Annotated in this window: 99 protein-coding genes, 3 tRNA genes and 1 riboswitch (1 of these 103 cut by a window edge); of the genes, 51 read left to right on the top strand and 51 right to left on the bottom strand. The window is 70.6% G+C overall.

The window, feature by feature from the left end:
• On the bottom strand, positions 1-1219 hold the 5' portion of the coding sequence (locus ACLVWQ_RS24585; protein ID WP_414111324.1) for a nicotinate phosphoribosyltransferase. Its footprint begins 110 nt before the window's first position; only the first 1219 of its 1329 coding nucleotides appear in the window; the start codon lies at positions 1217-1219; its stop codon lies beyond the left edge, outside the window.
• Positions 1220-1387: 168 nt separating this feature from the next.
• Here ACLVWQ_RS24585 and clpS point away from each other — a divergent pair, with 168 nt between their 5' ends.
• The 7 genes from clpS (at position 1388) to ACLVWQ_RS24550 (ending at position 6489) form a co-directional block, all read left to right on the top strand.
• Positions 1388-1705 carry an ATP-dependent Clp protease adapter ClpS gene (gene clpS, locus ACLVWQ_RS24580; RefSeq protein WP_055507800.1) on the top strand — a complete coding sequence of 106 codons (318 nt, stop codon included), beginning with the start codon at positions 1388-1390 and terminating at the stop codon, positions 1703-1705.
• 85 nt (positions 1706-1790) lie between these two features.
• Positions 1791-2396, top strand: a complete 606-nt coding sequence (locus ACLVWQ_RS24575) for a DUF2017 domain-containing protein (protein WP_414111323.1) — start codon at positions 1791-1793, stop codon at positions 2394-2396.
• 400 nt (positions 2397-2796) lie between these two features.
• Positions 2797-4350 carry an amino acid permease gene (locus tag ACLVWQ_RS24570; protein WP_414111322.1) on the top strand — a complete coding sequence of 518 codons (1554 nt, stop codon included), beginning with the start codon at positions 2797-2799 and terminating at the stop codon, positions 4348-4350.
• Between the two features lie 151 nt (positions 4351-4501).
• Positions 4502-4924 (top strand): Mov34/MPN/PAD-1 family protein, encoded by a 423-nt coding sequence (locus tag ACLVWQ_RS24565; protein WP_414111321.1) that lies wholly within the window; start codon positions 4502-4504, stop codon positions 4922-4924.
• Between the two features lie 79 nt (positions 4925-5003).
• Positions 5004-5108 carry a putative leader peptide gene (locus tag ACLVWQ_RS24560; RefSeq protein ID WP_414111320.1) on the top strand — a complete coding sequence of 35 codons (105 nt, stop codon included), beginning with the start codon at positions 5004-5006 and terminating at the stop codon, positions 5106-5108.
• A gap of 130 nt (positions 5109-5238) precedes the next feature.
• Complete coding sequence (locus ACLVWQ_RS24555) at positions 5239-5517, top strand: MoaD/ThiS family protein (RefSeq protein WP_414111319.1); 279 nt, start codon at positions 5239-5241, stop codon at positions 5515-5517.
• A 21-nt stretch (positions 5518-5538) separates the two neighbouring features.
• Entirely contained in the window at positions 5539-6489 is a 951-nt protein-coding gene (locus ACLVWQ_RS24550; RefSeq protein ID WP_414111318.1) for a PLP-dependent cysteine synthase family protein, read from the top strand.
• An 84-nt stretch (positions 6490-6573) separates the two neighbouring features.
• On the opposite strand, the gene ACLVWQ_RS24545 is transcribed toward ACLVWQ_RS24550, so the two are convergent.
• The gene (locus ACLVWQ_RS24545) at positions 6574-7047 is read right to left on the bottom strand and encodes a type II toxin-antitoxin system PemK/MazF family toxin (RefSeq protein ID WP_414111317.1); all 474 of its coding nucleotides are present in this window, start codon (positions 7045-7047) and stop codon (positions 6574-6576) included.
• Between the two features lie 208 nt (positions 7048-7255).
• Here ACLVWQ_RS24545 and ACLVWQ_RS24540 point away from each other — a divergent pair, with 208 nt between their 5' ends.
• On the top strand, positions 7256-8008 hold the full coding sequence (locus ACLVWQ_RS24540) for an MBL fold metallo-hydrolase (RefSeq protein WP_414111316.1): 753 nt from the start codon (positions 7256-7258) through the stop codon (positions 8006-8008).
• Positions 8009-8210: 202 nt separating this feature from the next.
• Here the strand turns inward: ACLVWQ_RS24540 and ACLVWQ_RS24535 are convergent, their stop codons facing one another.
• Complete coding sequence (locus ACLVWQ_RS24535) at positions 8211-9422, bottom strand: PTS transporter subunit EIIC (protein ID WP_414111340.1); 1212 nt, start codon at positions 9420-9422, stop codon at positions 8211-8213.
• Positions 9423-9876: 454 nt separating this feature from the next.
• Between ACLVWQ_RS24535 and ACLVWQ_RS24530 the strand changes: the two genes are divergently transcribed.
• The 4 genes from ACLVWQ_RS24530 (at position 9877) to rdgB (ending at position 12291) form a co-directional block, all read left to right on the top strand.
• Positions 9877-10110, top strand: a complete 234-nt coding sequence (locus tag ACLVWQ_RS24530) for a glucose PTS transporter subunit EIIB (protein WP_414111315.1) — start codon at positions 9877-9879, stop codon at positions 10108-10110.
• A 166-nt stretch (positions 10111-10276) separates the two neighbouring features.
• Positions 10277-11014 (top strand): ribonuclease PH, encoded by a 738-nt coding sequence (gene rph, locus ACLVWQ_RS24525; RefSeq protein ID WP_414111314.1) that lies wholly within the window; start codon positions 10277-10279, stop codon positions 11012-11014.
• Positions 11015-11182: 168 nt separating this feature from the next.
• On the top strand, positions 11183-11587 hold the full coding sequence (locus ACLVWQ_RS24520; protein WP_414111313.1) for a hypothetical protein: 405 nt from the start codon (positions 11183-11185) through the stop codon (positions 11585-11587).
• A gap of 101 nt (positions 11588-11688) precedes the next feature.
• Complete coding sequence (rdgB, locus tag ACLVWQ_RS24515) at positions 11689-12291, top strand: RdgB/HAM1 family non-canonical purine NTP pyrophosphatase (protein ID WP_414111312.1); 603 nt, start codon at positions 11689-11691, stop codon at positions 12289-12291.
• A gap of 79 nt (positions 12292-12370) precedes the next feature.
• Here the strand turns inward: rdgB and ACLVWQ_RS24510 are convergent, their stop codons facing one another.
• On the bottom strand, positions 12371-13156 hold the full coding sequence (locus ACLVWQ_RS24510; RefSeq protein WP_414111311.1) for a hypothetical protein: 786 nt from the start codon (positions 13154-13156) through the stop codon (positions 12371-12373).
• 167 nt (positions 13157-13323) lie between these two features.
• On the opposite strand from ACLVWQ_RS24510, the gene ACLVWQ_RS24505 reads away from it, so the two are divergent.
• A complete protein-coding gene (locus tag ACLVWQ_RS24505) occupies positions 13324-13935 on the top strand; it encodes an ArsR/SmtB family transcription factor (RefSeq protein WP_414111310.1) in 612 nt (203 codons plus the stop codon).
• Between the two features lie 61 nt (positions 13936-13996).
• Here the strand turns inward: ACLVWQ_RS24505 and ACLVWQ_RS24500 are convergent.
• From ACLVWQ_RS24500 to bcp, 4 genes are all read right to left on the bottom strand, one after another.
• Positions 13997-14079 (bottom strand) — tRNA-Leu (locus ACLVWQ_RS24500).
• 10 nt (positions 14080-14089) lie between these two features.
• On the bottom strand, positions 14090-14794 hold the full coding sequence (locus tag ACLVWQ_RS24495; protein ID WP_414111309.1) for an HNH endonuclease: 705 nt from the start codon (positions 14792-14794) through the stop codon (positions 14090-14092).
• Positions 14791-15444 (bottom strand): HNH endonuclease signature motif containing protein, encoded by a 654-nt coding sequence (locus tag ACLVWQ_RS24490; RefSeq protein WP_414111308.1) that lies wholly within the window; start codon positions 15442-15444, stop codon positions 14791-14793. The genes ACLVWQ_RS24495 and ACLVWQ_RS24490 overlap by 4 nt, the downstream gene beginning before the upstream one ends.
• Positions 15445-15640: 196 nt before the next feature.
• Entirely contained in the window at positions 15641-16108 is a 468-nt protein-coding gene (bcp, locus tag ACLVWQ_RS24485) for a thioredoxin-dependent thiol peroxidase (RefSeq protein WP_414111307.1), read from the bottom strand.
• A 161-nt stretch (positions 16109-16269) separates the two neighbouring features.
• On the opposite strand from bcp, the gene ACLVWQ_RS24480 reads away from it, so the two are divergent.
• The 3 genes from ACLVWQ_RS24480 (at position 16270) to ACLVWQ_RS24470 (ending at position 17590) form a co-directional block, all read left to right on the top strand.
• Positions 16270-16617 (top strand): DUF3618 domain-containing protein, encoded by a 348-nt coding sequence (locus ACLVWQ_RS24480; protein ID WP_414111339.1) that lies wholly within the window; start codon positions 16270-16272, stop codon positions 16615-16617.
• 89 nt (positions 16618-16706) lie between these two features.
• On the top strand, positions 16707-17063 hold the full coding sequence (locus ACLVWQ_RS24475) for a GroES family chaperonin (RefSeq protein ID WP_414111306.1): 357 nt from the start codon (positions 16707-16709) through the stop codon (positions 17061-17063).
• Positions 17064-17167: 104 nt separating this feature from the next.
• A riboswitch (guanidine-III (ykkC-III) riboswitch) is annotated at positions 17168-17241 on the top strand.
• A 28-nt stretch (positions 17242-17269) separates the two neighbouring features.
• The gene (locus ACLVWQ_RS24470; RefSeq protein ID WP_414111304.1) at positions 17270-17590 is read left to right on the top strand and encodes a DMT family transporter; all 321 of its coding nucleotides are present in this window, start codon (positions 17270-17272) and stop codon (positions 17588-17590) included.
• Positions 17591-17621: 31 nt separating this feature from the next.
• Here ACLVWQ_RS24470 and ACLVWQ_RS24465 read toward each other — a convergent pair whose 3' ends face one another.
• Positions 17622-20111, bottom strand: coding sequence for a transglycosylase domain-containing protein (locus ACLVWQ_RS24465; protein WP_414111303.1), 2490 nt, complete (start codon positions 20109-20111; stop codon positions 17622-17624).
• A gap of 250 nt (positions 20112-20361) precedes the next feature.
• On the opposite strand from ACLVWQ_RS24465, the gene ACLVWQ_RS24460 reads away from it, so the two are divergent.
• The 4 genes from ACLVWQ_RS24460 (at position 20362) to ACLVWQ_RS24445 (ending at position 23858) form a co-directional block, all read left to right on the top strand.
• Entirely contained in the window at positions 20362-21171 is an 810-nt protein-coding gene (locus ACLVWQ_RS24460; protein WP_414111302.1) for an ABC transporter permease, read from the top strand.
• A 64-nt stretch (positions 21172-21235) separates the two neighbouring features.
• The gene (locus ACLVWQ_RS24455; protein WP_414111338.1) at positions 21236-22102 is read left to right on the top strand and encodes an ABC transporter permease; all 867 of its coding nucleotides are present in this window, start codon (positions 21236-21238) and stop codon (positions 22100-22102) included.
• Between the two features lie 6 nt (positions 22103-22108).
• Positions 22109-23098 (top strand): ABC transporter ATP-binding protein, encoded by a 990-nt coding sequence (locus ACLVWQ_RS24450; protein ID WP_414111301.1) that lies wholly within the window; start codon positions 22109-22111, stop codon positions 23096-23098.
• Positions 23099-23108: 10 nt separating this feature from the next.
• Positions 23109-23858 carry a DUF1707 SHOCT-like domain-containing protein gene (locus ACLVWQ_RS24445; RefSeq protein ID WP_414111300.1) on the top strand — a complete coding sequence of 250 codons (750 nt, stop codon included), beginning with the start codon at positions 23109-23111 and terminating at the stop codon, positions 23856-23858.
• Between the two features lie 17 nt (positions 23859-23875).
• Here ACLVWQ_RS24445 and ACLVWQ_RS24440 read toward each other — a convergent pair whose 3' ends face one another.
• Positions 23876-25201 (bottom strand): SGNH/GDSL hydrolase family protein, encoded by a 1326-nt coding sequence (locus ACLVWQ_RS24440; protein WP_414111299.1) that lies wholly within the window; start codon positions 25199-25201, stop codon positions 23876-23878.
• A 208-nt stretch (positions 25202-25409) separates the two neighbouring features.
• Between ACLVWQ_RS24440 and ACLVWQ_RS24435 the strand changes: the two genes are divergently transcribed.
• The gene (locus tag ACLVWQ_RS24435; protein ID WP_414111298.1) at positions 25410-26813 is read left to right on the top strand and encodes a DUF445 domain-containing protein; all 1404 of its coding nucleotides are present in this window, start codon (positions 25410-25412) and stop codon (positions 26811-26813) included.
• Positions 26814-26957: 144 nt separating this feature from the next.
• Entirely contained in the window at positions 26958-28436 is a 1479-nt protein-coding gene (locus ACLVWQ_RS24430; protein ID WP_414111297.1) for an MFS transporter, read from the top strand.
• An 80-nt stretch (positions 28437-28516) separates the two neighbouring features.
• On the opposite strand, the gene ACLVWQ_RS24425 is transcribed toward ACLVWQ_RS24430, so the two are convergent.
• Positions 28517-28837, bottom strand: coding sequence for a hypothetical protein (locus ACLVWQ_RS24425; protein WP_414111296.1), 321 nt, complete (start codon positions 28835-28837; stop codon positions 28517-28519).
• 217 nt (positions 28838-29054) lie between these two features.
• On the opposite strand from ACLVWQ_RS24425, the gene ACLVWQ_RS24420 reads away from it, so the two are divergent.
• Complete coding sequence (locus ACLVWQ_RS24420) at positions 29055-29531, top strand: hypothetical protein (RefSeq protein WP_414111295.1); 477 nt, start codon at positions 29055-29057, stop codon at positions 29529-29531.
• 3 nt (positions 29532-29534) lie between these two features.
• Here ACLVWQ_RS24420 and ACLVWQ_RS24415 read toward each other — a convergent pair whose 3' ends face one another.
• Positions 29535-30068: a protease gene (locus ACLVWQ_RS24415; RefSeq protein WP_414111294.1), complete on the bottom strand. Its 534-nt coding sequence runs from the start codon at positions 30066-30068 to the stop codon at positions 29535-29537.
• A 185-nt stretch (positions 30069-30253) separates the two neighbouring features.
• On the opposite strand from ACLVWQ_RS24415, the gene ACLVWQ_RS24410 reads away from it, so the two are divergent.
• Together ACLVWQ_RS24410 and ACLVWQ_RS24405 are read left to right on the top strand one after the other, a co-directional pair.
• On the top strand, positions 30254-31231 hold the full coding sequence (locus tag ACLVWQ_RS24410) for a GlxA family transcriptional regulator (protein ID WP_414111293.1): 978 nt from the start codon (positions 30254-30256) through the stop codon (positions 31229-31231).
• Positions 31232-31419: 188 nt separating this feature from the next.
• Positions 31420-33021, top strand: a complete 1602-nt coding sequence (locus ACLVWQ_RS24405; RefSeq protein ID WP_414111292.1) for an FG-GAP repeat protein — start codon at positions 31420-31422, stop codon at positions 33019-33021.
• A gap of 121 nt (positions 33022-33142) precedes the next feature.
• Here ACLVWQ_RS24405 and ACLVWQ_RS24400 read toward each other — a convergent pair whose 3' ends face one another.
• The 3 genes from ACLVWQ_RS24400 to ACLVWQ_RS24390 all read right to left on the bottom strand — a co-directional run bounded on the left by ACLVWQ_RS24400 (position 33143) and on the right by ACLVWQ_RS24390 (position 35526).
• On the bottom strand, positions 33143-33445 hold the full coding sequence (locus ACLVWQ_RS24400) for a hypothetical protein (RefSeq protein ID WP_414111291.1): 303 nt from the start codon (positions 33443-33445) through the stop codon (positions 33143-33145).
• A 125-nt stretch (positions 33446-33570) separates the two neighbouring features.
• Entirely contained in the window at positions 33571-34446 is an 876-nt protein-coding gene (locus tag ACLVWQ_RS24395) for a rhamnogalacturonan acetylesterase (protein ID WP_414111290.1), read from the bottom strand.
• 402 nt (positions 34447-34848) lie between these two features.
• Positions 34849-35526: a nitroreductase gene (locus ACLVWQ_RS24390; RefSeq protein WP_414111337.1), complete on the bottom strand. Its 678-nt coding sequence runs from the start codon at positions 35524-35526 to the stop codon at positions 34849-34851.
• Between the two features lie 97 nt (positions 35527-35623).
• On the opposite strand from ACLVWQ_RS24390, the gene ACLVWQ_RS24385 reads away from it, so the two are divergent.
• Entirely contained in the window at positions 35624-36214 is a 591-nt protein-coding gene (locus tag ACLVWQ_RS24385; protein ID WP_414111289.1) for a TetR/AcrR family transcriptional regulator, read from the top strand.
• Positions 36215-36253: 39 nt separating this feature from the next.
• Here the strand turns inward: ACLVWQ_RS24385 and ACLVWQ_RS24380 are convergent, their stop codons facing one another.
• The 4 genes from ACLVWQ_RS24380 to ACLVWQ_RS24365 all read right to left on the bottom strand — a co-directional run bounded on the left by ACLVWQ_RS24380 (position 36254) and on the right by ACLVWQ_RS24365 (position 39653).
• The gene (locus tag ACLVWQ_RS24380) at positions 36254-37612 is read right to left on the bottom strand and encodes a DUF222 domain-containing protein (RefSeq protein ID WP_414111288.1); all 1359 of its coding nucleotides are present in this window, start codon (positions 37610-37612) and stop codon (positions 36254-36256) included.
• A 565-nt stretch (positions 37613-38177) separates the two neighbouring features.
• Positions 38178-38375: a hypothetical protein gene (locus ACLVWQ_RS24375; protein WP_414111287.1), complete on the bottom strand. Its 198-nt coding sequence runs from the start codon at positions 38373-38375 to the stop codon at positions 38178-38180.
• Positions 38376-38592: 217 nt separating this feature from the next.
• Positions 38593-38808: a DUF397 domain-containing protein gene (locus tag ACLVWQ_RS24370; protein ID WP_414111286.1), complete on the bottom strand. Its 216-nt coding sequence runs from the start codon at positions 38806-38808 to the stop codon at positions 38593-38595.
• Positions 38805-39653: a helix-turn-helix domain-containing protein gene (locus ACLVWQ_RS24365; protein WP_414111285.1), complete on the bottom strand. Its 849-nt coding sequence runs from the start codon at positions 39651-39653 to the stop codon at positions 38805-38807. Before ACLVWQ_RS24365 ends, ACLVWQ_RS24370 begins: the two co-directional genes overlap by 4 nt.
• A 253-nt stretch (positions 39654-39906) precedes the next feature.
• Between ACLVWQ_RS24365 and ACLVWQ_RS24360 the strand changes: the two genes are divergently transcribed.
• On the top strand, positions 39907-40518 hold the full coding sequence (locus ACLVWQ_RS24360) for an ATP-binding protein (RefSeq protein ID WP_414111284.1): 612 nt from the start codon (positions 39907-39909) through the stop codon (positions 40516-40518).
• A gap of 93 nt (positions 40519-40611) precedes the next feature.
• On the opposite strand, the gene drmB is transcribed toward ACLVWQ_RS24360, so the two are convergent.
• The 5 genes from drmB to ACLVWQ_RS24335 form a co-directional block, all read right to left on the bottom strand.
• Entirely contained in the window at positions 40612-42480 is a 1869-nt protein-coding gene (drmB, locus tag ACLVWQ_RS24355) for a DrmB family protein (protein WP_414111283.1), read from the bottom strand.
• Positions 42477-45731, bottom strand: a complete 3255-nt coding sequence (locus tag ACLVWQ_RS24350) for a helicase-related protein (protein ID WP_414111282.1) — start codon at positions 45729-45731, stop codon at positions 42477-42479. Before ACLVWQ_RS24350 ends, drmB begins: the two co-directional genes overlap by 4 nt.
• Positions 45728-47632, bottom strand: coding sequence for a UvrD-helicase domain-containing protein (locus ACLVWQ_RS24345; protein WP_414111281.1), 1905 nt, complete (start codon positions 47630-47632; stop codon positions 45728-45730). Before ACLVWQ_RS24345 ends, ACLVWQ_RS24350 begins: the two co-directional genes overlap by 4 nt.
• Positions 47629-52380: a DEAD/DEAH box helicase gene (locus tag ACLVWQ_RS24340; protein WP_414111280.1), complete on the bottom strand. Its 4752-nt coding sequence runs from the start codon at positions 52378-52380 to the stop codon at positions 47629-47631. The genes ACLVWQ_RS24345 and ACLVWQ_RS24340 overlap by 4 nt, the downstream gene beginning before the upstream one ends.
• A 110-nt stretch (positions 52381-52490) precedes the next feature.
• Positions 52491-52625, bottom strand: a complete 135-nt coding sequence (locus ACLVWQ_RS24335; protein WP_414111279.1) for a hypothetical protein — start codon at positions 52623-52625, stop codon at positions 52491-52493.
• Between the two features lie 514 nt (positions 52626-53139).
• On the opposite strand from ACLVWQ_RS24335, the gene ACLVWQ_RS24330 reads away from it, so the two are divergent.
• Genes ACLVWQ_RS24330 through ACLVWQ_RS24320 form a run of 3 tightly spaced genes read left to right on the top strand, consistent with a single transcriptional unit; the run spans position 53140 to position 57161 of the window.
• Complete coding sequence (locus ACLVWQ_RS24330; protein WP_414111278.1) at positions 53140-55287, top strand: helix-turn-helix transcriptional regulator; 2148 nt, start codon at positions 53140-53142, stop codon at positions 55285-55287.
• Between the two features lie 3 nt (positions 55288-55290).
• Positions 55291-56286 (top strand): hypothetical protein, encoded by a 996-nt coding sequence (locus tag ACLVWQ_RS24325; RefSeq protein WP_414111277.1) that lies wholly within the window; start codon positions 55291-55293, stop codon positions 56284-56286.
• Positions 56283-57161, top strand: coding sequence for a DUF6339 family protein (locus ACLVWQ_RS24320; protein ID WP_414111276.1), 879 nt, complete (start codon positions 56283-56285; stop codon positions 57159-57161). The genes ACLVWQ_RS24325 and ACLVWQ_RS24320 overlap by 4 nt, the downstream gene beginning before the upstream one ends.
• Positions 57162-57171: 10 nt before the next feature.
• On the opposite strand, the gene ACLVWQ_RS24315 is transcribed toward ACLVWQ_RS24320, so the two are convergent.
• The 4 genes from ACLVWQ_RS24315 to ACLVWQ_RS24300 all read right to left on the bottom strand — a co-directional run bounded on the left by ACLVWQ_RS24315 (position 57172) and on the right by ACLVWQ_RS24300 (position 61340).
• Positions 57172-58686, bottom strand: coding sequence for a DNA cytosine methyltransferase (locus ACLVWQ_RS24315; protein WP_414111275.1), 1515 nt, complete (start codon positions 58684-58686; stop codon positions 57172-57174).
• Positions 58687-58795: 109 nt separating this feature from the next.
• Positions 58796-59767, bottom strand: a complete 972-nt coding sequence (locus ACLVWQ_RS24310; RefSeq protein WP_414111274.1) for a DNA cytosine methyltransferase — start codon at positions 59765-59767, stop codon at positions 58796-58798.
• A 2-nt stretch (positions 59768-59769) separates the two neighbouring features.
• Positions 59770-60165, bottom strand: coding sequence for a very short patch repair endonuclease (locus ACLVWQ_RS24305; protein ID WP_414111273.1), 396 nt, complete (start codon positions 60163-60165; stop codon positions 59770-59772).
• A 155-nt stretch (positions 60166-60320) separates the two neighbouring features.
• A complete protein-coding gene (locus ACLVWQ_RS24300) occupies positions 60321-61340 on the bottom strand; it encodes an SEC-C domain-containing protein (RefSeq protein WP_414111272.1) in 1020 nt (339 codons plus the stop codon).
• Between the two features lie 277 nt (positions 61341-61617).
• Here ACLVWQ_RS24300 and ACLVWQ_RS24295 point away from each other — a divergent pair, with 277 nt between their 5' ends.
• The gene (locus tag ACLVWQ_RS24295) at positions 61618-62403 is read left to right on the top strand and encodes a class E sortase (protein WP_414111271.1); all 786 of its coding nucleotides are present in this window, start codon (positions 61618-61620) and stop codon (positions 62401-62403) included.
• A 35-nt stretch (positions 62404-62438) separates the two neighbouring features.
• On the opposite strand, the gene ACLVWQ_RS24290 is transcribed toward ACLVWQ_RS24295, so the two are convergent.
• Genes ACLVWQ_RS24290 through ACLVWQ_RS24280 form a run of 3 tightly spaced genes read right to left on the bottom strand, consistent with a single transcriptional unit; the run spans position 62439 to position 68040 of the window.
• The gene (locus tag ACLVWQ_RS24290; RefSeq protein ID WP_414111336.1) at positions 62439-64718 is read right to left on the bottom strand and encodes a bifunctional serine/threonine-protein kinase/ABC transporter substrate-binding protein; all 2280 of its coding nucleotides are present in this window, start codon (positions 64716-64718) and stop codon (positions 62439-62441) included.
• 53 nt (positions 64719-64771) lie between these two features.
• Positions 64772-67198, bottom strand: a complete 2427-nt coding sequence (locus tag ACLVWQ_RS24285; protein ID WP_414111270.1) for a bifunctional serine/threonine-protein kinase/ABC transporter substrate-binding protein — start codon at positions 67196-67198, stop codon at positions 64772-64774.
• Entirely contained in the window at positions 67195-68040 is an 846-nt protein-coding gene (locus ACLVWQ_RS24280; protein WP_414111269.1) for a hypothetical protein, read from the bottom strand. Before ACLVWQ_RS24280 ends, ACLVWQ_RS24285 begins: the two co-directional genes overlap by 4 nt.
• Positions 68041-68239: 199 nt before the next feature.
• Here ACLVWQ_RS24280 and ACLVWQ_RS24275 point away from each other — a divergent pair, with 199 nt between their 5' ends.
• The 3 genes from ACLVWQ_RS24275 (at position 68240) to ACLVWQ_RS24265 (ending at position 70594) form a co-directional block, all read left to right on the top strand.
• A complete protein-coding gene (locus ACLVWQ_RS24275; RefSeq protein WP_414111268.1) occupies positions 68240-68554 on the top strand; it encodes a DUF6412 domain-containing protein in 315 nt (104 codons plus the stop codon).
• Between the two features lie 224 nt (positions 68555-68778).
• The gene (locus tag ACLVWQ_RS24270; RefSeq protein ID WP_414111267.1) at positions 68779-69570 is read left to right on the top strand and encodes a YidC/Oxa1 family membrane protein insertase; all 792 of its coding nucleotides are present in this window, start codon (positions 68779-68781) and stop codon (positions 69568-69570) included.
• A 166-nt stretch (positions 69571-69736) separates the two neighbouring features.
• Positions 69737-70594, top strand: coding sequence for a fumarylacetoacetate hydrolase family protein (locus ACLVWQ_RS24265; RefSeq protein WP_414111266.1), 858 nt, complete (start codon positions 69737-69739; stop codon positions 70592-70594).
• Positions 70595-70847: 253 nt separating this feature from the next.
• Here the strand turns inward: ACLVWQ_RS24265 and ACLVWQ_RS24260 are convergent, their stop codons facing one another.
• Together ACLVWQ_RS24260 and ACLVWQ_RS24255 are read right to left on the bottom strand one after the other, a co-directional pair.
• Positions 70848-71321 (bottom strand): heme-degrading domain-containing protein, encoded by a 474-nt coding sequence (locus ACLVWQ_RS24260; protein WP_414111265.1) that lies wholly within the window; start codon positions 71319-71321, stop codon positions 70848-70850.
• A complete protein-coding gene (locus tag ACLVWQ_RS24255; RefSeq protein WP_414111263.1) occupies positions 71318-72439 on the bottom strand; it encodes a Gfo/Idh/MocA family oxidoreductase in 1122 nt (373 codons plus the stop codon). Before ACLVWQ_RS24255 ends, ACLVWQ_RS24260 begins: the two co-directional genes overlap by 4 nt.
• A 149-nt stretch (positions 72440-72588) precedes the next feature.
• Here ACLVWQ_RS24255 and ACLVWQ_RS24250 point away from each other — a divergent pair, with 149 nt between their 5' ends.
• The 6 genes from ACLVWQ_RS24250 to ACLVWQ_RS24225 all read left to right on the top strand — a co-directional run bounded on the left by ACLVWQ_RS24250 (position 72589) and on the right by ACLVWQ_RS24225 (position 78986).
• Positions 72589-73656, top strand: a complete 1068-nt coding sequence (locus ACLVWQ_RS24250) for an ROK family transcriptional regulator (protein ID WP_414111262.1) — start codon at positions 72589-72591, stop codon at positions 73654-73656.
• A 282-nt stretch (positions 73657-73938) separates the two neighbouring features.
• Positions 73939-74910, top strand: a complete 972-nt coding sequence (locus tag ACLVWQ_RS24245) for a hypothetical protein (RefSeq protein ID WP_414111261.1) — start codon at positions 73939-73941, stop codon at positions 74908-74910.
• A gap of 212 nt (positions 74911-75122) precedes the next feature.
• Positions 75123-75902 (top strand): HAD-IIA family hydrolase, encoded by a 780-nt coding sequence (locus ACLVWQ_RS24240; protein WP_414111260.1) that lies wholly within the window; start codon positions 75123-75125, stop codon positions 75900-75902.
• 84 nt (positions 75903-75986) lie between these two features.
• Positions 75987-76685, top strand: a complete 699-nt coding sequence (locus ACLVWQ_RS24235; protein ID WP_414111259.1) for a hypothetical protein — start codon at positions 75987-75989, stop codon at positions 76683-76685.
• A gap of 6 nt (positions 76686-76691) precedes the next feature.
• A complete protein-coding gene (locus tag ACLVWQ_RS24230; RefSeq protein ID WP_414111258.1) occupies positions 76692-77405 on the top strand; it encodes a class F sortase in 714 nt (237 codons plus the stop codon).
• Positions 77406-77963: 558 nt separating this feature from the next.
• Entirely contained in the window at positions 77964-78986 is a 1023-nt protein-coding gene (locus ACLVWQ_RS24225) for a glycoside hydrolase family 6 protein (protein WP_414111257.1), read from the top strand.
• 24 nt (positions 78987-79010) lie between these two features.
• Here the strand turns inward: ACLVWQ_RS24225 and ACLVWQ_RS24220 are convergent, their stop codons facing one another.
• From ACLVWQ_RS24220 to ACLVWQ_RS24205, 4 genes are all read right to left on the bottom strand, one after another.
• Positions 79011-80948 (bottom strand): galactose oxidase-like domain-containing protein, encoded by a 1938-nt coding sequence (locus ACLVWQ_RS24220; RefSeq protein WP_414111256.1) that lies wholly within the window; start codon positions 80946-80948, stop codon positions 79011-79013.
• 142 nt (positions 80949-81090) lie between these two features.
• The gene (locus tag ACLVWQ_RS24215) at positions 81091-83187 is read right to left on the bottom strand and encodes a glycosyltransferase family 2 protein (RefSeq protein WP_414111255.1); all 2097 of its coding nucleotides are present in this window, start codon (positions 83185-83187) and stop codon (positions 81091-81093) included.
• A gap of 320 nt (positions 83188-83507) precedes the next feature.
• The gene (locus ACLVWQ_RS24210) at positions 83508-84224 is read right to left on the bottom strand and encodes a FadR/GntR family transcriptional regulator (RefSeq protein ID WP_414111254.1); all 717 of its coding nucleotides are present in this window, start codon (positions 84222-84224) and stop codon (positions 83508-83510) included.
• A gap of 37 nt (positions 84225-84261) precedes the next feature.
• Entirely contained in the window at positions 84262-86376 is a 2115-nt protein-coding gene (locus ACLVWQ_RS24205; RefSeq protein WP_414111253.1) for an acyltransferase family protein, read from the bottom strand.
• 293 nt (positions 86377-86669) lie between these two features.
• Here ACLVWQ_RS24205 and ACLVWQ_RS24200 point away from each other — a divergent pair, with 293 nt between their 5' ends.
• The 6 genes from ACLVWQ_RS24200 (at position 86670) to ACLVWQ_RS24175 (ending at position 93107) form a co-directional block, all read left to right on the top strand.
• Positions 86670-88067 carry a peptidoglycan-binding protein gene (locus tag ACLVWQ_RS24200; RefSeq protein ID WP_414111252.1) on the top strand — a complete coding sequence of 466 codons (1398 nt, stop codon included), beginning with the start codon at positions 86670-86672 and terminating at the stop codon, positions 88065-88067.
• Positions 88068-88183: 116 nt separating this feature from the next.
• Positions 88184-89527, top strand: a complete 1344-nt coding sequence (locus tag ACLVWQ_RS24195) for an SPFH domain-containing protein (RefSeq protein ID WP_414111251.1) — start codon at positions 88184-88186, stop codon at positions 89525-89527.
• Positions 89514-90212, top strand: a complete 699-nt coding sequence (locus ACLVWQ_RS24190) for a nucleoside/nucleotide kinase family protein (RefSeq protein WP_414111250.1) — start codon at positions 89514-89516, stop codon at positions 90210-90212. Before ACLVWQ_RS24195 ends, ACLVWQ_RS24190 begins: the two co-directional genes overlap by 14 nt.
• Positions 90213-90324: 112 nt before the next feature.
• Entirely contained in the window at positions 90325-90957 is a 633-nt protein-coding gene (locus ACLVWQ_RS24185; protein ID WP_414111249.1) for a lytic polysaccharide monooxygenase, read from the top strand.
• A 43-nt stretch (positions 90958-91000) separates the two neighbouring features.
• Positions 91001-91243 carry a hypothetical protein gene (locus ACLVWQ_RS24180; protein WP_414111248.1) on the top strand — a complete coding sequence of 81 codons (243 nt, stop codon included), beginning with the start codon at positions 91001-91003 and terminating at the stop codon, positions 91241-91243.
• A gap of 70 nt (positions 91244-91313) precedes the next feature.
• On the top strand, positions 91314-93107 hold the full coding sequence (locus ACLVWQ_RS24175) for an AMP-binding protein (RefSeq protein ID WP_414111247.1): 1794 nt from the start codon (positions 91314-91316) through the stop codon (positions 93105-93107).
• 74 nt (positions 93108-93181) lie between these two features.
• Here the strand turns inward: ACLVWQ_RS24175 and ACLVWQ_RS24170 are convergent.
• The 6 genes from ACLVWQ_RS24170 to ehuB form a co-directional block, all read right to left on the bottom strand.
• Positions 93182-93255 (bottom strand) — tRNA-Lys (locus ACLVWQ_RS24170).
• A gap of 132 nt (positions 93256-93387) precedes the next feature.
• Complete coding sequence (locus tag ACLVWQ_RS24165) at positions 93388-94146, bottom strand: IclR family transcriptional regulator C-terminal domain-containing protein (RefSeq protein WP_414111246.1); 759 nt, start codon at positions 94144-94146, stop codon at positions 93388-93390.
• Positions 94147-94334: 188 nt separating this feature from the next.
• Complete coding sequence (ehuA, locus tag ACLVWQ_RS24160) at positions 94335-95105, bottom strand: ectoine/hydroxyectoine ABC transporter ATP-binding protein EhuA (protein ID WP_414111335.1); 771 nt, start codon at positions 95103-95105, stop codon at positions 94335-94337.
• Positions 95106-95178: 73 nt separating this feature from the next.
• Positions 95179-95829, bottom strand: a complete 651-nt coding sequence (gene ehuD, locus ACLVWQ_RS24155; protein ID WP_414111245.1) for an ectoine/hydroxyectoine ABC transporter permease subunit EhuD — start codon at positions 95827-95829, stop codon at positions 95179-95181.
• Complete coding sequence (gene ehuC / locus ACLVWQ_RS24150) at positions 95826-96545, bottom strand: ectoine/hydroxyectoine ABC transporter permease subunit EhuC (RefSeq protein WP_414111244.1); 720 nt, start codon at positions 96543-96545, stop codon at positions 95826-95828. Before ehuC ends, ehuD begins: the two co-directional genes overlap by 4 nt.
• Positions 96542-97489, bottom strand: coding sequence for an ectoine/hydroxyectoine ABC transporter substrate-binding protein EhuB (gene ehuB / locus ACLVWQ_RS24145; RefSeq protein WP_414111243.1), 948 nt, complete (start codon positions 97487-97489; stop codon positions 96542-96544). The genes ehuC and ehuB overlap by 4 nt, the downstream gene beginning before the upstream one ends.
• Positions 97490-97587: 98 nt before the next feature.
• Between ehuB and ACLVWQ_RS24140 the strand changes: the two genes are divergently transcribed.
• Entirely contained in the window at positions 97588-98091 is a 504-nt protein-coding gene (locus ACLVWQ_RS24140) for a DUF3830 family protein (protein WP_414111242.1), read from the top strand.
• A gap of 351 nt (positions 98092-98442) precedes the next feature.
• Here ACLVWQ_RS24140 and ACLVWQ_RS24135 read toward each other — a convergent pair whose 3' ends face one another.
• Both ACLVWQ_RS24135 and ACLVWQ_RS24130 read right to left on the bottom strand, forming a co-directional pair.
• A complete protein-coding gene (locus tag ACLVWQ_RS24135; protein WP_414111241.1) occupies positions 98443-99861 on the bottom strand; it encodes an amidase in 1419 nt (472 codons plus the stop codon).
• A 53-nt stretch (positions 99862-99914) separates the two neighbouring features.
• The gene (locus ACLVWQ_RS24130) at positions 99915-100901 is read right to left on the bottom strand and encodes a D-2-hydroxyacid dehydrogenase (RefSeq protein WP_414111240.1); all 987 of its coding nucleotides are present in this window, start codon (positions 100899-100901) and stop codon (positions 99915-99917) included.
• Positions 100902-101173: 272 nt separating this feature from the next.
• Between ACLVWQ_RS24130 and ACLVWQ_RS24125 the strand changes: the two genes are divergently transcribed.
• The 3 genes from ACLVWQ_RS24125 (at position 101174) to ACLVWQ_RS24115 (ending at position 104276) form a co-directional block, all read left to right on the top strand.
• A complete protein-coding gene (locus ACLVWQ_RS24125; RefSeq protein ID WP_414111239.1) occupies positions 101174-101998 on the top strand; it encodes a decarboxylase in 825 nt (274 codons plus the stop codon).
• Complete coding sequence (locus ACLVWQ_RS24120) at positions 101995-102726, top strand: decarboxylase (RefSeq protein ID WP_414111238.1); 732 nt, start codon at positions 101995-101997, stop codon at positions 102724-102726. The genes ACLVWQ_RS24125 and ACLVWQ_RS24120 overlap by 4 nt, the downstream gene beginning before the upstream one ends.
• Before the next feature lie 437 nt (positions 102727-103163).
• Positions 103164-104276 (top strand): LLM class flavin-dependent oxidoreductase, encoded by a 1113-nt coding sequence (locus tag ACLVWQ_RS24115; RefSeq protein WP_414111237.1) that lies wholly within the window; start codon positions 103164-103166, stop codon positions 104274-104276.
• 30 nt (positions 104277-104306) lie between these two features.
• Here the strand turns inward: ACLVWQ_RS24115 and ACLVWQ_RS24110 are convergent, their stop codons facing one another.
• Positions 104307-106391: a putative bifunctional diguanylate cyclase/phosphodiesterase gene (locus ACLVWQ_RS24110; protein ID WP_414111236.1), complete on the bottom strand. Its 2085-nt coding sequence runs from the start codon at positions 106389-106391 to the stop codon at positions 104307-104309.
• Between the two features lie 653 nt (positions 106392-107044).
• On the opposite strand from ACLVWQ_RS24110, the gene ACLVWQ_RS24105 reads away from it, so the two are divergent.
• Positions 107045-108289: a M6 family metalloprotease domain-containing protein gene (locus ACLVWQ_RS24105; protein WP_414111234.1), complete on the top strand. Its 1245-nt coding sequence runs from the start codon at positions 107045-107047 to the stop codon at positions 108287-108289.
• A gap of 123 nt (positions 108290-108412) precedes the next feature.
• Here ACLVWQ_RS24105 and ACLVWQ_RS24100 read toward each other — a convergent pair.
• From ACLVWQ_RS24100 to ACLVWQ_RS24080, 5 genes are all read right to left on the bottom strand, one after another.
• A tRNA-Lys gene (locus ACLVWQ_RS24100) sits at positions 108413-108486 on the bottom strand.
• Positions 108477-109235: a bifunctional DNA primase/polymerase gene (locus ACLVWQ_RS24095; RefSeq protein WP_414111334.1), complete on the bottom strand. Its 759-nt coding sequence runs from the start codon at positions 109233-109235 to the stop codon at positions 108477-108479. The genes ACLVWQ_RS24100 and ACLVWQ_RS24095 overlap by 10 nt, the downstream gene beginning before the upstream one ends.
• Before the next feature lie 251 nt (positions 109236-109486).
• Positions 109487-109852 carry a hypothetical protein gene (locus tag ACLVWQ_RS24090; protein WP_414111233.1) on the bottom strand — a complete coding sequence of 122 codons (366 nt, stop codon included), beginning with the start codon at positions 109850-109852 and terminating at the stop codon, positions 109487-109489.
• An 83-nt stretch (positions 109853-109935) separates the two neighbouring features.
• A complete protein-coding gene (locus ACLVWQ_RS24085; RefSeq protein ID WP_414111232.1) occupies positions 109936-111294 on the bottom strand; it encodes an AAA domain-containing protein in 1359 nt (452 codons plus the stop codon).
• Positions 111291-112940, bottom strand: a complete 1650-nt coding sequence (locus ACLVWQ_RS24080; protein WP_414111231.1) for a hypothetical protein — start codon at positions 112938-112940, stop codon at positions 111291-111293. Before ACLVWQ_RS24080 ends, ACLVWQ_RS24085 begins: the two co-directional genes overlap by 4 nt.
• Between the last annotated feature and the right edge of the window lie 143 nt (positions 112941-113083).

The following is a 113083-nucleotide window of genomic DNA, read 5'->3' as shown; positions in this document are numbered from 1 at the left end:
CGCGGGCGACGACCTGGCCGCCCTTGACGAGCTGCACCAGGAGCCGGCTGTCGTCCAGCTCGGGCGGGACCGCCCCCGTGCCGATCACCTCGGCCTCGGCGACCCCGTGCTCGTCGAGCCGCCGCGCGGCCCACTTGCGGCCGCCGATGGACGTCTTCCCGCCCGAGGACTTCTTGGCCACCGGCACGAGTGGAGCCTTCGGGTCCGCCGACTCGGCGCGTGCGACGAGCTTGTAGACCATCGAACACGTCGGATGGCCGGAACCCGTCACCAGCTGGGTGCCCACGCCGTACGCGTCCACGGGCGCCGCGGCCAGCGAGGCGATCGCGTACTCGTCCAGGTCCGACGTCACGATGATCCGGGCCTTCGTGGCGCCCAGCTCGTCCAGCTGCTGCCGCACCCGGTGCGCCACGAGCAGCAGGTCACCGGAGTCGATCCGGACGGCCCCGAGCTCGGGCCCGGCCACCTCGACGGCGAGGCGCACGGCCTCCGCGACGTCGTACGTGTCCACGAGCAGCGTGGTGCCCCGGCCCAGCGAGTCCACCTGGGCGCGGAAGGCGTCCCGCTCGGTGTCGTGCACGAGGGTGAAGGCGTGGGCGGACGTGCCGACCGTCGGGATGCCGTAACGGAAGCCCGCGGCCAGGTCGGAGGTGGTCGTGAAGCCGCCCACGTACGCGGCGCGGGACGCCGCCACCGCGGCCAGCTCGTGGGTGCGCCGGGCGCCCATCTCGATCAGCGGGCGCTCCCCGGCGGCCGAGGCCATCCGGGAGGCGGCGGCCGCGATGGCCGAGTCGTGGTTGAGGATGGAGAGGATCACGGTCTCCAGGAGCACGCACTCCGCGAAGGAGCCCTCGACCCGTAGGACGGGCGACCCGGCGAAGTACACCTCGCCCTCGGGGTAACCCCAGACGTCACCGCTGAAGCGGTACGCGGCCAGCCACTCCAGGGTCGGCTCGTCCACCACGCGGCGCTCGCGCAGGAAGTTGATGACGTCCGCGTCGAAGCGGAAGTTCTCGACGGCGTCCAGGACCCGCCCGGTGCCCGCGACGACTCCGTAGCGGCGGCCCTCGGGCAGCCGGCGGGTGAAGGCCTCGAAGACCGAACGCCGGTCGGCGGTACCGCCCTTGAGGGCGGCCTGCAGCATGGTCAGCTCGTAGTGGTCCGTGAAGAGCGCTGTCGACGGGACGTCCACCGGCAGCCCTAGGTCCGCTGCGTTCACTCGGGGTCTCCTCGGGATGACACAGGTGTCCCCCGGACGGCCGAGGCCGGCCAGGGGTCCGGGCGCCGAACCCCGGGATGAGCGGCATGAAAACGATGCTACCCCCTATCTCGTCACTCTGACGATTTGTAGGGCTCGTTTGGCCCGGCACCCACCTGTGGTGGCAGCATGGGCCGTGTGACGGCTCCCGCACCCCTAGAGACCGAAAAGACAGAGTCGGCGGAGGAGGTCTTCGCCGTACCCGAGCCCGACGTCCCCTGGGTGACCATCGTCCACAACGACCCGGTCAACCTGATGAGCTACGTGACCTACGTCTTCCAGTCGTACTTCGGGTACTCGAAGGACAAGGCCACCAAGCTGATGATGGACGTCCACCACAAGGGCCGGGCCGTTGTCTCCAGCGGCACCCGTGAGGAGATGGAGCGCGATGTGCAGGCCATGCACGGCTACGGTCTGTGGGCCACCCTCCAGCACGACCGGAACTGACCCCGGAACCGACCCGGGTGCCGGCCTCCGTGGGACCGGCACCTGCCCGACGCCCGCGCAGTACTGGAAGTAGCGACGCAATCTGATGCCAGGACACTTCGAACCGCTCCCCGGCGGCGGCGCGGCCGTCGCGCTCGACGAGGTCGAGATCTCCATCATCCGCTCCCTCGCCGTGCAGCTCCTGGAGCTCATCGGGCCGGGCCCCGGAGGGGACGTCTCCGACGATCCGCTCGCCGAGCTCTTCGCGCAGGGGCCGAGCGAGCCGCCCTCCGACCCCGTGCTGAAACGCCTCTTCCCGGACGCGTACAGCGGCCCCGACGTCGAGGCGACCTCTCCCGAGCAGGCCGAGGAGCAGCGCGCGTACTCCTCGGAGTTCCGCCGCTTCACCGAGAACGACCTGCGGGCCGGCAAGCGGGAGAACGCCCTCGCGGTGATCCACTCGCTGGACACCCTCGCGGCCGTGGGGAAGGGGGGAGCCGTGCTGAAGCTGACCCCCGGGGAGTCGAAGCAGTGGCTCACCTCCCTCAACGACCTGCGCCTGGCGATCGGCTCCCGGCTGGACGTCGTCGACGAGGAGGACACGGACCTCCTCTACCGGCTGCCGGACGAGGATCCGCGCAAGCCGATGGTGATGGCGTATCTGTGGCTCGGCGGCCTCCAGGAGACGCTGGTCGAGACACTGATGAGCTGACCGTGTGTCGATGCCGAAACGTCGATGCCGAAACGTCGATGACGCGACATGAAATGTTCGCTCAGCGGACGCTCAAATCCGCATAACGATCACATCACCACCCGGGCCTGCTATGTGGGCCCGGGTGTTCTATGTCCGCTTCTGCCTGTGGCATGCGCTACAACCGGCACCGGTGTCGGGCGTCGCGGCCGTGATAGATCTGCACGACCGCCCGGCGGGACACCACCCAGGTCCCGCCAGGTGCGCCACCGAGCCGGCGACCGCCGGCCAGGCACGAGTGGTCTCGGGGAGACCGCTCAGCGGGCTCGGGGAGCCTGCTCCGCTCCATCAATCCGGGGGGATCGGAACCGGTCCGCAGCCGACGACGGCTCGGATCGGTATGGAGAAAGGCGCACGAGACATGACCTCGGTGCAGGTCGGCAAACACGACGACGAGCGCGGCGGGAACGGCGACGGGAACGGGAAGGGCAAGGGTCCCGCGGCCGGCACGGCTGGTACGGCCGGCGACACCTCCGCCGCGGAGGGCTCCACGGACGCCTCCGCGGAAGGCGCCGGAGAAGGCGCGGGAGAGGGCTACGAGCGCGGGCTCGGCAGCCGCCAGGTGCAGATGATCGCCATCGGCGGCGCCATCGGCGTCGGCCTCTTCCTGGGAGCCGGGGCGAACATCGCCAAGGCGGGCCCCAGCCTCATCCTCATGTACGCCCTCGCGGGCGTCATCATCTTCTTCATCATGCGGGCCCTCGGTGAGCTGCTGCTCTACCGCCCGGTCTCGGGCTCCTTCGCGGAGTACTCCCGTGAGTTCCTCGGCCCGTTCTTCGGCTACTTCACCGGCTGGACGTACTGGCTGATGTGGGTGGTCACCGGCATGGCGGAACTCACCGCCGCCGCGATCTACGTCAACTACTGGTTCCCGCAGATCCCGCAGTGGGTCACGGCCCTGGTCTTCCTGGTCGTGCTCTTCGTGGCGAACCTGATCTCCGTCAAGCTCTTCGGCGAGATCGAGTTCTGGTTCTCGATGGTCAAGGTCACCGCCCTCATCGGCATGATCGTGATCGGCCTCGGAGTCCTCACCTTCGGCTTCAGCTCCGCGGGCGACACCGCCGCCGTGTCCAACCTCTGGGCCTTCGACGGCTTCTTCCCCAAGGGCATCGGCTCGTCCCTGATGACCCTGCAGGGCGTCATGTTCGCCTACCTGGCCGTCGAACTCGTCGGCGTCACCGCGGGCGAGTCCGAGAACCCGGAGAAGACCCTCCCCAAGGCCATCAACACGCTGCCCTGGCGGATCGCCCTCTTCTACGTCGGCGCGCTCACCGTCATCCTCTGCGTCGTGAAGTGGACGGAGTTCGCACCAGGGGTCAGCCCCTTCGTCGCGGCCTTCGCGAAGATCGGCATCCCGGCCGGCGCCGGCATCGTCAACTTCGTCGTCCTGACGGCGGCCCTGTCCTCCTGCAACTCCGGCATGTACTCCACGGGCCGCATGCTGCGCACCCTGGCGGACAACGGCGAGGCCCCGAAGATCTTCAACAAGCTGTCCTCCACCAAGACGCCCGCGTTCGGCATCACCGTCTCCATGCTCTTCATGGGCATCGGCGTGATCCTGAACTACATCGTCCCGGAGAAGGCCTTCGGCTACGTCGTCTCGGTCTCCACGGCAGCCGGCATCTGGACCTGGCTCATGATCCTGATCAGCCACATCCTGTACCGGCGCGGTGTCGACGCGGGCAGGCTGCCCACGTCGCCCTTCCCGGCCCCGGGCGGCGCGAAGCTCAGCTGGGTCGCCGTCGTGTTCCTGCTGTTCGTGGTCTGCCTCATCGCCTCCGACGCCGACTCCCGCATCTGTCTTTACGTGATGGCGGGCTGGGCGGCCGCGCTGGGCATCGGCTGGGCGGTGCTGAAGGCCCGTAACCCGGAGGTCACCGAGCGCCGGGACCCGCAGTTCGAGAACGCCGGATGACGGTTGTCGGCTGACGGCTGAGCCGTTGAAAGACTGCGCAGTTCCCCGCGCCCCCGGACACCCGGGGGCGCGGGGAACTGCGCAACGGGGGTCCTACGCCGGCGGCCCCTCGGCCGACCCCTCATCTCGGCTCCTGCTTATCCTGGCCAGCATGCTGACCATCACCCAGACCCTCGTCGACCAGATCGTCGCGCACGCGCGCCGGGACCACCCCGACGAGGCGTGCGGCGTGATCGCGGGCCCGGCGGGCACCGGCCGCCCCGAGCGCTTCATCCCCATGCTGAACGCGGCCATGTCACCCACGTTCTACGAGTTCGACTCGGGCGACCTGCTCAAGCTGTACCGCGAGATGGACGACCGCGACGAGGAACCGGCGGTCGTCTACCACTCCCACACGTCGACCGAGGCCCACCCCTCCCGTACGGACATCGCCCTCGCGAGCGAGCCGAACGCCCACTACGTGCTGGTCTCGACCGCGGACACCGACGGGCTCGGCGACTTCCAGTTCCGCTCCTTCCGGATCGTCGACGGCGTCGTCACGGAGGAGGAGGTCACGGTGGTGGAAGCATACTGATCCCGTATTTCGGGCAGAATTCATCCACTATCTGAGATCACATTCCGGGACCCGAACCAGGAATCGATACGATGAGCCCATGGTTTCCCACGACGTGAGCGACAAGACGCCGGGCATGCTGCTCGTGGCGCGGCTGCACGTCGACCTGTGCCGGCTGCAGAGCGCCATCTGTACAGGCCGCTGAACCCTGCCGCCGTACGGGCCGTGAGCCACGGCTCCGCGGGGCCGCGACCGGCGTGCCCCTGCTCTCTCGCGTCTCCCCGCGCCACCGCGCGCACTCAGCCAGACCCACCTTCCGACAGGAGCCCGCAACCATGGCCATCGAGGTCCGCATCCCCACCATCCTCCGCACCTACACCGACGGCCAGAAGGCCGTCGAGGGCGGCGGGGGAACCCTCGCCGAGCTCCTCACCGACCTCGAGAGCCGCCACAAGGGCATCCAGGCCCGCATCGTGGACGGCGGCGAACTGCGCCGCTTCGTGAACGTGTACCTGAACGACGAGGACGTCCGCTTCCTCGACGGCATCAACACCAAGCTCACCGACGGCGACAGCGTCACCATCCTGCCGGCCGTCGCCGGCGGGGCGGTCTGACCTGCCGGGCTCTGATCACTGATGCGCTACGACTCCCCGCTGGCCGCGGTGGGCAACACCCCTCTGGTGCGCCTGCCGCGGCTCTCGCCGGCCGCCGACGTCCGTATCTGGGCGAAGCTGGAGGACCGCAACCCGACCGGCTCGGTCAAGGACCGCCCCGCCCTCCACATGGTCGAACAGGCCGAGAAGGACGGCCGGTTGACCCCCGGCTGCACGATCCTCGAACCGACCTCCGGCAACACCGGCATCTCGCTCGCCATGGCCGCGAGGCTCAAGGGCTACCGCATGGTCTGCGTCATGCCCGAGAACACCTCGCAGGAACGGCGTGAGCTGCTCGCCATGTGGGGCGCCGAGATCATCCCCTCGCCGGCGGCCGGCGGTTCCAACACGGCGGTACGCGTCGCCAAGGAACTCGCCGCCGAGCACCCCGACTGGGTGATGCTCTACCAGTACGGGAACCCCGACAACGCGGGCGCCCACTACGCGACCACGGGTCCGGAGATCCTGGCCGACCTGCCCTCGGTCACGCACTTCGTCGCCGGGCTCGGCACCACGGGGACGCTGATGGGCGTCGGCCGGTACCTGCGCGAGCACAAGCCGGACGTCAAGATCGTCGCGGCCGAGCCGCGCTACGACGACCTCGTCTACGGCCTGCGCAACCTCGACGAGGGCTTCGTCCCCGAGCTGTACGACGCGTCCGTGCTGACCACGCGCTTCTCGGTCGGCTCGGCCGACGCGGTGACCCGTACCCGCGAGCTGCTCCAGCAGGAGGGGATCTTCGCCGGGGTCTCCACCGGGGCGGCGCTGCACGCCGCGATCGGGGTCGGCCGCAAGGCCGTGCAGGCGGGCGAGCCCGCCGACATCGTGTTCGTCGTGGCCGACGGTGGCTGGAAATACCTGTCGACGGGGGTCTACACCGCGGCGACGACGGAAGAGGCCATCGAGACGTTGCAGGGCCAGCTCTGGGCGTAGACCGCGCACGCGGTTCCCCGCCTCGCGCCGTCCGGGCGCGCGGGGAACCGCGCGCTCTTTTTTGTCCGCACGGGTGCGGAGCCCTCAGCGCGCCAGGTGGCGCACCTGAGCCCAGACCTGCGGATCCACCACACCCACCCGCCGCCGGAACTCCCGTACCGGCAGCCCCCGCAACTCACCGGTCTCCAGGAAGCTCGCCCGCCCCCGCGCGTCCCCCACCGACCCCGCGGGCAGCGGAATGACCCCGTCCCGCTCGTCGTGGCGCTTCGTGGTGATCTTGGCGACGAGGGCCCTGCGCCCCCGCACGGACAGCACCAGGCAGGGGCGGTCCTTCGCGCCGGGCCCGTCCTCGAAGGGCACGTTCGCCCACCAGATCTCCGCCGGCCGGGGCCGCTGCGAGCGGCGTACACCGTCGGAGCGCCCGGACGGACCGGAGGAGCCGGCAGGGCCGCGCGGCCCGCGCGGCGGCCGACGCCCGCGCCCCCATCCGTCCACGAGCGTCGCGACACCCGCGAGCAGCACCACCGCCACCAACGCGAGCCACCACGACGTGTTCATGCCTACGACCGTACCCGGCACGCCACAGGCCACGCCTGCTCCTTCAAGCCCCCCGAACCGGTGACACCGCAGGTGAGTTCCCCCACAACGGCACTCGACGGAGGAGCGACCGGCCCTTTTGCGCCTTACGCTCGACGAACCGCACAACCCCCCTCATGACCTTGTCACGACCCCCGTCTCACTCCCCGCCAGCGGAGGTTTCTGCTCTATGAAGCTCACCGTCGTCGGCTGCTCGGGGTCGTTCCCGTCCGCGGAATCGGCCTGTTCGAGCTACCTCGTCGAGGCCGACGGCTTCCGGCTGCTTCTCGACATGGGCAACGGTGCCCTGGGCGAGCTGCAGCGCCACTGCGGTCTCTACGACCTCGATGCGATCTTCCTCAGCCATCTGCACGCCGACCACTGCATCGACATGTGCGCGTACTTCGTCGCGCGCTACTACCGCCATGACGGCGGCCGCTGCGACCCGATCCCCGTCTACGGACCCGAGGGCACGGAGCAGCGCCTGACCACCGCGTACGCGGACACCCCCTCCGCCTCCTCGATGAGCGAGGTCTTCGACTTCCACACGGTCAAGCCGGCCTCCTTCGAGATCGGCCCGTTCTCGGTGCACACCGAGAAGGTCAGGCATCCCGTGGAGGCGTACGCCATCCGCGTGGAGCACGGCGGGCGGTCGCTGACGTACTCCGGGGACACGGGAGTGAGCGACACGCTCGACGAACTGGCCCGGGACACGGACCTGTTCCTCTGCGAGGCCGCGTTCACGCACGGCAAGGAGGACATCCCGGACCTCCACCTCAACGGCCGTGAGGCCGGCCAGTCCGCGGCCCGTGCCGGTGCCCGGCGCCTCGTCCTCACCCACATCCCGCCGTGGACGGACCCGCGGGCCAACCTGGAGCACGCCCGCGAGGTGTTCGACGGTCCGGTGGAACTGGCGACGCCGCGAGCGACGTACGAGATCTGACGAGCTCCTGCGCGTACGTGCGTGTGCGTACGTGGCATGTGTGCGCGAGTACGGGTGCACGGGCGTACGGGTGTACGTACGCGAAATTCCCCGGTCCGCCTGGTGGCGGAGCCGGGGAATTCCGAAGGGTCTGTCCGACGGGCCGACCCTTCGACAGGCGGGCCCGGGGAGCCGGGGAGGAGTCGGGGGAGCGGCCGTGGGGCTACTTGGCCTCCGCCTTCTGCAGCTCGGCGAGTTCCTCGTCCGACTCACGGCCCGGGGTCGGGAGGTTGAACTTGATGATCGCGAAGCGGAAGACCACGTAGTAGACCGCCGCGAAGCACAGACCCACCAGGACGAGGCCCCACGGGTTGGTCGCGATGCCCAGGTTCAGGCCGAAGTCGACCGCGCCTGCCGAGAAGCCGAAGCCGTCCTTCATGCCGAGCGCCCAGGTCAGCGCCATGGAGACACCGGTGAGCACCGCGTGGATCCCGTACAGGACCGGCGCGATGAACATGAAGGTGAACTCGATGGGCTCGGTCACACCCGTGACGAACGAGGTCAGCGCCAGGGAGAACATCATGCCGCCGACGACCTTGCGGCGCTCGGGGCGCGCGCAGTGGACGATGGCGAGGCAGGCCGCGGGCAGCGCGAACATCATGATCGGGAAGAAGCCGGTCATGAACTGTCCGGCCGTCGGGTCACCGGCCAGGAAGCGGGAGATGTCACCGCTCTTGCCCTCGTAGTCACCGGCCTGGAACCAGGGGAAGGAGTTCAGCAGGTGGTGCATGCCGATGGGGATCAGCGCGCGGTTGGCGACACCGAAGATGCCGGCGCCGACGGCACCCGAACCGACCAGCCACTCACCGAAGTTGTGCAGACCCGTGCCGAGGACCGGCCAGATGTAGCCGAAGACGACACCGATCAGCAGGCCCGCGAAGGCGGAGAGGATCGGGACCAGCCGGCGGCCGCTGAAGAAGCCCGCCCAGTCGGGCAGCTTGGTGCGGTGGAAGCGCTGGTAGAGCAGGGCCACCACGATGCCCATGACCACACCGCCGAGGACCTTGGCGTCCACGGGCGCGTCGACCATGACGACCTTGCCGTCGACGGCCGTCGCTACCTGCGGCAGGTTCTTGTCGGTGAACGTGGCCAGTACGTTCTTGAAGACCAGGTAGCCCACGACGGCCGCGAGAGCCGTGGAGCCGTCCGACTTCTTCGCGAAGCCGATCGCGATGCCCACGGCGAACAGCAGCGCCATGTTGTCGAGGATCGCGTTGCCGCCCGCCGCCATGAAACCGGCGATCTTGGTGATGAACGCCGGGAACGAGTCGCGGCCGAGCATGTCGGTGTTGCCGAGGCGCACCAGGAGCGCGGCCGCGGGCAGGACCGCGACAGGGAGCATGAGGCTGCGGCCGATGCGCTGCAAGACAGCCATCGCGCCGGAGCCCTTCTTCTTCGCAGCCGCGGGAGCGGCGCTGTCCGTGGACACAACTTCCTCCTGGATGTCCCCCCGGCCCGTGGCGGCCGGGGGAGGGCAGAGCGCCGCCCGGGGACAGGCAAGGAAAGGGGGACGGCAGCGTCTTCGGGGCAACGCGGTCAGCGACCACGTGGTCTACACCACTGAGTGGTGTAGACCTTTTGTAGCACGGTGAAGGTGAGATAAGGAACCCGCGGAATTGTGGCCTGGGCCATAAGGGAAGAAGACCCGGGACCCCCGCGCTGCCGGGAACCGGGCGGGTTTGGCGGCCGTTGGAAACTGGTGTAGACCAGTCGGCGAACGGTTCGTGCCGGCGTGATCGCCATCATTCGGCAGGGGTGACGGGACCGCTCGCGAAGATGGGCCAACTGTGGGTTACTGCGACAAAGCGGTTCGGATCAGGGAGTAGGACATGGCCAGCAAGGCTGAGAAGATCGTCGCCGGGCTCGGTGGCATCGACAACATCGAAGAGGTCGAGGGCTGCATCACCCGGCTGCGTACCGAGGTCGTCGACCCGAGCAAGGTCGACGAGGTCGCCCTGAAGGCCGCGGGCGCCCACGGCGTCGTCAAGATGGGCACCGCCATCCAGGTCGTCATCGGCACCGACGCGGACCCGATCGCCGCGGACATCGAAGACATGATGTAGGCCCCTCACGCGCGTCCCCGTGCGGGGACGCGCGGGGGATATGTACAGGGGCACGCGCGAAGGCGCACGCGAGGGTGCACGCAAGGGTGCCGAAGTCCCACCCTTCGAGGGGCCGCTTCCGAAACCGGGGGCGGCCCCTCACCCGTGAACCACTAGGCTCGACGCCATGTCTCGCATCGACGGCCGCACGCCCGAACAGCTCCGCCCGATCACCATCGAACGTGGCTGGAGCAAGCACGCCGAGGGCTCCGTCCTCGTCTCCTTCGGTGACACGAAGGTCTTCTGCACCGCCTCCGTCACCGAAGGCGTCCCGCGCTGGCGCAAGGGCAGCGGCGAAGGCTGGGTGACCGCCGAGTACTCCATGCTTCCCCGCGCCACGAACACCCGCGGCGACCGCGAGTCCGTCCGCGGCAAGATCGGCGGGCGCACCCACGAGATCAGCCGGCTCATCGGCCGCTCGCTGCGCGCGGTCATCGACTACAAGGCGCTCGGCGAGAACACCATCGTCCTGGACTGCGACGTCCTCCAGGCCGACGGAGGCACCCGCACCGCCGCCATCACCGGCGCGTACGTCGCCCTTGCGGACGCCGTCTCCTGGGCGCAGGGCAAGAAGATCATCAAGGCCGCCCGGCAGCCCCTCACCGGGACGGTCAGCGCCGTCTCCGTCGGCATCGTCGGCGGCGTGCCCCTCCTCGACCTCTGCTACGAGGAGGACGTCCGCGCCGACACCGACATGAACGTCGTCTGCACCGGCGACGGCCGCTTCGTCGAGGTCCAGGGCACCGCCGAGGCCGAGCCGTTCGACCGCGACGAGCTCAACTCCCTTCTCGATCTGGCGGTTCTGGGCTGCACGGAACTCGCTGTCGCGCAGCGCACGGCACTTGATACGGTCCTCGGAAGGTAAAAGGCACACCAAGGCGGCCGGTCGGTGCGGGCAACCACGGCCTCGGCTGTCGCGTCCCTACAGGTGCGGGCGTACGGAACAGCACGTGCCGTCGCCCGGCCAGTACCGATCGGGGCCATGAGGCCTACGAACCGGGCCCTCGGGGCCCGACCACGGGAGGACCGTTCCATGGCCGCGAGCCGCCGCCGACCCCGCCGTATCACCGCCGTCGCCGCGGCCGTGGCAGCCGTCGCGCTGACAGTCGGGCTGACCACCGGCTGCGACGCCGTCGACAAGGCGCTGGACTGCGTCCAGACCGCCGACACGATCGCCGACAGCGTCACCGACCTCCAGCAGGCCGTGGAGAACGCGGCCGACGACCCGACGAAGGCGGACGACGCACTCGACTCGATCGACAAGAACCTCGACACCATCGGTGACAAGACCGACGACACCGACATCAACGAGGCCGTGGACAACCTCCAGAAGGCCGTCGGCAACGTCCGCGACTCCATCAACGACGGCGACGCGACCCCTGACATCAGCCCCGTCACGGACGCCGCGGGCGAACTCACCAAGGTCTGCACCCCGTGACCGCGTGACCTTGTGACCGCGTGACCTCTTGGCCGGCGCGGGCGGCGAGCGATCACGGGCGGCCCGCAGCCGGCGCCGCCCGCCTGGCTAGGGTGAGCACCATGACCCGCCTGATCCTCGCCACCCGCAACGCCGGAAAGATCACCGAGCTGAGGGCGATCCTCGCCGCCGCAGACCTGCGACACGATCTCGTCGGCGCGGACGCCTACCCGGACATCCCCGACGTCAAGGAAACCGGCGTCACCTTCGCCGAGAACGCCCTGCTCAAGGCACACGCCCTCGCCCGAGCCACCGGCCTGCCCGCCGTGGCCGACGACTCCGGCCTGTGCGTCGACGTACTCGGCGGCGCCCCCGGCATCTTCTCCGCCCGCTGGTCCGGCACCCACGGCGACGACCGGGCCAACCTCAGGCTCCTCCTCGACCAGCTCGGCGACATCGCCGACGAACACCGGGCCGCCCACTTCGCCTGCGCCGCCGCCCTCGCCCTGCCCGACGGCACCGAACGAGTCGTCGAAGGCCGCCTGCGAGGCACCCTGCGCCACGAGCCCACCGGCACCCACGGCTTCGGCTACGACCCGATCCTCCAGCCCGACGGCGACACCCGCACCTGCGCGGAACTGACCCCCGACGAGAAGAACGCGATCAGCCACCGCGGCAAGGCGTTCCGCGGCCTGATCCCGATCGTGAAGGAACTGCTGGGCTGAGGAGCCCGGGAGGGAAGGCGGAGGGAGGGGCGAGGAGGGGCGCGCTCTCCCGCTCTGCTTCCGCCGCAATTTCCAGTCCTCAACCGTTCGTCTCCGTCTCCGTCTCCGTCTCCGTCCTCGTCCCCGACCGTGTACCCGTCCCCTCACCGTACGAGCGCATCGCCACCCGGGCGTCCAAGCTGATGCTGTTCACGCCCGCCGGTGACGGAAGCCGCAGCATCTCGTGGAGCGTGAGACCCAGCCGACCGCAGCCCGAAGTCTTCGGGACCTCGAAGCGGTTGTCCTCGACCCCGAAGGCGACGACCAGCGGATCCGACGTCACGACCCTCGGCGGATCCGTCTCCTTGAGCACCAGGTGGACCGGGTCCGCCATGCTGCCCATCGAACAACCGGGCGGGACCCCGGCGCCGGATATCCCGAACGTCAGATCGAGCTCGCCGCGCCGCTCGTCGTTGGACTGGAAGTCGGAGTACCCGCCGTACCTCGGCGTGATCGACAGCGGCGTTCCCCGAACTCGTAGGGGAGTGGCCGTCATCGCGCCGAACACCTGATGGAACTCGCCGTCGACCCTGCCCTCCGCGAAGGTGATGGCCAACGGCCGCTCGATCGGTACATCGGCCCGGCCGAGCCGGAGGTGCCCGACGGCAGTCATCGCCTCGCAGCGCCACTCCGCCGGATCCACGCCCTGGGGCAACTCGGAGAGTGCGGGGCAATCCTGGAAGCCGCGATCTCGCGTGCCGGTGTCGACTCCGGCGCTGGCGCCGGATGTGGCTCCCGCGTGGGCAGGCACCGCCGCTGCAGCGCCCAGGGTCGCGGTGAGAGCCGCGGCGCACAGTGTCATGGCGATGCGTCGGGCACGAAACATGAAGGGCCTCCAGGTGGAGTGGGCGGAGCCGGCCGGAGCGGTCGGTGAGCGTGAAGGTCGGCCCCTCAAAGATTGCAGATGTTTCTCTGCAATGGAAGCTCTGCAGAGGAAATTCTGCAGAATTACCTCTGCAGAGATAGGGCTGTGCTGGACGGTAGGGTGCCTTCATGAGCGATGAAGACGAGCCCCGGTCCACGTCGGTACCGGTGCCCGTGCCCGCTCCTGGATCGGGCGGCGCACGGCGCACGGTCAGTGACCCGGCGGCTCTCAAAGCCCTCGCCCACCCGCTGCGGCTGCGGATCCTCCGCCACCTTGCCGTCTCCGGCCCGGCGACCTCCACGACCCTCGGCGCAGCGCTCGGGGAGAACACCGGCACCCTCAGCTACCACCTTCGTCGCCTGGAGAGCGGCGGCTTCATCGAGGACGTACCGGAACGGCCCAACAGTCGCGAGCGCTGGTGGCGAGCGGTAGGGGGACTCGACGTACGTCGGCCGGCGCAGGACGAGATGACCGACGGCGAGCGGGCGGTCGCGGGAGCCCTCGACCGGATGCGGCTCGACGAGGACATCGAGCTGGCCCGGCGGTTCACGGAGGAACAGGCGGGCGCGGAGGGCTGGATGCGAGGCTCCCGTAGCCTCAGTCACCTCACCAAGGACGAGGTGACCGCCTTCCATGACGCCTACCTGGACCTCCTGGCCCGCTACGCCCGAGGCCCGGAGGGCGCCCCGCCGGATGCGAAGCCGGTACTGCTGAGGTGGTTCGCGCTGCCGGCCGAGTGAGGGGGCGACGTGACGAAGGCCCGGCTCGTGGGGCGCGTGAGCCGGGCCTTCGACTGAGGTGTGCGGCCGGTGGGACTCGAACCCACATGGGATTTCTCCCAAGGGCACCTAAAACCCTCGCTTATACCATTCAGCAACGGCCGCCAGTCGCCAGCTATCGTAGCGGGCCGACGCCGGTGGTGCCGCGGTGGCTTGAGTTCGCGCGCGGACGTCGTCCCCCTCGGCACCAGGTGTCGGTGGTCGCATGGCAGTTGGGGCACAACAAACGGAGATTCTCCGGACGGTCGTCGCTCCGATCGCCGCTGATGTGATCGACCTCCAACGTCATCGGATCGCCGAGCCACTCCGGGCCGGTTCCGCACTCGGCGCATTCTTCCGGTACGCCGATTTCTCGTAGTGCGCGGCGGAGCAGTGACGTTCTCGTGCGGCGCTCGCGGTTGTGCTTGACGAGCACGTCCTCCGGTCTCCTCAAGGGCGTCGGCCCTGGCTTACCCCGCTGGTGCGCCTGCCCGAGGAAGTGTGAGGTGTCGATGCCATATGCGTCGGTCATCCGGGGAAGCAGCGCGCGCAGCCGTGAGTTGCCAGGGCGTTGGAGTCGACGGAGGACTTCGGCAACGGATATGGACTGTGCTACCGCCTTTCGCAACTCACTCTCGCTCGGCACGTCGCGGGACCTGTTTCTGCCCTTGAGGGGAAAGTGCGAGACGTCGATCCCGAAGTGCTCGAAGCGTTTGTAGAGATGTACGCGGAGCTTGCCGTACGGCCGGGTGCCGAAGAAGACGATGACCTCGTCGATGTCGGAGCACTGCTCGGCCGCTTGGATCAACCGCTCGTGGGTGTACCGCACGCGACGGCTCATGATGCGCTGCTTTTTGCGCGTCCCTTGGCGCGCCCGCGGTAGCTGTCCGTTGTCGAGTGGCAGTTGGGACAGAGGAACCGGAGATTCTCGATGCGGTTGTCGCGCCAGTCACCGTTGATGTGATCGACCTCCAGGGTGAGCGGGAGCCCTCGCCAGACGGGAGCCGTGCCGCAGCGCGCACAACGTTCCGGCACTCCCAGGGCTGTCATCGCCCCTCTGAGGCGGTTGCTCGGGACGCGTCGGGTATGCGTGCCCGTCTGCTCGACGAGCAAGGCTTCCGGTGTCCGGGGGCGCCCGCGCTCTCCGGGCCGGGGCGGCGCTCGGAAGTGTGAGGTGTCGACGCCGTAGGCCTTGATGCGGCGGCTGATGTGCGTGTGATGTCCGCCGACGACCTCAAGACCGAGTCGGCGCAGCACCTCGCACATGTTCGTTGATGCCGAAACGGCTGCCTCAAGGATTCCTCTCGTCCACCGCGCTCCTTCGCGTTCGAAGTGTGAGGTGTCCACTCCCAGCCTCTTCATCCGCTCGTGCACGTACCGCCGCGACGAACTCTTCGGGTCCACCCCCAACCTCTCCAGTGCCTCCGACAGCGTCCGTGACGAACCGGCCGCCTCCTGCAGTCGCTCCCTGGTGTACGGGCTGACCGGCACGATTGCCCTCCGCTCTGGTCCGGCCGCGTGTTCGCGGTCTCGTACGGAGTAACGAACCGCTCATCGCTCGGTCACGTCCGGAATGCGGAACGGCCCGCGCCGCTTTCGCGGGGCGAGCCGTTCGGAAGGCAGGGGGAGTGCGGTGGCCGGAGCCGGAAGCCGCGTCCGAAGACCCGGAAGCAGCAGCCCTCGAAGCTCAGATCGCCAGGTCCTTGATGATCTTGGCGACGTGGCCCGTGGCCTTCACGTTGTACAGGGCCCGTTCTACCTTGCCCTCCTCGTCCACGACGATCGTGGAGCGGATGACTCCGACGACCGTCTTGCCGTACAGCTTCTTCTCGCCGAAGGCGCCGTACTCCTCCAGGACCTTCTTGTCCGGGTCGCCGACCAGTGTGACCTTCAGGTTCTCCTTCTCCCGGAACTTGGCGAGCTTCTCCGGCCTGTCGGGGGAGACGCCGATGACGTCGTAGCCCGCGTCCGCCAGCAGGTCCAGGTTGTCGGTGAAGTCGCAGGCCTGCTTGGTGCAGCCGGGGGTGAGGGCGGCCGGGTAGAAATAGACGATGACCTTGCGGCCCTTGTGGCCGGCCAGGGACACCTCGTTGCCGTCGGCGTCGGGCAGGGTGAAGGCTGGGGCGGTGTCGCCGGGCTGAAGTCGCTCGTTCATCTCGGTTCGGTCTCCTTGCGAGGTGGTGGATACGGAACCGAGCGTAATGGGGGTGCCGAGGGGTGCGCGGCGGGCGAAGCTGACAGACTGTCGACCTAAGACAAGGCCGACGGGAACAGGCCACGAAACGACCACGACCACGGAGGCAGCGCGTGTCCCACATGTCGAGCACGCCGGACACCACCAGGACTCCGGCGCAGATCGAGGCGGACATCAAGCGCCGTCGCGAAACTCTCGCCGAGACGCTCGACGAGATCGGTGTGCGGGTGCACCCGAAGACCATCGTCGGGGACGCCAAGGCCAAGGTGGCGTCCAGCGTCGACCAGACCCTCGGACGCGCCTACGTCGGCGTCAACCGCGCCGTCGGCGAGGTGAAGGGCCAGTTCGTCACGGAGGACGGGGCGCCGCGGCTCGACCGCATCGTGCCCGTGGCCCTCGTGGTGGTCGGCGTCGTCGGACTGCTCACCCTGGGCGGCGGGCGCCGCCGACGTGGGCGCCGCAGTCGCTGAGGCCCCACCCGCGTCCCACCTGTGCCCCACCCGTACCTCACCCTCACCCACCTACGTACGAGTGGCGCGAAGGCAGGTAGGTTCGGACTGTGAGCGCCAAGAAGACTGAGCACAGCAGCCATCAAGACAAGCTGCCCATCCGGATGCTGCACGACCGAGTGCTCGTGCGGCAGGACGCCGCCGAGGGCGAGCGTCGGTCCGGAGGCGGCATCCTGATCCCCGCGACCGCTGCGGTGGGCCGGCGGCTCGCCTGGGCCGAGATCGTGGCGGTCGGGCAGAACGTCCGGACGGTGGAGCCGGGCGACCGGGTGCTGTACGACCCCGAGGACCGGGCCGAGGTGGAGGTGCGCGGTACCGCGTACGTGCTGATGCGCGAGCGGGACCTGCACGCCGTGGCCGCGGACCGGTTCGAGGGGTCCGAGGACTCCACGGGGCTGTACCTCTGAACCCCTGACCTCTGCCCCCTGACCTCTGCCCTCTGCTTTCTGCGTCTGCCGAAAGGGGCTGGTGACCACCGTCACCAGCCCCTTCGTGCTGCCTCCCGCCCCCTGGCGCCCGCCGCTTGCTACCGTGGAGGGACCCCGACGAGACGCGCCGTACCGGGACAGGCAAAGACGACGCACCCCTGTTGATTCCCGCACGGAGGTGCCTCATGGCCTGGGTCCTGCTCGTCGTCGCCGGTCTGCTGGAGGTCGGCTGGTCGGTCGGTATGAAGTACACCGAGGGCTTCACCCGGCTCGTGCCCAGCGTGCTCACCGGCGCCGGCATCGTCACCAGCATGTTTCTGCTGTCGTACGCGGCGAAGACGCTGCCCATCGGTACCGCGTACGGAGTATGGGTGGGCATCGGCGCGGCCGGGGCGGCGGTGTACGGCATGGCGGTGCTCGGTGAACCGACGACCGCCGCCCGGATCTTCTTCGTCTGTCTGCTGCTGGTGGCCGTGGTCGGGCTGAAGGCGACCTCCGGCCACTAGCAGCACCCCAGGCACACGGGCCCGCCCGCGACTACGGGAGCACTCCGAACGTCGTTCCCGTGCTCCCGTCCGCGCCGCCGTCCCCCGTGCCGCCGCCCGTGCCCCCGTCGGTCGTCGTCCCGCCGTCGCCGGTGGTGCCGCCCGTGCCGCCGTCCGTGGTGGTGCCGCCGTCGGTCGTCGTCCCGCCGTTCCCGGTGGTGCCGCCCGTGCCGCCGTCCGTGGTGGTGCCCCCGTCGGTCGTCGTCCCGCCGTCCCCGGTGCTGCCCCCGTCGGTGGTGGTGCCGCCGTTGTCCTGGCCCTGGGTGCCCGGGGTCTCCTCGCCGCCGGTGGTCGTCCCGCCGTTGTCCTGGTCACCCGTGCCGGTCCCGCCCTCGCCCGGGTCGGCCGACGGCAGTTCCTGCTGTTCGGCGCCCGGCTGGAGGTTCAGGTCGAAGTCCTGGACCTCGGCGTTCTTCAGCGCGGCCTTCGTGTACTGGGCCCAGATCTGCGCGGGGTAGCCACCGCCGTTGATACGGGCCTGGCCCAGTGCCCCGTACAGCGACTTGTGCTTGCCCGTGTCGGGGTCCTGGCCCATGACGGAGACGACCGTGGCGAGGTTCGGGGTGTAGCCCGCGAACCAGGCCGCCGTGTCCTCCTCCGCGGTGCCGGTCTTGCCCGCCACGGGCCGCCCGGCGGCCTGGGCGGCGGTGCCGGTGCCGCCCTCGACGACGCTCTTCAGTATCGACGTCGTGGTGTCGGCGGCCTCCCGGCTCACCGCCTGCTTGGTCTGCTTGCCGGGCAGCCGCACGTCCTGCGAGCCGTCCTTGGTGATCTTCTCGACCATCGTGTACGTGCCGTGCTTGCCGTGGTTGGCGAGTGTCGCGTACGCCTCCGCCATGTCGAGGACACTGGCGGTGGCCGTGCCGAGCGCGATCGACGGGGACGGGCTCAGGTCGGGGGTGTCGGCCGGGATGCCGAGGTCCACGGCGGTCCGCTCGACCTTCGCGGAGCCGACGTCCACGGCCATCTGCGCGTACACGGCGTTGACGGACTTGTCGGTGGCGGTGCGGACCGGGATCCGGCCGTACGAGACCTGGTCCTCGTTCTCCGGGGCGTATCTGCCGCCGCTCCAGCCCTGCACGGGGCGCTCGTTGGTGCCGTCGTACGTGGTGTTCGGGGTGATGGCGCGGCCGTCCTGGGTGACCGAGTCGTTCTGCACGGCCGAGGTGAACACGAACGGCTTGAAGATGGAGCCGACCTGGTAGTCCCGGCGCGTGGCGTTGTTGTAGTACTGCTTCGTGTAGTCGACGCCGCCGTACATCGCGAGGACCTTGCCGGACTTCGGGTCGATGGAGGCGCCGCCCGCGCGGACGTAGTTGTCGACCTTGCGGTTCTTCTTGTCGAGCTCGTCCATCACCTGGTCGTCGACGGCCTTCACGAAGGCGTCCTGCTTGGGTTTCTGCAGGGTGGTCGTGATGCGGTAGCCGCCGGCGTTCAGCGCGTTCTCGTCGAGGATCTTGTGGTCGGCGAGGTAGTCGTTGACGGCGTTGACGATGTAGCCGCGCTGGCCGGACATCCCGGCCGCGATCACCGTCTCCTTGGGCGCGGGGAACTCGACGCCGGCCCGCTCCGAGGCGGTGATCCACCTCTTCTTGACCATGCCGTCGAGCACGTAGTTCCAGCGGGCCAGCGCCGCCGGCTTGTTCTCGGGGTGCGCGACGACGTCGTACTCGCTCGGCGCGTTGAGGAGGGAGGCCAGGTAGGCGCCCTGGCCGGGCGTCAGGCCCTTGGCGTCGACGCCGTAGTAGGCCTGGGCGGCGGCCTGGATGCCGTAGGCGTTGCGGCCGAAGTAGCTGGTGTTGAGGTAGCCCTCCAGGATGTCGTCCTTGCTCTTCTCCCGGTCCAGCTTGATCGAGATGAAGAACTCCTTCACCTTCCGCGTGACCGTCTGCTCCTGGGCGAGGTAGTAGTTCTTCACGTACTGCTGGGTGATCGTCGAGCCGGACTGCCTGCCCTTGCCGGTGGCGGTGTTCCAGCCGGCGCGGAGCATCGCCTTGGGGTCGACCGCGGACTCGGTGTAGAAGTCGCGGTCCTCGGCGGCCAGTACCGCGTGCTGGGCGTTCTTGGAGATCAGCGCCAGGGACACGTTCTCCCGGTTCACCTCGCCGTCGCGGGCGAGCTGGCTGCCGTCCGCGTACAGGTAGACGTTGCTCTGTTTGATGGCCGTCGCGTTCGCCGAGGGGATCTTCACCAGGTAGTAGCCGAGCGCGAACAGGCCGACGAGCAGCAGGATCCCGACGACGAACGTGCCGACCACCGTTCGCCAGGTCGGGATCAGCCGCTTCCAGCCGGTGCGTCTGGGCCGCTCGGGTTTCTTGGACTTCTTGCCGGACGCCTCCGGTGCCGCCCCGGCCAAGGCACCGGAGGAAGTGCCGGAGGAAGTGCCGGCGGCGGTGTCGGCAGCGGTACCGGAGGCAGCCTCGTCGGGGTCCCTCGGTGCCCGGCCCTCGCTGGGCTGCTGCGGCTGCGGCTGGTCGTTCATGGTGTGCCGTACTCCCGTTTCACGTCGTACGTCGCATTCATCTCATGCATCTCGTACGCACTCATGTGCCCTCGTGTGCCCTCATACGCGTGCTGCGCCCCTCCTTTGAAGACTGTCGCATCCGGTGATTCGTTCCCACCGCGTGGCACGCGTCGCGGTCGAAAATGCGTGGCATGTGGCGTGGTCGCACGGCTAGGCTCCTGCGCTTTGGCTCAGAACGATTGATCAGAACGGCGGAAGGGAGCCCCTGGTGGGGGCAGGGAGGTTGTACACGGCTGTCGCGACGAGTGGCTTCCGGCGGCACGCGACCTACCGGGTGGCCACGGCCGCGGGCGTGTTCACCAACACCGTCTTCGGGCTGATCCTGGCGTACACGTACATCGCGCTGTGGGACGAACGGCCGGGGCTCGGCGGGTACGACCAGGCCCAGGCGGTGACGTACGTATGGGTCGGACAAGGGCTGCTCGCTGTGGTCGCGTTGATGGGCGGGGGCTTCGAGGACGAACTGATCGAGAGAATCCGTACGGGTGACATCGCGATCGATCTCTACCGGCCCGTGGACCTGCAGATGTGGTGGCTGGCGGCCGACGCGGGGCGGGCCGCGTTCCAGCTGGTGGGGCGTGGTGTGCTCCCGATGGCGTTCGGGGCGCTCGTCTTCCGGCTCGCGCTGCCGGCCGACGTCGGGACCTGGCTGGCGTTCCTCGTGGCGGTGCTGCTGGGGGTCCTGGTGAGTTTCGCGCTCCGCTATCTCGTGGCGCTGTCGGCGTTCTGGTTCATGGACGGGGCGGGGGTGCAGCAGCTGGCCGTCCTGGCGGGGATGTTCTTCTCCGGACTGACCCTGCCGCTGAACGTCTTCCCGGGCGCTCTGGGTGAACTGGCCCGCGTGCTGCCCTGGTCGGCGCTGCTGCAGGCTCCGGCGGACGTACTGCTCGGTGAGCGTACGGGGTTCGCGCTGCTGCGTACGTACGCCGTCCAGGCGGCCTGGGCCCTCGCGCTGCTCGCGGTGGGCCGGCTCGTCCAGTCGGCGGCCACCCGCCGGGTGGTGGTCCAGGGTGGCTGACCTCGGAGGACGAAGTGAGGCGCGTGACGGGGAGCGCGGTGAGGCCCGGGACACGAGGCACGAGGTGAAGGCGGGCGGGGCGCACGATGCGCGGACCGGGCGGGCGCCGGTGGCGGGCGGCTCGCGGCTGGTGGACGGGCTGCGCGCCTACCGGCTGATCGTCGGGATGTGGATCCGCTCCACGATGGCGTACCGGGCGTCCTTCGCGATGACGCTCTTCGGCAACTTCGCGGCGACCGCCCTCGACTTCGTCACCATCCTGCTGATGTTCTCCCGCGTCGACCAGCTGGGCGGGTACTCGCTCGGCGAGGTGGCCTTCCTGTACGGGCTCTCCAGTGCCGCGTTCGGCCTCACCGACCTGGTGATCGGCTCGGTGGACCGGCTCGGGCAGCGGGTGCGGGACGGCACGCTGGACACGCTGCTCGTACGGCCCGCGCCGGTGCTCGCGCAGGTCGCCGCGGACCGGTTCGCGCTGCGCAGGCTCGGCCGGATCACCCAGGGGCTGCTGGTCCTCGGGTACGCGCTCTCCGTGGTCGACATCTCCTGGACCCCGGTGAAGGTGCTGCTGATGCCGGTGATGGTGGTGAGCGGGGCGGCGATCTTCGCGGCGGTGTTCGTGGCGGGCGCCGCCTTCCAGTTCGTCGCGCAGGACGCCTCCCAGGTGCAGAACTCGTTCACGTACGGCGGCACCACCCTGCTGCAGTATCCGCCGACCGTCTTCGCGAAGGACCTGGTGCGCGGGGTGACCTTCGTGCTGCCGCTGGCCTTCGTCAACTGGCTGCCGGCGCTGTATGTGCTGGACCTGCCGTATCCGCTCGACCTGCCGCAGTGGGTCGCGTTCCTGCCGCCGCTCGTGGCCACCGGGTGCTGCGCGCTCGCGGGGCTCGCGTGGCGGGCGGGCCTTCGTTCGTACCGGAGCACGGGGAGCTGACCGCGCATGGCCTCGAATCACATGGACTTCCACCAGACGGACCTCATTCGGCTGGACGGCGTGGAGAAGGTCTTCGACGTACGCAAGAAGACCGGCTTCCTGCGCAGTGAGCGGCGGCAGGTGCGGGCGGTCGACTCGATCTCCTTCACCGTGTCGCGCGGCGAGATGGTCGGCTACATCGGCCCGAACGGCGCCGGGAAGTCCACCACCATCAAGATGCTCACCGGCATCCTCACCCCGAGCGCGGGGCGCCTGCGGGTCGCGGGCATCGACCCGTCCCGCGACCGCACCCGGCTCGCCCAGCGCATCGGGGTGGTGTTCGGGCAGCGGACCACCCTGTGGTGGGACCTGCCGCTGATCGACTCGTACCGGCTGATGCACCGCATGTACCGGATCCCGGACGCGCGGTACGCCGAGAATCTCGACCGGTGCGTCGAACTCCTCGAACTGGGCGCGCTGTTGGACGTACCCGTGCGGCAGCTCTCGCTCGGGCAGCGGATGCGCGGGGACATCGCGGCGGCGCTGCTGCACGATCCCGAGGTGCTGTACCTGGACGAGCCGACGATCGGGCTCGACGTGGTGAGCAAGGTGCGGGTGCGGGAGTTCCTGCGGGACCTCAACGCGGAGCGCGGTACGACCGTGCTCCTGACGACCCACGACCTCTCCGACATCGAGCAGCTGTGCCGCCGGGTGATGGTCATCGACCACGGCCGCCTGATGTACGACGGGCCGCTCACCGGGCTGCACGAGATCGGGGAGAGCGAGCGGACGCTGGTGGTCGACCTGGAGCGGGAACTGCCGCCCATCGAGGTGGACTTGGCGCGGGTGGTGAAGGTCGAGGGGCCCCGGCAGTGGCTGGCCTTCCCGGCGGCGCAGTCGGCGGCGCCGTTGGTCGCGCGGATCGCGGCCGAGTATCCGCTGGTCGACCTGTCGGTGCGGGAACCCGACATCGAGGCGGTCATCAGCCGCATGTACGCGGGGAAGGCAACCTCGTAGGCTTCAGCCCATGACGGACGAACCCTCCGGCGGACTGCCCGACCGGCTTCCCGAACTGCGTGCCTCCGACGCCGACCGTGAGCAGGTCGCCGAGGTGTTGCGGGACGCCCTCGCCGAGGGGCGCCTGGACATGGCGGAGTTCGAGGAGCGGCTGGAGACGACGTACAAGGCGCGTACGTACAAGGACCTGGAGCCCGTCACCCGGGACCTGCCCGCGCCGGGTGTCTCGGCGCCCGCGCCGCCTTCCGCCGTGTCGATGGTCAAGCGGCCCGCGGGTTCCGTGGACCACGGGGACTGGGCGGGCCGGATCGTCGGCGGCGAGGGCTCGTCCCGCTGGGGTGTCGCGATCATGTCGGGGTTCGAGCGCCGGGGGCACTGGACCGCGCCGCGGCGGTTCAACTCGTTCGCGTTCTGGGGCGGCGGGGTCATCGACCTGCGCGAGGCGAACTTCGCGGACGGCGAGATCGTCCTCAACTGCGTCGCGATCATGGGCGGGACGAGTGTGATCGTGCCGCCCGGTGTCGAGGTGCTGGTGCGTGGCATCGGCATCATGGGTGGCTTCGACCACGGTCAGGAAGGCGTGCCGGGGGATCCCGGTGCCCCGCGGGTCGTGGTGCGGGGGTTCGCGTTCTGGGGCGGCGTCGGCGTCGAACGCAAGGTCAGCAAGACGGAGCGGCTCCGCCAGAAGGAGGAGCGCCGCCGCCAGAAACTGGACCGCAAGGCGGACCGCCGGGGGGAGCTGGAGCCGGGGCGGGACTGAGGGGTGTGCGCGGTTCCCTACAGCTGGGCCGGGGCTGCGCCCTTCAAGGTGTCGAGGTCGAAGACCTCCGCCATGCGCGCGTAACCCCTGTCACTCGGGTGGAGATGGTCACCCGAGTCGTAGTCGGAGCGCAGCCCGCGCGGGTTGTACGGATCGCGGAGCGCCTCGTCGAAGTCGGCGTAGTCGTCGAACACCTTCCCGGAGCGGATCTGGGCGTTGACGGCCTGCCGGGTGTTCTCCAGATCGCGCTGGTAACCGCGGTGCCCGTGGAAGGGCATCAGGGTGGCCCCCACGACCCGCAGCCCACGCGCGTGAGCCAGCCGCTTCAGCTCGCGCAGCCCCGCGACGATCCGGTCCGCGTCGGTCTGGTGCGGCGTACGCAGGATGTCGTTGACGCCGAGGACCACCACGACCGCCTTGACGTTCGTACGGCCGAGCACGTCGCGCTCGAAGCGGACCAGCCCGCTCGGGTTCTCGGCGGGCCGGCCCAGGCCGCTGCTCAGGACGCGGTTGCCGCTGATGCCCTCGTTGACCACGCTGTAGCGGGGCCCGTCCGGAGCGCCGCGCAGCCGCTCGCCGAGGACGTCCGTCCAGCGCCGGTTCTCCCCGACGGTGGAGCTCACGCCGTCGGTGATCGAGTCGCCGAGGACGACGACCGTGCCGTCCGACTCGTTGCTCAGCACGTCCAGCGCCGTCACATAGCGCCAGAAGGGCGTCTGCCCGGTGTACGCGACACCGCTGACGTCCTCCGTGCGGTCGCCCTCCGCGGTGTACGAGATCTGCCGTGCGTGCGGGTGGTAAGTGACGGGCCCCGACGGGGTCGGCGTGTACGTCGTCACCAGCACGTCCGTGTCGTGCGGGATCAGCACCTGCACGGGATCGCTGACCACCTGCTGCCCCGGCGGCACCACCACCGAGGGCCGGCCGCCGAAGCTGAGGCGGCGCATGGTGCCGACGGCGGCGGCCGCGCTGTCCGCGTCGTCCGCCGTGTCCGCGACGGCGACCGAGGCGTGCGTGATGCTGAGCGGCTGCTGCCCGTACAGATTGGACAGGGTGATCCGGGCCGCGGTGCCGCCGACTCCCACGTGCACCACGTTGCGTACCGAACGGCCCGCCATGCCGTTGATCTCCGTGCCCGGCTCCGGTCCGGCCGGGGACGTCGACCAGGCGCCCACCCAGGTGCCGACGGACGCGGGGGCCGCCGAGTTGTGCGGGGCGCGGCCGTCGGCCACGGTGGTCGGCGCGCCGTCGTCGGCGGCGACCCCGACGTATATGGCGGCTGAGATGGCGACGATCACGGCGACGATCGCGGCCAGCAAGGCATAACCGTGACGCTTGGTCATGCGGTGCGTGTCTCCTCGGAAAAATGGGAGCGCGGCGGCTCCGGTGTGATCACCCCATGATGAGGCATGGCGCGGGAGGAACCCGACAGGACCCCAGCACCTTCGGTGGAACTCCCCCGCCCGGACAGACGCCGGGAACTCCTGTTCCGTTCCAGGAGTCGGTGAGGTTGGGACAATGGGTTCGGGGGACCGGGAACGGATGGAGTGGATGGAACGCACGGAAGAGGACGAAAGAGGAGAAACGGTTCCGGAAGGGCGGCCTTCCCGACCCGACGATGTGGCGAACCCCACCACGGAAAAACCCGCGACGGCCGACCGCACCGGTCCGAACCGTGCGCCGGACCGCGCGATGAACACGTTCAGCCCCGCCGACGAGGAGAAGCTCCAGGGCGTCCGCCGGATGAAACTCACGGCGACCGGCCTGCTGCTCCTGGTCGCCGTGGTCTACGTACTCGCCAAGTGGGCGGGGAACTCCGGAGCGGGCGCCTGGACGGGGTACGTGGCCGCCGCCGCCGAGGCCGGCATGGTGGGCGCGCTCGCCGACTGGTTCGCCGTCACCGCGCTGTTCCGCCGGCCCATGGGCCTGCCCATCCCGCACACCGCGATCATCCCGACCAAGAAGGACCAGCTCGGCGTCTCCCTGGGCGAGTTCGTCGGGGAGAACTTCCTCTCCCAGGACGTCGTACGGCAGCGGCTGCGGGCCGTCGGCATCGGCAGCCGTCTCGGCACCTGGCTGGCCGACCCCGAGCACGCCGACCGGGTCACCGCGGAACTGGCCACCGCGCTGAGGGGCGCCCTCGCCGTGCTCCGCGACTCCGACGTGCAGGCCGTCGTCGGCGAGGCCATCAACCGGCGGGCCGACGCCCAGGAGATCGCCCCCGGCATCGGGAAGACCCTGGAGAAGGTCGTCGCGGACGGCGGCCACCGGCGGGTCGTCGACCTGATCTGCGTACGCGCCCACGACTGGCTCGTCCGCCACGACGAGCAGGTGATGGACGCCGTACAGGGCGGTGCCCCCGGCTGGACCCCGCGGTTCGTCGACAAGCGGGTCGGCGAGCGCGTCTACAAGGAGCTGCTGCGCTTCGTCACCGAGATGCGCGACATGCCCGCGCATCCGGCCCGCGGCGCCCTCGACCGGTTCCTCACCGACTTCGCCTCGGACCTCCAGTCCGACACCGACACCCGCGCGCGCGTGGAGCACCTCAAGCGCGAGGTGCTCGGCCGTGGCGAGGTCCAGGACCTGATCGCGTCGGCCTGGTCCTCCGTACGGCTGATGATCGTGTCCGCCGCCGAGGACGAGCGCAGTGAGCTGCGGCTGCGGGTGCGGGCCTCGCTGCTGTCCCTGGGCGCGCGGACGGCCACCGACGCGAAGCTCCAGGCGAAGGTCGACGGCTGGGTCGAGGGGGCGGCGGTGTACGTCGTGACGACGTACCGCGACGAGATCACCTCCCTCATCACCGACACCGTGGCGGGCTGGGACGCCGAGCACACCTCCCGGAAGATCGAGGCGCACATCGGCCGTGACCTGCAGTTCATCCGGATCAACGGCACGGTGGTCGGCTCGCTGGCGGGCCTTCTCATCTATGCGGTTTCCAAGGCCTTGGGGGCTTGAGCCGCGGCTTCCGCGGGTGGGGTGTACGGCTGCGGGCGCGACCGACCCCCGCCGGCCCGCAGCCGAAGCGCGTGAGAGTGGCAGGTGAGAGCGCGGCGGATCGGGGAACTCGGGGAAATGTTCCCGAGCCGCAGGAGGGGTGCCATGGCCGTCACCGACGCCGGATCCGCGGACACCGGAGCCGTCACCACCGCCGTGCCCGCCCGCCTCGACCGGCTGCCCTGGTCGCGCTGGCACTGGACCATCGTCATCGGGCTCGGCACCGTCTGGATCCTGGACGGCCTGGAAGTCACCGTCGTCGGCAACATCGCGGGGCGGCTCTCCGAGTCCGGCAGCGGACTGCCCATCTCGGCCGCGCAGGTCACCGGCATCGCGGCCGCGCTGTACGTGGCCGGAGCCTGCTCGGGCGCCCTGGTCTTCGGACGGCTCACGGACATCTTCGGCCGCCGCAAGCTGTTCATGGTCACCCTGGCCGTCTACCTCGTGGCCACCGCCATGACGGCGCTCTCCTTCTCCACCTGGTGGTTCCTCCTCTTCCGCTTCCTCACCGGCTTCGGAATCGGCGGCGAGTACGCGGCCATCAACTCGGCGATCGACGAGCTGATCCCGTCGAAGTTCCGCGGCCGGGTCGACCTGATCATCAACGGCAGCTTCTGGCTCGGCGCGATCGCCGGCTCGCTCCTGTCGATCGTCGCGCTGAACACCAGCCTGTTCGCGATGAACATCGGCTGGCGGCTCACCTTCGCCCTCGGCGTCGTCCTCGGCCTGGTGATCCTGCTCGTACGCCGCAACGTCCCCGAGAGCCCGCGGTGGCTGTTCATTCACGGCAAGGGGGAGGAGGCGGAACGCCTGGTCTCCTCGGCCGAGCGGCAGATCGAGGAGCAGACCGGACGCGAACTCCCGCCGCCCCAGGGTGAGATCACCATCCACCAGCGCAAGAGCATCGGGTTCGGCATGATCGCCCGCACGGTCTTCACGACGTACCGCAAACGCGCCGTCCTCGGCCTGTCCCTCTTCATCGGGCAGGCGTTCCTCTACAACGCGATCACCTTCGGCTTCGGCGCGATCCTCACCAAGTTCTTCGACGTGTCGACCTCGAAGACCGGCTACTACTTCGCCGTCATCGCGGTCGGCAACTTCCTCGGCCCGCTGCTCCTCGGCAAGTTCTTCGACACCGTGGGCCGCCGGATCATGATCTCGTCCACGTATCTGCTCTCCGGCGTCCTGCTCTTCGGCACGGCCTGGCTCTTCGACCGGGGTTCGCTGAGCGCGACCACGCTGACCGCGTGCTGGTGCGTGGTCCTGTTCTTCGCGTCGGCGGGCGCGAGCAGCGCGTATCTGACGGTCTCCGAGATCTTCCCGATGGAGACCCGGGCGATGGCCATCGCCTTCTTCTACGCCATCGGCACCGCGGCCGGCGGCATCAGCGGCCCGCTGATCTTCTCGGAGCTGACCAGCACGGGCGTCGTCGGCGACACGGTCCTCGCCTTCCAGATCGGCGCCGGCCTGATGTGCGCGGCGGGCCTGGTCGCGGCGGCCCTCGCGGTACGGGCGGAGGGGCGCTCCCTGGAGGACATCGCGAGCCCCCTGTCGACGGCGGAGTCGCCGGGCGCCAAGGCGTAGGGGCATGGGGGGGGTGAGGGGCGGCCCGGGTGGGCGTGGAGAGGGGTGCGTCCCGCGCGCCCTGGGCCGTGCGGCTCGCGCTACATGCCGCTGAGCGCCACGATCAGCGCCCCGACGGACAACAGCGTGCCGACGACATAACTGACGGCGCCGGCCACCGCCGCCTGCGCCCCCGTCAGCTTCCGGCGCGCCACCAGATAGACCACGACCCCGACCGCGAAGCCGAGCAGTGCGTGAAAGAGCACCAGCAGCCAGCCGACGCCCACGGCCACGGCGGTGACTCCGGAGGCCAGGAGCGCGCCGGCCGGGCCGAGGTCGAGCCGGACGAGGGGGTACGTCAACGCACCGACGACTGTTGCGATGCTCGCGGTGACAGTGGCGACAACGAATACATCACTCACGTCGGACCTCCCGAAAGCCCAATTCGCCGACGACGCCGCCGAGTGGCGACGCGCATGAGTAGCGACGCCTGTGAGCGGTGTTCCGTTCCCTTCGGTCGTACGGCTCAGCGGAACGGGCGGGGAACAGGCGGGAACGGACGGGAACGGACGGGAACGGACGGGAACTGAGTACGCGTACTCTGTCGGCCCTGTGTACGACAGGGGAACTCTGGTTCCCATGACCGAGAAGCTGCTGGGCCCGCTGTCGAAGCGCCCCTGGACGGAACGCTGGCTGACCCGCCTGCTGGGTGCCGCCCTGGCCTCGGCGGCGTACCTCCTCTGTCTTCCCTGGAACCTGCGCAACCGCCCCGGGTCGCCCGGCTCCATCACCGAGACGACCTCGGCGACCGTCCCCGGAATCGTCGTCCTGAGCGTGTCGCTCCTGCTCCTGGCCGCGTACTTCGGCCGCCGTGACGCCCTCGCCTGGCCCCTGCTGCTGGTGGCGGCGCCCCCGGCCACGCTCATGTACGTCTCGTTCCACACGCACCGCGAGCCGCCCGACGCGGCGGTGTGGCCCCTGACGTGGGCGTTCTGCACACTCGTCATCGCGGCGGGCGTGCTCGTCGCCACCTCCGTGGCACGGCGGTTCAGGGAGGACGCGGAGGAGTCGCTGGACGGGCTGGTGTTCGCCTGTCGGCACCACACCCAGGTGTGAGCGTCAGGCGCCCGTCGTGGAGCCCGGCCGCACGATCATGAGGATCGTGACGGTGGCCCAGAGCAGGTTGAAGACGCCGGTGAACATGGCGAGTTGCACGGTCACGGAGGCCGACGTGACGGCGACCCCGGTTCCTGTGCCGGTTCCGGTTCCGGTTTCTGTTCCAGTTCCGGTTCCCGGCTCGGCGCTCGCTCCCGCCTCCACCGCTTCGAGGATCTCCTCCTGGCGCGGCAGCACCAACGCCAGGAGGACGGCCGCGGCGATCCCGGTCAGGGCCATCGACGCGACCAGCCAGGCGTCGTTGAGTACACCCATGCTCAGCGCCGTGGCGAAGCCGAGCACGGGAACCGCGATGCCGATGGCCGCGTACACCCGGCAGATCCGGTGCAGCAGACGCACGGTCTCCGCCGCCCGTGGATCGAGCGGGTCGGCGAGGGCCCGCCGCGCGCTGGGCGGGAACATGCTGGCCGCGACAGTGACGGGCCCGATGGCGACGATCGCGACGAGGACGTGGAGGACGAGGAGGAACTTGGTCACGAGAGGACGGTAGGCGGCGTACCGGATCTTGCGGAAGTGGCGGTATCGCCAGCCTTCAACGGATTCTCGCCAGGCGCATGATGGGCAGGCTTTGTCGGGAGATGTACGTCGACGAGGTCCCCGAGACTCCCCGATGGCGCAGGTGGCTCCTTGGCCGGAACCCGTGGTTCACCTACGCTCTTGCCATGCACACCGTGGCCGTACTGGCGCTGGACCAGGTCATTCCGTTCGATCTCTCCGCTCCGATCGACACCTTCAACTGGGCCCGGCTGCCCGACGGCCGCGCGCCCTACCGGATCAAGGTCTGCTCGCTGACCGAGGAGGTGGGGGTGAGCGGGGGCGCGTTCACCGTGCGGGCGCCCCACGGGCTGGAGGCGCTGGCCGACGCGGACACGATCATCGTGCCCGGCACCGCCGACCCGACGGGCCCGCTGCCGGCCGGGGTGACCGAAGCCCTGCGCGCGGCGGCCGCGAACGGCACGCGCATCGCCTCGATCTGCGTCGGCGCGTTCATCTTCGCCGCCACCGGACTGCTGGACGGGCAGCGGGCGACGACCCACTGGATCGCGGCGGCGGACCTGGCCGCCCTGCACCCGGCGGTGACGGTCGACCCCAACGTCCTGTACGTCGACAACGGCCAGTTCCTCACCTCGGCGGGGGCCGCCGCCGCGCTGGACATGTGCCTGCACATGATCCGCAAGGACTACGGCTCGGCCGTCGCCGCCCACGCCGCCCGGATGTCCGTCATGCCGCTCGAACGGGAGGGCGGCCAGGCCCAGTTCATTGTCCACGCCCAGCCCCCGGCCCCGGCCGGCACGACGATGGAGCCGCTGCTGAACTGGCTGGAGGAGAACGCCGACCGCGAGTTGACCCTGGAGGACATCGCCGCCCACGCGGGTACCAGCGCCCGGACGCTCAACCGCCGTTTCCGCGAACAGACCGGCACGACGCCGCTGCAGTGGCTGCACCGGGCGCGGGTGCGCAGGGCCCAGCACCTGCTGGAGAGCACGTCCCACTCGGTCGAACGGATCGCGGTCCAGGCGGGGTTCGGATCACCGACGGCATTCCGGGACCGGTTCAAGCGGGTGGTGGGGACGAGCCCGCAGGCCTACCGGAGGGCGTTCAGGGGAGCGCCGGACGCGGACCTGCTTCGGCGGCCGTGAGGTCCGCGTACCGCAACAGACGTAACCGCTGCGTCACGGCCCCCTCGGGCGCCACAACTCTCCCGGCACGTCTCGTGTCGAAGTGGGCGTGTGTGAAAGCAACTTGGCTTTACAGGTGAATTCACGCACGTGCCATGTTTTCGATGGCTTCGATGTCGCATGACACTTCATCAACGGGGGAACAGATCATGACCAGCAAGCAGCCACAGCAGCCCACCACCGCCAGCGCTACTCCCGCCGCCACTGCCACTGCCACTGCCACCGGCGCCGTCGTCGCGAGACGCGCCCGCCGCCGCACCGCCTCGGCCGCCCTGTCCGCGGCCTCCTTCCTGCTGCTGGCCGGCCTCGGTATCGCCGCGGCGCCCGCCTCCTTCGCGGGCACTCCCGGAGGGACCTCCGCGAACGACCGCAACTCCGACTTCGACGGCGACGGTTACGACGACGTCCTGATCGGAGCGCCGAGCGGCACCGTCTCCGGCAAGCAGGGCGCCGGATTCGTCACCGTCCAGTACGGCGCGGCCAACGGCATCGGCAAGAACGACAGCGTCCCCGGAGCCCGTACCGCGGTCTTCAGCCAGTCCACCGCCGGGGTCCCGGGCACCTCGCAGACGTACGACTCCTTCGGTGCGGCCGTCGCCACGGGTGACGTCGACGCCGACGGCTACGACGACGCGGTGATCGGGGCGCCCGGCGAGGAGGTCGGTTCGCTGGAGGACGCCGGACGGGTGACCGTCCTGTACGGCTCCAGGACGGGACTCGGCACCGCCCGCAGCGTCACCGTCGCGTCCGCGGACCCGGCCGCCGGGGCGCGTTTCGGCTCCGTCGCCACCGCGGCACGGCTGACGGGGGAGACACCGGGCGACGTCGTCGCCGTGGCCGACCGGCGGGGCGTGGAACTGTTCACGTACAGCGCGGGGGCCCTGCGGCACACGGACTCGCTCGACACGACCGCGCACCCCGCCGGACGCGCCGTCGTCCCGGCCTACCTGACCACCGGGAACTACGACTCGGACGGCTACGCCGACCTGGTGATCTCGGGTTACGGCCCCGACGACGACTACGCCCAGGGCTGGTCGTCGGTCTACGCGGGCGGCGAGAGCGGCGTGACCCACCGGCGTGACCTGCGCGGCGGTGTCTCCAGCGCGTCGGGCGACATCGACCAGGACGGCTACGACGACCTCGTCACCGGCCAGAACAGCAGCCCCGACCACGAGGCGGAAGGCATGACGGGAGGTCTGATCGGCGTCTACTACGGAAGTGACGACGGCCTCGACGCGTACGAGGAGCAGGAAGGGCCGGGCGGCTCGATCCAGCTGTGGACGCAGAACTCCCCGGGTGTGCCCGGTGCCGGCGAGCCCGGTGACGCCTGGGGCACCGAGCTCTCCGTCGCCGACGTCGACGGGGACGGCTACGCGGACGTCGCCGTGGGCGCTCCCGGCGAGGACATCGGTACGGTCGCGGACGCCGGCGCGGTGTGGCTGCTGCGCGGCTCGGCCGAGGGCCTGACGGCCACGGGTGCCCAGTCCTTCGACCAGAACAGCACCGACATCCCCGGCACGGCGGAGGCCGGCGACCTGTGGGGCGCCCAGCTGCGGCTCGCCGACACGGACCACGACGGCCGCTCCGAACTGCTGGCCGCCGCGCCGGACGAGGACCATCACGACGGGGTGGTCTGGCACCTGTCCGCCGGTACGAAGGGCCTGTCCGCGGTCGGCTCGTGGCTCTACGGCGCGCAGTCGCTCGGCGCGCCGGGCACCGGCGCGGCCTTCGGCACGGCCGTCGACGAGTGACCGTTCGGCGGTGGCGAGCCGGTACGGCCGTCCTTCCTGGTGACGACCTACTGGCGATGACCGCCGGCGAAGGTCTGCCCGTGACGACCCGCTGACCCGCGCCGACCGGCGGGGCTGTGTCTCAGCCCCGCCGGTCGGCCACGGCCCACGACACCAGGGCCATGGCCCCGGCCGTCCCGAACACCGCGGGCCACGCCCCGACCTTCTTGGCGAGCGGATGCGATCCGGCGAAGGCTCCGACGTACGCGGCGGTCAGTGCCCCCGCCGCCCTGCCGCCCGCCTGCTGCCGCCACTGCTGGGCGGCACTCGCCCCGGCGACGGCGAGTACGACCCCGCCGAGCTGTCGCTTCCTGGTCCAGCGAGCGACCCCGTACCCACCGATGAGTCCACTCGCGGCCACCACCGCGGCCGGTACCTTCGCCATCACTGCCTCCTTGGTGCTGCGCGCTGGTTCAACGCCCTCGTACGGTGCCCCGACGGGTCTGTGCGCCGACGGTTCCGTGTCCCGACGGTCCCGTGTGCCGACGGTGAGCCGAGACTAACCCGCCCCTACCGGACGCCCGGCACCACCTCACCCGAGAGCGGCAGCCCCAGCCCCGCCACGGCCCGGGAGACCAGGCGGGCCATCTCGACGGCGCCGCGCTCCTGGAAGTGGGTGTTGTCCTGGACCCCGTTGGGGAAGTTCGGGTACTGCCCCGCGTTCAGCCACAGGAAGATCCCCTTGGACGCCTCGACGCCGATGCCGTCGAGGTAGGCGCGGCTGGCCGCCGAGAGGTCGACGAGCGGGGCACCCTCCTCCTGCGCGACCGCCTTCGCGGCGTTCACGTACTCGGGGAAGGAGACGTTGAACTTCCCGGTGGACGCGTTGTAGGAGCGCCGCGAGACGGGTGTCACGACGACCGGGGTCGCGCCGAGCGCCCGGGTCGCCCGGATGTAGTCGTTGCGGAGGTACTCCTTGTAGTCGGCGGGCGATGTGTACCGCTCCGCGTTGCCCACGGTGGCGTCGTTGTGCCCGAACTGCACGAACAGGTAGTCGCCCGCCCTGATCACCTGATGGATCGCGGCCAGCCGCCCCTGCTCGATGAAGGAACGCGAACTGCGCCCGCCGATCGCGCGGTTGGCCACGGTGATGTTCGAGGTGAGGAACGAGGACAGCTTCTGCCCCCAGCCGGCCTGGGGGTAGTAGCCGGAGTTGTACGTCTGGGCGGTGGAGTCACTGGCGATGTAGAGGGTCCCGGTCGCGGCGGCGGTGGTGACGGCGGCGGCACTGGCGGTACCGGGCAGCAGCCCCAGCGCGCCGAGCGCCCCGGCGCCGGCAGCGCCCGCGGCTCCGATCAGAAACCGTCTGCGACTGCCGTCACCGGGGCTGCCGTCACCAGGGCTGCTCTTGCCGGTACGGGGGTGGGGGGTGGCATCGCGGCTCATATGACCTTCCCTGCACAGGAGTTGAGGAACTGTCGCAGGGTGGTGGCAGCCGTCAGGGGAAAGGTTGCCGGTCGCTGAGCGGCGAGGCCCCCTCCGAACCGATCAGCCGCAGAGCGTCACGTCGACGCTGTCGCCGATACTCACGGTCTTCGGGCTGTGCGGGCCGACCGAGAACACCGCGCCCAGCTTCCCGCACGTGCCGCAGTCCACCTTGTTGACGTTGACCGTGCCGAGCTCGGTACGGGTCTTGAGGAACTGCCCCTTGACGTCTTCCAGGCTCGCGCCGGACGACGGATCGGGTGACGGATCGGTCTACCACCAAGCCGTCCTTGCCCTCCGGACCCCAAGACCCGGACGGACCGGACACCCCGGCCCGCGATGAAGCTCCCGGGGGACGTCCGGTCAACGATGGAATCGGGTCGTCTCCCCGAGAGGCTCCCGGCCGGCGGCGACCGTGTTGACCGCGGCCGCGGGATCGGCGTAACCGAACGCGATTCCGAACAGCAGCTTCCCGCCGGTGAGGCTGAGTGTCTCGCGCACCGTGTCGGCGAAGAAACTCATCAGCGCCTGGGGGCAACTGGCCACCCCGTAGGCGCTGAGGGCCAGCAGCAGCGTCTGCGCGTACATACCGACATCGGCGGTCAGTCGAGGGTCGCCCGAATCCGGTGCGAACACCATCGCGACGTGGGGTGCGCCATAGAAACTGAGGCTCTGGACGTCGTACGCGGCGCGCAGCTCATGGTCGTCGCGGTCGATGCCGAGCGCGCCGTAGAGGGCGGCGCCCATCGCCGCACGCCGCTGCTGGTGCGCCGGCGAGAAGGTGTCCTCGCTGAACGGGAAATCGACGGTCCGCCGACCGGCCCGATGGGCGGCTATGAGCGCCTCGGCGAGATTGTCCCGCGCGGCCCCGCTGGCCACCTCGACCTGCCAGGGCTGGACGTTGGAGTTCGACGGCGCGGCACCCGCCAGCCCGAACGCGGCCTCGATCGTCTCGTCCGGAACAGGATCGGGCAGGAACGCCCTGGTCGCGCGCCGCCCCCGGATGAGCTGCTCCGCCGCACGGGGGAGCCCACTCGTCATCGTTGTCACGCTCTCTCCTTAAGTACACGTTCACGTTTACCAGCCAGACCGTAGCCGAATCCCGGCACCATGTAAACGCTGCCGTATACTTGGGCGTATGAGTGACGAACCGGTACGCAGGGCCGGGCGGGGCGGCAGGGAGCGGGTACTCGCCGCCGCGATCAGCCTTTTCGCGCAGCGGGGCATCGCCGCGACCACGATGGAGGATGTCGCCGCCGAGGCCCCGGTCTCGAAACGCACCCTCTACGCGCACTTCCCCACCAAGGAAGAGCTCGTCCTGGCGCAACTGGACCACCTCCTGAAGTCCGGGATGACGATGCTGGAGACTTTGAGGCGTACCGACATCCCGCCCCGCGACCGGCTCCTCGCGATGTTCACCGTGTGGCCGTGGCCGGACGGCGTCGTCCGGGGATGTCCGTTCATCGGCGCCGCGGTCGAACACCCCGACCCCACCAGCCGGGTCCACCACTTCGCACGCGAACAGAAGCACGTGATGCTCACACTGGTGACGGGCCTCATGGACGAGCTGGGCATCGCCGAACCGGAACTGCTGGCCGAGCAGTTCGTCACCCTCGCCGACGGCGTATCGAGCCGCGCGATGGTGCTCAACGACCCGGACTACGGCCGCCACGCCCGCGCGGCAGCCGAGACCCTCCTGGAACACGCACCACGCCGCCCCGCCGGCTGAACCCTGCAGGCCCAGCCGGAGGAGGCAAGGCGGCACACCTCACCCACGGAGCACGGGCGGCGGCTTGTTGACGTACCTGTGCCCGGTCGGGGCGGTCCAGACGGCGGCACCGGTGTGGGGATCGCGGGTAACTCTCCACCCCGGATGATGAGTCTTGAGCCGATGATGGCGCCGACATAGCGGCTGAAGATTCTCCGGCGTGGTCGGTCCACCCCGCTCGGGATGCTCGTGGTCGAAGGGCCGGACATGATCGAGATCGCAACGCCGGGCGGGCATCCGACAGGTGGGAAAGGCGCAGTACTGATCCCGGGCGACAACGTGCCGGACCGTGTCCGCGGTGGGCCGATAAGTCAGGGGATCGGCTTTCACCAGCAGCCCACTTTCAGGCCGAACGACAAGCCGCCGCCAGACGCTCCCGGCAGCGAAGGCGATCTCCCTGACCTGAGAGGCGCTGATGGGCCCGTACCCCTTGAGCTCCCCGGCCCCGTCATCGAGCCCCATCAGTACATCGAGCGGCACGGTGACGTGAACGACAGCGGCGCCCGTACCGGCACCCGCTTGCCCGACAGCGCCCTGCCCACCGGGTTCCGGCCTGACGACCAGGTCGTACAACGCGTCGGCCCGCTTCTGATCCAGGGTGCGTCCGTCGTCCCCGTACCCGACGGCGTACGCCTCCACGACCTGCTCCATCACCGCGGCGCGCTGAGCGGGCAACACGGCCCCGAACAGAGCCATCCCGTCCTCCTGCGGATAGGACAACAACTTCCGCTCCCGCACACGCTCCTGATGACGAGCTTCGGCTCCCGCCGGGTCAACGCGATGAATCTGCCGCCGCACAGCGGCCCGAGTCTGCCCGGCGGCCTGCTGAGGCATTTTCTCTGCGAGAGCCTCCTCGACCCGCCCGGCAAGGACCGGCGTCAACACGGAACACTGGTCAGCCACGGTCCGGGCCTGCTGGTACGAGATCTCCCCGTCGGCCAGCAACCCCAAGGCGACCGGATGCCGACGGCTCAGCAGCCGCGCGGTCTCCAGCCGCTGAGCCGCAGTGGAGTTGGCCAGCCTCAGAGCACAGGCGACTTCCTCGACGGCACAGTCCCAGGCGCCAAGAAAGACGGCATCCATATCGACGCCCCCGGCCGGAGCAGCCTCTTCCGGAACCTCGCTCGGGACATCGGTGTGGGCGGAAATAGCATTCAGCAACTCAACTTGCTTGGCCTGCATCCAGGACAGATGCCGCTCCACCACGGCGAGGGCATCGATCCGCCCACGAGGAGAAAGCCACTCACTCCGCAGGTCGTCAAGCGCAGCCGCGGACTCACCACAGGGTGCCTGCTCCCGCAACAACGCGGCCCAGTCGTCCAGGCCCGCAACCCCGACCCCACCGTCCACCACACCCACCCCCCTCCAACCACCGAACCCCAACTCCCGCGGGGACACGACGAACTCACGCTCCCCACCCGGCGAACCAGACGAGCCGCTCCCTCGATTATTGCTCACGCTGAGTGATAACACCAGGGTGATTCTGCAATCACGGCAACAGCCAGTAACCGCGAGGGGGATCGGGAGCCCCGAGCGAGCGCGACGATCGGCGGAGGGGAACCCCGCACGACACACGCCAGAAACGCCGAAGGAGAGATGGACCCCACAGACGGCGGAGAGCCGCCGACCGAACCCGGCGTGCAGGCGAGACGAGCCCGCGCCCGCAACACCGCCCCACGGCCTGTCCGACCCGCCCGCATCCTTGCCCGCCGGGACCCGCCTTTCCAGGCCGCACGCTCGCTTCTCACCCGTGCTTCCGTGGGCCGGGTCAAGGGTGAAGCGCAGCGGAATCGCCGCAGGCGACGGCCGGAGGCCGCCCTTTACGCGGCCCACGGAAGCACGACACTGCCAAGAAGCGGGCGGCCCGACCAGCACTGTGGAAACAGAGGCACACGAACACCCGCCCACACCCCACGGCGGCCGCCTACTGGTAGCAGCCTCCGACGCACAGCACGGTGAACGCGGTTTCGTCGGCTGCCGCGGAGGCGGTCTGGTGAGCGGTGGCCGCAGGGGTCTTGCTGGTTTCCCAAGGCATGGGCGCGGCCATGGCCTGAGGGGCAAGGGCGGTGAAGGCTGCGGTGGCCACGAACACGGCGGCAATCGCCCGCTTGCGTAGACGCATGTGAACTCCTCAATCAGCGAACGGTCAGTGACGTTCGGCGGCCGTCACACTGCTCGGACGGGCCGCTACCGCTGGCTGCCAGTCTTGCCGTGTATGCAGTCCCAAGCCAGGTTCGTGCGAGGAGTTCGGCGCATCTCCATGCGATCACCGCGAATGGCGGATTCCGTTCCAGGATGGCCAGACAGCAACTGCTGTGACGCCCACTCTCACGGCCGTGTCACTCCGTAAGGGCGCGTCCTTCCAACGCCCGTATGAACACTGCCCAAGCACCCGAGCGAACGACCACAACCGGCCCGCCCGTCCGCTTGGAGTCGCGTACGTGCAAGCGGTCGTCCATGCGGGCGCACTCGACGCACTCGCCGCCGGCACCGTTGCTGTAAGAGGACTTGAACCACGACGACGGGACTTCGGGAGCAGACCGCGCAATCTTCATCGTGCGTATTCCTTAAGAACGGATTCGACCAGCCGGGCAGATCTCTGAGGACTCAGGGCGGCGGCCCTCAAGCCGTCGAACGCCCTGGTGTACTCCCGCACATGATGCTCCCCTTCGAGGTAGACGGCATCGGTGATGCCGTCCCGGTAGACGATGTCCGGGTCCTCCTGGTCGGGGAAACCGAGCATCGTGAATGAACCCGTGGCCGGGTAGGTGCCTGAATCGAACGGGAGGACCTGAAGGGTGACGCTCGGCAACTCTGCGGACTCCAGGACACGTTCGAGTTGCTCCCTCATCAACGCTCGCTCGCCGATGACATTGCGGAGGGACCCCTCGTTCACGACGAACCAGGCGTCCGGAGCCTTGGAGCGGGTCAGCATGACCTGGCGCTCCATGCGTACACGCACTGCCCGGTCGATGTCCTGGGCGGGCATATGGGCCCCTGCCTTGTGAAGCTCGCAGGCGTACGCCGGGGTCTGCATGAGCCCGGGAAGCAGTTCGCACTGGTACTGGCGGAACGTCGAGGCTTCCTGCTCCAGGCCGATGTAGATCGAGAACCACGGGGGCACCCCCGTTCCGTGTTCCTGCCACCAGCCGCGCGTCTTGGCCTGGCGCGCAAGAGACTTCAGGAACTCCCGCAGCTCGTCGCCGGTCTCGTAATAGCGGCACAGTGCGTCGATGTCGGACGGCTGGACCCTGCCGCTTCCCGTCTCCATCCGATTGACCTTGGAGCCGCTCCAGTCCAGCGCCGCACCCACTTGGGCACAGGTGAGGGCGTTGGCCTCGCGCAGCTTCTTCAGCTCGATCGAGAGACGACGACGGCGTGCCGTCGGTGAACCCGCCATGCCCAACACCCTTTTCAGTAGCCGGCATTCAGTTTCGTGCCAAGGGGCATGCTTGCCAATCACTCAGAAGTGGGAATCCCTCCGTGCACATTGCATTTCGGGATGAGCGCAGGTCATTCTTCCGGTGGTGCAACTCACTGTGAGTGCACGTAACTCTCCGCCGATCACGAGATCGGAGGAGCGACATCCGACTGGAGGGGTCTGCGTGATCCGGGAGGCGTGCGTGTCACGAGAGCCGTGGAAACATCACTTCTTGGCGGAGCCCGAGGAGGTGTCAGAGGTACGGCGTGTTCTGCGGGGCCACTTGGGGCTCTGGGACTTGGAGGAGCTCATCGACGCTGCCCAACTCTGCGTCAGCGAGCTGGTCTCCAACGTGATCACCCACGTCGGACCCGGTACCCCCAGTACGCTCGCCGTCTCCATGAGGGGAACCCGTCTGCGCATCGAGGTCCATGACCCCGACACCCGTGCTCTGCCCACGCTCGTCGCCGGAGGAGCCGATTCCGAGACGGGGCGGGGTCTGGAGCTCATCACCGCCATGGCCGACCGTTGGGGCGTTCGGCTCCTCGATGACCGGAAGGCGACGTGGTGCGAGCTGGCCTCGGTGCCGGCTGCACGCAACGGTGATGTCGCAGCACCCGGTGTCGTGAGAGCCGAAGCCCTGTTGGACCTCTATGCGGAGGTGAAGCTGTCGGACGAGCCCGAGTCGACCCGGCTGAGCACGGCCCTGGCCGAGGAAGCGGTGATCGATGTGATCACCGACTTCCTCCACTGGCTTCGGGCGCACGGCTGTGACGAGGAAGAGATCCTGGACCGGGCTCAGCGGCGTTTCGACAGCCAGTCGGCGACCGTCGTGGTGAGTTGAATGGGGGTGCTGTCCGTCACCGGTCCGAGCTTGTCCTCGGATCGGATCCGGAGCGAGCGGCCTTCTGCGCTGCCCCTGCGGCCGGACGGGAGGTCACTGCTCCACCATGTCCGCGAAGAAGCCCAGACGGGGTTCGTCCGGGGTGCCGACGAGCAGTGCGCGGTCCAACAGGATGTTGTTGTGCTCGCAGCTCGTCTCCGGGAGCATCACACAGGCGTGGCAGGCCGCGAGGTTCGTCCCACCGGTGCCGGACGCCTCGGTCTCCATGCAGAGTGGATCGGAGGAACACCACTCGGCGCGGCGGACGGCCGAGCGGACCGCGCGGTCGAGGAGCGCGGGTTCACCTTGAGCGACAAGGCCGCCGAGACTGCCCGCCGAATCGCTCGTCGCCGTGTAGATCAGCACGCCCGCCATGTCGTCGTCGGCGTACAGACGTTCGCGGAGAGCCGCGGCAGGGTATCCGGCCTCCAGACTCCATTCGTTGATGAGGACGTGCGCCAAGGTGTGCAGCAGAACCATGCGCGGAGTGACGGGGGAGGGGGCGGCCTGGCCTTGCTCTCCGGCCCGCTGCTCCAGTACTCGCTGGTGAGCGGTGCGCATCCGCTCCGTCCGGGCTGCTATGGCCACGGACTTCTTCTCCCAGGTGTCGAGTCGGTTCTCGTCCAGCCGGAGGAAGACCCCCTCGCCGTGGACCTCCATGGCCGGGAGCCATCGCATGCGAGCGGCGGAGAGCGGCATCTCGTGAGACTCGGCGGACGATTCGGGGTCGACGAGGCGGGTGAACGCCTTCAAGGCGCGTACCTCGCGGAGCTTCTTGACCAGCATCGGGCCGGTGACGCCCAGCGGGTCGAGCACACCCGCGTCGCCCAACGGGGTCTCGCAGATGAACTGTTCGTCGCGGGAGTGTTCGCTCTCGTCGTTGCCCGAGCGGAGACGCTCGTACTCCTTGTTGCGCAGGGCGCGGTAGCGGTGGTCGAAGGAGTGGTCCCCGCTGCCGTCGGGGTCCTCCTCGCGTTCTGCGTCGAGCAGTGCCATCACGTCGTCCAGTGGGACGGGGCACTTTCCCTGGAAGGCGCCTTGGAGGTAGATGCCGACGTGTTCGCGCGTGTCGTACTCGCGGAGCGCTCCCCAGTGTTCGGCGAGCGGATCAGCGCGGCCGTTGCTCCACGGCGGGATGGAGAGCGCCGACCTCAACACCGGTTGCCACACGGCGGAGGAACCGCGTTGAAGCGTGCGCAGTGGGAGCCCGCAGCCCCCGGCCTGAGCGGACGCGCCGAGCCAGGGCTGGGTTCCTCGGCACTTGAGCCCGAGATCCTTCAACGCGTTCCTGCGGAAGGAGCCCTCCATAGAGACTTCGGGAGCCTTTCCGCAGGTGCACGAGACGAGAATCGAGCGGAGCGAGGACGTGCGCCCGGACGAGCGCAGCCTGAGCTTCCCGCCGCACTGCCCGGCGGCCTCGGCCCCGTGCTCGGGGGAGCGGTGGACCCACTGCCAGTACGGGAACTCACCGAGGTGCCCGGCCTCGCACGCGACGACGAAGCGGGATGGGATGAGGTCGACCTCGCACGTACCGCACACGCTTCGCCCTTCGGGCGGGTTGAAGTCGCGGTGGCGCTGGAGTTCCATGCATTCGGGACAGGAGTGCATCAACGGGAAGCGTCGGACCCGCATGCCGTCCTTGCTGTCGTCGTCGGAGGCCGGCGGCAGTCGGAAACAATCGACGTCGAGCAAGCGGGCCAGCCGTCGTTCGTGTACCTGTGGGGACTCGTCGGCCTTCCAACTCTTCTCGGCGTAGTCAAGGCCGGAGACGACGAACGACTCGTGGTCGACGGCGATGAGCGATCCGACACCGTACGTGGTGATCGCCTGGGCGCGGCGGACCGTGCCACGCCTCGGCAGGTTGTGGACGGGCGTTCCGCCGTTCGCGGTCGAACGGCGCCGACGGGCGGGGGGCGGGGTCATCGGGTTCCTTCCATGAACAGGGCGGACTCGGCGTCGACGTCGCGCAGACTCCACAGCGTGGACCATGCCTCGGCGCCCTCGGACTCGTCGTCGTACGACTTCAGGAGCGAGGGGGCACGGTTGCCCCGTCGAGGTTCGAAGAGCAGTCCGGTGTGGTTGTCGGCTTCCTCGCACCACCAGTCGACGAACTCGTCGAAGGCGTGGGAAACGGCATCGAGCTCCGTCCGAGTGACCGCGCGGACGCGGCGCAGCAGGATGTCCTTGACCTCACCCCGGACAGTGTCCTCGTACGACTCGATCGCCGCGGCACTGTCGTTCGGACGAGCTGCCGGGATCAGAATGCGGGTGAGGGCCACGACCACCGCGTGCAAGCCCCGCTCGCGGGCGCGCGCGGAGAACGGGGTGACCGATGTGGACTCGACCTCCCGGTAGAGCGCCGAGTGGAAGTGCTGGAAGCTTTCGTAGTGGGAACGGTCCCGGGATCGCGCCGAGTTGAGCATGACCGCGACCAGACCGGGGTGCGCGCGGCCCACCCGGCTGGTGGCCTGGATGTACTCGGCCGTCGTCTGCGGTTGACCCATCACGGCCATCAGCCCGAGGCGATCCACGTCCACGCCCACCGCGATCATGTTGGTGGCCAGGAGGACGTCCACGGTGTCCTCGTCGGGCAGCTTCTTCTCGATGCCCTTGAGCCGGGTCGGGATCTCACTGGCGTCGACTCGGCTCGTCAGCTCCGAGTAGTTGGCGACCGACCGGGCCGTCACTCCCTCTCGCTCGGCGAGCAGTTCCAGGTAGGCCACCACGTCGTCGTGGACCTGCAGTTCGGCCGCCGACAGCAGACGAAGGCTGTTGAAGTACCCGACAAGGCTCCAGTACGCGTCACGCACCTCGTCCTTCGTGTCCGCGTGCTTGGCCCGGTGCAGCAGGGTGGCGTAGGTGCGGATCAGCAGGGTGGACTGGCTGGTACCGGGAGCGAAGAGACCGACGTAGCGCCGGCTCGCCTTCTCCTCGCGGGGTGTCTCGACTGCGAACCACGAGTCGCGGGAGTCCAGGCCGGCGGGTGGGAACTGCCGCACTTCGCGGGCGAAAAGGTGACGACCCTGGTCGGCGGCGCGGCGGATGGTCGCTGTGGAAGCGATCACCTTGGGGTGGTCGGAGAGGGCGTCCACGGCGGTCTCGTAGAGACCGGTGAGTGTCCCCAACGGGCCGGAGATCAGATGGAGTTCGTCCTGGACGATCAGTTCCGGGGGAGGGGTGCCGTCGGCAGGGTCGTCGCGGTTGAAGAGTGCTGCGGTCGCCGGCCGCCACGGCATCGAGGCGAACTTGTCGACGGTGGCGATCACCAAGGTCGGTCGTGCGTCGTACACCGCCTCGTCGACCAGGTGGACGGGCAGGCCGTCGGCGAAGTCACAGCCCTTGCCGGGACAACGGACGTACATCCGCCTGGCGTCCTCGTCGACCTCGTAGTCGCGGGCGTCGAGACGGGTCCCGCACCAGGGACAGGCGTGCAACTGGACCGGGTTCTCGGTGGCGAGGCGCTTGTCGAGACTTCTGCGCAGCTCGCCGAGCTTCTCCTCGGCCTTGGCCAGCGTGTTGGGGGTGGCCGAACGGCCCACCCACATACCGACGGAGAACGCTTCGTCGCCCAGCTCGGGTGTGCGGCGCCGCATCTGCTCCATGGCGCAGAGCAGGATCGCGGCGCGCTCGAACTGCTGGAGAGTGAGCAGGCGCAGCGTGTAGCGCATGAGGACGGTGACACCGCCGCCGTCCGCCCCCTTTCGGATGCGACGCAGGAACGCCGTGAGGGCGATCAGCCCGAGGTAGGCCTCTGTCTTGCCGCCACCGGTGGGGAACCACAACAGGTCGGAGACTTTTCGGTCGTGGTGCTCGGAGTCGTCGATGCCGGCCAGACAGAGCAGCACGAAAGCGATCTGGAAAGGGCGCCAGTGGCCGGCGGCCAGGTCGGGGGTGCCGACGCGTCCGTCCTTGACCCATTTGCTGCGGGCGCGCTGCTCCGCCATGGCGCGGTTGGCGTACCGGAAGGCCCGCAGTACGTCGGGCTCGGTCCGCAGCAGATCGATGCCCTCACGGATCCGATCGAGTGCCTCGCGGCAAGCTTCCACCTGGTCCCGCGCGGGTGTCTCGTGGTGGCCGCCCACCAGGTCCTCCGCCTCGGCCGCCTTGCGGGAGATCCACCGCTCGTAGCCGTCGGCGAGGTTCTCCAGAGTGGTCAGGATCTCCGTGTCGGCCGACTCCGCCAGTCCCAGCATGGACAGAGCCGAGCTGTCGATCTCCGGGTTGGAGTCGGTGAGCAGAACCTCCACGGACGGTACGAACTGGCTGCGAATCTCGGGGACCGCTGCGTCCACGGTTTCGGTCAGACCGATCGACGTCGGGGCCCAGTCCCACTCGGCGGAGCAGCCGTGTCCGACGGCGAAGGTCGGGGCATGGCGGTGCAGCAACCGACTTGTGGCGATCTCCGAGTCGTGGGCGGTGCCCGGAGCGGGACGCTCGACGAACGCCGTGGAGCCGTCGGCGGTCCGTATCGTCAGACCGCACTGGAACAGGGAGAAGGCGTCCTGGAGGTCCCACTTGCCGACCCTGTGTTCGTTGACCAGCGTCACGGTGATCGTGACCGTGCCGGTGGTCGGGTCGGGCCGTCGAACGGTGACGCGTAGGGCGACCCCGTCGTGCAGGTCGTGCCGCGCGTTGCCGACAGGTGCGGTGACGTCGACCTCGTGGTTCGGGAGTTCGAGTTCCTCGCGTCGCCAGTGTTCCTGCTGGTCGGAGGTGCTGCGGGCTTCGGCGCGGCGAGGTTCGACCGGGCTGCCCGCGGTATCGGTGGGCCGGTAGACGGCGGCGCGTGCCGAGATCAGGATCGTGGCGCTTATGCCTGGATGCACCGCGAAGGTCAGACCCATCGAGGACGGACGGCGATCGCCGGACCTGCCGAGGTCCTGCGCGGTGCCGGCTTCCTCGACATCGTCGCGGACCAGCAGTGGCGCGACGTCCAGACCGTCCTGCTCGGAGACCTCCTCCTTCTTCCGCTCCTCCGCGTCCTTGTCCGCAGCCCGCGGGTACAGCACGCCGGTCAGGTAGCGGTCGATCGGCGCGTCCTGGGTGAGCACCTCGCCCCGGTCCTCCGGTCCGGCGTCCTCGGCGGGGCCGAGGAGTTCACGGCGGAGCCCGAGCAGGAGATCCTCGTCCCGGACCCGGTAGTGCTCGGAGTGCCCGTCGGTCCCGTGCGTCATGCGCGCTGCTCCTCGTCGTTGTCGGCTCTCCGGTACCGGCCGATGCCGGTGATCCGCGGGGCGATCCACATGCCTCGGTCACCGAGTCCGGCGTTGGCACCGGCGGCGGTGCTGCCCGTCACGCTCTCCAGGGTGTCGATCCGCAGACCGTGGATCTCGTCGGGCCACCAGGGCTCCCAGGCACGGTTCACCTTCTGCACCTGGAACAGTTCCTCGCGGAACCGCTGTGACGCCTCGCCGATCTCCCGCCGGTCGTGCATCAGGACGTACGGCGGGCTCTGCGTCTCGCCCATCGGTACGTCGTGGCGCCTGCGCAGCACCACTTCCTGCCCGGGACGGACCTGTTCCAGAAGATATGCCTGGGTGGCGGAGGCGTCCGTCTCGTGGTCGGGCGGATCGTCCCGAGACACGTCGCTCGCCGCGGCGACGATCCCGTACCTGTCGTACGACCGCCACGACCCGACGTAACGGCGGCCCTCGCGCCGATGTCCTGCCCGTCTGAGATGCGGCAGCTCGGGAGGGTTCACGTGGTACAGGTCGTGGCGGGCTCGTGTCATCGCGACGTAGAGGGCGCGGGCCTCGGCGGGGAGGTCCAGTTCGTCCTTGTACCGCTTGTGGAGTTCCGCGACCGTCGGCGGAGACAGGACGATCACCCGGTCGAACTCCAGCCCCTTGGCCCGGTGCACGGTCGAGACGACGATGCGGGCGGTCTCCGGGTCGGCCGCCTCGTCCGGGAACCTTCCGTCGGCGACCGCGCGGCGCAGTCGGTCCGTGTCGAGCACGCCTCGCCCGGACCCGCGAGCGACGCGACGCAGCGTGGTCCACAGGGTGGCCGCGTCGGGTTCGTACGGCAGGGGGATCTCCGCGAGGAGGGAGCGGAACCTGTCCTCGGTGAGACCGGTCGCCTCGGTACGTCGCAGCAACTCGGCCACCCAGTACGGCACCGGACGCTCTTCGAGGGGGCGCCTCAGCAGGTGCTCGATGCCGTGCGCGTGCAGCAGGCCGGACACCACGAGGGCCTCGCTGTTGTCGCGGGTGAGGACGGCACAGGTGTCGGAGAGCTTCCGCAGACCGTCCAGGGTGAACTCGTCGGTGAGGTCGCCCATGCCGTTCGCCGGGTCCAGCAGGAGGTCACGCAGTTCGTCGTAGCGCGTTCCCGCCTCGTCGGGGTCGGTGAGCTGTTGGAGCAGGGGGCCGTGCGCCAGCGCGATGCGGGCCTCGGCGGTGGTTGCCCGGAAGTTCTCGGTGAGACGCAGCTCCACCAGGTCGTCGGGGTACGAGAAGCGCAGCCAGTCGAAGAATCGGCCGGTCTCGTCGACCCTTTCGCCCGGGTCCGCGATCTGGAAGCCGTAGACGGACTGGGCGGCGTCCCCGACGACGGTGAAGCCGCAGCTGTCCTGGTACCGGTCGAGCAGCGTCTCCACCAGCTCGCGGCGGCCGCCCAGCAGGTCCTGGACCTCGTCGATCATCACGTGGGCGGGCGGGACGGCGTCGCCGATCTCCAGCGCGCCCTTCTCGACCGCGCGGGTTGCGGCGGCGATCCGCTCCTCGAAGCCGACCGCTCCCCACTCGCCGTCGGGATGTGCGCGGAGGAGTACCTCGTAGGCCCAGGCGTCGAAGGTCCGGGCGCGCACCCGGCGGGCCCGTTCTCCGTGCCGGGAGATCCGCTCGCGCAACTCGCGGGTGGCCGCCCGCGAGAACGTGAGCACCAGGATCTCGGCGGCCTCCAACGCCTCCTCCGGGTCCTGCCGACCGCACAGTGCGTCGAGTCGACGCACCAGGGTGTGCGTCTTTCCCGCCCCCGCCCCGGCGGTGACCAGTACGCGCGCGTCCCAGGGTTGCTCGACCACGGCCCGCTGCTCGTCGGTGAGCGGGGGGCTGTCGAGGTAGGCGTCGGTCACTTCCGGCTCCAGAGGTGCTCGAACTGGTTGAAGGCGAGTTGGGTGTCGAAGTTGGCGATGTTGTCGCTGACGTTGAGGATCAGGCAGGTGTCCTTGCCGCCGTTCTTCGGACCACGCAGGCCGCGACCGATCATCTGCTGATAGCGGTTGGTGCTGTAGACCGGGCGGGCCACCACCACGGCACGGGTGGCGGGCGCGTCGAACCCCTGGGTCAGGACACCGTAGTTGGTGAGCACCTGGATCCGACCGGAGCGGAAGTTCTCGATGCGCCGGCGCCGGTCCTGGGGACTGGTGGTCGAGTCCACAGCGGCGGCGGGGATCCGACGGTCGTTCAACATGGCCGCCAGATACTTCGCATGATCCACGGAGGTGGCGAAGAGCAGAGTCGGCCAGCCCTCCGGCAGGCCGGCCACCTCGTCGACGATACGGCGGCTGCGCGCATGGTCGTCGGCCAGGCGTTGCTCGGCGGCGCTGGAGAGGGTCGCCATCCGGTCGGCCTGTACCTTCTCCTCCCGCGTCAGCTCGATGCTGCCGCCTTCCAGCGTGCGGTGCTCGACCTGGGCGAGCATTCCCCATTCCTGGAGATCCCGGTAAGGATCTCCGGAGGGGAAGACGCCTTCGTCGAGGCGCCGGTTGCCGAAACGGCCGGCGAGCTGACGGGTCTCCTCCTCATTGGTGTTGCGGAACGGAGTGGCTGTCAGACCGAGCAGATGCCGTCCGATCTCGTACCGCGTGAGTCCCAGCAGGCCCAGAATCTGGGTGTACCGCTTGGAGGTGGCGGTGTGCGCCTCGTCCACGATCACCAGCGTGGCCTGCCGCAGCCAGGCGTACTGATCGGTGTCCAGACACCGCTCCAACTTGGCGTCCGTGGCGACGACGAGATGTGGGTGGTCGACGACGTTGCCCACCTCGTGGCTGCCCGACAGCCGACTGATGGTGAGCGGTCCTTCCGCGCCCACCTTGTTCCACACGAACTTCCAGCTCTGCACGGCCTGTTCGCACAACTCGTCGGTCTGCGCGATCCACAGCAGCGGGCCGTCCAGGGCGCCCACCCGTTTCACCCAGCGGATCACGGCCTCGGCGGTGACACGGGTTTTGCCGGCGCCGGTCGGCAGGGACAACATGCCGCGCTGCGGCGCCAGTCGGTCGAGCAGCGTGGAGATGTTCCGGACCAGTTCCTCCTGGTAGTCGTGGAGCCGGGGGAAGTCCTTCGGGCCGTCCACGGTCTCGGAGGCGGGCGGAGCCGGCGTCCTGGAACCGGCGAAGGGCGCCGGCAGCCTCAGGTCCGACACGAAGGTCACGGCCGCCGACGAACCCCCGTAGGCCACAGGCGCGTTGGGGTACTGGGCCTGGATGTCCCGGGCGTGCTGCTGGAGCACTCCGTCGCCGTGCGCGTTGAAGGCCATCTGCGCGATCCGGTGCCCCGAGGGCTCCGTACCGCCGGTCGACTCCAGTTCGGCCTCCATCAGTCCTTCGGGCAGTCCGGAACGCAGGGCTTCCGCGCCGACCAGCAGCTCGATCTTGGTGACCACGTCGTCCGCGTCCCGGACGGCCTTCAGGGCTGCCTGGGTCCTGCTGTCCCGTGCCATCCGCTCCTGGTGCTCCAGGACCGCCCGGCAGCCGGCTGATCCGAGTCCGAGCTCCAGCTCGCGGTCGATCAGGCGGAGCATCGGTTCGGGTTCCAAGGGGACACGGACCTTGACCGTGGTGCCCTGGCGTACCGCGTCCAGAGGGCGGGTCTTCGCGGCGTTCGGGGTCCGGGTCACCTCTTCCAACTCACTGCACCGCTGCACGACGGTGTTCCGGTTGCCGCTGCTCAGCCGCTGGCGCAGGCCCGGGTACAGCTCCACGAGCGGGACCGGGTCACCGTCCGGGGCCTCCCGGGTCTCCCTGGTGATCGCGTCGGCATAGCGCCTCATGTCCCACTTCTCGACCATCAACTCGGCGTCCTGGGCTGTCGCCACGAGCAGAGCGGGGAGTTGTTCCGCGCGCAACGCCCGGTACTCGGTCGTGCCGACGGCGACGGTGATCTCGTCGTCGGGGCGGGTGTCCCAGGTGTCGCCGATCCGGCAGCGGGTCAGTGAGTCCTCGGGGAAGTCGGCCCCGAACCGGGTGAGCATCACGTAGGTGTTGCCGACGAAGGCGTCGTCCTCGCTGCGGGTCACGTCCGAGAGGAGGGTCTTCCAGCGTGCGGCGGGCACCTCGTCGACTGTGGTGGGCAGACGCAGCTTGCGGGCCTTCTCCGGAGAGATGTCGGCGACCGACAGAACATCGCGGTAGGCGGCGAGCTGGGGTCCGACCGCTTCGACCAGGGGCTTGATGCCCTGGGAGGTGGACACGACCCCGTGCTTCTTGAGCATCCAGCGGATCGGCGACATCACGGCCTGCCGGGTGCTCGACTGCGCACCGATCTGACGCGTCCAGTTGTCCACCACCGCGTCGTCGGGCAGCGCCTTGAGGAAGGCCGCTCGGGACTCCTCGGAGAGCGACCGGAAGAGGTGCAACGGGCCACCGATCGCGGACCCCTCCACCTTCATACGGTTGATGGTCGGGCGGGGAGCCCGCTGGTCCAGACTTCGCAGATAGGCGGAGTGGACTGCTTCCCGATACTCGTCGAACCAGCTCTCGCCCTCCGGGCGCACCGAGGTGGACGGCCGTTCCCGCAGGCCGATCTCGCGGAAGAAGGCGAGGTCGTCGGAGTGGAAGCGGGTGTCGACGGCGATGCTCGGGTCCCGTTCCGTGTCGACCACCGCGCCCGGCAGCATGCAGTCGCGGACGGGACGGAACTTTCCGTCCGCGGTCCGTACGCGCAGGGTCTTCCGGGCGTCCGGTACGAGTCGGAGCACGGTGTGGGTCAACTGACGCCCGCCCGCCTGGCGGAACAGGTCCCAGAAACGCTCCCATTCGGAGCTTCCGTAGCCGCCGAAACCCTGGTCGAGGATGCTGATGAACCGGCCCTCGGCATCCGCCTCCCGGATGCCGAGCAGGTTGAGTGCGGCAGCCAGATCCTGCCTCCGCGCGATCTCCCCGACCACGTAGACCAGGGATTCGCGCAGCCCGTCCTCGTCGGCGCGGCGGTACACCTGACCGGGGACCGGGGGGACCAGACCGTGTTCCTCGGTGAGGACGATCTTCGCTCTGCGGGCTTCCTCGGCGTACGGCGACCCGGCCTCGACCATGTCGGCGAGAATGCGGATCGCCGTCGCGGACGCCTCGGCGGTCCCGCACTCGACCAGTGCCTCCAGCCACGCACGCACATCGGCCCGCTTGTGTCCGGCCGCGACGAGAACGTGCTCGACCTTGCCCGAACGCAGCGTGTCGGCCTCGGCGTTCGGGTGCAGCCAGTTCGACGGCCGGCCGGGGGACTCGTGCCACATCCGCAGCCAACCGACACTCCGTTCCTTGTCGAGACGCGGAGGGACACACAGCTCGACGGGGGCGCGCAGCACACCCTCCTGGTCGGGCAGCGACGGACGAACCGCGGCCCGCTCCCAGATCTCCCTGGTCAGGAACTCGTCGGCCCAGCTGATGGCTTCCTTCACACGGCCGGGCAGCAGTGGGAGGTATGCGGCGGGGTCCTCGGCGGGGGCCAGGTGAGGGAGGGAGTCGACCACCAACCCCGCCGAGACCTTGACCATCTCCTCGTTGAACGGCGAGGAGTCGAGCAAGTTCTGGCGATCCTCGTTCGTCTTCCAGGCACCGTTGAGGATGCCGCTCAGGGACATCTCGTACTTGGTCGGGAAGAAGGACCAGAAGCGCCCGCGTCCGCGCGACTGCGGGCTGACGTACAGCCCGCTCTTCTCGTCCTTCTCCAGCGCCGGCACCGCCCAGGCGAGGTCCAGGGCGAGCCGGTCGTGCAGTTCACCGGCGTCGGCGCGCGCGGCGCCACCGGGTTCGTGCGTGGTGGAGAAGACCCGCCAACGGGCAGTGACCGGCTGTCTGTTCGTCCGCTCCTCCATCACGGTGTGCAGGTCCCCGGACCGCTGGGCGGTCAGCACGCGACGGACGGCCGGGCGGGGCCGGCGGTCCTCGAGCACGACCTTAGCCACATGGGGGGAGAGGAGCTGGAACCCGAGCGGGAACTCCTCACGGGCGGAACCGGCGGCCGTCCGTCCGCCGTGCATGTCCAGCGCCAACCTGCCGGCGGCACCGGTGAGCAGGGGCAGACGGACGACGGTCGTCGCCCAGCGCAGCAGTTCGTCGAGGACGGGATCCTGAGCGCGCTCGGCGTCCGCGTCGAGGGGACGCGCCATGCGTAGCACCGGCGCCTCGAACTGATCGCCGAGGCGCTCCCGTACACCGGGAACCGAACGGATCTTTTCCAGTGCCCATTCGCGGTCGAATCCGAAGGAGCCGGAGCTACTGAAGAACTGTGGCGTGTCGGTGACGACCAGAACGGATTTCACACCCACGCCGAAACGACCGATCTGACCGCCTCGCTTGCGCGACATGCTCATCCGGAGAATGGTCTCGGCACCTTCGGGGGTCACCGGGTCACCCTCGTTGGCGCAGTAGAGGTGCGTTTCGGTGAGGATGACCTGGACGGAACCGCCGGGCTCCGCCGAGATCTCGTCGGCCGCGTTCTGCACGAGTTCGAAGAGTTGACGGTCACCGTATCCTCCCTGCGTGATACGGCGTTCTCCGTTCGCGTGTTCCGGGACGAGACCGGGATCGACCGCGTAGGTCTGCAGGACGCGTGAGGACTGTTCGATGACGGTGGGGACAACCGGCGGCGGGGAATCGGACATGACTTCTTCACGGCTCCTGCGGTAGGTGGAACAACGCAAGCGGACGACAGGGGCGAGCATGGGAGTCGTCCTGTTGACCTGTGACTATGTGCTTCGACGATCTGCGCGGTTCAGTCGTCGTGGGGACCGATGGATCCGGATCCGTGTCCGAAGAGTTCGTCGAATTCCTCGATCGTCGTACCGAACGAGTCGAGAATCTGCTTTTTTACCAAGTCGGAGCTGGCCAAGGAGAGATCCAAGGACATGGAGTGAATTTCACGCAGCGAATGAGGAGTGCAGTGGTACAGAGGTTCCGTCTCCTCAGGAGGGTCTTCCATGGGAACTTCGCGTCCTCTGGTCGTGGTCGTCGATCCCCGTACCGCAAGCACGTTCGGGGTCGTTCAAGTGTGAGAGGGCACAACTCACCCGTTTGACACAGGAGTTCCTGAGTGAGACGGACGCTTCCGCTGTTGGCGATCCTAGAGCGCTTCACCCATTCGTGTAAATCCCAATACCTGGGCGCAGTAACGGAGTTGACCTCTCCGATTTGCAAGGAGCGTTTGCGGCAGGGATTTGTCGGTCGCGTCATGCGGGGCCCGCCGCTCGTGCGGCACTGTCGGATGGAATGCCCATATCGGGCGCATAGGTCAAGTTGGACAGTTAGTACTCTGTGGGGCCGGTCGAGCTGTTGTCAAGTTCCAGTTGACGTAGGTCTCGATGTCAAATTAACCTGCCCGTGACTGTTGGCACAACGACATACGGCAAAGAGTGGGAGGCCCCATGGAGGCCGGCGAAGAGTTCGGGCCCTGGCTGTCCCGACAGCTCAAGATCGCGGGGAAGACGCAGGCCGAGCTGGCCGACGAGCTGGGGTTGACCAGGGCCGCGGTCTCGGCGTGGATCACCAGGCGCTCGGTGCCACGTCCGACCGTCATGGGGGAGATCGCCAAGGCGCTCGGCACGGACCTGGGTACGGTGCATACCCGTACCACCGACACGCAGAGCGGTCTCCCCATCACCTGGTACCACCGACCCGGTTACCAGGACGGCGGGCGCGACGGCGGGAACGCCGCTGCCTTCGCCTTCGACGCGGACGTCCAGGTGCTCGCGCGCGAGACCTGTCAGAACAGTCTCGACGAGAGAGTCGTGGAGAACGGCCGTCCGGTCCGCGTGCGCTACACCATCCACGAACTCACCGGCGAGAAGCTGGACGCGTTCCGTGCCGCTGTCCTCTGGGACGAACTCCAGCCCCACTACCTGGCCGTCTCCGAAGCCGCCGCCGATCAGAAGGTCGGACGCGTCGTGGACGCCGGCGTACGCGACATGTTCGAGAAGGGGCGCTTGGTCCTTCTACGGATCGACGACTACAACGCGTCCGGTCTCACCGGCGACGACTACGACGACGGCAAGTTCGCGGCCGTCGTCCGCCGACAGTTGGAGAGCCTCAAGTCGGGTCGAGGGGCGGGCGGTTCCTTCGGGCTCGGCAAGGCGACGCTCTGGGCGACCAGCGCGCTCGGGATGGTGCTGATCAACTCCACGCTCTCGGTCCCTCACGAGGGCCGCACCGAGCGCCGTGTCATCGGACGACTGGAGCTGCCGTGGCGTTCCGTCGGCGGCAATCCGTACGCCGGCCCCGCCTGGTTGGGCCGCCCCGACCCCGAGACGACCGGCGCGGAGGTGGTCCGTTCCTGGTGGGCGGACGAGAAGACGGTCGAGAGCCTTCACCTCACCCGCGACGGTGACGAGCCGGGCACGTCCTTCCTCATCGTCGGCGCCCACGACGTGGCGAGCCTCGAACAGGGGAGGACGGACTCGACGGACGACGAGGACGAGAACGGGCGGGACGACGACGGGATCCGCGACATCCGCGTCATGCACCGACGCCTGGTCGAGGCGCTGAGCCGGGACTTCTGGGCGGCCATGACCGGAGGCGGCGGCAGACTCCCGCTGTTGGAGACCTCGGTCCGCACGCTTCGCAACGACCAGGTCGTCATCGAGGAGGAGAAGGTCGACCCCACCGACACCCAGCCCTCGCGTACCCGGGCGCTGCGCGCGTTCTACGAGGGAGCGACCGTGGACCGGCTCACCGAGGCAGGGCAGGTGGCTCTTCGCACCGTGCCGCTCCGGCTGCCGCTGTCCGGAGGGCGGCGTGGCACGCTCGGCACGCACCCGGGGGTGCTCCTGGTCACGGAGGCGGAGGACAAGGACGGCGACCCGAACCAGGTCCACTCGCTGCGTGGCAACCGGATGACCGTCAAGGAGTCCGGCGTCTTCGGGTTGCCGCTGGGCGTCACCTCGTTCCAGGCCGTTCTCCTGCTGGGGCAGGCGGCCGGGGAGTCGGCGCCCTTCGCCGAGGAGGCCGAGGAGTTCCTGCGTGCCGCCGAACCACCCGAGCACGACCGTTGGGGGCAGACCGAGGAGTTGACCCTCCGTTGGTCGCACACCGCGCACAACCGCATTTCCAGATTGACCACCGAGGTCAACGCGGGAGTGAAGGAATTGGTCGTCCGGCCGAGGAGCGCGCGTTCACAGGAGAGTGCCAAGCTGCGCAAGAAACTCACCGTCCCGCGCAAGGGCACCGTGCCCAAGCGTGGATCCGGGGCGGCTCTGCCCGAACTGGACAAGCTGGATGCCGAGATCGGCACCGGTGGGGAGTGGCGGATCACCGCCGAGGTGAAACTGCCACGGGCCGACGAACTGCCCGCCATGAAACCGGTGGTCCTTCTCGACGTCCGGTCGGGAAGCCGACCCAGGCTCGACTGGGCGGAACTCACCGCGGTGGAGGGGTGCGAGGTCGAGGGCGGGGTGCTTCGCTTCACGCCGCGCGCCCGTCGAGCCGTCTTCCGGGGCTCCACAGACGCCACCAGCCATCCGGTCCGCACCGAACTCACGCGGCTCGTTCTCGAACTCCGTGCCGGCACAGGGGAGTGAGGCATGAAGTTCTACCCGTACAAACGACTCAACCGCCCGATCGTCCTGAGGGTTACCTCGGCCTCCCTCAGACTGCCAGACGGCACTCACGACCACCTGGACACCTCCGCCTACTCCACCCCTCAACGGACCGTGGCCCTGGGCGTTGCGCAGCACGAGGACTGGGTCTCGGCCAGAATCGGCCTGTCCGCCACGCTGCCTCCCGGCGCTGACGATCCCGACGGGCCGTGGAGCGACCTGAGGGTCCTGGCGGTACTCACCGAGGGCGCCACCAACGTGCGCACCTCAGTAGACCTGAGGCAGGACGCTCCGCGTAGCAAGGAGTGGTCCGGCGAGATCGAAGTGGTCCGCGACAACCATGTGGGCCGTGCCTCCTTGGCGGTCCACGCCGTCGCGACGGTCGGCGACGTCGAAGGTCGGGCGATCACGGAGACGGACAGCGACTGGACGGTCGACGTCTCCGCCGAGGAGCCGCTCGGTGGACTGCGCCTGGACGTGAGGCAGGCGAGCTTTTCCAAGAGCGCGCGGGAATGGTTGCGGCCCTACTCCGACGTTCCCTGGGTGATCGACGCCTCGGGTCGGCTGCCGTTGGTGATGATCAACACCGACGTCGAGGGTTTCTCCGATCTGCTCGGCGGCGACAGCGGCGGGATCGAGAACAAGATCCATGAGCTGCTGGTCGCGCAGATGGCCACCGACGTGTGGACCGCGGTGTTCCACAGCGCCGTGGGTGATCTGGAGGTCGAACCCGACGGCTCGCCCGTCTTCCCCACCGACTGGCGGGGGGAAGTGCTGCGGGAGATGCTCCCCGACGTGGTCCCGGGCCTCCGCGTGGAGGAGGCGCTCCGGCAGGTCCACCGCCGTCGGACCGGCGACTCGGGGTGGGTGGAACTTCAGACTCGTGTCCATTTTGCCGCCGTTCGCCGAGCCGGCGCGAAGAAGACGGTCACCAACGTCCTGCGCACATTGCAGCAGATGAATCGAGAGGCCGGCACGTGATCGAGAAGCCCCGTTACATTCCCGAGCGGCTCGGACTGCTCTCCGCGGCGGCCGCCGACCCCTTCCTCACCGAGGACCTTCTCAGCGGAGCCCGCGGGCACGGGGGCGTCGACCTGGCCAAAGTCGTCGAACCTCTTCCCGAGGACGACGCCCGGTGGGAGGCGGAGCCTCTCAGGGATCTCGTGGACGACGCGAAGCACCAGTTCGAGGACAACCGGACGGACGCCGACGGCTGGTTGGCGCCCCGATTGCACGCGACGTTGCGCCTCACCCGGCGTGAGGCCGCGGACCAGCGGCTCTGGAACCATCTCGCACTGGCTGTCGCCCCGGACTACGTGGCCTTCAGACATCCGCCGACAACCCCACGTGGTGGGGGAGTGCCGCGGATCAACCGGGAACGGTTCAAGGGTGCGTCGGACCGGCAGTGCTTCTCGCGCCTGTGGTGGGCGGCGGAGATGTTCCGTAACGGCAAGGACTACTCTCCGGTGATCGCGGCCTGCGCCAACCAGGACCTGATCCACTCCGCGCTCAAGCGGGACGTGATCGACCATCGCCCCACCGCCCTGGCCCTGGTACGTATCCTGGAACGCGGTGTCGCCAGTACCGGGCGGGAGATCGAAGGCCTGATGACGGCGGTCAACGCCGCCGGCGCGACCTTGGTCTACGACGCGTTGGCCCGGGACGAGTCGCGCGATCCCGAGGTGCTGCGCCAGTGGGTCGCGGAGGCCGAGTCCGCTCCCCCGGTGCCGAGGCACTCCCTGCCGGACGGGCCCGACGACGAGCCCGTCCCGGAGGAGTCGTTGGTCGCGCTCACCGACTACTTCGCCGAACTCTTCGAGACCGCCCCGGTCAGGGGCCGGACACTCCAGGATTGAGCGGGAGGGGTCACCTGCCGGTGAGCGGGTGGCCCTTCCATTCGCCGTGCCGGCGGATCTCGACAGGCTCGCCGGGCTTCCAGGCTTCCAGATCCGCGGCGGCCCGCTTCAGCCCGACAGCGGCCTCGTCGCTGTCCGGTCGGGGATCGAGTACGTGCCGCAGCACGTGAAGGGCGAGCCTGGGCGGTACGGCGTTGCCGATCTGCTGCGACACGTCGTTGCCGCTCCAGGGGTATGCGACGGGGAACGTCTGGAGCACTCCTGCCTCGGCAGGGGTGAAGCGATTGGGGACGAGTTCCTCGTCGGTGTCCTGGTGGACCACGCGGTTCCGGGACACCTTCCCGGTGATCGTGGCGGAAGGGGCGTCGTGGTCGCGTCGGCCGCGCGCCTCGGGGACACCACCCGTGCCGTAGTTGGAGACGACGGTGAACGCCGGACGATCGGGCAGTTCCAGTTCCAGTTCCCGCGCGATCCTCCTCGCCCCCGCGAGAGCGCTCTGCATGGAGACCCACGGCGCCTTCGGTGGCAAGGTGATTCGGCCACCGGGCTGGTAGTACTCGTGCGTCTCGGGCACCTGGGGGAAGCCACCGGGACGGAGCGGGGCCTTGCTCCTGAGGGCGCCCGGATCGAACCGGGCCATCAGCACCGCTCGTCGCCGGGTCTGCGGCACGCCGAAGGCCTCGGTGTGCATCAACTGTGTTGCGGTCCGATATCCGAGGGAAGCGAGCACCTCCGCGTACTTCTCCCACACCGGCATCACCGCGCGTACCTGCTCCAGGACGACCGCCTCGTAGGGCTCCGAGCCAGGCCGCCTGCTTCGCTCGATCACCCACCACAGAGGTTGCAGGACCAGCCCTGTCCGCTCGTCACCCAACTCCTCGAGTTGGTCCTTCAACTTGGCGAGCTCACCGTTCAGATCGCTGATCTCATCGAGGAGGCCTTTGAGCTCGGCATCCTGAAACTCTAGGTTCTGCGGGGTCTTGAGCACCTTCAGGATGCCCTTGACCGCGCTCACCGGGTGTCCGAGACGAATCAGCCTGGCCTTCATGGCCTTGCGTCTCACGGCCCTGAGCTCCTCGACCTCGCGCTTGCGGGTCTTGACCTCTGAGGCTTCGATCTCCTTCTGCCGGAGTTCCTCGTGGATCTTCCGCCAGACTCGGAAGATCTCCTTCCATTCCTGGTCCTCGGCGCACACTGCCTCGTGCAAGCGATCGATGTACCGCGCCACCTGATCCAGCGCTCTGCGGCCCGCTCCGTGTCCGGCGACGGTGAACGTCTGGCACGGAGGACCGCCCGTCAGTACCTGGGCGTTCGGGAAGAAGGCTGCGCGATACTGCCGGACATCACCTTGGAAGGTGTCCATCCCCGCCGCACTGCGGGTAGCGCATGCTCCCGCGTCCCATTCGATACCGGTGACCTGGTGCCCCAGAACGTCTGCTGCCACATCCAGCCCACCAGGCCCCGCAAATAGGTCCAAAATGCGAAAAACCGCAGGTGGAGATAGTACCTTTTCGATGTGGCTCATGGGCGTGAAGTGTAGTTGCCGATGCCAGAGGCGTAGGAGTGCTTTGCTCATGGGCAGGGTGGAACAGCCTGCGACGGTGGTACCGAGCATCCCTTACCTGTGGGACCCGTCAGGAGCGGAGCGCATGGGCGATGGCCGAACCCAGCGCCTTGCCCATCGGCGGTGGGGAGGCATGGCCGATCTGTCGGTAGCGGGCCGTCTTCCTCCCGGTGATCTCCCAGTCCTCGGGGAAGCTCTGGAGCAGAGCAGCCTGATCGACCGTGAGCTTCACCATGTGGTCCTTGCCGAGTTCCGGCGCCCACACGAAGTCCGGCCCGGGGATCTGATCGCCCAGCGAGTGGGCGTTCACTCCCAGTTTCTCCCACTTGCGCTTGGTTCCGGAGGGCCCCAGGTCGGCCCCACCGCGATTCTTCGATCCGCCGACCAGCGTCGGCGCCACGGTGGCCGCTCGGGCCACCCACCGATCGGCGTCCCTCCACCCACGCGACCGCATCGAGGGAGCCAGGGCTTCGCCCGCTGACACATGTCGCGTCACAGTCGGGGGAGGCGGCTGAAAAGCCGGGAACCACTGCTTCTTGAGCGCGACCAGCACCCCCTGCCTGCGATCCTGCGGCACGCCGAAGTCGGCGGCGTTGAAGACGAACCAGCTGAACTCGTAACCGAGATGCTCCAGTTCGGCGCGGGCGAACTGGTGGAAGGCGTGGAACTTCTCCGGGTCCGCGAGGCCGGGCACATTCTCGATCAGCAGGGCCCGGGGTCCGACCGCGTGAGCGAGGTACACGGCGGCCTCCAACAGCCGCTCCTCCCTGCCCGACTCGGCGCGGGCGACGGTGGCGCTGGACTTCACCCGCGGCAGTCCCGCGGACAGCAGGTCCACGTCGTAGCACTCGGGGTGTTCGCTCGGGTCCAGGTCCAGGAGGTCCTCCTGAAGCACGTTCCACCGCGGTCGGTTGGCTCGTAGGGTGCGGCAGGCGTCGGCATCCTCGTCCAGGAGCAGCGTCGGTTCGAAGCCGGCCTGCTCCAGTCCCAGAGCGAGTCCACCCGCTCCGGAGCACACGTCCAAGAAGGTCAACCCGCTCACGGCTACGTCCCCCGCCCTCGTCGAACTCTCCGTCGCGTCACGGCAGCCGCGATGCGCAGGGCCACGTCATCCGGCGCCTCGTGCTCCCAGAACCGCAGAACCTCCCACCCTGCCACCACGAGATGGGCGGTGGTCTCCGCGTCTCGTGCCATGTTGCGGTCCAGCTTCTGCCGCCACCACTGTGCGTTCGACTTCGGCTGGGTCGCGTGTTCGGGGCAGCCGTGCCAGAAGCACCCGTCGATCAGTACGGCGACCTTGACCGACGTGAAGGCCACATCGATGCGGCGTCGTGGCATGCCCGGCACGGGATACTCCACGCGGTAACGCAGCCCGGCCGCGTGGAGCAGGCGACGGACCGCCAGTTCGGCGGCCGTGTCCTTGCTCGCTTGCCTGCTCATGCGCGCCGAGACGGCAGGCGTGGACGGCTTCATCGTGCTCAAGGCGGCTGTGCCTCACGATCATGACTCGGTCCCTGCGATGGTCCGCCGAGTGCCCGTCCGAGGGCGGAAGCCGAGTCTCCTGGCTGCCCGATCCGGTGTCGGGGCACCGACAGTCAGGCGTCCGTATCCCCGTGACACCCCTCATAAGCCCGCCCCGACCCACACCAACAAGCCGCCCCCCGCTCCGGTGGCCAAGCCTCTGCCCTTCCTCTTGCCGCCAGTGTTGTCGCGTACTGCGGTAGTAGGGACGCGTCGGTCGGGGAGGCGCTTTCCGAGGCTGCGAATGCCTCGTACGACGGGACCGTGCCCGTCACGATGCCCAGGTTCGGGGTGCCCGAGGCTGCCAGTTCGCGTAGGGAGGCTTCTATCGTCGTCAGGTGTTCGGCGTGGGACGGGTACTCCGCCGACAGGGTCGGGTACGCGGTCAACAGTTCCGTCAGCTCCGGGGCCGGCCAGTGGAGGACCGCCACCGGGAACGGGCGGGACAACGCCTCGCGGTACGTGCCCAGTTCGGCGCGCAGGCGGGAGATCTCCGCTTCCAGTTCCGCCGGGTTGTCGGAGCCCAGCGACCACACGCGCTTGGGGTCGTGCAGCTCGTCCAGGGAGACCGGGGAGGAGTGCAGGGTGTCCGCGAGGGTGTCCCAGTCGTCGTGGGACAGGCCCAGCATGCGGCGTACGCGATGGCGGCCGAAGAGGACCGGGTGGGTCGCGTACGGGGGCTCCGGGACGTCGGTCAGGAGGTGGACCGCCGCCTCCGTGAACGTCTCCTGTGCGGCTTCCAGCTCGTCGTGGGCCTCCAGGGACTCCGCCACGATCACCCAGGTCGCGGGGTCGCGGGGGGCCGCCGCGCGGACTCCGGTGATGATCGCGCCGGCCTCCGCCTCGTGGCCGTACTCCCAGAGGTTGGCCGCCTTCAGGGCCCGTACCAGGAGTGGGTTCTCCAGCGAGGTCGGGCCGGCGAGCAGGCGGTCGTAGAGAGAGGTGGCTCGTGGGCGGTCGTCGGCCAGTTCGAGGTGGGCCGCGGCCTGCAGGAGCAGGTGTTCGGCGTCCTCGGGGTAGAGGCCGGCTGTCCGCTCCAGGCGTGCTGCTTCGGCGTTGTGGTCGACGTACTCGGCAGGCGTGTCGGGGCGCATGGGTGACACCGTACTGCCGACGACTGTCACCGGTCAGGTATGTGCAGGCCAGCGGTGAGATCGCGGAGGCCACGTGAGCCGCGGTCGTGAGCCGCGGTCGTGAGCCGCGACGAGGAAGTGGGAGAGGAAGTGGGGGAGGAAGGGGGAGGGCCGTGAGGAGCGGGGCGTTCCCGGGGGTGGTCAGTTGGTGGCTCAGCGTTTATCGTGCGGCCCCGGGTCGGACCCGGTGAACCCCCGGCCCGGTCCGTCGGCACCGCCTCTGGGAGGAGGCCCGCGCGTGCGCGTACCCGTCGTTCATCAGCAGGGTCGGCGGCGGCGTGCGCGGTTCGGCCGGGTTCTCTGGAGTGGTGCCGAGGTTCTCGTGACCCTCGGGGTCGTTCTCCTGCTGCTCGTCGCACACCAGCTGTGGTGGACCAACCGGCAGGCCCGCGAGGGCGCCGAGCGGAAGGTCCAGGCCCTGGAGAGGGAGTGGGAGGACGGCGGCGAAGAGGGGGACGGGGGCGGGGGTGGGGGTGGGGAATTCGTCCTGGGGGCTGAGGGCGCCTCCCCTGACAGCCGGCGGTCCTCGTCCGGGGCCGGGGGCAGGTCCTCCGGCAGCGCCCAGCCCCGCTGGACCCAGGCCTACGCCGTCCTCAGCATTCCGCGGCTCGGACTACGCGTTCCCGTCGCGGAAGGGGTCAGCAAGGGCGACGTGCTCAACAAGGGATACGTCGGTCACTACCCGGGGACCGCGCAGCCCGGCCGGGCCGGGAACTTCGCTCTCGCCGGGCATCGGAACACCCACGGCGAGCCCTTCCGGTACATCAACCGGCTGCGGCGCGGCGACCGGATCCAGGTCGAGACCAGGGCCGCCGTGTACACGTACGTCGTCGACAGGACGTTGCCCAGTACCTCGGCCGGGGACGGCGGGGTGATCCGGGAGGTTCCCCATAGCGCGGTCAAGCCTTCCTACGGGTACGCCGATCCCGGGCACTACCTCACGCTCACCACCTGCACGCCGGAGTACACCTCCACGTACCGCCTGGTCGTCTGGGGGAAGCTCGGTTCCATGCGGCCCCGATGAATCCGTACCCCGTACCCCGTACCCCGTACTCCGTATCAGGGCTTCCCCACCTTGTCGTAGCGGCCCAGGAAGTGGGGAGCGCCGTTCCGTACGCGGTGCAGGAAGAGGCTGTTGACCCAGGTGAACTCGTGGGTCACCGGGTCGAACTCGATGGTCTTGGCCAGCCCCTTGTGGGTGGTCTCGCGGAGCCTGCGCACCATGGCGCCCCGTTCGGGCTCGACGCTGCCCAGCTCGCGCAGGCCCTGGGCGACGAAGAGCAGCGCGTCGTACGCCTCCACCGCGAAGCGCTCGACGGTGCGTACCCCGAAGCGTTTCCTGTACGTCTTCACGAAGCGGGCCGCGGCCGGCAGTTCGGCCGGGTCGACGTAGGTCGTCGTGATCACCCAGCCCTCGGCCGCCGCGCCCGCCTCCTTGAGGAACGCGGGCTGCAGGACCGGTTCCGACGCCATGCGCGTGCCACGGAATCCGGCCCGGTCCAGGGCGCGGGCGCAGCGGGCCGCCCGGTGCGGGGAGGCGCCCGCGTACACGACGGCCTGCGCGTCCGCGGCGAGCACGGCGGTGGCGGCCGGGCCGAAGTCCTCGCTGTCCGCGGGGACGGTGTGCGTGGTGGTCGTGCCGTTGGAGGGCGGGATCGCGGTCAGGTCCTTGACGATCTGCCAACTCGTCAGACTGGCCGCCCTGTCGTCGATCAGGGCGGTCCTGCGACTCTTCTCGGCGTGGGTGAGGTAGTGGATGAAGGGCGTGGAGAGGGTGTTCTCGTCGGCTCTGAGCTGGAAGAACGAGCGGGTGGTGGACTGGGCGTACCGGTCGTCGCCGCAGGAGACGGCCACCAGGGGCAGCAGGGCCTTCTCGTAGCGGGACATGGCGTTCTCGGCCGCGGCGGCGCCGGTCGGGCCGATGACGGCGTACACGTCCTCGTCCGCGACGAACGTCGCAGCCACCTCCTCGGCCCGCTTCGGCTTCCCGGCGTCGTCCAGGACCCTCAGCGTCAGGTCGAAGGCGCGGTGGTCACGGGAGCCGGAGTTGAAGTCCGCCACGGCGAGCCGCGCGCCCCGTTCCTGTGCCCGGCCGATCGCCCGGTCCGGGCCCGACAGGTCCGCGTGCAGTCCGATGACGTACCGGGGCAGTGGGCCGGAGTGGGCCGCGCCGTCGGATCCGGCCGCCCCTCGGGAGGCGGCCCACACCGCGAGCCCGCCGCCCGTCAGGGTCACTCCGGCCGCCGAGCCCAGCGTCAGCAGGCGGCGCCGGGTGAGGGCGGGGCGTGGCTCCGGCGGCTGTACGAGTGTGACGGGGGCGGAGGTGGAGGCGGAGGAGGGGCCGGGATCTGTGGGCGCGGCATCGGGCGCGGGGTCGGGGTCGGGCAGGGACAGGACAGCGGACGAGCGTTCCGCGATCAGGCGGGGGAGCGGGGGCGGCAGCCAGTCGCCCGACCGCTCCGGCCCGCCGATCCCACCGGTCCCACCGGTCCCACCGGTCCCACCATCTTCGGTGGTCCCGGTGGTCCCGGTGGTCTCCGCCGTCAAAGCGGCCCGTATCTCCTGTGCCGTCGGTCTGGCCGTCGGGTCCTTCGCCAGGCAGTCGGTCAGGAGCGGGACCAGGGTCCAGGGCGCGGCGGCCAGGTCCGGTTCCTCGTGGACCGTACGGAAGACGACGGCGGCCGCGGTGCCGGTGCCGAACGGGCGGCGGCCGGTCGCCGCGTACGCCAGGACGCAGCCCAGTGAGAACAGGTCGCTCGGCGGGCCGACGTCACCGGCCCGTGCCTGTGCCTGCTCGGGTGAGAGATAGCCGGGCGAGCCGATCACCACGTCGCTCGCGGTCAGCGCGGTGACACCGGTGGACCGCGCGATGCCGAAGTCGATCAGCCGGGGGCCGTCCAGGGCGAGCAGGATGTTGCCCGGTTTGACGTCCCGGTGCACCAGGCCCGCGGCGTGCACCTCGGTGAGCGCCTCGGCCAGCCGGGCGCCCAGGGCCCGTACGGTACGTTCCGGCAGCGGCCCGTGCAGCGTGACCGCCTCGGTGAGTGAAGGACCCGGTACGAAGGCGGTCGTCAGCCAGGGTTCGCGAGCCTCCGGCTCCGCCGCGGTGACCGGGACCACCCACCGTCCGGTGAGCCCGCTCGCCGCCTGTGCCTCGCGGCGGAAGCGGGCCCGGAAGCCGGGGTCGGCCGCGTACTCGGCGCGGATCACCTTCAGCGCGACCAGCGTCCCGCCCGCCGAACGGGCCAGGTAGACCACGCCCATGCCGCCCGCGCCGAGCCGGCCGAGGAGCCGGTGGCCGCCGACGAAGGACGGGTCGCCCGGCTTGAGCGCGCGCACTCCCGAGCGGTCCGCGAACCCGCCGGAACGATCGGAGTGTGCCCTGTTCACCGCTACACCCTGGAGGGGGCTTCACCGAGGAAGCGGAAGCGGCCGTCCTCGACCTGGTGCAGGAAGATGCCCCAGCCGCTGAACTGCCCGTCCGCCGGCTTGAACGCGAACTCCTTGGTGACGCCCTTGTAGCGGCTCTTGCGCAGCAGGCCGACCAGCTCCTTGCGCCGCGGCGGCCGTTCGCGCTTCGTGGCCTTCAGCAGTTCCTGGACGACGAGGTTGACGGTGTCGTACGCCTCGGCGGCGAAGTAGCCGGGCGCGGCGCCGTAGCGCTTGCGGAAGGCGGCGGTGAACGTCTTCGCGGCCGGTACGGCGGCGGGGTCGATGAAGGAGGAGGTCATCAGCCAGCCCTCGGCCGCGGCCCCGGCCCGCTCCAGGAACTCCGGGTCGATCACGGCCTGTGAGGCGAGGCGGGGCTTGTCGAAGCCGGCCGCCGACAGTTCCCTGGCGACCTGGGCCGCGCCGGCCGCGTACCCGGCGTAGACGAACGAGTCGATTCCGGCCCGCAGCATGTCGGCGACGACGGGACCCAGGTCGTCCGTGCCCGCCGGGACGACCCGGGGGTAGGCGGGCAGGCCCACGCTGCGCAGCATGGTGGCGTTGATCCCGGCCGACTCCTGGGCGTACATCTGCGCGGTGCGGTCCTGGAGGAGGCCGGGGCGCAGGGCGGTCCCGCGCCTCTTGAGATAGACGCTGACGGGGAGGGAGAGGGCCGCGTCGCTGGGGCGGCAGTGCACGAAGGACCGGTACTGCCGGGTGGTGAGGAGCAGCCCTCCGGCGGAGACCGACAGCAGCGGCAGCAGGGCCTCGTCGTAGGCGCCGAGGACCGCCTGGGCCGACTCGTCGGTGGTGGGGCCGAGCACGGCGAGCACGTCGGCGTCGTCGATCAGTCGCTTCGCGGCGGCCGGTGCCCGTCCCGCGACGCCGCCGTCGTCCACGGGCTTGAGGGTGAGATCGAAGGGTTTGTCCTTACGGGAGTTGAACTGCTCGACCGCCAGCCGCGCGCCCCGCACCTGCGCCTCGCCCGCCGTCCGGCGGGGCCCGCTCAGGTCCGCCTGCACGCCGATCGCCCAGCGGCGGGTCCCCGACGCCGACGTTCCGCTGTCCGCGTCGGCGTCCTCGTCGCGCAGGGCGGCCCAGGCCGCGGTTCCGCCCGCCGCCAGGAGGACCGCCGCGCCGGAGGCCAGGAGCAGCCGCCGTCGGCCGGGCGACGCCACCGGCTTCGTGTCGTCCGGTGTTGCCGGTGTTGCCGGGGTTGCCGGATTTGCCGGGGGTATCGGAGTTGTCGGTGGCTCGTCGGCGGCGGTGGGTTCGATGTCGGGCAGTGCCAGCATCTCGGCCGAACGGTCCGCGATGACTCGTACGACGTCCTCGGGCAGCCAGTCGAGCCGGCCGCCGTCGGGGACCGCGTCCTCGGCCAGCAGGACCGTGCCGATCTGCTCGGCGGTCGGACGGTCCGCCGGGTCCTTCGCCAGGCACAGGCGCAGCAGGGTCAGCAGCTCGACGCCGTCCTCCGCGCCTGCGCCACCGTCCTCCGTGGCCGCGACGCCGGCTTCCGCGCCTGCGCCTGAGTCCTCCGTGTCCGCGACGTCGGCTTCCGCGCCTGCGACGCCGGCTTCCGCGCCTGCGACGCCGGCTTCCGCGCCTGCGCCCGCTGCCTCGTCGGTCCCGGTCCCGGCCCCGGCCCCGGTTCCGGTCTCGATCCCGGTCCCGGTCCCGATGCCGGACAGGTCCGGCTCGTCGTGGACCGTGCGGTAGAGGAGGGCGTCCACCGTGCCCGTACCGAACGGCGGGCGGCCGGTCGCCGCGTACGCCAGCAGGCAGCCCAGCGAGAAGATGTCGCTCGCCGGACCCACCGCCGCGCCGCGCGCCTCGGCCTGCTCGGGGGAGAGGAAACCGGGCGTGCCGACGACCAGGTCCGTGGCGGTGATCGCGGTTTCGTCGGTCACCCGGGCGATCCCGAAGTCGATCAGGCGCGGGCCGTCCACGGCGAGCAGGACGTTGGCGGGCTTGACGTCGCGGTGGACCAGTCCGGCCGCGTGCACCTCGCGCAGCGCGGCGGCGAGCAGTCCGGCCAGGACGCGCACGCTGCGGGGCGGCAGCGGGCCCTGGCGGGCGACGGCCTCCTCCAGCGAGGGGCCCGGCACGAAGGCGGTGGCCAGCCAGGGCTCGTCCGCGTCCGGGTCCGCGCCGGTGACCGGTACCGCCCAGGGGCTGGTCACCCGACGGGCCGTCTCGACCTCACGGCGGAACCGGGCCCGGAAGTCCGGCTCGTCCGCGTACTCGGCCTGGATGACCTTGACGGCGGCCAGGGCTCCGGCCTCCGTACGGCCGAGGTAGACCACGCCCATGCCGCCCGCGCCGAGCCGGGCCAGCAGCCGGTGGCCGCCGATCCGGACGGGGTCGGTGGGGAGCAGAGGCCCGCTCATGGCGACGCCTCCAGTTCGTTCTCGACGCTGCTCAGCATCTGGCCCACGCCCTGCAGCAGCGCGGCGTCGACGTCCTTGTCGGTACGCCCCTCGGAACCCTTGCCGACGACGGCCACGGTCACCTGGGCCATCCGGCTCTGCACCCAGTAGTAGTAGTGCGGGCCGCCGAGTTCGTCGCTGCTGTACGTGCCGCTCTCGGTGAGGGTGTCCTCGGCGGCGAAGTTGCCCAGCAGGCCGTAGTCCGCGCCCTGGGACGCAAGCCCGGTGATCCGCTCGCCCCGCCGTAGCTGCTGGTCGGGGCAGCGCAGCGCTTCTTCGAGGGTGCCCGCCATCTCCCAGGCGGCCTCCTCCACGGTCCGGTGCACGGTGACGACGGCGGTGACACGGATCGGGCCCTTGCCGTCCGCCGCGGGCAGCTCGCTGTTGCGGGCGAGGCTGGCGAGCACCGTCGCGGGCAACGGCTCGCGCTGCCAGACACAGTCCGTGTCGAGTACGGGCCAGGAGCCGGGGTCGCTCTCGTAGGGGCTGCGCTTCACGTAGCCGGGGCCCCAGTTGACGGGCGTCGCCGTGATGGCGCGGGCCAGGCGCAGGGCCTGTGCGCGGGTCTTCGGGGCGCGGTCGGGGTCGGGGGTGAAGTCCAGGCCTGTGGGGCTCGCGCTGGGTGCCGGGCTCGGGCGCGTACTGGAGCCGGAGGAGGGGTCGGAGCGGGTGTCGCCGCTCGCCGTCGTGGGCCTGGCGCCGGTGGCTCCTGACCGGCCGGGCTCGGCGGATCCGGCGTCCTCGGCTCCCGAGCAGCCTCCCAGTAACAGCCCGGTGGCCAGGACGCCCGAAAAAAGTCGCACGGGTCTCCGATACACCAGCAACTTCCCCCCATCGCACGGCCGTTCCCCGCAGGGAGCGTATCGACTATGCCCCTGCGGTACTACGGGCATGCGGCTCCCGGAGACGAATCCTGTATAACGGCAGGAGGCCGCGGAGCGGCGAAGAATCCGGTGGGCCGGCCATGGAACATCGGCGGAGCAGAGGGAAGGAGAGCAGTCCATGTCACGGAGCTGGGCGCAGCTGAAGCCGACCGTCCTGCTGCTCGTCCTCCTGCTGCAGGTGGCGTTCCTCGACACGGGCAGTCTCTCCGGAGCCGTCGCCGTCACGTTCGCGGCGACCGCCGCGGCCGGGTCCGCGCTCGCCGCCTGCTCCCTGATCTCCTCGCGGCTCGCGCCGACCGTGCCCCGTACCCGGGTGCGTACGGCCATGCGTGACCGTGAGCAGCGCACGGCGTTCCTGCCGCAGCGCGATCCCGACGCCCGGGGGCGCAGGCGTCCCAGGGCTCCCGGCCGTTCCCTCCTGACGGCCGCGTAGGGAAACCCGGGAGTTTCAGGACTCCGGATTCCAGGACTCGGGAGTTCCAGGACTCGGGAGTTCCGGGACTCAAGGACTCCGGAGATCCTCCGCCCTTTCGCAGTGCCCCTCGCGGGTCGTCATGCCGACGCACGTCACGTCTCACCTCGACGCACGTCACGTCCCATCTCCTCGGCACGACGAGACCCACGGAGGGCTCACCCATGTCCGCCTTTTCTTCCTTCATGTCCGCTTTCGCGAGCCTCGTGGAGGGGCTCGCAGATGTCCTCGAACCGCTCTTCCACGCCTCGGCCACGGCGGCCGCGATCGTCCTGTTCACCGCGTTCGTACGGCTCCTCGTGCATCCCCTGTCACGTGCCTCGGCGCGGGGGCAGCGGGCGCGGGCGGCGCTCCAGCCACAGCTCGCCGAGTTGCGCAAGAAACACGGGAAGAACCCCGAGAAGCTGCAGAAGGCGGTGCTGGAACTGCACGCCGCGGAGAAGGTGTCCCCGCTGTCCGGGTGCCTGCCCAGCCTCTTCCAGCTGCCGGCCTTCTTCCTCCTCTACCACCTGTTCTCGAACTCCAGGATCGGCGACGACGCGAACGCACTCCTGGCCCACAAGCTGTTCGCGGCGCCGCTGGGGGACCGATGGGCGGACGCGCTGGGTGACGGCGGGGTCTTCGGGGCGCAGGGGCTGGTGTACCTGGGGCTGTTCGCGATCGTCGCCGTCGTCGCCACCTTCAACTACCGGCGTACGAAGCGGATGATGGCGAGCGGGGCGGCGGGGAGCGCCCAGGGTGCTCAGGGGCAGGGGCAGGGGCAGGGGCAGGGGCAGGGGCAGCAGCAGGTGCCGGGGCTCGGGGCGATCTCCAAGGTCATGCCGTTGATGTCCTTCTTCACGCTGCTCAGCGTGGCGTTCGTGCCGCTGGCCGCCGCGTTGTACGTGGTGACCAGCACGACGTGGAGCGCGGTGGAGCGGGCCGTGCTGTACCGGGACATGCCGGGGGCGGTGCCGGCTGTCGCCCTGCAGGGCTGACCGTGGGGCCCGGGGGCCCGGGTGGCCCGGGTGGCGGCGCACGGTCGTTACGGTCCAGTACGTGAACCGGGTATTGCGGAGTGGACGTCGAGCTTGGAGGATCGACCAGTCCTCCGATGGCTGCACCCGTCGGTCGGGCCGCCCGCGATCAAGGGAGAGATTGCTGATGAAGCTGCTGCGAGTCGGTACGGCAGGGGCCGAGCGTCCCGCGCTGCTCGATGCCGAGGGGGTCCTGCGGGACCTGTCGGACGTCGTGCCGGACATCGACGGGGCGCTGCTCGCCGACGACGGGGCGCTCGGGCGGGTCCGTGCGGCCGCCGACGCCGGGGAGCTGCCCGCGCTCGACTCGGCCGGGCTGCGGGTCGGACCGCCCGTCGCCCGGATCGGCAAGGTCGTCTGCATCGGCCTCAACTACCACGACCACGCCAGGGAGACCGGGGCCGAGCCGCCCGCCGAGCCGGTGATCTTCTTCAAGGCCGCGGACACGGTCGTCGGGCCGCACGACACCGTGCTGGTGCCCCGTGGCTCGGTGAAGACCGACTGGGAGGTCGAACTCGCGGTCGTCATCGGGCGTACGGCGCGCTACCTCGGTTCGCAGGAGGAGGCGCTCGCGCATGTCGCCGGGTACGCGGTGGCGCACGACGTGTCCGAGCGGGAGTTCCAGATCGAGCGTGGGGGGACCTGGGACAAGGGGAAGAACTGCGAGACGTTCAATCCGCTGGGCCCTTGGCTGGTGACCGCGGACGAGGTGCCCGATCCGCAGGCGCTCGGGCTGAAACTGTGGGTGAACGGGGAGGTACGGCAGGACGGCAGCACGGCCGACCAGATCTTCTCCGTGGCTGAAGTCGTGCGGTACGTCAGCCAGTTCATGACTCTCTATCCCGGAGACGTCATCAATACCGGTACGCCGGCGGGGGTCGCGCTGGGGATGCCCGAGCCGAAGCCGTTCCTCAGGGCCGGGGATGTCGTGGAGCTGGAGGTCGAGGGGTTGGGGCGGCAGCGGCAGGTCTTCAAGTCGGCGTGAGCGGTTTTGGCGGTGCCGACGCCGAGTCTGTGGGCGGGTGCGGGTTGGGTGTGGCTGGTCGCGCCGTTCCCCGCGCCCCTGAAGGCGAAGGATTGCGCCGTTCCCCGCGCCCCTGAAAGGCGAAGGATTGCGCAGTTCCCCGCGCCCCTGAAGACGAAGGACTGCGCCGTTCCCCGCGCCCCCAAAAAAAGCCAAAGACTGCCCCGTTCCCCGTTCCCCGTGCCTCTCGGTTGTCCGGGTTCCGTGTTGTCGGCTATCGGCGTTTGAAGTGTTCCAGGGCCTTTACCGTCAGTGCGTGGTCCTCCAGTTGGGGGAGGCCCGAGACCACTACCGTGCCGATCACTCCTGCTCCCTCGACCGTGAGGGGGAAGGCTCCGCCGTGGGCCGCGTAGGTGTCGGGGTCCAGGCGGGAGGAGGCCTCGAAGGTGGTGTCCTTGGCGCGGAAGCGGGTGCCGACCAGGAGGGACGACTCGGCGTAGCGTTCGACGACCCGGCGCTTGCGGTCGATCCACGCGTCGTTGTCGGGGGTCGAGCCGGGCAGCGCCGCGTGGAAGAGCTGTTGACCTCCGCGGCGGATGTCGATCGCGACGGGCGCGGCGCTCTCGCGGGCCAGCTCCACCAGGATCGAGCCGAGGGTCCACGCGTCGTCGTGGGTGAAGCGGAGCAGCGTCAGACGGCGCTCCTGCTCCTCCAGTTCGGCGACGGTCGGTGCGGTGGGAGTGCTCACAGGGTCACCGTCACCTTCTCGTGGGCCGAGCGGTACGCGGCCTCCAGCACGTCCAGGGCCGCAGCGGCGTCGAGCGCGGTGACCGGGTTCTCGCCGGTGCCGCGCAGGGCGGCGGCGACGGCCGCGTAGTACGCGGGGTACGCGCCCGGCACGGTCGGGACCGGGGTGCCGCCGCCGGTCGCCGGGGACTCCCCGGAGCCGACGCGGCCCCACAGCTCCGCCGGCTCGACGCCCCACTCCTTCTCGCTGCCCGCGACCGGGCGCGCGCCGTCGCGCAGGGCGGCCTCCTGGGGGTCGAGGCCGTACTTCACGTAGCCGGCCTTCGAACCCAGCGTGCGGAACCGCGGGCCGAGCTGGGCCGTCGTCGCGGAGGCGTAGAGGTGGGAGCGGACGCCGTTCGTGTGCGTGATCGCGATGAACGTGTCGTCGTCCGCCTCGGCGCCGGAGCGGCGAACGTCCGACTCCGCGTACACCGTGGCCGCCGGGCCGAAGAGGACCAGTGCCTGGTCGACGACATGGCTGCCGAGGTCGTACAGCAGACCTCCGATCTCTGCGGGGTCGCCGGACTCGCGCCAGCCGCCCTTGAGTTCGGGGCGCCAGCGCTCGAAACGGGACTCGAAGCGCTGGACGTCACCGAGACCGCCCTCCGCGATCAGCTTCCGGAGGGTCAGGAAGTCGTTGTCCCAGCGGCGGTTCTGGAAGACGGAGAGCAGCAGCCCGCGCTCCTCGGCGAGGGCGGCGAGCGCGCGGGCCTGCGCCGCCGTGCCCGCGATCGGCTTGTCGACGACGACCGGCAGGCCTGCCTTCAGGGCGGCCTCGGCGATCGGGACATGCGTCTTGTTCGGGGACGCGATGACGATCAGGTCCAGTTCGCCGGCGCGCTGCCAGAGCTCGTCGGGGGTTGTCGCGAACCGTACGTCCGGGAACTCCTCCCTCGCCTGCCGCTGCCGGTCCGGGTTCGCCGTGACGACCGTGTCGAGGACGAGGCCCTCGGTGGCGGTGATCAGCGGGGCGTGGAAGACGGAGCCCGCGAGGCCGAAGCCGACGAGGCCCACGCGGAAGGGGCCTTCGGGGGCGCGGCCTTCGCGGAGAGAGGTGTCAGAGCCTGTGCCAGTCATGCCCTCCACTTAAACAACGCTGTTGCCAAAGTGCAAGCGAAGGGGACAATGGGTGTGGAAGCGAACAGTGCGGCACGGGTGACACACGCGAGTGAGAAGGGCGCCGAGTGGTCGGGATCAGGACCGGAAGCACGGACGGCGCCGGAGGCGTGAGCGGGGTGAACCTGCTCGCCCTGCGCAGCCACAACGCGGCGCTGCTGCTCGACCTGCTCCGGAGGGCCGGCCGGGCAGGGGTGAGCCGCCTGGAACTCGCCGAGCGCACGGGTCTCACCCCGCAGGCCGTCAGCAAGATCACCGCACGGTTGCGGGAGGACGGGCTGGTCACCGAGGCGGGACGGCAGGCCTCCACGGGAGGCAAGCCCCGTACCGCGCTGCGGCTGGTGCCGGAGGCCGCGCACGCGGTGGGACTCCAGGTCGACCGGGACGAGCTGTGGGCGGTCCTGGTCGACCTCACGGGCACGGTCGTGGCGGAGCGGCGCGCCGCACTCGACCTGGGAGCGGGCTCGGAGGCCGTCCTCGGGGCCGTCGTGGACGAGGTCCGGGTGCTGGTGGAGGAGCCCGTCCTCGGGGTCGGCGTCGCCATGCCGGGGCCCCTCGACCACACGCACGGGGTGCTGCACCGGGTGACCGGGTTCCCCGAGTGGGACGGCTTCCCGCTGCGGGACGCCCTGGCGCGGCGGCTCGGCGCGCCCGTGGTGCTGGACAAGGACACGAACGCCGCGGCGCTCGGCCTCGCGGTCGAGGGCGAGGCCGGAGCTTTCGCGTACCTGCACCTCGGTACGGGGCTGGGGGCCGGGCTCGTACTGGGCGGAGCCGTGCACCGCGGGGCCCGTACCGGAGCGGGGGAGTTCGGGCACCAGGTCATCCAGCTGGACGGGCCGGTCTGCTCGTGCGGCAACCGGGGCTGCGTCGAGGCGCTCTGCCTCACGGCGGTGGCCCGGGGCGACGTCGACGAGGCGGCCCGGGTCCTCGGCGAAGGCGCCGCGAACCTCGTCGGGCTGCTCGACATCGATCTCGTCCTGCTCGGCGGCCGCACGGTCGCCGCGGAGCCCGAGCGTTTCGTACGCGGCGTCGGCGCCGTCCTGGACGCCCGTGCCCGGCGTGAGGGCGCGGGCAGCCCCGTACCCGTGCGGATCGCCTCCGGCGGCGCGCGAGCGGTGGCGGAGGGAGCGGCCCAACTGCTGCTGGCCCCGCTGTTCGGCCGGGCCCAGGGCTGAGCGCTCCGCCCTCCCCTCCCCGCAGCACCCGCCCTCCTCGCCGCACCCGCTGAACCCCGCCGACGCCGCTCGCCGGATCTCAGCGGCCCCGCACGCTGAGATCCCGCCCACCTCGCCCACCCTCGCCCACCCCCGCCCACCTCCCCACCTCGCGCGCTCCGCCGACCGGACGCACTTCCGCGTCCGAACGGCCCTCGCGCCGCCCCCGATCGGTCTCCGATCCGCCGCGCCTGAGCGTGCCGGGGCCGACACGCCGTACCCCCGTGGCAGGCTCCCGTGTCCATGCGACTGAGCAAGCCCCTGTCTCTCGCCGTGACCGCTGCAGCCGCCCTCATCTCCGTGTCTGCCGCACCGGTCGGTGCGCAGGCCCTTTCCGGGTCCGGGCCGGTCCGGCACGCCGGTCGGGCCGAACCCGACCGGCCCACCTGCGCCGCCTCCGGGAAGCGGGACTTCCCCGTCCGTACCCGGATCCACGGCGGGCCCGACGCCTATGACGCCGGAGGCGGGTACCGGACCTGGTACATCGACCTCACCAACACCACCGACGCCGTCTGCGAGCGCATCCACCCGGTCGTCGTCCTCGTGGACGAGAAGCGGCTGCTCAAGCCGGAACAGCCGCGCCTGGAGTTCTACGACGGGGAGCGGCCCCGGCCCGTGACGTTCGAGCGGACCGACGAGGACGAGCACATCGGCGTGCTCGACGGCTTCCCCGGGTTCACCGTGGCGCCCGGCAAGACCCTCTCCGTCAAGGTGCGGCTGGCGGTCACCTCGGACGCGCCGGCGAACGACGTCGTCGCGAACGCGGCGGTCGTGCAGCGGCACGAGGACGACGGCGCCTGGGTGGGCCAGTCGAACGACTACCGGTTCCACATCGTCGGTGCAGACGGCACGGGCGACGAGGACGAGGCGTCCGGCCGGGGCGAGGCGGAGAACCGACGGAAGGCGGAGGGGGAGGCGGAGGCGGAGGGGGAGCAGGAGGAAGAGCGGTCGCGGGGGGAGAGGGAAGCCGAGAAGAAGAAGGAGACCGAAGAGGGGGGCGCCGAGCGGCGGGGGACGGGCGAGCCGCGCGGCGACGCGGGTGACCGGGACCGTACGGGCGCCCCCGACGGCGTACCGGACGCGTCCCCGTCCGCCGAGGAGATGGCCGGCACGGGGTCGTCCTCGTCCCGCGGGGTCCTCGTCGCGGCGGTCGGTTCGCTGCTTCTCCTGGGGACCGGGGCCACCGTGCTGATCGTGGCCCGCCGCAGACGCTGAACGCGCGGGCGGGCCCTCACGCGGGGGCCCCTCGCCTCCTCTCCCGCCCGCGCCCGCCAAGATCCGGCGGATGGCTAGGCTGGGGGGCGTCGGCACACCGCCGTGACGGCGTCCGCCACCCGATGGCACATCCCGCACGGCACATCCCGCACGGCGAACCCCGCAGGCACCCGGCACGGCTCACGCAGCACGCGTACGGCAGGAGACGGCACATGGCAGAGCGCAAGCCCATCGAATCGTGGCTCACGGACATGGACGGGGTGCTCATCCACGAAGGCGTGCCGATCCCCGGCGCCGACGCGTTCATAAGGAAGCTCAGGGAGTCGGGGAAGCCCTTCCTGGTCCTCACCAACAACTCCATCTACACGGCCCGCGATCTGCACGCCCGCCTGCGCCGGATGGGCCTGGACGTGCCCGTCGAGAACATCTGGACGTCCGCCCTGGCCACCGCCCAGTTCCTGGAGGACCAGCGTCCCGAGGGCTCCGCGTACGTGATCGGGGAGGCGGGTCTGACCACCGCGCTGCACGACATCGGGTACGTGCTGACCGACCACGCCCCCGACTACGTGGTCCTCGGCGAGACCCGTACGTACTCCTTCGAGGCCATGACCAAGGCGGTGCGGCTGATCAACGACGGCGCCCGTTTCATCGCCACGAACCCCGACGAGACCGGCCCGTCCGCCGAGGGCGCGCTGCCCGCCACCGGCGCCGTCGCCGCGCTCATCACCAAGGCGACCGGCAAGAAGCCCTACTTCGCGGGCAAGCCGAACCCGCTCATGATGCGTACGGGGCTCAACACCATCGGCGCGCACTCCGAGACCAGCGCGATGATCGGTGACCGCATGGACACGGACGTCCTGGCCGGCCTGGAGGCGGGCATGGAGACCTTCCTCGTCCTCACCGGGCTCACCACGGCCGCGGAGATCGAGAAGTACCCGTACCGCCCGTCCACGATCGTCGACTCCATCGCGGACCTCGTCGAGCGAATCTGAGTCACCCGTACAGCGCAGTGGGTCCCCTCCCCGGATGCGTCCGGGTGCCCCGGGGAGGACGCTCCAGATATCTGGAGGTTCACGATGGGTTCACTGCGACTCACACTCTGTTCCGGGGTGGTGGCTGCCGCCGTACTCACCCCCGCCGCGTACGCGGCCGACGGAGGCATCCGGGTGACTCCGGCCCCGGTTCCCGGCAGCGACGTCCAACTGCGGGTCCGGGGCTGTTCCGGGATGTCGGGCACCGCCGCGTCCGAGGCGTTCGTCGCCGACGCGCAGCTCACCGGGAAGCCCGGGACCCTCACCGGTGAGACCCGTGTCCGCTCGACGCTCGACCCCGGTACGTACGACGTGAAGGTCACCTGCGACGGCTTCGAGGACAAGGTCAAGGGCACCGTCACCGTCGTGGACAGGAAGCAGCGGGAGAAGCGGGAGAAGCAGGAGAAGCAGGCGAGGGAGAGGGCGCAGCGGGAGAAGGAGAAGAGGCGGCAGGAGCAGCAGGCGCAGAAGCGGCGCGATCAGCAGAAGCAGCGGCAGGACGAGGACGCGGCCGCCACCCCTGCCAAGTCCACCCCCGCCGAGTCCGCCTCTCCCGCCGCGCCCGCCTCCCCCGTCGCCCCCGTCCACGCCGGCGGTGGCGGTACCGCCCGCCTCGCCGACGCCGAGACGCGGTCGGAGGGGCCCGGCACCCGGCACGCGGTCGTCGGGCTCGTCCTTGCCTCGGTCGCCGCCGTCGCCGTGGCCGTGAGCAGCGCCCGGCGGGGCCGCCGCCGAACGGACTGAGCGGCCATGTCGCCACGCGAACCACGCGAACCACGCGAACCACGCGCGCACCGGGAAGACATGGGCGGTGGGCGGCTCCTGATGGGTGTGGCCTGGGCGCTGCTGCTGCTCGGGCTGTGGATGTGGGGCCGAGAGGTCACCGACGTACGGCAGGGCATCTCCTCGCCGACCACGGGCGACGTGGCGGCGGTCGGACGGCCGCTCGGTGTCCGGCTGCCGCCCGCGCTGAGGCCGTTGGCGGACGCGCGGCCCCAGCGTGTGGAGATCCCCGCGCTGGGCGTGGCGGCGCCCGTGGTGGCCCGGGGCCTCGATCGGCGCGGGGCGATCGATCCGCCGCCGTACGGGCAGCCGGGAACCGTGGGCTGGTACGGGAGCGGTGTGGGGCCCGGTGCGCACGGGACCGCGCTGTTCGTCGGGCACGTGGACACCGAGACGCGGCCCGCGGTCTTCTACCACCTCAGCGAGGTGCGGCCGGGTGCGACGGTCCGGGTGGTCCGGGACGACGGGAAGGTCGCCGAGTTCACCGTCGAGGACGTACAGGTCTTCGCCGGCGACCGCTTCGACGCCGAGAAGGTGTACGGGACACGGCAGTCCGGGCGGGCCGAGCTGCGACTGATCACCTGCGGCGGCTCCTTCGACCGGGACAGCGGCGCCTACACGGCGAACGTGGTCGTCTCCGCGTACCTCAGCGGCAAGACCTCGCAGGTCGAGGACGGCTGAGGGCGCGGTTCCCTGTGCGGCGGTCCGCCGCGGCACCTTGCCCGGTCGACGACCCGCTCCCCCGGGAGCCGCCGACCGGGCTGGTCCTCGACCGTGCGCGCACGGGTTGCGGGAGTAACCCGGCGACGGCACAGGAGGTTCGGGGGCCCGTCCGGGCCGGTGTCCGTCCGAGCGGATACCGCGGCGAACGCCCGACGCGAGAGGACGGGTCCCGACAACCGGGGGCCGGGGTCGCCTGAGACGACTTTAGAACGTATGAGCGTTCCGGCCTAGGGGCTGAATGACGCCAAGTCCCGCCGCGGTGGCGCTGAGTCATCCGTGCAGCTGGTCGCGGCGCCGCAGCGGCATCGGGGCGGGTCGGGCACGGCACGGGAGCGCTTTCGGGCGTCCGCCGGCCGGTCGCGCGGGGTGAGTCCGGGAGCGGCCCGCGTGCCGGACGCCCGTTCGGTCGCGAGGCGCTGTAACAGCTGGCCGACAAGGTGTGACTGCGCTCGTGGGCGGACCGACACGTATGTCAGGATTGGCCCTTCGGACGGTGCACCCGAGGGGGAGTTTCTGATGTACGGGAGCAGGGGGGCCGGGGCATGGGCGTCCGTGGCGGTGGCCGGAGCTGTGCTGCTGCTCGCGGGGTGTTCGTCCTCGGGTGACGACGGCGGCGGCGACAAGGACACGTCGGGCGCCGAGGTGAGCCAACAGCCCAAGGACAAGGACCCGTTCTGGGTCAACCCGGACGGGAACGCGGCCGAACAGGTCGCCACCTATGTGAAGGACGGCAAGGACGAGGACGCCGAACTGATCCGCACGATCGCCGAGCAGCCCACCGGCCAGTGGCTCACTCCGGAGAACGCGGAGCAGGAGGCGCGCGGCTTCACCGAGGCCGCCGCCAAGGCCGACCGGGACGCGCTGCTCGTCGTCTACAACATCCCGCACCGCGACTGCGGCCAGTTCTCCGGCGGCGGCGCGGCGGACGGCAACGCGTACCGGGCCTTCATCGACCAGGTCGCCGGCGGCATCGGGGACCGCGCGGCCACCGTGATCCTGGAGCCGGACGCCGTGCTGCACATGGTGGACGGCTGCACCCCGGACGAGTTCCACGAGGAGCGGTACGACCTCCTGCGGGGCGCGGTGGAGAAGTTCAAGTCGCTGAAGAACACGAAGGTCTACCTGGACGCGGGCAACGCGGGCTGGGGCAAGCCCGATGCGATCTTCGAGCCGCTGAAGCTGGCAGGCGTGGAGAACGCCGACGGCTTCGCGGTCAACGTGTCCAACTTCTATACGACGGCCGACAGCACGAAGTACGGCAAGGAGCTGTCGGCGAAGGTCGGCGCCAAGCCGTTCGTGATCGACACCAGCCGCAACGGCAACGGGCCGTACACGGAGGGCGATCCGGCGGAGAACTGGTGCAACCCTCCGGGGCGCGCGCTGGGCGAGCCGCCCACCACGAAGACCGCGGACGGCCTCGTCGACGCCTATCTGTGGGTCAAGCGGCCCGGCGAGTCCGACGGCACCTGCAAGGACGGGCCGAAGGCGGGCCAGTGGTGGCCGGAGTACGCGCTGAAACTGGCGAAGGCCAGCAAGTAGGCGGCGCGTACCCGGCCCCCTCTGTCAGGGGATCCTCACCCACTGGGCCTTGCTCGGGGTGCCCTGGTCGTCCGTCACGAAGAGCATGTACCAGCCGGACTCGACGAGGTTGCGGCTCTTCGGGACGGTGACCTCGATGCCGTCCTTCGTCTTCTCGAAGTCCAGCGCGATCGACCGCTGGTCGACGTCGGTGACGTGCGTCGACGCGCTGGGCCTGATCAGCCGGGCCGACTTGATCGACGAGGCGTGCTGCGACGTGAAGGTCGCCGACCCGCCGCGCTCGACGGTCTTCGGACCGCCGGAGAGCGTGGGCCGCGCACCCTGGTACAGGTACGGCGGCGTGTAGATCTCCACCCGCTGCTCGAACTTGCCCGGCTTGGTGTTGGCCTTGTCGGCGTAGAGCGAGTCCGAGCCGAAGAACATCACGCGGCCGTCGGGCAGCAGGATCGAGCCCGAGTGGTAGTTGCGCCCCACCAGCGGGTCGGCGACCCGCTTGAACTCGTCGGTCTTCGAGTCGTACATCCGGGCCTGCAGGATGTTGGAGTCACCGCGGCCGCGGTAGTCCTCGGAGCCGCCGGACACGAGCACGTCGTCGTCGGGCAGGATCGAGTACTGCGGGTAGCGGGTGCCCTTCTCCAGCTCGGGGCCGTCGACGAACTCCGGGTTGTCGTCGAGCAGGTCGATGATGCGGGTCTTCTTGCTGGACTCCTTGGACTCGCCGACCCCGCCGCCGCCGATCACCATGTACTTCTCGTCCTGCGCGGGCGGCAGCAGCACCGTGCCCGCGGTCTCCAGGAGCTTCGGGTCGGACAGGCCCTTGAGCTTCTTGAACTTGTTCGTCTCCAGGTCCCAGATGCCCGGGTCGCGGCCGACGTCGTCGGGCCCGTAACCGGCGTTCGCGCCCGAGTAGAACAGCTTGCCGTTCTGCATCAGGGATATCGCGGGGTAGGTCGGGAACTGCCTGATCCCCTTGGTGTACGTCCACTTCTTGGTCTTGGGGTCGTACACCTCGTTCTTGCCCGGGACCAGCTGGCCGATCTCGTCCAGGCCGGAGAGGCTGAGGATCTTGCCGTCGGACAGGGTGGTGAGGGTCGGGTACCAGCGCGCCTCGTTCATCGGGTCGACCTTGATGTACTTCTCGGCGACCGGGTCGAACTCGTAGGCGTCCTTGATGCCCTGGAAGTCCTTCTTGTCGAGGGCGAGCTTCTCCGCGATGCCGTACGTGTTGCGGGCGTCGGTGCCCGACAGGCCCTGCACGCGGTAGTTGTCCTGGGTGCCCGTCTCGTACTTGGCGCCGCTCTTCTGCGCCTCGACGTAGATGCGGCCCAGGCCCGGTTCGTTGCGCAGGAACGCGCCGGTGGCCGGGTCGAAGATCTTCTTGGCCCGCTCGACGACGACCGGGTCCTTCGACACGAACGTCTTGCCGCCCTCCTTGCCCGTGAAGCGGGTGCCCGCGGGCAGGGTGATCGGCTTGTCCGGGTTCTCGTTGTGGACGACCATCAGGCCGCCGGCCTTGGTGATGTCGCCCTTGAGCTTCTCGTAGCGCTTGGTGCCGCCCGCGATCAGCAGGTTTCCGTTGGCCAGCTGGGTGTGGCCGGTGCAGAACAGGTCGGCCGGCGTCGGGACCTTCTTGATCGTCTTCTTGACCGGGTCCCAGACGCGGGTGTCGAACTTCTTCGCGTCGAAGTTGTCCTGGTTGTTGCCCGAGCCGGCGATCAGCAGGATCTTGCCGGTGTGCAGGAGCGCGGCGTGAATGGTGTTGAGCCGGTACTCCTCGGGGAACTCGACGACGTCCCACTTGCCGTTCTCGGCCTTGTACTCAGGTCTGTTGATCTTGTAGTCGTGGTACTGCTCCGACCCGAAGCGGTAGAGCGCGGGCCCGTTCATCCCGGCCAGCGCAAGCACCACCGCCGCACCTATCGCGATGCGGCGGGCACGGCGGCGGCTGGAACCGTCTTTCACTTCAAATCCCGTCTGATTCGGCTGCGTTCATATAGGGCGTGCACGGCGAGCGGAGAGTGCGGGGCGTGCGCGTGTGCACGGCGCGAGGAACCCGCGGGAGCCCCGGGGCCGAGGCCCGCGGCGGAGCCGGCCGCGGGCCTCGTCACTCCCCGGACGAATGACCCCGGCCCCCGAGAGAGCCCCCGAGGGAGATCTGTACCGTCTGGTCGTTCCCGCCGCCGGCCGCCCAGCTCGGCTTGTGCTGGGGCGCGTGCGGAGCGGACGGGGACTGACGTGGCTGAAGAGGCTGCTGGGACTGGTGGGGCTGCTGGGCCGGATGAGGCTGGTGCTGGGGCTGGTGGGGGATCCGGCTGTCCTGCACGGCGGTCGGGAACTCCGTGGCGGCGTCCCGGCCGCCCCCGCCTCCACTCCCGCCCGGGCCGTTCTGACGGCCCTGGCGGTGCTTGCGCCCCTTCTTGTCCTGCCGCATCATCCAGCGCCACGCGAACATCGGCGAGGCGGTGATGAGCAGCGCGAACGTCGCCCAGATGATCATCGCCGGGTGGGAGTGCCCGTAGACGAAACCGGCGGTGATCGAGCCGATGAAGATCGCGATGAAGTACCAGTGGTACCTGAACGTCCCGAACCAGGTGTCCGGGCTGGCGGAGTCGCCCTTCGGCGTGACCACGAACTTGCTCTTGCGCCGCAGCACCGCGTCGATCAGTGCCTTCGCGTACAGCGGCGCGGAGAGCGCGGACATGATCATGCCGGCCACTCCGCCGGAGCCCTCGGGCTCGTGCGGCGAGACGTTGTGGCGGCGGTTCCAGACGTACAGGCCGATCTGCAGCGCGGACGCGTTGCCGTAGAGCATCAGCCAGATCGCCGGGTCGATGTTCACACCCGAGGCGCCCAGACCCAGGAACAGGGCGCAGCTCAGCGCCGCCAGGATCCAGTTGAGGGCCGACATCGGGTAGAAGATGATCATCATGGTGTAGTTGAAGAACTTGCTCGGCGGCAGCGAGTAGAGGCCCTTCCAGTACTGCTTGAGGATCGTCTCGTACGTACCTCGTGACCAGCGCATCTGCTGGGTGAAGAAGTCCGTCCAGGCGTTGGGCCCCTCGCCGACCGCCAGGACGTCCGGGGTGTAGACCGAGCGCCACTTCTTGCCCGTCGCCGGGTTCGTGTGGCGGTGGATCTCGAAGCCGGTCGCCATGTCCTCGGTGATCGAGTCGTACAGGCCGCCGATCTGCTTCAGCGCCTTGATGCGGACGGCGTTGGAGGTGCCGACGAACATCGGGGAGCCGTAGGCGTTGCCCGCGCGCTGGATCAGCGCGTGGAAGAGGAACTGCTGCGACTCGGCGGCCTTGGTGATCGGGTTGTCGTAGTTCCCGTAGACCTGCGGGCCGATCACGAAGCCGATGTTCGGGTCGCGGAAGAAGCCCAGCATCCGCTCCAGGTAGTTCGGCAGCGGGACGTGGTCGGTGTCGACGGAGGCGAAGAAGTCGTAGTGGTCGCCGTGCGCGTCCAGCCAGGCGTTGTAGTTACCGTGCTTGGTCTTGGCGCGGTGCGGGCCCTTCTTCTGGTTCCACTTCTCGACGCCCTTGCGGGAGAAGTGGTGCACGCCCAGACGCTCGCAGACGGCCTTCACCGCCGGGTCGTCGCCCTCGTCGAGGAGCCAGACGTGCATGAGACCGCGGTGCCGGATCCGCACCGCGGCCTCCAGGGTCTTCGTCACCATCTCCAACGGCTCCTTGCCGGGCACGAAGGAGGTGAGGAAGGCCACTCTCGTGCCGGTCTCGGGCACCACCGGGATCGGGTCGCGGGCGACCAGCGTGGCGTGCGCGTTCGACAGCACGTTCATGCAGCGGAACAGCTCGATCAGACCGATCGAGACCAGCATGACCATGTCGAGCGCCGGCAGGAAGTCGTAGGCGGGGTAGTCCCGCTCGGTCCAGTGCGTGGGCTGCAGCAGCCAGGCCAGGAGCACCAGCGACAGCAGCGGCGCGGCGCCCAGCATGAGGGCGGCCCGCAGCCGGTGCGGCTCCTGCGAGAGCAGCGTGCGGTACTGCACCTTGTACGGTTTGTTCGGGTCCGGCTGAGTAAGAGGACCTGCGAGACGGCTGTAGTGCTCGTAGTCGTATCTCGGTAGGTTCTTCTTTATTCTCCGGAAGGTACCGGTTCGGGTCTGTGACGGCACCCTGAGCTGGGTGGTCTCGGACGGGTCGGAGTTCTGCCGGGCGCCCGTCGGCGTCGACGTCATGAGTCATCCCCCCACACGCGAGTCGCCGCGTGCTCGTTGTTCCGTTCGCCCGCGCATGTCCCCCTAGACATTCACAGGCGTATCAACAGCAGCCCCCGTCACCACATCATCCACATACCCTATAGACATGGCGGAGCGGCCTTCCGGTTGCATGATGCCCCCCTCGACATCCGTTCACGAACGGGGCCCCATCCCCGTCTTCGGACGCAACCGTTCCCGGGTCCTGGCGGATCCGGCCCCCGGCTGCTCTGTAACCGCAGCCTCTTGTTGCCCAGGGTTCTACGCCGTTCATCATGATCGCAAGACGCGAAACGCGGTGTTTACCGGTCATACGCGCCTATTGAGGTGCGTGCGGTCTCGTTCGGTACCGTTGCGGTCAACCGTGTACGGATGTGGCCGAAGTGTTCTCTTGTCGCGGCCTCGGCCCTGACGGCGTCGCCCGAGCGCACCGCGTCGAGGATCTGCCGGTGCTGCCGGCAGGTGACCGCCGGATCCTGCGGAAGCTCCACGAGATCCGTGCGTACGCGGTGGAAGGCGTCCCAGAACGCCTCCAGGAGCTCGCTCAGCAGCAGGTTGCCCAGGCCCCGGTAGAGGGTGGCGTGAAAGGTGCGGTCGGTCTCGGTGAGAACCGTGCCGGCGGCGGCCTCGGCGTCCATCCGGTCGACCAGCGCGTCGAGCGCGGCCAGGTCGGCGGCCGGGACGCGGCCCGCGACCTGGGAGACCAGGCCGGTCTCCACCGCCTCGCGCAGTTGCAGCAGTTGCAGGAGGCTGTCCTCGCCCCGGTAGTGCCCGGCGACCGTGCGGAAGGCCAGGCCCTCGATCATCGGCGCCATGGACATCGGCCCGACGTACGTGCCGAAGCCGTGCCGGATCTCGACGATGCCCATCGCCTGGAGGGCTTTGAGGGCCTCGCGCACGGAGTTGCGGCTGGCACCGAGCAGCTCCATGAGGTCGGGCTCGGTCGGCAGCACGGCGCCCGAGGGCAGCCGACGGTCGATGATCAGCTTCTTGATCTGCTCCTGGAGGTCGCGCGCCATGGCGAGAGGGTAGCGGGGGCCGGGCGGGCCCGCGGTGTCAGGGCGTACCGACGAGACGGTCGAGGGAGGGCGCCAGGACCGGGGCGAGCGCCTCGGCGTACGCCTCCGAGAGGTGGCTGTCGTCGCGGTAGACGGCGGTGTCGGCGACGACGACGGGGCAGACGCCGGTGCGGGGCGCGCAGAGCCAGGGGGTGGGGTCGACGGCGGTGACGGCCGTCGTGGACGCGGCGGCGCGCAGCGCGGCACCGCGGGTCGCGTCGCGCACGGCGTCCGGCAAGTGATCGGCGCAGGCGCGCAGTTGCAGGGAGTTGTCGGCGGCGCAGTCGACCGGGTCGCCCTTGGGCCACGGGGTGTCGACCAGGGCGGCGACCCGGGCGCCCGAGGCACGCAGGGCGCGGAAGGTGCTCTCGTAGCCGGCTGTCCACTGGCGGAGGAGGTCGGCGGCGGGGCGGAGCGGGTCCCCGGCGTCCGAGGAGGAGACGACGACCAGGTCGGGGCGCAGCTCCTTGATCCTCGCCACGGCGTCGGCGCGCCAGGAGTCGCAGGCGGCGTACGCCTGGTGGCTCCTGACGGTGGTCACGTCGGCGACCTTGCAGGAGGCCTTCGTCATCGACACGAGCCGCCAGCCGCGGGTGGCCGCGAGCCGTCGCAGGGCCGGGAACCACTGGGCGGCGTGGGAGTCGCCGAAGAGGACGACCGTACGGGAGGAGGTGCGGTCGCCGTATACACAGGGCCGGGCGGTGGTGGCGGCGTAGTCGACGTGGCAGCCGTCCCGGTAGACCGCGGAGAGGGTGGACTTCACCTTCGGCAGGGGCGGGGCGAGGTTGCTCGGCAGGGCGGTGGGGGACGAGGCCAGGAGTCCGGCGAGACGTGCCCGCGGGTCCGGCGCGTCGGACAGGGTCCGCGCCAGCGCGGGCGCGGGGGCGCCCACCTCGATCGTCGGCGGGACCGCCGTCGCGGTCAGGGAGAGCGCGGAGGCGGCGGCCGACAGTGCGGCCCCGAGGACCAGGGCGCGGCGGGGGCGTCCGCGGAAGGCCCGGTGGAAGCGGACCGGGTTCTCGACGAGGCGCAGGGTCAGCCAGGCCAGGCCCAGCGCGGCCGCGGACAGCCCGAGGGCGAGCGGCACACCGGCCGTGCCGTCGGGGCGGCCCAGCGCCGCCGGGGCTATGACGAGCAGCGGCCAGTGCCACAGGTACCAGCCGTACGAGAGTCCGCCGAGCCACACCAGGGGGCGCCACCCCAGCAGCCGGCCCGCGCCGTACGGGGTGGGGGTGCAGCCGCCGGCCAGGACGAGCACGGTTCCGGCGACCGGCAGCAGGGCGTGGTGACCGGGGAAGGGTGTCTCGTCGTCGTACCAGACCGCAGACAGGGCGACGCAGGCCAGGCCGAGCCAGGTCAGCGGGGCGGCGAGGGCCGCGGGCAGCCGCGTCAGCCGGACGGCGGCCAGGGCCAGGAGCGCGCCGACGCCCAGTTCCCAGGCCCGGGTGAGGGAGCCGAAGTACGCCCAGGGCGCCGAGGAGTTCGTCAGGAAGATCCCCGCCGTGAACGAGCCCACGCACAGCACCGCGAGCGGCACCGCGACCAGCCGGCGCCGGCCGCGGGCGATCCGCCAGGTCAGCAGCAGGAGCGGCGGCCACACCAGGTAGAACTGCTCCTCCACGGCGAGCGACCAGAAGTGCTGGAACGGCGACGGCGGGCTGTTCTGGGCGAGATAGTCCGTGCCGGCCGCCGCCAGCCGGAAGTTGACCGCGTACAGCGCGCCGGCGAGGGCGTCGCCCGCGTACTCGGCGAGCCGCGCCTTCGACAGGAACAGCCAGGCACCACCCAGCGTGCAGGCGATGACCAGGGACGACACGGGCAGCAGCCGCAGCGCCCGGCGGGCGTAGAAGGAACGGACCGACACCCGTCCGGTGGTGGTGAGTTCGCGCAGCAGCAGCGAGGTGATGAGGAAGCCGGAGATCACGAAGAAGACGTCGACGCCTATGTAGCCGCCGGCGGCCTGGGACACGCCCGCGTGGGAGAGCACCACCAGGCCGACGGCCACCGCGCGCAGCCCCTGGATGTCGAGCCGCAGGGCGGGGGCAGGGGTGGCGGCGGAGGTACCGGCGCCGGCGGTGTCAAAGGTGTGGCTCTCGGGCGGTGGGCTCGGCATTGCGGGCGGCTCCTCGGCGTGACGGACACGTTTCGGCTGTGAAGATCTCTCCGCCGTCACATGAGTTGTGCCGCCGCCGCCCGAAACCGGCCTCAGGTGTGATTGTTCTTCTGGGCAGGATCTTCGGTTCACCTCTCATTCGGCCTGATGACAGCTCACCTCCCGGAGGACACCGGGCCGGGTACATCATTCGGACCGTCAACATGCGACACCCGGAAGAAGTTGAGAAGCTGACGAATGTGCAGAGGCGCGGAACGGCGCTGCGGGAATTTCGGGAACTTGAGGGGAATCACATGACGGCTCCGGTATTCGAGGAATTCGCCCCCGAGAGCGACTGCGACTGCCCTGGATGTACGCACTGGCGGCGCGTGCTGCCGCATTCCGCCGCCGGCGGATTCGGCGGGCACCCGGCGGCGGGCTCCCCGGTTCCCGGGCTCGGCCGGACCGGCGGGACCCCCATGGCGCTCGTCCTCGCGGCGGCCACGGGCACGGCGCTCGGCGCGGTGGGAACGGTGGGCGCGGTACCGGCCGTGGCCGCCGCGCACGCCCCGCAGCGGCCCGGAACTCCCGCGGGCGACGGGCCCGCCATCGACGAACCGGGCACCCCGCAGGGCGGTCTGACGCCGCTGCACGGGCCGGGCGGGGTGCCGGCCAAGGCCGAGGCGCCCACGACGACCCGGTCCGCGATCATCGACCGGGCCAAGGAGTGGGTCGCCGCGGAGGTGCCCTACAACATGGGCGCGTACTGGTCGGACGGATACCGCCAGGACTGCTCGGGCTTCGTCTCGATGGCCTGGAACCTCGGCGGCAACGAATGGACGGGCAGCCTCGACCAGTACGGGGTCAGGATCGCCAAGGCGGATCTCCAGCCCGGGGACATGCTGCTCTTCCACAATCCGGCCGACCCCGAGAAAGGGTCGCACGTCGTACTGTTCGGCGGCTGGACGGATTCCACCCGGAGCCATTACATCGCGTACGAACAGACCCGCCCGCACGCCCGCAGGGTGGCCACTCCTTACGCCTACTGGAGTAATTCCGACCGCTATCTCGCATACCGCTACAGGGGCGTCACGTCGGAGCCGGGGAAAGGCGGCACGGGCAGCGGAACGCCCGTCACCTCGCCGGCCCAGAACGCCTTTCCCGGTGCGGGCTCCTTCGGGCCCGGCGCGAACAACGACCACGTCACCCGGCTGGGGCGGATGCTCGTCGCACGGGGCGCGGGCGCCTTCTACACCTCGGGTCCCGGGCCGCGCTGGACGGAGGCGGACCGGCGGGCCACCCGGGCGTTCCAGCAGGCGCAGGGCTGGACCGGGGCGGACGCCGACGGGCTGCCGGGGCCGGCCACCTGGTCGTACCTGGTGAACGGGAAGGGCCGTGACGTGCGGGCCGCGAGCGCCGGCGCGGCGGGTACGTCCGTGCGGCCCCCGGCCGGAGGCGTCGCCTCGCACGGCGTCGCCGGGTACCCCGGGCGGGCGCTGTTCCGGCCAGGCGCGGTCAACGCCCATGTCACCCGGCTCGGGGAGCAACTGGTGGAGAAGGGGTTCGGCACGCACTACACACAGGGTCCGGGACCGCGCTGGGGAGAGGCCGACCGGCGCAACGTCGAGGCGTTCCAGCGCGCGCAGGGGTGGCGGGGCGGGGCGGCGGACGGCTACCCGGGACCGGAGACCTGGCGACGCCTCTTCTCCTGATTCTCCTGACGGGCTCCGGACCGCACCACTCACCCGGCGGTCCCGGCGGTTCTCAGATGGCAGTTCGCGTACGGCGGTTCTTCCCGGCGCGGAGACCCGGAGGCACGGAGGCACGCATGAGCACGACGACCACTTCACACACCCCGGAGTCCGAGGGGACCCCCGAGGGGGAGGCACGCGACACGGGCGGCCGAGAGACGAGGGGCGGCGGCAAGGACAGGGGCGGCCGCGAAAGCGACGGCCGGGACAACGGCGGCCGGGACAGCGGCGGCCGTGAAAAGGGCGGTCGGGACAGCGGAGTTCGGGACAGCGGGGGCCGGGACGGCGGGGGCCGCGGGGCGCGGGTCATCCGTACCGAGGCGACCACCGAGATCCCCGTCCACCTGCTGTTCCGTGACGAGCCCGAGCCGATGTCGGTGGCGCTCGCACCCGCCGTCGTGAGCCGTCGGCGCGGTACCGGAGAGCAGCCGCGGATCGCCCGGCGCCCGCCGGCCCCGCTGCGGCCGAGGCCCGCTCCGGAGGTCGACCCCGACCTGGTGGAACGCCCCGCACGGGTGCTGCCAGGCCTGGCCGGAGTACTGGCCGGTGCCGTCGGCGCGAGCGGGTGCGTCCTGGCGTCGTGGTGGGCGGGCGCCCTGCCACCGCTCGCCGTCGACGCGCTGGGCCTGCCGGCGCACCCCGGCGCCGGGCTCGGCGCACCGCAGTGGGCGGCGCTCGCGGGGTCGGGGGCGCTCGGCCTGTTCGGGTTCGGCGGGCTGGCGCGCGGCCGCACCGGGCGCGCCTGGGTGCTCGGCCTCTTCGGCCGCTACCGGGGCACGGTCCGGCGCACCGGGCTCATGTGGGTCAACCCGCTGGTGCTGCGCCGCCGGATCGACGTACGGCTGCGGCACTGGCGGAGCGATCCGATGCCCGCGGTCGACGCGAACGGGGTCGCGCTGCGGGTCGTCGTGCTCGTCGTGTGGCGGGTGCGCGACACGGCCCGCGCCGCGCTCGGCGTCGAGGACCACGAGCTGTACCTGCGCGAGTGCGTGGAGGCGGCGCTCGCCCGGGTGCTCGCCCAGCTTCCGGCGGACGTCTCACCGAACTCACCGAACTCACCGCACTCACCGAACGGGCAGGGGGCGGCGGAGGCGGCGACCCTGCGCAACACGGAGGCCGTGAGCGACTCGCTGACCCGGCTGGTGGCGGCGGAGGCCGCGGCTGTCGGCCTGCAGGTGTACTCGGCGCAGCCGCTCGGGGTGGAGTACGCCCCGGAGATCGCCGCGGTCATGCAGCGCCGTCGGATGGCGGCGCTGGACGCCCGGCACCGCGACCGGGTCCTCACCTCGGTCGTCGACTCCGTGGAGGACACGGTGACCCGGCTGACCGTGCGCGGTCTCGTCGAGCTCGACGACTACGAGCGCAAGGCTCTGGTGAAGGACCTGACGGTGGCGTTCTATACGGGGCATGGAGATCGCTGACCGCCGCACCCCCGCCGAAGACCCGCCCGCGCTGTCCGACCTCGCCTCGGACGCCTGGAGCCTGACCGACGGAACACCGCGCGCCGTACTGGGCCTGGCGGGACCGCCCGGAGCGGGCAAGTCGACCCTCGCCCGCGCCCTGGTCGCGCACCTCGGCGAGGGCGCCGCCTATCTGCCGCTCGACGGCTTCCACCTCTCCAACGCCCAGCTGGCACGCCTCGGTCTGACCGCCCGCAAGGGCTCCGAGCCGAGCTTCGACGTGTGGGGGTACGTCGAGCTGCTGCGCCGGGTCCTCGACGAGACCGCCCGCGACATCTACGTACCGGACTACGACCGCACGCTGCACGAGCCCGTCGCCGCACGGCACCTGGTGCCCCCGGCGGCCCGGCTCGTGGTCACCGAGGGGAACTACCTCGCCTGCGATCTGCCGGGCTGGCGGGACGCGTACGTGCTCATGGGGGAGTGCTGGTACGTGGCGGCGCCCGGGGACGTGCGGCAGGAGAGGCTGGTGGAGCGGCAGTTGGCGGGCGGCCGGGACGAGGCGCAGGCGCGGGACTGGGTCGCGACCAACGACGACCCGAACGGGCAGCTCGTGGAGAAGTCGCGGGACCGATGTCACCGGATCGTCTCCACGATCGGCATGGACCCGGGCGGACTTGATATGGACACATCCAAGTCTTGGTAATAATCTGGTACTTGGTCTAGACCTGAATCATCGCTTCACGCTTCACGCTTCACGCATCGCGATGCGCGCGCACGGCTCACGGAACTTCCCCCACGTTCTCAGGAGCGGCAGCATGCGAGAGAACTCCCCGGAAACCTCCCCACCCCGCAAGCGGCTGAAGTGGTACGCCGCGGCGGTCGGACTCGTCACCACGGGAGCCTTCGTGCTCTCCAGCGGCGGGGCCACCGGCCACGGCTACACCGATCTCCCCGTCAGCCGGCAGAAGGTCTGCCAGAACGGCACCGTGGCCAACTGCGGTGACATCCAGTGGGAACCCCAGAGCGTCGAGGGCCCCAAGGGGTTCCCGGCGGCCGGGCCCGCGGACGGTCAGATCTGTTCCGCGAACCACACCAACTTCGGCGCGCTCGACAAGGCGACGACGCCCTCGGGCGGCGCCTGGCCGACGACCAAGGTCAACGGCGGGCAGAGCTACACCTTCCGCTGGCAGTTCACGGCCCGGCACTCCACGACCGACTTCAAGTACTACATCACCAAGAACGGCTGGAACCAGAACGCCGCACTGAGCCGGTCCGCGCTGGACACGGCACCGTTCCTGACCGTTCCCTACAGCGGACAGCCCCCGGCGACGCTCTCGCACAGCGGCACCCTGCCGTCCGGCAAGAGCGGCCACCACGTCATCCTCGCGGTGTGGACGATCGCCGACACGGGGAACGCGTTCTACGCGTGCTCCGACGTCACCTTCTGAGGGTTTCCGCCACCCCCCACGGGTAGGTTCCACGCACGTCGGCATGACCATGGCGGCGTGCGTGGAGCTGTATCGAACAGCGGGGGACGCGGTGGACCGGGCCGAGGGCGAGACGGTGAAGGCGAAGAGGCGGAGCAGGTCGACCCGGGTGTTCCTCGGGGCGATCCTGGTGTCCTGCGTCGGCTTCGGGTTCGCGTACGCCGAGAACTTCGGCGCGGAATCCTCCGTCAAGCGGGTCGACGAGCCCCCTTCGGTCGACGACAGGCCGTACGACAAGGTGCCCTGACCCGCCCCTCTCCTTCCGGCGCGGCGACCGGTCTCCACATCTGACGCTCCGTCAATTATGGTGCGCCCCCATGGGAGCCAGGAGCGCGGGGACCGACCGGCGTACCGTCGCCGAACTCGTCCGGGAGCGGTGGGGCGACCACCGGCCGGGGCTGTGGTGCGAGGAACGGTCCCTGACACATCACCAGGTGGCCGCGGGCGCGGCGGCACGGGCCGCGCTGTTCGCCGACCTGCTGCCGCCGGGCGCCCAGCCGCACGTGGGGGTGCTGCTCGACAACACCCCCGAGTTCCCCCTGTGGCTGAGCGCCGCGGCCCTCGCGGGCGCGGCCGTCGCCGGGATCAACCCCACCCGCCGCGGCCCCGAGCTCGCCCGCGACATCCTGCACACCGAATGCCGGGTCCTGGTCACCGAGCGGACCCACCTGCCCCTCCTCGACGGGCTCGAACTGCCCGGCGTACGCGTGCTGGTGAGCGACACCCCGGCGTACGAGGAGTTGCTCGCGCCGTACGCGGACGCGCGCCCCGAGCCCGGGAGGGCCGCCCCGGACAGCCGCTTCCTCCTGTACTTCACCTCCGGTTCGACCGGGGCGCCCAAGGCGGCGATCTGTACGCAGGGGCGGCTCGCGGCGGCCGGCCAATCCCTGGTCGGCCAGTTCGGGGTGCGCGCGGACGACGTGCACTACATCTGCATGCCGATGTTCCACGGCAACGCGGTGATCGCCGACTGGGCACCCGCCCTCGCGGCCGGGGCGGGCGTCGCGCTGCGGCGGCGCTTCTCCGCCTCGGGCTTCCTGCCGGACGTACGGGCGTACGGCGCCACGTACTTCACCTACGTGGGGCGTGCCGTCCAGTACATCCTCCAGACCCCGGCTCGCGCCGACGACCGCGACAACCCGCTGCGCACGGGCTTCGGGACGGAGGCGGGCGCGGTGGACGCGGCGGCCTTCGAGGCGCGGTTCGGGGTGCGCCTGGTGGAGGGGTACGGATCCTCGGAGGGCGGGGCGGCGATCCAGTGGAGGCCCGGGACACCGAGGGGCGCGATCGGGCGGGCGGCGCCCGGCGACGACCTCGCGGTGGTCGACCCGGTGAGCCTGGCCGAGTGCCCCGCCGCGGTTTTCGGCCCCGACGGCCTGTTGCTCAACGGGCGGGACGCCATAGGTGAGTTGGTGAACCGCGGGCCCAACCCCTTCGAGGGGTACTGGCGCAACCCGGCGGCGGAGGAGGCACGGCGACGGCGAGCGGGAGCGGGAGCGGGAGGGGGAGCGGGAGGGGGAGGAGGGCGAGGGGCTCCCGGCTCCGGCGGCGGTGGCGGCGGTGGCGCGAGCTGGTACTGGACCGGTGACCTCTTCTACCGGGATGCCGACGGGTTCCTCTACTTCGCGGGCCGTACCGACGACCGGCTCCGCGTCGACAGCGAGAACCTGGCCGCCGCCGTGATCGAGAACATCCTCGCCCGTTACGAGGGCGCGGACGCCGTGGCCGTGTACGCCGTCCCGGACCCGGTGGCGGGCGACCAGGTCATGGCCGCCGTCGCCACCGCGTCCGGCGCCTTCGACCCGCTCGCCTTCGCGGCCTTCCTGCGCGCCCAGCCGGACCTGGGCACCAAGATGGCGCCCCGTTTCGTCCGGGTCCTCGACCGGATGCCGGTCACCGCCACCAACAAGATCCACCGGGCGGGGCTGCGCCGGGAGGGCTTCCGGTGCGCGGATCCGGTGTGGTGGCGGCCGTTGGGGGAGGCGGGAGAGGCGAGAGAGGCAGGGAAGTCGGGGGAGACGGCGGGGTACCGGCTGCTGAGCGGTGCGGACGTGGCGGGGCTGGTGGCGCGGTACCGGGTGCGGGGGCGCGAGGAGCTGCTGTCGAGGTAGCGATGGCCCCTGGCCGACGGGGGCAAGGCAAAAGGCCCCCGTTCTCACGGAGGCCTTTCTTCTGTGCTCTTCTGTGCGCCGCCAGGGACTCGAACCCCGGACCCGCTGATTAAGAGTCAGCTGCTCTAACCAACTGAGCTAGCGGCGCGTGACTCTCGCCGTCCGCTCTCGCGGCTGGCGACAAAGAAAATACTACCCGGTCCTCAGGGGTGCTCCGGACCACCGGGACCGGCACCCGGAACCGCGCCCGAACCGGCCCCGGCCGGCGGGCCGGGGTGTCTCAGATCGCCAGGGAGAGCAGTACCGGCGCCGCGCCCCTGTTCAGGGTCCGCGCCGCCTCGCGCAGCCGGTGGGCGTCCTCCACCGGGAGGGAGAGGGCGAGGCAGCCCACGGCCGAGCCCGCCGTGATGGGGACCGCCGCGCAGACCGTGCCGACCGCGTACTCCTGGAGGTCGAGCACGGGCACGGTCGGTGCCTGGGCGTCGAGGCGGGACAGGAGTACCCGCTCGCTCGTGATGGTGCGCGAGGTGAGCCGGGCCATCCGGTGGCGGGAGAGGTGGTCGCGCCGGCCGTTCAGGTCGAGCTGGCCCAGCAGGCTCTTGCCGATCGCGCTGGCGTGGGCCGCGGAGCGGAAGTCCACCCACTCGTTCACGGCGGGGTTGGCCGGGCTCTGGGCGCACTGGGTGACGTGGATCTCGCCGTCCACGTACCGGCTCATGTAGACGGCGGCGCCGACCGAGTCGCGCAGCCGGTCGAGGTTGCGCTGGAGCTGGACGCGCAGGGCCTCGTCGCGGTGGTGCGCGGAGTCCAGCCGGCCGAAGGCCTCCCCGGTGGCGTACGCCCCGTCCCCGAGCTGTTCGACGTATCCCTCGCGGCGCAGCAGCCGCAGGAGCGCGGTCAGGCGCTCGGTGCCGAGGCCGGTGTGGCGGGCGAGCTCGACGTCCGTGACGCCGGTGGAGTGCCGTGCCACGGTCTCCAGGACGCGCAGGGCGTGCTGGGCGGAGTGGTACGGCGCGGTCGACTCGTGCTTCAGCGCCACGGTTGGCCCCCTGCGCTTTGCGGCCCGGCGTGCGAGCCGACGCGGTGCACATCGACCGGCACATCAACGCGGCCCGGTCGGCCGGGCCCCCTCCACGATAGCGGCCGGGCCGCCCACGAGGAGGGGATGTCGACGAGATTGCCGACGCGTTCCGGCCGCCACAGCACCGGTCCCCGCGACGTCGGCCGCTACAGCACCGCGCCGAGGAACTCCCGGGTCCTGTCGTGCTCCGGGTCGCCGAAGATCTTCTCCGGCGGGCCGGACTCCAGGACCCGCCCGGAGTCGAACATCAGTACCTGGTCGGAGATGTCCCGGGCGAAGCTCATCTCGTGGGTCACGCACAGCATCGTGATGTCGGTGCTGTGGGCGATGTCCCGCAGCACGTCGAGGACGCCCGCGACCAGCTCGGGGTCGAGCGCGGACGTCACCTCGTCGAGGAGCAGCACCTGCGGCCGCATCGCCAGGGCCCGTGCGATCGCGACGCGCTGCTGCTGCCCGCCGGAGAGCTGGCTCGGGTACTTGTCGATGTGCTCGGCGAGCCCCACCATGTCGAGCAGTTCGCGGGCCCGCTCCTCGGCGGCGTCCTTGGACATGCCGAGCACGGTGACCGGCGCCTCGGTGATGTTGCGCAGCACCTTCATGTTGGGGAAGAGGTTGAACTGCTGGAAGACCATCCCGATGTTCTTGCGGACCTCGCGGATGTGCTTCTCGCCGGCCCGGACCAGCTTGCCGTTCTTCTCCTCGTGGGTGAGGTAGTCGCCGTTGACCTTGATCGTGCCCTCGTCGGGCTTGAGCAGGGTCATCAGCAGCCGCAGGATCGTCGTCTTGCCGGAGCCGGACGGGCCGATCAGCGTGACGTGCTTGCCGGACGCGACGGAGAAGTCGAGGTCGTCGAGGACCGTGTTGTCACCGAAGCGCTTGGTGACCTTGTCGAACCTGATCAGCTCGCTGCCGTCCACCGCCGGGTTGCCTTCGGGCACGTTGTCGGGAGTGCCCTCGGAGGTGGCGTCGGGCTCTTTGTTCAAAGGGGTGTCAGCGGACAAGACGTCGCTCCAGGGCTCGCATGAGGAGGGAAGCCGGATAGGAAATGAGGATGAAGGCCACACCGATGACCGTCAGCGGCTCGGTGAACTGGAAGTTCTGCTGCGCGAACAGCCGCGCCTCACCGAGCATGTCGAGGACGGTGATCGCCATGAGCAGCGGTGTGTCCTTGAGCATCGAGATGACGTAGTTGCCCAGTGCGGGCACCACCCGGCGGATCGCCTGCGGCAGGATCACCGCGGTCCACGTCCGGGTCATGGGCAGGTTCAGTGCCGTGGCCGCTTCCCATTGGCCGGCCGGCACACCCTCGATGCCGGCCCGGTAGACCTGCATCGTGTACGTCGAGTAGTGCAGCCCGATCGCGACGACACCGGTGGTCATCGCGGAGAACGTGATGTCCCACTCGGGCAGCACATAGAAGAGGAAGAACAGCTGCACCAGCAGCGGGGTGTTGCGGATGAACTCCGTGACGACCCCGACCGGCCAGCGCACCCAGCGGGACGGCGCCCGCATCAGCAGCGCCCACACCAGGCCGAGCGCGAAGGAGATCAGCGAGCCGAGCACCAGGGCCTGCAGGGTGACCAGCAGTCCGTCCCAGAAGTGCGGCATGAAGTCGCCGACGGCACTCCAGTCCCATGTCATGCGGCACCTCCGCCGACTTCGGTGGTCTCGGCGCGGCGCAGCTCACGCTTGGACGCACCCTTGTCGGAAGCCTGTCCGAGCCCGGCCTTCAGCCGCTTCTCCAGGCCGCGCATGAGCCGCGTGAGGAGGAAGGCGATCACGAAGTAGATCAGCAGGATGTACGTGTAGATCTCCGCGCTCTCCTGCAGCGCGAGCCGTACGAGGTTCCCGCTGAAGGCCAGGTCGCCCATGCCGATCACGGACACCAGGGCGGTGCCCTTGAGCAGCTCGATCAGCAGGTTGGAGAAGGGCGGGATCATCTCGGGCACCGCCTGCGGCAGCTGGATGAGCCGCAGCCGCTGCCAGGGCGTGAAGCTGAGCGCGATGCCGCCTTCCGTCTGCGCCGGGTCGACGGAGTTCAGGGCGCCGCGCACGATCTCGGAGCCGTACGCCCCGTACGTCAGACCGAGCGCGAGCGTGCCCGCCCACATCGGGACGAGCTGCCAGCCGAAGGCCAGCGGCAGCACGAAGAACACCCAGAAGATCATGATCAGCGCCGAGGTGCCGCGGAACACCTCGGTGTAGAAGCCCGCGAGGAAGCGGACGATCCACAGCCGGTGGACGCGTGCGACGCCCACCACGAAGGAGACGGCTCCGGCCAGCAGCGCGCTGAGGACCAGCAGCTGGACCGTGACCCAGATCCCCTTCAGTACGAGTTCCCAGAGTCCCGATGTCATCCGCCGCACAGCTCCTTCGCGGTCATATCGGTCATCTCGTTCTTGGTGAAGCCGAAGGGCCGCAGGATCCTGAGCAGTTCACCGCTCTCCTTCATCTTGGCGAGTTCCACGTTGAAGGCGTCCCGCAGCTTCGTCTCCGTCGGACGGAACGCGAAGCCGCCGCCGTCCACGTGCGGCTTGCCGCCCACGAGCGGCTTGAACGGCTCGGTCGACTCCACCTTGCGGGACTTCTTCACGACCTCGCGGATGGTCAGCGCGGTCCCGGCGAAGACGTCGACACGGCCCGCCTCGACCGCGTTCAGGCCCGCGACCTGGTCCTGGACGATCAGGATGTCGCTCTCCTTGTAGCCGGCCTCGACCGCGTACTGGATCTCCGCGTAGCCGGTGCCGGTGGCGAACTTCGCCTTCGACTTCACGATGTCCTTGTAGTCGCGCAGGTTCTTGGGGTTGCCCTTGCGCACGATGAAGGCGTCGAGCATCTGGTAGTCGGGGTCGGAGAAGATCACCTGCGCGCAGCGGTCCGCGTTGATGTACATGCCGGCGGCGACCACGTCGAACTGCTGGGACTGCAGACCGGGGATGAGCGAGCCGAACTCCGTCGGCACGGGCTGTACGCGGTCCACCCCCAGCCGCTTGAAGATGATCTTGGCCAGTTCGGGTGCCTCGCCCGTGAGCTCACCGTCCTTGTCGATGTAGCCGAAGGGGATCTCGCCGGCGATGCCGAGGCGGACGACGCCCAGCGCCTTCAGCCGGCTCAGGAGATCACCGCCGTCCTTGCCCGACGCCGTGGCCACGCGGCTGCAGCCGGCGGCGCCGAGCGCACCGAGCGCCGCGACACCCGCCAGCAGCGACCGGCGGCTCGTGCCGCGTGGGCCGCGGATCCCTGCCTCCGACGAAGCTCGTCTCGCAGCTTCCTTCGAGTCGTTCGCAAATGGTGGAGCCATGGGCGCGCGGCTACCCAGGACGATGCGACTTATTCGGATTAATTTGCGCCCCCTACACGTGTGGCGGCGGTCTTGACCCCGGGTGGACCATGGATCGCATGGCCGACCGTTACATCACTGTGTCCTTGCCCAAGCGCGGAGTGCACTGCACCGCGAAGCTCCTCGACGACCGTGCCCCGATCACCTGCGAGGCGGTGTGGAACGCGCTGCCGCTCGGTGGCGACGTGTACCACGCGAAGTACGCCCGCAACGAGATCTACACCCTGCTCCCGGCGTTCGCGCCGGCGGAACCGCCGCTGGAGAACCCGACCGTCACGCCCATCCCGGGCGACCTCTGCTACTTCTCGTTCTCCGGTACGCAGCTGGGTTCGCAGGCGTACGGATACGACGGCGCCTCCGCCGGCGTCCAGGCGGGCACGCCCGTGATCGACCTGGCCCTCTTCTACGAGCGGAACAACCTGCTGCTCAACGGAGACGTGGGGTGGGTGCCGGGGATCGTCTGGGGCACGGTGGTGGAAGGCCTCCCGGAGATGGCGGAGGCCTGCAACGACCTGTGGCGCGCGGGGGCCCTCGGCGAGTCCTTGACCTTCAACCGAACGTAGGCCCCCGACGGGACCTGACCGCGCAGTTCCCCGCGCCCCTCGACAGCGCCTGCGGCGACTGCCCGGGTTTCCGGGTCTGGCCGCCGTCGTATGCCGCGGGCCGGTGGGGGCTGACCGCGCAGTTCCCCGCGCCCCTAAAAACAACCCCCGCCGCCCCCCCCGGCCGGTCGCCGCAGGCGCCGCCGAGGGGCGCGGGGAACTGCGCGACGAGCCCCCACCGGGCCGCAGGGGCTGACGGTGGTGAGGTTCCGAGGTTCGGGCGGTCGCCGGAGGCGCCGTCGGGGGGCGCGGGGAACTGCGCGACGAGCCCCCACCGGGCCGCACGGGCTGACCGCGCCGCACAGCGCAGCGTTACCGTCGCGGCGGCGCGATCCCGCCCACCCCCGCCGCGTACAACGCGTGCGCCGTCCGCAGGACAACCCCGTCACCGTGGCGCGCGCCCACGATCTGCAGCCCCACCGGCAGCCCCTCCTCGTCCACCCCCACCGGCACCGTCGCCGCAGGCTGCTGCGTCATGTTGAACGGGTACGTGAACGGCGTCCACCCCGTCCACCGCCGGTGCCCGGACCCCCGCGGCACCTCCACCCCCGCCTCGAACGCCGTGATCGGCAGCGTCGGCGTCACCAGCACGTCGTACGTCTCGTGGAACAGCCCCATCCGCCGCCCCAGCTCCATCCGGACGTCCACCGCGGCGAGGTAGTCCAGCGCGCTCAACCGCTCCCCCCGCCCGACGATCTCCCGCAGCCCCGGGTCGAGCAGCGCCCGCTGGTCGGGCCCGAGCCGCTGCGTCACCCGCGCCGCCCCGCCGAACCACAGCGCGTGGAACGCCTCCACGGGATCCGTGAAGTCGGGGTCGGCCTCCTCGACGTACGCACCGAGGGACGCGAGCCCCTCCACCCCGCGCCGCACCGCCGCCGCGACCCCGGGCCGCACCGCCACCTGCCCGCCGAGGGAGGGCGAGTACGCCACCCGCAGCCCCCGCACACCACCGGCGCCGGCGCTCAGAGCTGCCGCGTACGAGCCGTCCGCCGCCGTCGGCGGAGCGAGCGCCGACCAGTCCCGTGCGTCCGGGCCCGTGACGACGTCCATCATCAGCGCCGCGTCCGCGGCGTCCCGGGTCATCGGCCCCACATGCGCGAGCGTCCCGAACGCGCTCGCCGGGTACAGCGGCACCCTCCCGTACGTCGGCTTCAGCGCGAAGATCCCGCAGAAGGAGCCCGGGATACGGACACTGCCCCCGCCGTCCGTGCCCAGCGACAGCGGCCCCGCGCCCAGCGCCACCGCCGCCGCGCTCCCGCCGCTCGACCCGCCCGCGGTGCGCGAGGGATCGTACGGATTGCGGGTCACACCCGACGCGGGCGAGTCCGTGACGCCCTTCCAGCCGAACTCGGGGGTCGTCGTCCGGCCCAGGAACACCGCCCCGTGCTCGCGCAGCCGCGCCACGGACGGCGCGTCCTCGTCCCAGCGGCCCGCCGCCGACACGGTCCGCGACCCCTTCAGGGTCGGCCCGCCGCGCATCAGCAGGATGTCCTTCACCGAGACCGGCACACCGTCCACCAGCCCGGCCGGCTCACCGCGCCGCCACCGCTCGGCGGACTCCGCGGCCCGCGCGAGGGCCGCCTCCTCGTCGAGACGTACGAACGCGTTCACCGCGGGCTGGATCTCCTCGGCCCTGCGCAACGTGGCCCGCACCACGTCCACCGGGCTGAACTCGCCCTTGCGGTACCCCTCGACGAGCCGTACAGCGGTCAGTTCGGTGAGCTCGGTCATCCGGTCATCGCCCCTCCAACATGTGCCCCGCAACGGGTGCCCTGCAACGTGTGTCAGTGGCCAGGTACGTAGCCACGCCGCTTGTCGACGACGTTCGGCAGGGGTTCGCCCGCCTCCCAGAGCTCGTACAACTCCACGAACTGTCTACCCAGTTCGTCCCGCCAGCCCACCGTGTCGCCGCTCATGTGCGGGGACACGATCAGGCCGGGGACCTCCCACAACGGGCTGTCGGGGCCCAGCGGCTCGTGCGTGAAGACATCGAGCGCCGCCCCCGCGATCGACCGCTCCCGCAGGGCGCGGACGAGCGCGTCCTCCACGACGAGCTGCCCGCGGCCGACGTTCACGAAGCGCGCCGACGGCCGCATCAGCGCCAGCCGCCGCGCGTCGAACATCCCGTACGTGTCGTCGGTGAGCGGCGCCGCCGACACCACCCAGTCGGAGGCCGCGATGAGCTGGTCCAGCTCTTCCGGCCCGCGCACGCCGTCGCGTGCCGTACGCCCCACGAGCGCGGTCGTGATCCCGAGCGCCCCCAGAGTGCGCTCGATCGCTCGGCCGATGGGTCCGGAACCCACCACGCACGCGCGCGTGCCCGCGATCCGCTGCGACTCGCGGTGCCGCCACTCGCGCGCCCCTTGGAGCTCCAGAGTGCGCGGCAGGTCCTTGGCCATGGCGAGAACCAGCGCCGCCACGTACTCCGCGATCGGCTGGTCGAAGACACCGCGGGCGTTGGTCACCACGGTGTCCGACTCGGCGAGTTCCGGGCACATCAGATGGTCCACGCCGGCGCTCGCGGAGTGCACCCAGCGAGGTCGGGGCCCCTTCCCCGGCCAGGCGTGGCGCACCGCGTGCGAGGCGAAGTTCCAGACCAGCAGGGCGTCCGCGGAGGGCAGCAGCGCGGCCAGCGTCGAGTCGTCCGCGTGCTCGACCCGCACCCGCCCGGCCAGCTGGCCGAGCCGGGGCGGGGGGTCGGTGTCCAGCACCAGCAGCGTCGGTCTCTCGGCCATGTCCGCGGCCGAGGCAGGGGATGGGGGAGCGGTCATCGGGGTGAAACCGTTTCGCAACGCGGGTCCGCTTTCCTTAATCCGGGGCACGGCTGCGGGACATCGGACGAGCCGTCTGAGATGGGCGGATTGACCACGCTCGCACCCGAACCTACCTTCGTCAACACGGGCTCTTTTCCGGGGGATTCCACCCCGGGGGTTCCGGGAGTCCCGCCTGTTCCTGTCCCGACGTCCCGGCCTTCGCCGGCTAGGTGTCCCCCGGCCCGCGGCCGGTCTCCACTCACTCGCTCGACCCGAGTTTGGGGCTGCTCATGGACGTCTCCTTCCTTGGTGGACCGCACCCTCAAAGGGGTGTCGGCGTCGTCGCACCCTTCGACTTCGCCCTCGACCGCGAACTGTGGCGATGGGTGCCCGACGAGGTGTCGCTGCACCTCACCCGTACCCCCTTCGTGCCCGTCGAGGTCAGCCTCGACCTGGCACGCCTGGTCAGCGAGCACGAGACGCTCGGCGACGCGGTGCGCGCGCTGAACGCCGTCGCCCCGGAGATCGTCGCGTACGCCTGCACGTCCGGCAGTTTCGTCGGCGGCATCCCGGGCGAGCGCGCGATGTGCGAGGCCATGACCAGGGCCGGCGAGATCCCGTCCGTGACCACGTCCGGCGCCCTCCTGGAAGCCCTGGAGGAGCTGGGCGTGCGCCGTATCGCGCTGGTCACGCCGTACACCGTCTCCGTCACTCAGTCCCTGGAGGAGTACCTCGCCGAGGCGGGCATCACCGTCACCGGGCGCGCCTACATGGGCCTGACCAGGCACATCTGGAAGGTCCCGTACCGCGATGTCGTCGACATGGCCCGCGGCGCGGTGCACGGGGACGCGGACGCGCTCTTCATCAGCTGCACCAACCTCCCGACGTACGACGTCATCCCGCAGCTGGAGGCCGAACTGCGCATTCCGGTGATCTCGGCCAACCAGGTGACGATGTGGGCCGCACTGCGTCACCTGGGTACCCGGGCGGTAGGGCCGTACCAGGCGCTGACCGACGAGTCGGCGCGCCGGCGGCCCGCACCGCCCGCGCTGCCGGAAGTCTCCGCGCTCCCGGAAGCACCCGCACTACCGGAAGAACAGGAAGGTTGGGCATGACGGCTCTCGGATTCCTCTACCCGGGCCATTCGGCCGAGGACGACTACCCGCGCATGGAGCAGCTCCTCGGCAGCGACATCCGCCTCCAGGTCGTCCACACGGACATCGGGGAGGACGCCCACCGTGTGGACGCGCTGCTGGAGATGGGCGCGGACGCCCGCCTCGGGGCGGGCGTGGAGGAGCTGCGCCTGTCCGGTGCCGAGGCGGTCGTCTGGGCCTGCACCAGCGGCAGCTTCGTGTACGGCTGGCAGGGCGCCCACGACCAGGTCCGCACGCTGGCCCGGACGGCGGGGCTGCCGGCCTCCTCGACGTCCTTCGCGTTCGCCCACGCGGTACGGGAGCTGGGGGCGAAGCGGGTCGCGATCGGCGCGACGTATCCGGACGACGTGGCCGCGCTCTTCTCGGCGTTCCTGGCCGACGCGGGTATCGAGGTGCTGTCCGTGCACGGGTCCGGGATCATCACCGCGGCGGAGGTCGGGACGTGGGGTGAGGAGGAGGTGCTGGAGCTGGCGCGGGCGGCGGACCGTCCGGAGGCGGAGGTGGTGCTCCTGCCGGACACCGCGTTGCACACGGCGGCGTGTATTCCGGCGCTGGAGGAGGCGCTCGGCAAGCCGGTGCTCACGGCGAACCAGGTGACGGCGTGGGAGGCGCTGCGGCTTGCCGACCGGCGGGTGAACGCGCCGGATCTGGGGGCGTTGTTCCGGCGGAGGCCGTTGGTGCAGGTGTAGGCGTGCGGGTGCGGTGGGGGCTGGGTGCGCAGTTCCCCGCGCCCCTTGTAGGCGGGGCTTCGCCCTCGCCTCCCGGGTCCGTTCGCCGGGTGCGGGTCGGGGTGTGGTTGAGCGCGCAGTTCCCCGCGCCCCTTGTAGGCGGGGCTTCGCCCGCGCCCCCGGTTGTCTGTTTGGTGCGGGTCGGGGGTGGCTGGTCGCGCAGTTCCCCGCGCCCCTGAAAAGCGGGGCTGCGCCCCGGCTTTTCAGCGTCGCCTGGCCGGCGTTTTCCGGCTCCGGCCGACGGTTGGGGTTTTTCAGCCCGTCCGGCGTTTGAGGACGAGGCCGTTCAGGCCGATCGGGGGTCTGGGGGCGGAGTCCCCAGGGGGTGAGGGAATAAAGCGGAGTCATCCTCCTGTTAGGGCTCCGCGGACGACGCGAGCTCTAACAGGAGGCACCCCGTGACCAGCGGAACCAGCGGCACCGGCAACATCCGAGGCGAGGCACAGGGCACCGCCCCCGTGCCCCTCTCCGTCCTGGACCTGGTCACCGTGGGCGCGGGCCACACCGCGACCGAGGCCCTGCGCACCAGCGTCGAGCTGTCCCGCCTCGCGGAGAGCCGCGGATTCCACCGCTACTGGGTGGCCGAGCACCACTCCATGCCGGGCGTGGCCTCCTCCTCACCGGCCGTGATCCTCGCCCATCTGGCCGCCCACACGACCCGCATCCGCCTGGGCTCCGGCGGCGTGATGCTGCCGAACCACGCCCCGCTGGTCATCGCGGAGCAGTTCGGCACGCTGGAGGCGATGGCCCCGGACCGCATCGACCTCGGCCTCGGCCGGGCCCCGGGCACGGACGGCGCCACGGCCGCGGCCCTGCGCCGCACCGACCGGCTGAACGAGGGCGCCGACGATTTCCCCCAGCAGCTCGCGGAACTGACCCGCTTCCTGGACGACGACTTCCCGGACGGCCACCCGTACGCCCGCATCCACGCCGTCCCGGGCCCGGTCCAGTCGACCTCCCCGGGCGGCGTCCAGTCCCCGAACAGGCCCCCGGTGTGGCTGCTCGGCTCCTCCGGCTTCAGCGCCCGCCTCGCCGGCACCCTGGGCCTGCCCTTCGCCTTCGCGCACCACTTCTCGGCCCAGAACACGGTCCCGGCGCTGGACCTGTACCGCGAGTCCTTCCGGCCGTCGGCGGTCCTCGACGCGCCCTACGCCCTCATCGGCGTCTCCACCCTCGCCACGGACGACGAGAAGGAGGCCCGCCGCCAGATCATGGCCGCCGCGCTGAACATGGTCCGCCTGCGTACCGGCCGCCCCGGTCTGGTCCCCACGCCGGAGGAGGCGGAGGCGTACGCGTTCAGTCCGATGGAGCGCGAGTTCGTCGACTCCTGGAACACGAACGTCATCCACGGTGCCGCCGACGAGGTCCGCTCCGGGCTCGACGACCTGCGCAAGCGCACGGGCGCCGACGAGCTGATGCTCACGGCGATGGCCCACAGCGGCGCCGTACGCCTGCGCTCGTACGAGCTGATCGCGGACGCCTACGGACTGCCCGCGGCACCGCAGGCCTGAGCCTGCGCCTGACACCCCTGGCGCCTGCCCTCAGGTCTGCGGGCAGGCCGCCGCCGTCAGCAGCGCGGAGATGCGGTCCGGTGAGACCGGCCGGGAGTACAGCCACCCCTGGCCGGTGTCGCAGCCGATGCGCCGCAGCCGGGTCGCCTGGCCCGCCGTCTCCACGCACTCGGCGGTGACCGTCAGACCGAGCCGGTGCGCGAGCTGGATCATCGCCTCGACGACGACCTCGTCGGCCGGGTTGGGCGGCGCCGCCGAGCCGTCGCCGCCCTCGTACTGGAAGCCGCGCACGAACGACCCGTCGAGCTTCAGCACCGACACCGGCAGCCGGCTCAGGTAGGCGAGGTTCGAGTACCCCGTGCCGAAGTCGTCGATGGCGATGCCCACGCCCATCTCGCTGAGCGCCTGCAGGGCCTGGAGCGGCCGGCCCGCCGAGCCCATCACGGCGGACTCGGTCAGCTCCAGCTGGAGCAGGTGCGGGGCGAGCCCGGTCTCCGCGAGGATCGCCGCCACGTCGGACACCAGGTCGGAGTCCCAGACCTGCCGCACCGCCACGTTCACACTGACGAAGATCGGCTCCGCGTCCGGGTGGTCCAGCTGCCAGCGGCGCGCCTGCCGGCAGGCGGTGGCCAGCACCCAGCGGCCCAGCTGCACGATCGAACCGTCCTCCTCGGCGAGTCCGATGAACCGATTCGGCGTCAGCGTGCCGAACTGCGGATGGTTCCAGCGCACCAGCGCCTCGACGCCGCGCACCTGACCGCTCTCCATGCACACCAGCGGCTGGTACTCCAGGGCGAACTCGCCGCGCTCCACGGCGGGACGCAGGGTGGAGGAGAGCGCCTGGCGGGTCATGCGGTGGGCGTTGCGCTCCGGGTCGAAGAGGGTCCAGCGGGACTTGCCGTCCGCCTTCGCCCAGTACAGCGTCGTGTCGGCGGCCTGCATCAGCGCGGTCGCCGTGGTGCCGGCCGCGTGCCGCTCGACGACGCCGATCGACGCCGAGACCGACAGCCGCTGCCCGGAGAGGTCGAAGGGCACCTGGAGCGACTTCAGTACGGAGTCGGCCAGGTCGGCGAGCTGCTCCGTACCCGTGGAGTCCTCGACCAGCAGGGCGAACTCGTCGCCGCCGAGCCGGGCGACCAGCGGGGTGGCCGTTCGCGCGTACCCGGCCTCGTTGGCGCAGCGGGTCAGCCGTTCGGCGACGGCCGCGAGCAGCCGGTCGCCGACGCGGTGGCCGAGCGTGTCGTTGACCGCCTTGAAGCCGTCGAGGTCCAGGTAGCACAGGCCGATCCGGCCGGTGCCCGACTCCTCGTACGCCTCCGCCTCCAGGGCCGCCGCGAGCCGCTCGAAGAACAGGGTGCGGTTGGGGAGACGGGTCACCGGGTCGTGCATCTGCAGATGCCGCAGCCGGGCCTGGAGCTCCCGGCGGGCACTGATGTCGGAGACCGAGATCAGTACGGCCCGCTCCTCCTCGGGCAGCGGGCTGACCGTCACCTGCGCCCAGAGCGAGTGGCCGTCGGGTTGTTTGAGGCGCCGGGTGCAGCGGAGCCTGGCCTGCCGGCCGCGGAGCACCTCGCGGTACGCGTGCCAGGTGCGGGTGTCCGAGGCGAGGTCCACCAGATCGGCGGCGATGCGGCCGGTCAGACCGTGCCCGTCGGAGCCCCTGCCGAGCAGCGCGGCCAGGGCGTCGTTGGCCGTGACGACCCGGCCGTCCCGGTCCACGACGGCCATCGCGAGGGGCGCCGCCGCGAAAGTGGCTCGAAAGGTATGGGTGCCGACGTCTGCTTCCGCTTCTTCCTCCACTTCGGTACCGGTCTCGGGGCGTGCCGGGATCCCCGTCGGGGCGGCGGCCGAGAGCCGCGTCGGCAGACCGGCCGCCAGGCCGACCGGGAACTCGGCGGAGAGGCCGGCCGGAAGTCCGGCGGAGAGGTCCACCGGGGTGTCGATCAGGGGTTTCACCAGGGGATCCGCCAAGGGGTCCGCCAGGGGCTCGACCCGCCGGGCCCGTTCCTCATGAGGAGGGTTCCCGGCGCGAGGAGGGGTCGCAACATGACTCTTCGTGACGGCCGACCGAACGAGGTCTGCCGTGGGCGTCGGCCCATCGGACGTTCCGCTCACCGTTCGCTCCCGCTGTGCACTCGTTCGTCGTACAGGTCTCGTCGGGGGTCGGCCGGTGGTGGACGGCCGCTCTAGCCGTGTCCGCGCAGGAAAGTGTGCCGATCATAGAGGCTGACCGTTGGGCCTTCCAGCTACTGTCCAGTGTCCCGGAAGGGCACCCCTTTCTGACAGATCGTTTCTGCCCGCACCTGGACAGGTTCTTTCACCGGCCGATCACTTGTGACGTTCCGTGAGCTGCTCGGGGGTGTCGGGGGCATCGGGTGGGGTGCCGGGGGGTGTCGGAGGGTGCTGGAGCCCTCCCGGGTATCGGTCGACATCCCTGGTGTTCCCCCAAATCCTCTTGATCCTTCGCCACTCCGTCCCGTCGCGGCCGGATGCCGCCCCTCTCACCCCATTGGATCAGATGAACAGGGCGTAAACGATCAAACCGGCACAGGCTGGGTGCGGTATCCCGAATTCCGCATCCGGAGGTCGACGTGCCGCGTCCGCTCCCCTTCAAGGGGCACACCCGTGGCGGAGCCGGGCCCCCTCGGCACGGGCACGGATCGCGTGACCGGACGTCCGCGGCGTCGCGGGCACTCCAGGCGTCATCGGCGCGGCAGGCGCCATCGGCAGGGCAGGCGTGGCGCGTTCCCGCGGCCGTGTTCACCTCCATGGCGGCACTCGCCGCCACCTCCCTGGCCAGTCCCTCGGTCGCCGTGCCGCTGTCGATGCCGTGCGCGCTGCAGCGCACCGAGGCTCACCACTCGGAGGGCCTGGACACCTGGAACGCGGCCTATCCGCGGCCCGTCCGCCGGCTGGACGCGGTCATGGTCTTCCTCTCCTTCCCGGACGCCGAACCGCTGACCGGGCCCGCGGAGCTGGCGGCCGATCACTTCCCGGCCACCAGCCGCTTCTTCGAGCAGGCCTCGTACGGGAAGTTCCGGCTGGAGCCGCATCCGCTGCGTGAGTGGATCCGGATGCCGAGGGCGTCGACCTCGTACGCCATACGGCGCGACTGGACCACGGCCGCGCGCTCCGCGTATCTGCGGGACGCCCTCGCGGCGGCGGACCGGCAGGTCGACTTCTCCCGCTACGACGTCGTCTACTTCGTCGCGGATCCCGACGCCCCCGGGGTCGACTCGGACGCCACGAAGGTGGTGAACCTGGATGTGCCGTTGCGGGCCGACGGGACGGACATCCGGCGGGTCGTCACGGTGTTCGAGAAGCATCCGCCCGACCGGCTGGTCCTCGCCCACGAGACCGGACACGTCTTCGATCTGCCCGACCTCTACCACCGGCCCGTCGACGGCAAGGGCGACTGGGACACGTACGTCGGCGACTGGGACCTCATGGGCAGCCAGTTCGGACTCGCCCCCGACCTCTTCGGCTGGCACAAGTGGAAGCTCGGGTGGCTGGAACCGCGCCAAGTGGCGTGTGTGCGGGGCGCGGGCGGGCGGGGTACGCGGCTGACGCTGGAGCCGCTGGCGGCGGGGCCCGCAGCGGCCGCGGAGACCCCGGCGGACCTGCGGGGCTCGGCGGGGACGGCCGGAGCCGCGGGCTCGGTGGCGTTCGGGGCGGGCGGCGGGACCAAGCTCGCGGTGGTGCGGACGGCGCGGGACCGCGTCCTCGCCTTCGAGGTGCGGGGGCCGGCGGGCAACGACCGGGCGGCCTGTTCGCAGGGTGTGCTCGTCTATCGCGTACGCAGCGGGGCGGAGTCGGGCCGCGGCCCGATCGAGGTCGTCGACGCGCACCCGGGGTCCGGGGCCTGCTGGGACGACTCGGTCTACGCGCCGCTGGCGGACGCGCCGGTCGGCGTCGGGGAGAGCTTCACCGTGCCCGGTGAGAACGTCCGGATCGAGGTGGAGGACCGGACGCCCTCGGGGGCGTGGACGGTGAAGATCTCGACGGGAGGCTGAAGGCGAGCGGCCGAGGACTGGCGGTCGAGGGCGAGCGGCGAGGACGAGTGGCCGAGGTCGGCAGGCGCGCGGAGGCGGTACGCGAGAAGCCCCCCGCTTCCGCGAGGGGCTTCTCACCGTCTGTGCGCCGCCAGGGACTCGAACCCCGGACCCGCTGATTAAGAGTCAGCTGCTCTAACCAACTGAGCTAGCGGCGCCTGCTGACGTCGTAGACCTTAGCACTCTGATCGGCGGGAGGAAAAATCGATATCGGCGCTGTCGGGCGGGGCTCCGAGAGCTGCCGCCGGGCCGCTGACCGGGCAGCACGTACCGCCGCCCAGAGCATGACCTCCGGGCCCGGCAGCCATGGATCACGGGTGTCGGGGGCGACGAGCCAGCGGGAGTCGAGGCGCCCGGCGGCGGTCGGCGCCGCGGGGCGGGCCGCGGTCCGGCCGGTGGTGGTGGTCCGGTGGGCGCTTCGGTGGGCGCTCCGATGGGCGGTGGCCCGGCCGCCGGAAGTCGGGGAGCCGGGGGAGGGGAAGCCGGAGCCCGGGAAGCCGTGGGAGGGGAGGCCGGGGGCCGGGGTGGGGACCGTCACCGCGTCGCCCGTGCCGTGGCACAGGAGCGGCGGGATGGACCGGCCGCGGTCGGAGGCGCCGCCGGAACCCCACTCCTCCCACTCCAGGAGCGAGGGCAGTCGCTGTGCCGTGCCGGGCGCGGCGAACAGGAGCATCCGGCCCCGGTGGGCGGCCACCGGGCCCGAGCCCGGACCCTCGTCCCACAGCCGGTCCAGCATGTGACGGCCGAAGACCGCGGGGGCGCTGACCACGTCGAAGGCGGAGCCGCAGGCCAGCACGACCGGGGCGCAGGGCCGGTCCTCCCAGAGGACGCGCGTGCTGCGCGGATACGTTCCTGCCGAGGCGAGCCAGGCCGCCCCCTCCGGGGTGACCCCGGTGACTTCGGTGATCTCGTCGGCTTCGGCGACCTCGGGGGTGCCGAGGGCGGCGAACAGGTGGGGGAGCGCCTCGGTGGTGCCGGTGCCGGTGCCCGGGTCGGTGCCGGGGCGGTGGGGGGCGGTACTTACCAGGTTCCGGTCGCTGTCCATGGCATCCAGGTCTACTCGGGGTGAACGAGTAGATCCACAGAGTTGCGGGAATCCAGGACAGGAGGGGACGGGGTGGAGTATCTTGCCCGCCTGGCATATGCCAGGCGGCGGGTTCAGATCGGGTCCGCGTACCCCTCGGCGTCCGCGCCCCGCAGCAGCTCCTGCCCGAACTCGATCATCTTCTTCGCGTAGTCCTCGGTCCACTCGGCCCGCTCGGCGATCACCCCGGCGGTGAGCCGGTCGAACCGGCGGGGGTCCGCGAGCTGCGCCGCGGCCATCGCCTGGAACTCGACGGCCCGGTCGGTGGCCGCACGGAACGCGTGCGTCAGCTCCGTGGCGCGGTCCAGCAGCGCCCGGGGGTCGTCGATCGACTCCAGGTCGAAGAAGTGCTCCGGATCGGCGGCCGCCTCGGCGGGCTCGAAGAGCAGGGGCGCGGGGCGAAGCCGCGGTTCGTTCCGACGCGGCGTGGGCTCCGCCATGACTTCTCCTCCTCGTACAGCGGTCGGCCCGCCCGTGCGGACGGGCCACCGTCCATTGTCCCTTGACCGCGCAAGAGGCCCTCTCACGATTCCTGTTCCCAGGGCACGCGGTGCTCGGCGAGGTGCGACAGCACGGCGTGGTTCGCCTCCCAGCCGTCCGGGAACTTCACCGTGACGCCCAGCTGGACCGGTTCCGTGGAGGGGTGGTCGTCGAGGAGGCCGGTGACACCGGCACGGCAGACGACGATGCAGGCGTGGCGGTGGCGGGAGGTCAGGACGCACAGGCGGCCCGTCTCCAGGTGGAAGGCCGTCGCGTCGGGGCGGCCCGACAGGGGGTGCAGGACGACGGTCACGTCGAACTCGCGGCCCTGCAGCCGGTTCGCCGTGTCCACGGTGACCTCGGGGACCCCCAGCTCGGCGAGGGCCGCGCGGACGGCCGCCGCCTGGTCGCGGTGGGCGGTGCCGACGGCGATCCGGTCGGCCGTCAGCGGGGCCGCGTCGGGGGAGCGCTCCGAGGTCGCCGCGCCGCCCCGGTCCAGGAGGCGGCGTACGACCAGGGCGAGGGCCCTGACCGCCTCCGGGTCCGTACGCGGGGTGTGCCGGGGCGGCAGCTCCAGCAGGCCCCAGCCCGACCGTGCCGCCTCGTCGATGACCTGGTCGGGGCCCGAGCCGTCCGACGCCGCCGCGAAGGTGAGCCGGCGGTCACCGTGGCCCGTACCGCTGCGGAACGGCGTGAAGGGGTAGAACGCGGCCGAGACCAGCGGTGCCGCCGACGCGGGAAGCCGCCAGGAGACGGGCAGCCGGTGCTGCGGCAGCTCCGGATTGTGCGCGAGGAGCGTCGTCACGGCCGAGGCCGAGGGGTCGTAGGACAGGCCGGCCCACTGCTCCGCGCCGACGATCGCGAACGGGTCCAGCTGGCCCGGGTCGCCCACGAACAGCGCCCGCTCGAAGAGCCCGGCCACGGCGAGCAGCGCGTCCGACCGCATCTGGTACGCCTCGTCGACGATCGCGTGCCGCCACGGCTCGACACCCTTGACGTGCGCCCACTTCGCCGCTGTCGAGATGACCACGTCGAGCCCGGCGAGGTCGCCCGCCTTCGCGGACTTGCGGACGCTCGGCAACGCGTCGAGCGCCTTGTCGTACGGGTCGGCGTCGCTGCTGTGCAGCCGGCCGACGGGCAGTTCGGGGTTCTTCTCGGCGAGGCGCAGCACCAGGTCGTCGACCTGCGCGTTCGTCTGGGCGATGACCATCAGCGGGCGTCCGGCGGCGGCCAGTTCGAGGGCGGCCCGCACGACGAGCGTGGACTTGCCCGCGCCGGGCGGCGAGTCGACCACCACCCCGCGGTGCGTCCCGTGCAGGGTGTCGCGCAGGATCGCGTCGGTGGCGCGCGTGGCCTCGGCACCCGGGTCGAACACGGCGGCCGGGTCGAACACGGCGGTCACAGGATGTCCTCCTCGGTCACGGCGTCCGGCCGCGGGGCGGCGTCGGTCTCCCCGGGCGGGCCGCCGTGCGTCCACGGCGTGTTCTCCGGGTCGGGCAGCTTCGCGCCGCCCCGCTGCTCGTGTTCGAAGAGCGTGAAGCAGAGCCGGTCGCCCTTCTCCGGTACGGAACCGGGCTCGGGCTCCTTGCCGCGGCCCATCTTGTCGAGGACGCGCAGCACGACGAGCACGCTGTCGGGCTCGGAGGGCGGGGAAGACGGGGAGGACTCGGCCGGGTCGCCGGGGGTGGGGCCCTCGTAGCCCACGAACTCCGCCGACTGCGGCTTTCCGGCGAGCGAGCGGTAGACCTTCGCGCGCTCGCCGAGATGCGGCCGGTCGTCCGTGCGTACGGTCACCAGGGGGCGCGGGCTGGGCCGCTTCCCCTCGCTGAACGCCATCACGACGTCGACGACCTCGCCCGCGAAGGCCTCACCGGCGAGCCGCCGTCCGGCCATGACGAGCGGGTCGTCGAGGGCCTCCTGCGCCTCCAGACGGGCCTGTTCGCGCTCGCGCGTGGCGAGTTTGTTCGCCGCCGTCACCGCGTCGTCGCGGCGCGGCTGCGGTGGTTCACCGGCCAGGACGCGGTCCCGGTGGCCGGTGAACGACCAGCGGTCGCGGGTCCACCGGTCGGCCGCGCGCGGGCCCTCCGGCAGGGTCCGCAGCAGGTCGATGCCGTGCCACACCGCGTCCCAGGTGGGGCGGGTGCGGCTCGCCACCAGATCGCGGATGTGCTGCTCGGCGGCGGTGAGCTCACCGAGCCGGTCGTCCGCCTCGACACCGTCCTCGGCGGCCGCGAACGCCGTACGCGCGTGGTGGTGGCGCTCGATGGCCGGGGCGAGCAGCTTGTTGTCGAAGGCCGGGTCGGTGGCGGGTCCGGCGGGCGGACAGACGAGCTGGCCCTGGCCGTCCCGCAGCAGCTCGGCCCGCAGCGCCGCCTCGGCGCCCGACGCGCCCTCCGGAGGGTCGATCCAGGCGAGCAGCGCACCCAGGTGCTGGTCCTCCAGGGTGGACTGGCCGGTCGCCCAGTGCCGGGACAGGACATCGGTGAGGGCCGTCAGGAGCGACGAACCCGGCACCCGGGCCCGCTCCCCGTAGTGCGTGAGCCACCGCCCGAGCAGCGGCACGCGCGGCGGCGCCGGATGCGGGGACTCGGGGTCCTGCTCGGCGGTGCGCCGGAAGCGCATGGAGCGTCCCAGCAGCCGTACGAGCTCGATGCCGGCCCGGCTGGGGACGATCAACTGCGGTGCGTCCGTGCACAGCTCGACCTCGACCTTGACCCGCTTGCCGGTCTCCGGGTCGGTCTCGCTGCGCTCGGCGGCCTCGACGTCGCCCGCGTAGTCGTCGATGTACGGCAGGACGATGTCCGCGAGCTGGGCGAGGAACGCGAAGCGCAGGTCGCGGTCGCGGGGCTGCGCCACGGTCAGCAGCCGGGGGGCGGCGCGGTCGGTGCCGACGAGGGCTCCCAGCGGGGCGCCGGCCTCTCCGGCGGTGGTGAGCGGGACGAGGACGAGGGGGCGGTCGGTGAGGTGCCGGTGGCGGACGGTGGTGAGGGGCTGGGCCCGGCCGGTGTCCACGGCCTCCAGGCGGGCGAGGGTGGTGATCAGGGTCATACGGGGCGCTCCGCGGGGCGCAGGGTGTTGTCTGCGGGTGTGTCGTCTGCGGGTGGGTGGGGGCTGGTCGCGCCGTTCCCCGCGCCCCTTGCGGGGCTTGGTGTGCGCGGGGTTTTTGTTTGGAGGTCCGCGGGGCGCCGGGT

It is taken from the genome of Streptomyces sp. CWNU-52B (assembly GCF_047444975.1).
GTDB lineage: Bacteria > Actinomycetota > Actinomycetes > Streptomycetales > Streptomycetaceae > Streptomyces.
The sequence above is the reverse complement of the archived record's forward strand: the minus strand, read 5'-3'. Positions and strand labels throughout refer to the sequence as shown.

Coding starts and splice junctions, on each gene's coding strand:
- ACLVWQ_RS24135 (WP_414111241.1), bottom strand. CDS start 99,861: ATGACCGAGCTCACCGAACTGACCGCTGTACGGCTCGTCGAGGGGTAC.
- rdgB (WP_414111312.1), top strand. CDS start 11,689: ATGACCCGCCTGATCCTCGCCACCCGCAACGCCGGAAAGATCACCGAG.
- ACLVWQ_RS24245 (WP_414111261.1), top strand. CDS start 73,939: ATGCGACTGAGCAAGCCCCTGTCTCTCGCCGTGACCGCTGCAGCCGCC.
- ACLVWQ_RS24480 (WP_414111339.1), top strand. CDS start 16,270: ATGTCGAGCACGCCGGACACCACCAGGACTCCGGCGCAGATCGAGGCG.
- ACLVWQ_RS24400 (WP_414111291.1), bottom strand. CDS start 33,445: ATGGCGAAGGTACCGGCCGCGGTGGTGGCCGCGAGTGGACTCATCGGT.
- clpS (WP_055507800.1), top strand. CDS start 1,388: ATGGGCCGTGTGACGGCTCCCGCACCCCTAGAGACCGAAAAGACAGAG.
- ACLVWQ_RS24510 (WP_414111311.1), bottom strand. CDS start 13,156: ATGTTTCGTGCCCGACGCATCGCCATGACACTGTGCGCCGCGGCTCTC.
- ACLVWQ_RS24240 (WP_414111260.1), top strand. CDS start 75,123: ATGGCAGAGCGCAAGCCCATCGAATCGTGGCTCACGGACATGGACGGG.
- ACLVWQ_RS24470 (WP_414111304.1), top strand. CDS start 17,270: ATGGCCTGGGTCCTGCTCGTCGTCGCCGGTCTGCTGGAGGTCGGCTGG.
- ACLVWQ_RS24410 (WP_414111293.1), top strand. CDS start 30,254: ATGCACACCGTGGCCGTACTGGCGCTGGACCAGGTCATTCCGTTCGAT.
- ACLVWQ_RS24105 (WP_414111234.1), top strand. CDS start 107,045: ATGGCGGCACTCGCCGCCACCTCCCTGGCCAGTCCCTCGGTCGCCGTG.
- ACLVWQ_RS24465 (WP_414111303.1), bottom strand. CDS start 20,111: ATGAACGACCAGCCGCAGCCGCAGCAGCCCAGCGAGGGCCGGGCACCG.
- ACLVWQ_RS24325 (WP_414111277.1), top strand. CDS start 55,291: ATGAAGTTCTACCCGTACAAACGACTCAACCGCCCGATCGTCCTGAGG.
- ACLVWQ_RS24565 (WP_414111321.1), top strand. CDS start 4,502: ATGCTGACCATCACCCAGACCCTCGTCGACCAGATCGTCGCGCACGCG.
- ACLVWQ_RS24210 (WP_414111254.1), bottom strand. CDS start 84,224: ATGGCGCGCGACCTCCAGGAGCAGATCAAGAAGCTGATCATCGACCGT.
- ACLVWQ_RS24305 (WP_414111273.1), bottom strand. CDS start 60,165: ATGAGCAGGCAAGCGAGCAAGGACACGGCCGCCGAACTGGCGGTCCGT.
- ACLVWQ_RS24335 (WP_414111279.1), bottom strand. CDS start 52,625: ATGTCCTTGGATCTCTCCTTGGCCAGCTCCGACTTGGTAAAAAAGCAG.
- ehuD (WP_414111245.1), bottom strand. CDS start 95,829: ATGACATGGGACTGGAGTGCCGTCGGCGACTTCATGCCGCACTTCTGG.
- ACLVWQ_RS24190 (WP_414111250.1), top strand. CDS start 89,514: ATGGAGATCGCTGACCGCCGCACCCCCGCCGAAGACCCGCCCGCGCTG.
- ACLVWQ_RS24350 (WP_414111282.1), bottom strand. CDS start 45,731: ATGACGCACGGGACCGACGGGCACTCCGAGCACTACCGGGTCCGGGAC.
- rph (WP_414111314.1), top strand. CDS start 10,277: ATGTCTCGCATCGACGGCCGCACGCCCGAACAGCTCCGCCCGATCACC.
- ACLVWQ_RS24445 (WP_414111300.1), top strand. CDS start 23,109: ATGACGGACGAACCCTCCGGCGGACTGCCCGACCGGCTTCCCGAACTG.
- ACLVWQ_RS24215 (WP_414111255.1), bottom strand. CDS start 83,187: ATGACGTCGACGCCGACGGGCGCCCGGCAGAACTCCGACCCGTCCGAG.
- ACLVWQ_RS24205 (WP_414111253.1), bottom strand. CDS start 86,376: ATGCCGAGCCCACCGCCCGAGAGCCACACCTTTGACACCGCCGGCGCC.
- ACLVWQ_RS24285 (WP_414111270.1), bottom strand. CDS start 67,198: ATGAGCGGGCCTCTGCTCCCCACCGACCCCGTCCGGATCGGCGGCCAC.
- ACLVWQ_RS24090 (WP_414111233.1), bottom strand. CDS start 109,852: ATGGCGGAGCCCACGCCGCGTCGGAACGAACCGCGGCTTCGCCCCGCG.
- ACLVWQ_RS24420 (WP_414111295.1), top strand. CDS start 29,055: ATGACCGAGAAGCTGCTGGGCCCGCTGTCGAAGCGCCCCTGGACGGAA.
- ACLVWQ_RS24440 (WP_414111299.1), bottom strand. CDS start 25,201: ATGACCAAGCGTCACGGTTATGCCTTGCTGGCCGCGATCGTCGCCGTG.
- ACLVWQ_RS24555 (WP_414111319.1), top strand. CDS start 5,239: ATGGCCATCGAGGTCCGCATCCCCACCATCCTCCGCACCTACACCGAC.
- ACLVWQ_RS24430 (WP_414111297.1), top strand. CDS start 26,958: ATGGCCGTCACCGACGCCGGATCCGCGGACACCGGAGCCGTCACCACC.
- ACLVWQ_RS24540 (WP_414111316.1), top strand. CDS start 7,256: ATGAAGCTCACCGTCGTCGGCTGCTCGGGGTCGTTCCCGTCCGCGGAA.
- bcp (WP_414111307.1), bottom strand. CDS start 16,108: ATGAACGAGCGACTTCAGCCCGGCGACACCGCCCCAGCCTTCACCCTG.
- ACLVWQ_RS24520 (WP_414111313.1), top strand. CDS start 11,183: ATGGCCGCGAGCCGCCGCCGACCCCGCCGTATCACCGCCGTCGCCGCG.
- ACLVWQ_RS24495 (WP_414111309.1), bottom strand. CDS start 14,794: ATGAGCCGTCGCGTGCGGTACACCCACGAGCGGTTGATCCAAGCGGCC.
- ACLVWQ_RS24255 (WP_414111263.1), bottom strand. CDS start 72,439: ATGACTGGCACAGGCTCTGACACCTCTCTCCGCGAAGGCCGCGCCCCC.
- ACLVWQ_RS24395 (WP_414111290.1), bottom strand. CDS start 34,446: ATGAGCCGCGATGCCACCCCCCACCCCCGTACCGGCAAGAGCAGCCCT.
- ACLVWQ_RS24120 (WP_414111238.1), top strand. CDS start 101,995: ATGACGGCTCTCGGATTCCTCTACCCGGGCCATTCGGCCGAGGACGAC.
- drmB (WP_414111283.1), bottom strand. CDS start 42,480: ATGACCCCGCCCCCCGCCCGTCGGCGCCGTTCGACCGCGAACGGCGGA.
- ACLVWQ_RS24195 (WP_414111251.1), top strand. CDS start 88,184: ATGAGCACGACGACCACTTCACACACCCCGGAGTCCGAGGGGACCCCC.
- ACLVWQ_RS24570 (WP_414111322.1), top strand. CDS start 2,797: ATGACCTCGGTGCAGGTCGGCAAACACGACGACGAGCGCGGCGGGAAC.
- ACLVWQ_RS24450 (WP_414111301.1), top strand. CDS start 22,109: ATGGCCTCGAATCACATGGACTTCCACCAGACGGACCTCATTCGGCTG.
- ACLVWQ_RS24375 (WP_414111287.1), bottom strand. CDS start 38,375: ATGCGTCTACGCAAGCGGGCGATTGCCGCCGTGTTCGTGGCCACCGCA.
- ACLVWQ_RS24575 (WP_414111323.1), top strand. CDS start 1,791: ATGCCAGGACACTTCGAACCGCTCCCCGGCGGCGGCGCGGCCGTCGCG.
- ACLVWQ_RS24530 (WP_414111315.1), top strand. CDS start 9,877: ATGGCCAGCAAGGCTGAGAAGATCGTCGCCGGGCTCGGTGGCATCGAC.
- ACLVWQ_RS24370 (WP_414111286.1), bottom strand. CDS start 38,808: ATGAAGATTGCGCGGTCTGCTCCCGAAGTCCCGTCGTCGTGGTTCAAG.
- ACLVWQ_RS24180 (WP_414111248.1), top strand. CDS start 91,001: ATGACCATGGCGGCGTGCGTGGAGCTGTATCGAACAGCGGGGGACGCG.
- ACLVWQ_RS24315 (WP_414111275.1), bottom strand. CDS start 58,686: ATGAGCCACATCGAAAAGGTACTATCTCCACCTGCGGTTTTTCGCATT.
- ACLVWQ_RS24545 (WP_414111317.1), bottom strand. CDS start 7,047: ATGAACACGTCGTGGTGGCTCGCGTTGGTGGCGGTGGTGCTGCTCGCG.
- ACLVWQ_RS24330 (WP_414111278.1), top strand. CDS start 53,140: ATGGAGGCCGGCGAAGAGTTCGGGCCCTGGCTGTCCCGACAGCTCAAG.
- ACLVWQ_RS24200 (WP_414111252.1), top strand. CDS start 86,670: ATGACGGCTCCGGTATTCGAGGAATTCGCCCCCGAGAGCGACTGCGAC.
- ehuC (WP_414111244.1), bottom strand. CDS start 96,545: ATGACATCGGGACTCTGGGAACTCGTACTGAAGGGGATCTGGGTCACG.
- ACLVWQ_RS24385 (WP_414111289.1), top strand. CDS start 35,624: ATGAGTGACGAACCGGTACGCAGGGCCGGGCGGGGCGGCAGGGAGCGG.
- ACLVWQ_RS24175 (WP_414111247.1), top strand. CDS start 91,314: ATGGGAGCCAGGAGCGCGGGGACCGACCGGCGTACCGTCGCCGAACTC.
- ACLVWQ_RS24130 (WP_414111240.1), bottom strand. CDS start 100,901: ATGACCGCTCCCCCATCCCCTGCCTCGGCCGCGGACATGGCCGAGAGA.
- ACLVWQ_RS24340 (WP_414111280.1), bottom strand. CDS start 52,380: ATGTCCGATTCCCCGCCGCCGGTTGTCCCCACCGTCATCGAACAGTCC.
- ACLVWQ_RS24140 (WP_414111242.1), top strand. CDS start 97,588: ATGGCCGACCGTTACATCACTGTGTCCTTGCCCAAGCGCGGAGTGCAC.
- ACLVWQ_RS24550 (WP_414111318.1), top strand. CDS start 5,539: ATGCGCTACGACTCCCCGCTGGCCGCGGTGGGCAACACCCCTCTGGTG.
- ACLVWQ_RS24560 (WP_414111320.1), top strand. CDS start 5,004: ATGGTTTCCCACGACGTGAGCGACAAGACGCCGGGCATGCTGCTCGTG.
- ACLVWQ_RS24185 (WP_414111249.1), top strand. CDS start 90,325: ATGCGAGAGAACTCCCCGGAAACCTCCCCACCCCGCAAGCGGCTGAAG.
- ACLVWQ_RS24405 (WP_414111292.1), top strand. CDS start 31,420: ATGACCAGCAAGCAGCCACAGCAGCCCACCACCGCCAGCGCTACTCCC.
- ACLVWQ_RS24265 (WP_414111266.1), top strand. CDS start 69,737: ATGAAGCTGCTGCGAGTCGGTACGGCAGGGGCCGAGCGTCCCGCGCTG.
- ACLVWQ_RS24270 (WP_414111267.1), top strand. CDS start 68,779: ATGTCCGCTTTCGCGAGCCTCGTGGAGGGGCTCGCAGATGTCCTCGAA.
- ACLVWQ_RS24505 (WP_414111310.1), top strand. CDS start 13,324: ATGAGCGATGAAGACGAGCCCCGGTCCACGTCGGTACCGGTGCCCGTG.
- ACLVWQ_RS24275 (WP_414111268.1), top strand. CDS start 68,240: ATGTCACGGAGCTGGGCGCAGCTGAAGCCGACCGTCCTGCTGCTCGTC.
- ACLVWQ_RS24300 (WP_414111272.1), bottom strand. CDS start 61,340: ATGCGCCCCGACACGCCTGCCGAGTACGTCGACCACAACGCCGAAGCA.
- ACLVWQ_RS24390 (WP_414111337.1), bottom strand. CDS start 35,526: ATGACGAGTGGGCTCCCCCGTGCGGCGGAGCAGCTCATCCGGGGGCGG.
- ACLVWQ_RS24225 (WP_414111257.1), top strand. CDS start 77,964: ATGTACGGGAGCAGGGGGGCCGGGGCATGGGCGTCCGTGGCGGTGGCC.
- ACLVWQ_RS24080 (WP_414111231.1), bottom strand. CDS start 112,940: ATGACCCTGATCACCACCCTCGCCCGCCTGGAGGCCGTGGACACCGGC.
- ACLVWQ_RS24230 (WP_414111258.1), top strand. CDS start 76,692: ATGTCGCCACGCGAACCACGCGAACCACGCGAACCACGCGCGCACCGG.
- ACLVWQ_RS24365 (WP_414111285.1), bottom strand. CDS start 39,653: ATGGCGGGTTCACCGACGGCACGCCGTCGTCGTCTCTCGATCGAGCTG.
- ACLVWQ_RS24235 (WP_414111259.1), top strand. CDS start 75,987: ATGGGTTCACTGCGACTCACACTCTGTTCCGGGGTGGTGGCTGCCGCC.
- ACLVWQ_RS24535 (WP_414111340.1), bottom strand. CDS start 9,422: ATGGCTGTCTTGCAGCGCATCGGCCGCAGCCTCATGCTCCCTGTCGCG.
- ehuB (WP_414111243.1), bottom strand. CDS start 97,489: ATGGCTCCACCATTTGCGAACGACTCGAAGGAAGCTGCGAGACGAGCT.
- ACLVWQ_RS24435 (WP_414111298.1), top strand. CDS start 25,410: ATGGAACGCACGGAAGAGGACGAAAGAGGAGAAACGGTTCCGGAAGGG.
- ACLVWQ_RS24125 (WP_414111239.1), top strand. CDS start 101,174: ATGGACGTCTCCTTCCTTGGTGGACCGCACCCTCAAAGGGGTGTCGGC.